Genomic DNA, 108,109 nt, shown 5'->3' with positions numbered 1-108,109 from the left:
CCCTCACCGCAGTCATGCGACAACTCCTCACGGTGCTCAACGCCCTCTTGAAAAATCCTGACTTCCGCCTTGCGTGAAACACCGTTGCTCCAAATCGTTAGTCGCAATGCTCCTGTGGAGAGCGAGTGCAAATACGGCCAAACCTCACCACACCCCACTCCTCCTCGCCTTCCAATACGCCGCGAGGTGGTAGATGATGCCGCAGCTGGAGTTGTGCAGGTAGTCGGTCTGAAGAAGAACGTCCTGCAACTGCTGCTTCTGCGGAGCGGACATCGCGGGTGGGTCGGCCATCAGGGGGAGAAGTGAGGCTTCACCGGCTTCGCGGGTGATGTGCCAGATCTCGCGGTAGGGTCCCCACTGGGGATTGGGATAGCCCTTCTGATTTTTCCATACCGGGACCGTACGCCAGTCGGGGCCGAGCATGCGCATTTCCTCGGGCGTCTTCTTCGCGATGATCTTCACGGTGTGATCCAATCGCTTTTCACCCAAGCCGCCGACCTTCAGCATGATGTCTTGAATCTGTTTCTTGAGAGCGCTGTCGGGTTCCAGGGCATAGAGCAGTTCCAGGGAGGCCTGCATCTGTAGGAGGGCATAGGCGGGTTTGCTCTCCACCGGAGTCGTGGACTGCGCGATCGCCTCGGCCGCATACTTGCGCCACTGCTCGCGGTACCGTTCGTTTTGGGTGACATCCCACGCGGCAGCGTAGATCATGGGAAGGCGGGCGGCTTCGTGGGCCTGCACATTCCACATGCGGCAGATGCCGAGCGGGCAGCGCTGGCCATCGGCGCGGCAGAAGTCGTAGTCATTTTCCGGCGTGACGAAAGCAATCATGCGCTCGGCGACCTCGGTGCACAGCTTGCGGATTTCCACCTTGGCGGGTTCATCCACCAGAGGGCTGTGATAGTACTTCCACAGGCCGTGGACATAGTGGGTGACCTGGTCGCGGGAGGAATTGATGTAGACGCTCTTGCGGTCCTCGGGACACACGTTGCGGGCTACATAGCCGGGCACGCCATGCACGGTGCCACAGAGCTTCATGCCGCGGAAGACCTGGGCAGCTTTTGAGCGCAGGTCTTTTTCCTTCGTCACCGCGTAGCGATCACAGAGCATGCTGAGCACTGCACCGCCAAGGATCATGCCATCCTCCATGCCGGTGCTGTAGCCGCAGGGATTGGGGTACTGGCGCTTCACCTCTTCCGCCGTGGGCAGATGCGCCTGCTCCTTCCCTGGCTCGTAGCTGCTCAGGTAGTCCATGAAGGTCTCCACGTCCTTGTGGAAGAAGCGGGTCCAGGCGACATCCCACGCCTGATTCATCTGTTTCTCAAGACTCGCATTGGCAGGTGGAGTCTCCGCATGCGCGGAAACAAGGCTGGCCACGAACAACAAACTGGGAAGAACAAAAGAGAATTTCATCACATCAACAACACACCACGGTTTCGCCATCATGATCCTTAAGCCTTGCCGTGCAGTTGCGCCAGCTTCGCGGCAGCATCTTTCCACACAATGTCATGCGGCTGTTGCTTGCCCCCGGCTGCCAGGGCGGCGGTGACACCGGCGGCTTCGCCCATGGCAACGGCGTTGCCGGTGACGCGGTAACTGGCGTGGGAGATGAAGTCGCCACTGATGCAGCGTCCAGCCATCATGAGGCCATCCACATCCTTCGCAATGAGGGCGCGCAAAGGGATGTGATAGGGCTTGGTCTTCACACCGGCGTTGTGATAGGCGGCGGTCTCATTGTCCTTCTTCGTCACGGCGTGGATGTCCACGTTGAAGGTGACGGTCACCACGCCATCTTCCTGCTGACGACCTTCGATGAGGTCGTCCTTGCTCATCACGTAGCGGCCCTTGATGCGGCGTCCGTCTCGCACGCCAATCTGCTCCGCCGTGGCCACGAGCAGCAGGCCATCCCACGCGCCACCGAGCTTGCGCAGACCACGCGTGATGGTGTGAATCTCACTGCGTGCGCGGAAGGTGGCCTCGGTAATGGCGGCAGCGTCATCGGCACGTACGGCGTACTCGTGATTGATCATCAGGTTGAAGAGACCATCTCGCACGTGGAAGAGCGAAGGCGTGCCATAGGTCGCCTTGTGACCGAAGCGGGCCATCTCGTTGCGAAAATTTTCCACGGGCTCCTTGCGCCACGAGGGCGCGCCGTAGTGCGAGGCAAAGGGACGCAGCTTCTCTGGGTCGGGTACGGTGACCATGGCCATCATGGTCATGGGCTGGCAGGGGCAGGCCTTGCTCTCACCGAGTTCCCACTCGCAGCCAGCGAGATTGCCGAGATCGCCATCGCCGGTGGCATCAATGAAGACGCGCGCCTTCCACGCCTGTCTGCCGGACTTGGACTCTGTGACTACGGTGGTGAGGCGATTGGCGCTGTCTTTGTAAGCGGCCACGATGCGGCTGAAGAGCTGCACCTTCACGCCGGACTGCACGCACAGTTCCTCCAGCAACTGCTTCATTTCCTCCGGGTCATAGAAGTACGCCTTTGCGCCATTCGGATTGTAGGAGGAACGTTCCTTGAGCTTGTCGATGATCTCCTGGTTGAAGCCGCTGTTCTTCGCGTCCAGCACGTAGCTCAGGAGGCCCGCGGTCCACACCCCGCCGAGGCAGCCGTGCACTTCGAAGAGGCGGACCTTCGCACCCGTGCGGGCCGCCATGATTGCCGCTGCGATGCCGGCAGGCCCGGAACCGCATACGATGACATCCACATCGTCCTTGATGGGCATCTGCCGGACCGGCTCCAGCAGGCCGCAGCTGCCAAGCGCGGGATCCGCCGGCTCTGTCTCACCCATGGCCAACCCTGCAACAAGGGGGGCGCTGGCGAGGCTTGTGAGGAAGCGCCGTCGGCTCGCGCCTGGGGAAGAGGAATTTTGAGAAGGAAAAGGCATGCCTGAGACTAATGGCTCCCGGGGCCTTTTCTTGCAGCAGGTCCGGTCCTGTGAATGCCGCGGTTTCGAGATCCCCTTGTCACAAGCACGATCTTGCGCCCGGGCCATTCTGTGGAACCTTCCCGGCCCTCTCATTTCTCCGACCATGGCCAAACAAAAAATCGTTCTCGCATACTCCGGCGGTCTCGACACCTCCGTGCTCCTCTCCTGGATCAAGGATACCTATGACGCTGAGATGATCGCCTTCTGCGCGAACATCGGCCAGGAAGATGAGCTCAAGGGCCTTGAAAAGAAGGCCAAGCAGACCGGCGCGAGCAAGATCTACATCGACGACCTCCAGGACGAGTTCGCTGCGGACTTCATCTACCCGATGATGCAGGCGGGAGCCATCTATGAAGGCCAGTACTTCCTGGGCACCAGCATTGCGCGCCCGCTCATTGCGAAGCGCATGGTGGAAATCGCCAAGAAGGAAGGCGCTACTGCCATCGGCCACGGCGCCACGGGCAAGGGCAATGACCAGGTGCGCTTCGAGCTCACGACGGCGGCGCTTGCCCCGGATCTCGAAATCATCGCCCCCTGGCGCGATGAGCGCTTCCGCAATGAGTTCCCTGGTCGTGCCGAGATGATTGCCTACTGCGCGGAGAAGAAGATTCCCGTGCAGGCCAGCGCGAAGAAGCCCTTCTCCATGGACCGCAACCTCCTGCACATCTCGTACGAGGCGGGCATCCTGGAAGACCCGTGGTTCGACGCGGGCGACAAGAAGAACAAGGACTACTTCACCGTGCTGTCCGTGTTCCCCGAAGACGCCCCGGACAAGGCCGAGTACGTCACGCTTGATTTCGTGAAGGGCAATTGCGTGGCCGTGAACGGCAAGGAACTGTCCCCGCTCAAGGTCATGCAGGTGCTCAACAAGCTGGGCGGCAAGCACGGTGTGGGCCGCGTGGACATGGTGGAGAACCGCTTCGTGGGCATGAAGAGCCGCGGTGTTTATGAGACCCCCGGCGGCGCCATCCTGCACTTTGCGCATCGCCAGATTGAGAGCCTCACCATGGACCGCGAAGTCATGCACTTGCGTGACAGCTTGATTCCGAAGTATGCCGAGCTCGTGTACAACGGTTTCTGGTATGCGCCGGAGCGCCTCGCCATCCAGGCCCTCGTCACGGAGAGCCAGAAGAACGTCACCGGCACGGTCCGCGTGAAGCTCTTCAAGGGCGGCATCCATGCCGCGGGTCGCAAGTCCCCGGTGAGCCTGTACAACCCGCACATTGCCACGATGGAAGCGGACCCCACCAAGGCCTATAACCAGGACGACGCGACCGGATTCATCCGCCTCAACGGCCTGCGTCTGCGCGTGAACTCCCAGGTGAACGGCGCGAAGAACCTGGGCAGCGTGGGCAAAGCCAAATAGTCATCTCACAGCCGAGATTGTTTTCTCACTCACAACCGGCAGCCAGGTGACTGGCTGCCGGTTTTTTGTAGGCATGTGTGAAACGAAGTGATTGTTTCGCAGGGATCGGCACTAGCTTAGTGCCGTCATCCACGTTTGCATCACACAGAGGGAAGCAGGGAAGCATGGTGCATGACTTTGAGATGTGGCTCCGCACCCTGAAGTCTCACCGCCGGCACTAAGGCTAGTGCCGCTCCCTGCGACTCGCTTCCGCCTCCTCTTGGAACGCGAAGTCGTTGCCATGATGATGATGGCGAGAGCCATCCATTCCCATTGCCACACCATGCACCTTGGACTACAGGGCTCGCACATGCCCATGCCAGACTCGGAAGACATTCAGGACCGTTTGATTGCCGCTGCCGTAGCGGATTCACAAAGTGTGGATGCAAGTGGGCGGTCCACCCGGGCCCTGGTGCATGGGGTGAAGATTCGCGATCTGACGCTTCACACGGACGAGCGTGGAACAGTTTGTGAGATGTTCGATCCACGCTGGGCCTGGCATGAGGATCCGCTGGTGTTTGTCTATCACTTCACCATCCGCCCCGGCTGGGTGAAGGGCTGGGCCATGCACCAGTGTCATGAGGACCGCTACTGCCTGCTGCAGGGGGAGATGAAACTGGTGATGTATGATGCGCGGCCAGACTCGCCCACGCACGGACAGGTCAACGAGATCTATCTTTCCGAGCAGCGTCGCCAGCTGGTGAATGTACCCGCAGGCGTGTGGCATGCGGATGAAAATATTGGGAACAAGGACCTGATGGTGGTGAATTTCCCCACCATCCAGTATGACCATGCGGCGCCGGACAAGATTCGTCTGCCGCTGGACACGGATTTGATTCCCTATCGATTCCGGGATGTGAAAGGCGAACAGTGAGGTCTGGCCCGACTTGCCACTGACCAGACAATATTTTCTTCACCCATGAAGCTCAGCATCCTGCTGCCGACGCACAACCGGCCCGATGTCATCCCATTTGCCATCGAGTCCCTGCTGGCACAGTCGTTCACGGACTTCGAGCTGTTGGTCTGTGGAGATGGCTGCACGGACTCCACCGGTGAGGTCGTTTCCCGCTACGTCGCTACTGACTCGCGTGTTCGCTGGTTTGATCTTCCGAAAGGGATGGGGCTCGGTTATGCGAACAGGAACACGGTGCTTCGTGAGGCGCGGGGGGAACTCATCGCGTTCATGGCGCATGATGACCTGGTCACCCGTGACCACCTTGCTCTGCTGGTACAGGCCATGGAGGATCCCGGGGCTCATTTTGTGTATACAGACGCAGCTTGGGTGGGGCGTGGTGGTACCATTGTGCCGGCAGTTTTTCACCTGCAGGACAAGGTCATGCGCGAGGAGTACTTCGCAAATCGCTGGAGCCGGTTGCCCTCCTCGTGCGTCATGCACCGGCGTGAGGCATTTGAGAAAGTGGGATACTGGAATGACCAGATGCCACGGGGAGGAGATTTGGAACTGTGGACCCGCATCATGCGTGCCTACGGGACGGAATCCATCCGCCATGTGACCGTGCTCACCTGCCTGCACTTCCGGGCGCACTGGCGGGGAGATCAACTTGCCCCTGATACGGAACCGGTCTGGAATCAGCTGCATGAGGAGCCCGGACGTTTTTCAGAGGCCATGCGATGGCCCGTACCGGAGGGCATGGTGGAGCAGGAGGCCTTTTGGCAGCGCTTGAGATCCGAGCCGGAAATCGTGCCCCAACTGCGGGACGCCTGTCGCCGTGCCGTGGTCACGTACACATGGCATCTGGAGCAGCACCTCTCTGTGCAGCGCGGACTGCCTCCGGTTGCCGAACTTGGGAAAAAGATCGACTCCCTGCGCGAGCAGAAAGCTGAACTCAAAGCCAAGCTCGCCGAGCGTGCCGCGAAGTTGCAGCGCCTGAAGGAGGAACTGGAACGCGTGAGGCGTGAAGGCAAGCTGCCCGGGTGGCTCCGATGGCTCGGGCGAAAGTAGACAGGTGGCCACGTGTTTCTGGTGGGGCGCGGCACGGAACACGAACTCTGTCTTCCAGTAGTAGATCCCTCTGTGATAAAACCTCCATCATGAGCCGGCCTGCACTCTCCGCTGAACTTGAACGTGCTCTCCTCAGCCTGGATGGACTCGCCATCGGCGATGCGCTCGGAGAGATGCTGGCGTATCGCTATGATGAGGCGGCGAAGAGAATCCAGGACGATTCCATGCCGGCCGGGCCGTGGTTTCACACGGATGACACGGAGATGGCCATCGCGGTGGTGGAGACGCTGCGGCTGGCACGCGGCATCGACCAGGATACGCTCGCGTTCTATTTCGCGCGGCGGTTCGATGCGGCCCCGGACCGTGGGTACGGCAAGATGACGCGCATGCAGTTGCGCAGTGTGTTGGAGGGGAAGCCTTGGCGCGTGGCTTCGGCCTCGGCGTTCAGCGGGCGCGGGTCCATGGGAAATGGGAGTGCGATGCGCGTGGCGCCAGTGGGTGGATATTTCGCGGATAATCTGCTGCGGGCCTGTAGCGAGGCGCGCCTGTCATCCGAGGTCACGCACATGCATCCTGAGGGGATTGCTGGTGCCATCGCAGTGGCGGCAGCAGCGGCCATGGCGTGGCAGACGCGGGAGATGGAGTCTGCGGAGCGTTGGAGGATTCTTTTTGAGGCGGTCATCAATCACACGCCGCCGGGTGAGGTGCAGCGTGGGCTGGAGAAGGCTGTGGGTTTGACGGGTGCTTCCATCGAGGATGCCGCACGCGCGCTGGGAAATGGCGCGCTGGTCACCGCTCCGGATTCCGTTCCTTTCGCCGTCTGGTGCGCCGCGACACACCTCCAGGATTTTCCGGGGGCCATCAGTGCGGCCATCAGTGGAGGAGGGGACTGTGATACCATCGCCGCCATGGCAGGAGGCATTGTGGCGCTCAGCGTGGGTCGGGAGGGCATCCCCGTCCGGTGGTTGCAAGCGCGGGAGCGGCTGCCTTTTGACCCCTAAATGCAATCTGGGCATATTTCAAAGTTGTGCGGAAGGAGGGTCGGGGGAATGATGCGCCCCCAAAAAATTTGTTGTATGGAGTTAAGGAACGCAGCACACACAGAGCCGGGCCAGGTGGCGCCGGAACTGGTTGCACTGATATCTACCATCTCACCGGACTGGCTGCGCAAGTGGGTGGAGGGCATCAGCCTTCCCCGGCACTATTCCGCGAATGCGGAGGCGAACCAGGCGGCGGCCCGCTGGCTGGCCACGCAACTTGCTGGATGGGGCTACCAGGTGGACTTGCAGGGGCAGTACCTGAATGTAGTCGCCCGGCCCCCGGGTATCACCCGTCCGGTGCTTCTGGTCGCGGCCCACTATGACAGTGTGCCGAACATGCCGGGTGCGGACGATAACGGCAGCGCCGTGGCCGCCTTGCTCGCCTGCGCCTGGACCTGCCGGAACTGGCGGCGGGACCTGCCCGTGGCTTTTGTCGCCTTCAACCGCGAGGAGGACGGCCTCTTGGGCAGTGAAGACTACGTGGCCGCGCTCTCGCCAGAGGAACGCGAGAGCATCCAGTGCGTGCACGTGCTGGAGATGGTGGGCTACGCAGACCACAAGTACAACACCCAAAAGGTACCGCCGGGCTTGCCTGTGCAGTTCCCCAGCCAGGGGAACTTCCTGGGACTGGTGGCCAATGCGCAGAGCACTTCACACATGATGGACGTGCTGACGATTGCACACACCTACCTGCCCAAGTTTCCCGTGCTCGGCCTTCCTCTGCCTCCCGGCACGGAGCCTCTGTTTCCAGTGCTGCACCGCAGTGACCATGCCTCCTTCTGGGAAGCCGGCGTGCCGGCCATCATGTGGACGGACACGGCGGAGTTCCGGAATCCCCATTATCACATGCCTACGGATTTGCCGGGGACGCTGAACTATACCTTCCTGCTACAAGTCACCCAGGTGCTGGTGGCCACGGTGGTGACGGAGGTGATGAGGCTGGAGAGGAATTGAGTCCGTTTGCGCTCACAGGCGGACTCCCCCCAGGCGGCTATCCCACATCTGGTAGCATGGCACTTTTCAGAGGGAGCCGCTCTTGCCCCAAGTGCATTGCGCCATCACAAAGGATGGTCGCCGGAGCAGAGTGCCTGTATGTGCTGAAAGAGGATGGGCTCTGCCGAATGCTTGATGACGTGCATGGCCCTAGACATTTACCAGTATCTGGAGCAATCGGTATGCCATGCGAATAGTCATGGTCACCGCCGCGGCCGCCCTAGTGTGTCTGTCCTCCTGCAAGTCACTGCGTATTCATCGGGAAGAACCCGAAAAGGCGGTTACGGCCATGGCTCTTGCGATAGGCCTGAACAGATTGGATCCCGCGCATTACACCAATAAACTCGATCCTTTGTATGGATGTGAAAATGATGCTGCCGCCATGATGCAGGTGGCGCAGGCCCAGGGGTTCTCCGCCTCCATGCTCAGGAGCAAGGAAGCCACCAAGGCGGCAGTGCGAAAGAAGATTCTCGAGGCCGCTGCCATCTTGAAGGACGGCGATATTTTTGTCCTGAGTTATTCAGGCCACGGCAATGTGATATGGGATAGCAGCAACGATGAAAAGGATGCGGTGGACGAAACCTTGTGCCTCTATGACGGCCAGATGGTGGATGATGAACTCGCGGAATTCTGGACCCACTTTGCCAAGGGGGTTCGCATCGTGGCCTTCTTTGACAGTTGTCACAGTGGCACAGCGCCCACGGCCCCTCTCGATTTCCGGGCCGCAGGTCAACCACTGGACCGATTCCCTCCGACGTATCCGCCGCATGCGCACATTCATCCAGTTGTTGCTCCCTTGGGCGGGCCAATGTTTGAAGAAGGCTTCTTGTGGCGCTTCTTCTTTCCGGAAAGCACGCTGGCCGTGATCAAAGAGGAAGACGATAACAAAGCCATGGGGGACAAATTGCTCCCGGGAGAGATTGCCGACGCGATTAGTGACATGCCTGAAAACAAAAGACTCGGCAGGAACGTGCCACCTGAAAGGGAAAGTCGCGCACGAACGCGGGCGTCCCTGCTCTCGATATCTGCGTGCCAAGATGGCGAGCTGACCCAGGACGGAATCATCAACAGCATATTTACGAGAGCCCTGCTCAAGACATGGGACGGTGGCAACTTTAAAGGTTCATATCGAAGTTTCCACAGGGCCATCACCAGACGGCTCGAGTCACAACGTCCCAACTTCTTTCGTCATGGGGCGCGCAAGCTGTCCTTCGAGTGGGAGCGTCCTTGGACGAAGTGAATATTGCAGTGCCTCGAACAATGGCTCTGGCTGCCGGGCTTCGAGTGGCCGCCTTGGGTCGGGTCTAGTGCCATCCAATTTGTCGATGCATGCGAAAAGATCTTGTCCTTCCAGTGGTGGATGATAAAACATCGGATTTTAGTGCGCGTCGTCAGCGCGCATGGTTCCTCGCTCATGCATTTTTCTGCCCATATGAAAATACCGTCTATTCCGGCCCTGATGACCGCGCTTTTGATGAGCTGCCTGAGCGCATGTAGCAGCACCAAAGTCGCTGATTCAGAAGGTGCTTCCAATGCCCCTGAAAATGGGGGCGTGGCTCCTGGCACGGGGAAGGCGGTGGCTCTCGCGGTGGGGGTGAACAAAGTTGCTCCAGGCCCCTACAACGGTGGTCTCAAGCTGCTGAAGAACTGTGTGCACGATGCGAAAGCCATGGCGGGCATCGCGAAGGCCCGCGGCTTTACTGCCACAACCCTGCTGGATGGCCAGGCGACTCGTGCCGCAGTCAGGAAGCAGATTCTCAGTTATGCCGGATCTCTCAAGTCAGGTGATATTTTTGTGTTCAGTTATGCAGGACATGGATCCCAAGCGCCTGACAAGAATAACGACGGAGAGGACGATGGTTTGGATGAGACTCTTTGCCTCTACGACGGTCAGATGCTCGATGATGAGCTCGCTGAGATGTGGACGCACTTTGCCAAGGGTGTTCGCATCGCGGTGTACTTTGACAGCTGCCATAGCGGGACAGGTCTCAAGAACTTTGACCCGGGGCAACCCGCCTCGCCTGCTTCCGGTGAGCTCACGCGCACCGTTCCGTGGTCCATTCAAGAGAAGATACTCGCACTGGATGCGAACAAGGATCTGGGCCGCGGGGTGCCCTCTGAGAGAGATAGCGTCGGGACCACCCAGGCCAGCGTGCTTCTGATTTCCGCCTGTCAGGATGATGAGGAGGCTGGGGATGGTCTTGGCGGCAATGGCACCTTCACGGGGGCCTTGCTGGGAGTGTGGCGTAACGGGGCGTTTTCCGGGTCGTACCGCCGCTTTCATACGGACATACGCAATGCCATTCCAGCCGGGGCACTTCAGAAGCCGAACTTCTATCTTGCAGGGAAGGACAACCCCGCCTTCATATCCCAGACACCGTGGACAAAGTAGTTGGGTGAACCCAACGTGACTTGGGTGCCTGGCTTCGCCGAGGCCATGAAGATGCCGTATCTCAACTTAGCAAAGGAGTAGCCCCATGCGCCGCGGATTTTCTTTTGCGGTGTTCGTGCACACTTGGATGCTTGGCGTCGCTTTTGCCCAGCAGCCCGTGGGGACGGCTCCCGTTCCGTCTCCTGCTGTTCCCACCCTTACCGAGCAGCCAGTCACGGCCACGGCACTGCTTCAGGCTGAATCCGCTCTGAAGGCGGGCGTCATCACTGAAAAAAGCGGAGAAGTTCTATTGGAAACACCCAAGGGTGATTTCACATTGCAAAATGGTGCGGCGCTCAAGCAAATCAAAGAGAAACTCCCGTTGCACCTCGCGCTCGACAAGACTTCGGGGGGGCGTTTCTACGTCAAAGTGAAGGACTTCAATGTGAAGTCCGTTGGCGCATTTAAGCAGGCCATGGACAAGCTGGATATGCCCAAGACCATGGACGCGCTCCGCGAGCAGACCAGGGACCTGGGCACCGCTGCCAAGGAAGCGATTGTCAAACCGCCCGCACAGCAGGATGTGGCCGGCCTGCTTGATCAATATCGGGAAACACGGTCCGCCGTGAACGAAGCCTACCAGAAAACGACAGATACAGCAATCAAGGCCCAGTTGGCCAAGCTCAAAGAAGACCTTGAGGTTGAGGAGCGGGCCTACTATGAAAACCGGAGAAGAGATGCCAGTACGGCTGCTGCTGTAAAGGAATATGTCGAAACACTCGACGTTGTCGAGAAGCGCTTCTACAACCTCAATGACAATTACAGGCCGGAAATCTATCCGCAAATTCATGACACATGCTCCTCGTGTGTGGCCATTGCCCGCGTGAATACGGCCATCCCTCTGGGCAGCGGCGTCATTATTGGAAAGAACCTGGTGCTGACCGCGAAGCACAATGTGGAGCCGTTGCGGGCGAAGGATTTCGCATCCAGTGAATACGAGGTGTGGCTGGATTTCGAGGAACGGCGCTTCACGCCCGCTCCGACCAAGATCATATGCGATTGCGAGGAAGTATACCGCAGTCCGGAACTGGACTTTGTACTATTGCGTGTGCGTCGGCGAGACGACGCACAGCCCATTGGACGGAAGCAGCTCGTCCTAAGTTCAAGCCGAGTCTTGCGTTGGACGCCTATTTTCCTTGTGGGCCATCCCCAGGGACTCAGCCGTACTGTCCATGACAGCAGCTGGGTTCTGTTTCCTCATTCCATTTCGAATCTTGAGCGCGCCGACATCGAAACCGACGTCATCAATGAAATGTTCATCGATGAAACGGCGGAGAATTATGAACAGCGCAAGCAGCGAGCTACCCTGGCCGCCACTTTGTGGATGAAAGATCAATACGGTCCCTTCGCTTCTGGAGACGAAACCGTTTATACGTTCCGCAAAGATGCCCAGGAGTGCATTGGCGCGGAATGCGACACCTTCCGAGGTGACTCTGGCGCTCCTGCGATACTGCGGGAAAACGGCAAAGTGGTGGGCATCCTCTTCAAAGGGCTCTCCGACGCAGGTGCTTCTGCAAATACAGACCAGCGCAGGGTGGCTGTCTCCAGCCGGCCCGGTGCCAAATATTTCGAGCGCATCCTGCCCATCACTTTGATTATCAAAGAGCTTGGGCTCGATAAGACTGATTCGAAATGGCGCGTCGATTATGAAGTCAAAGTTGAGAAATAGATCTCATCCGGCTTCCATCACCCGGGGCGTTAGCACGGTAGGTGGCAGGTCTTGGGGCCTTGCCCTTTCAAGGCTGTTGCGCCCATGCCATCAATCGGAAAATGCTCTTCGCGGTATTCCAGCAGCTGTAGGTTTCTTCCGGGAGGGGTTAGTCTATCAATCAAAGACTATCAACCGACCCACACTTCCGGTACAACACGTGATGGCGCAAAGGGTGGTCTTCTTCCAGCAGAGGGTGCATGAAATCATCATCCGAGTGGTGGGTGAACCCCAGGCGCTCCATTAACTTTCGCGACTTAAGATTGGAGGCTGTGGTGAAGGAGACCAATTGCTCAAGGTGCAAAATCGAAAAGGCGTAGTCGACCGCCTGTTGGGCGGCAGCGAAGGCAATGCCGCGGCCCCAGAATTCTCGCCGGAGTCGCCAGCCCACCTCGACACAAGGGGTGAAGTGGGCTGAAAATTTTGGTTCAGACAAGCCCGTGAACCCTGCGAAATCGCCATCCACTTCGACCGCCCACAGGCCCCATCCTCGCTGCTCAATCCCTTGCCGGAATCGTTGCATCGCCTCCCGGGATTCCTGAGCTGTTAACGGTCGTGGGAAGAATCGCATCACCTCGGCATCGGCATTCATGGAAGCGAAGGGCTCCATGTCGGCGTCGTGCCACTGGCGCAGTAGGATGGAGGACTTCATGTGTTTTTGCGGTCTCGCTTGCGACAGAAAGCCCCAGATTCACCTATTGATGGCATCAGGCTGTCAATCAAGCGTCAACCGCGATGCCTATCCATCCTTCCGCACCGGTAGCACGCGTGTCTTGCTCACCTTGAGTTTGGCGGGGCCGTCCTTTTCGCCGGGTGAGAATGCGCCTTCGATGATGGCTTCGTAGAAGCCGCTGGGCTCGGGGTCCTTGGGAATCGTTCCCATGACATGCGCTTCGAACTTGCCATCATCTTCGAGGAGCATCTTGGAAAGGGTGAACATGTAGTCCTCCGCTTCGTCGCCAGTCTTCTTCAGGCGCGTACCTGCGGGATGCTTGGATTTCTTCACTGCGTCTTCCGCGGCTGGCTTGAGTACTTCGAGCACATCATAGACGCCTGCGCAGGCACCATCTTTGATCCAGCCGACCTGCGCATACTCGGTGAACCACTTCTGCTCAGCGCGTACCAGAAAGCAGGCGGAGGAGGGAGACCAGTGCGCAATCAGCTCGTCATGGTTGAAACGCTGGCGCTCGCCGGGGTAGTCCATGTCGAGTTTCGCCAGGGTCTTTCCGCTGATGCGATTCATGAGAAAGTCGCCGTCATTCTCCAGCTCAGGTGTGAGTGGGCCGTCTGCCAGCTTGGTGGAGAAGGTGGGATAGTTTGGGCCGTCATCAGGACCTTCCATGAAGGCCAGCTTCTTCCAGTCGACGGGTCCTTTCTCATAGCCCCAGCCGATTTCATAGAGGCCGTCCGGACTGAGCGAGTCGGCGATGGGAAGCACCAGTGTGTCGGGCAAGGGCAGCCAGTCCTTGGGCCGGTCTTCCTGGGTCTGGGGAGTCTTGTCCTGAGGCGGTGCTTTCTTCAGGAGCCACGCGTCCCAGTCGCCAAACGCATAACGCCCAATGCCGGGCTTGAAACTACGGGCGATGTCGAAGGCGCGGACGGTGAGCTTGTGTCCCCAGCCTTCCAGGCCGGCGGGAATGGGGAGCACTTTTTCCGTAGCTTTGGCGAAGCTTGGCGCATTCTCACTCACGGGCACGCGGACGGCGACCAGGACGTTGTAGACGGGACTGCCGTTGTCGAAGAGGAACTGGCTTTCCGAGACACGCTTGGTCTTGCCGTCGGGGCTGGGGTCATGACGGGTGACCCGGTAGGCGTACACACGACTGTCGTTGAGGAAGTAATCCTTCTGTGCCACAACGTTGTCTTCCATGTGGCGTTCCGTCACCACTTCCACGCCATTTCCCAGACGGAGCACGAAGGTGTGGGACAGCGGAGGAAAGGCATTGGGGTGGGTGTGGTCCTGCCGCAGGATTTCGAGCTGGTCGAGCTTTTCGACCTGCAGGCGATGCATGTCTGCGAGCCGTTGGAGAACTTGGGGGGCCACCTTGCTGGCAGGTGCGGGCTGGGCATCGGCACTCCAGATCCTGTGGCAGCAACAGATACCAGTGACGGCCAGGATAAGGAGCACGGGAGAGAGTTTCATGACAAGGTAGGGTGAGGCGGTTCTGCGGAAGGGCCGAGCGTGTAATTACTCACGCACTTTGAGACTCTCTGAAAGCTTGCCTTCCGAGGCAAAGTCCCAGCCACCGCCGTAGAACACGTCGTCCACCAGCCAGTTTCCGGCAGGACCTTTGGTCAGGATGAGCGTGTCCGTCCATTTCGTGGTGCTCCCGCCTTCCGTGTAGGTGAAACTCACTGACACCTTCGCCTGGTCCGCGCTTACGCGGGCTTCACCTTCGGAGTGGGTCTGCGGTCCTTCAAAGAGGCTGGTGAAGAGGTCGCCATCGATCCACGGCGGCTTTTCGTCCGTTTGCTTCTTCATGAAGGCGGCCTGCTCGGCGCGTGCGGCTTCGACCAAGGAGATGAGCTTGGGGGAAAGGCGTGGCTGCAGTTCTGTCCAGGCTTCCTTGTGGGGAAGGCCTCTCACCTGGCGCTTGATGACGATGTCGTAAAAGGCCTTCGCGGCCGCCTTGGGGGTGTCGGTGTTTGCGGGTGTTTCGGCGCGGGTGGTGGTGGCGACTGGAATGAGGAACAGGCCAACCGCAGCGAGAAGGGTGGTCCTGCGGCGCGGGGAGTGATTTGAGTTCATGTTGAGAGTTGTGGAGATGAAGCAGGCGCTTCGCCGGGGAGCGATGCGCCTGTACAGAGTGTTTGTGCAGGGCGCAGTGGTTGTGACGCTTTTCTAAGCGGGGCAGGGGGGAATGCAAGGGATGGTGAGGGGGATGAAGGGCTGCAAGGGTTGGTTCGGTAGTGGGAGGGTGAGTTTGGGTGCAGGGTGTTCAACACAGAGACTCAACACAGAGACGCGGAGACACAGAGGTCACAGAGACTGAAAAATGCGAAATACGTCTGTTACTTGTGCTGGTCCTGCTCAGTTTCAGTCTCCGAAGTTCCTCTGCGTCTCCGTGTTTGATTCGTCCTGCCGTCCTCACCCTTCGGGCTGCTTCGCAGTCGTCTCGCTCCGCTCGGCGCTGTGTTGAATCCAATGCAGCCCGCCACACCCAGCAGCCCTTTCACAACCAACCCCACGTCTACCACCGGACATTTGTACGAGTATCCGTCACCATGGTCCTGAAACATCCGGGACGGGGCCATGTATCCTATCCCCATCATGCGTCATCATTTGTCCCAGTCCCCTGCATCTCGCATCCCTTCGCGCCGTGGTTTCCTCAAGACTGCGGCTGCCGCCATCGGTGCGCCGTTCATTCTGCCCAGTGGATCCTTTTCCAAGCCGTTGAACTCCACCCTGCAGGTCGCCGTGATTGGCGCGGATGGCATGGGCTACAGCGACATGACGAACATTGGCTCGCATGAGAAGGTGAAGTTCGTGGGCTTCTGCGACATCGACAGCAGTCGCTTCGCGAAGGCGGACAAGGCCTTCCCCGGCGTGGCGCATTTCGCCGACTACATGGAAATGTACAGCAAGCTGGGTGACGGTCTGGATGCCGTGTGCGTGGCCACGCCGGACCATTCCCATGCGCGTGCCAGCATCGAGGCCATGAAGCGTGGCAAGCATGTGTACTGCCAGAAGCCGCTCGCCCACACCGTGTGGGAGTGCCGTCAGATGAAGCTCTGGGCGGAGAAGAGCGGCGTCATCACCCAGATGGGAAATCAGATCCACTCAGACATCGCCTACCGCCTGGGTGTGCGTCTGCTGCGTGAGGGAGCGATCGGCAAGATCAAGGAAGTGCACTCGTGGGTGAGTGTGGATGGCCGCGAGCGAACCAGCTTCGACGACCGCCCGCCGAAGAGCCTGGAGTCCACCCCGCCCGCCAATGTGAATTGGGATCTGTGGATTGGGCCCGCACCCATGCGCCCGTATGTGTCCGATGCGTACCATCCCTTCGTGTGGCGTGACTGGCAGGACTTCGGCACAGGCGCGCTCGGCGATTTCGCCTGCCACATTTTGGATCCCATCTTCACCGCGCTGGAGCTGACTGCGCCCACCACGATTCGCGCCGAGCATTCCGGCACGAACAAGGAAGTGTGGCCTGGTCCTGAGAGGGTGTACTACACCTTCCCCGGGACGGACTTCACCGCGGGCAAGACGATTGCCGTGACCTGGTATGACGGCAAGCTGCAGCCGCCGAAGGAACTCGCGCAGATGCCGGACAATCTCAGCCTGCCCAAGGCGGGCTCCCTCATCATCGGTGAAGGCGGCAATATGATCCTGCCGCACGTGGCCGGACCGCGCATGTATCCACAGGAGAAGTTCCAGACCTTCGCTTACCCCAAGGACGTGGTGGGTCTCAATCACCGTCACGTCTGGGTGGATGCCATCTTCGAAGGCAAGAAGACCAGCGATGGTTTCCACTATGCGGCTCCGCTCTCAGAGACGGTGCAGCTCGGCAACGTCGCTGCTCGCTTCCCGGGTGAGACGCTGGAGTGGGATGCGGCCCAGATGAAGATCAGCCGTGGTGCCGTTGATAGCACCCCTGCGCAGGCCATGCTCACCCGTGAGTACCGCAAGGGATTTGAAGTCACGCCTGTGTGAATCACCGCTCATACGCCGCCCTCCTCGGAGTCCTGCTGTCCGGTTTCCTGACAGACACGGCGCTTGCTGAGGAGGCGACGCTGAGGCCGTGGCCGGAGTACCAGGTCATCCTCTGGGTGAGTGGTAAGTCGGTGGAGAAACCGGAGCGTGTGCCACTCTTCCTGCAGCGGGCGCGCGAGATGGGGGTGACGGCAGGCATGGTCACCGGAGAGGGTGACCCCGCCCACTATCTGAAGGCGGGCATGCCCTATTATGTGGAGAACATTGTCCGCACGGGTCTGTGCCTGAAATTTCGTTCGCCCGTCACGGATTGGAGCGGCTTCATTAACGGCTGGATGGAGAAGCGGGATGAAGCCGCCTTTGTGCGACCCTACTGCCTGGAGGACCCGGCATGGCTGGAGCAGTCGAAGAAGGAGGTGGTGCGCTCTGCCACGAAGCATCGCGAGCACCAGCCGCTGCTCTATGACCTGCGGGATGAGCTTTCCGTCACCACCTCGGCAAATCCCTTTGACTATGACTTCTCGCCGAAGAGCCTGCTGGGATTTCGTGCGTGGTTGAAGACAGAATACGGCACGCTGGAAAAACTCAACCAGCAGTGGGACACGGACTTCGCCACCTGGGAGGAGGTGCGCCCCTTCACCACGGACCAAATCAAGGCGCGCATGGTCACGGGTGAGCGCATGCCCAAGGGGCCGCCAGACTGGAGTGCGCTGAAGCGGGTGGAGTTTGACCCGTTTCTTGACCGTAGTGCGCTCGTGCGATGGAACTTCTCACCGTGGTGTGATTTTCGCTCGTACATGGACTCCGTGCTCGCGCGCTCGCTGCAGGCACTGAGGCTGTCTGCCCGCGAGGTGGATGCTGCTACTCCGGTGGGTATCGAGGGCACGCAGATGCCACATGCGTTCGGCGGGTATGACCTCTGGAAACTCTCGCAGAGTCTCGATTGGGTGGAGCCCTATGATGTGGCGAATGCGCGTGAAATCTTTGGCAGCTTCATGCCGGGCAAGCCTATTTTGGCCACGGTCTTCGAGAAGGAAACGAACCATGCCATGCGCCGCCTCTGGCATCTGCTGCTGGAAGGCGACAAGGGCTGCATCATCTGGTGGAGTGAGGATTGCGTAGACATGGCGAAGCCCGATGCGCCGCTCACGGAGAAGGGGAAAGCTCTTGCACCTGCGCTGAAAGAGATGACCTCACCTCTGGCGAAGCTCTTCTTGCGGGCGGAGAAGGAATACGACCCCATCGCCATCCATTACTCGCAGGCGAGCATCCAGGTGGCGTGGCTCATCGAGAGCACGGTGGATGGTCGCACGTGGCCGCGACGTTTCAGCAGTCACGAGGGCAAGCACAACCGGCATGCGCGGGTGCGCAATGGCTGGATGAAGCTGCTGCAGGACATGGGCTATTCACCGCGCTTTGTCAGCACGGAGCAGGTTGAGAAAGGAGAGCTGGAGGGCGGTGGCTACCGCATGTTTGTGATGCCGCAGAGTTATGCCATCACGGACCAGGAAGCTTTGGCCATCCATCGCTGGCGCACTCATCAGCCGGATGACCATTGGCGCATGGTGGCCAGCAATCCCACCGGAAGCTTCGATGGTCATGGCAGGTACACAGGCCCGAGGCAGCATCTGCTGCCCTACCTGTCCCGTACTACCGGTCAGTCGGCGCATCATCTCAAAGGTGGGGAAGAACTCGGTTCCGGCTCCCCGTACGACATGGCGCGCTATCCGGCCAATCGCCTCGGTGAGATGACCGCGGAGGAACGGGAGTACATGCCTGACCTGGCGAACACTTCCGTTGGCATCGAGCCACCACCCATCCGCATCGCCCTCGACGATTGCGTTCGCATCCATCGCTACAAGCTTGGGAACAATGCCCGGCTCATCGCGTTCGAGAGGAACATTGACTACCACATGAGCGAGGACCTCGCCCAGGCCGGTGGGAACGAAGCGCTGGAGAAACCCATTCAAACGCAGGCCCTGCTCAAGGAACCGGCCCATGTCTATGATCTGCGCACGGGCAAGTATCTTGGGAATATCAAGAGCATCACCGTCGATCTGGACCCGTGGAAGCCTTCACTGTACGCGCTTCTCAAGGAGAAGCTGCCGGAGGAAGCGAAGGTGATTGAGGTGCTGGGCGGTGGGAAGTGAGAGGGGGCGATATGGCCGCAAGTGGTTGCATCACGCCTGTGACGTCATGTGAGAAGGTGGCGAATTGGGAGTGCTGGATCAAGCTCCAGCACTCCCAATCACTGACCCGCATGCATTCCTCCACCGCACATCAAACGTCCCGGGCCGTTCACTGACCCCCTCCGCACTCACGCAATCTTCTGCACAATGAGATAGATATGCAGCTCGGGAAACTGGTCGTACTCGAGATGTCGGCAGACGCAGTCCTGCCCGGACACAATCTCGAGCAGCTTGGGGATTCCCAAGGCGGCGTGGTACATGGGCTGGCCTTCACAGGGATTGATGATGTCCTCCGGCTGGTCCACCCCACCACTGGTGAAGATGAGAATGCCGCCCTCGCTGAGCCCGGTGCACAGCTTCCGGAGAATCTTCTCGTGCTCGACCAAGGGCGCGTGCCAGATGCTGTCCCATGCGGAGATGAGGTCATATTTCCGGGGGAACTCCCACGTGCAGATGTCCGCGAGGTGAAACGTGACCTCCGGATGCCGCTGCTTCGCCAGCCTGAGCATCTCCGGGGAGATGTCTAGACCCTCGACTTCGAAATCCTCCTTCAGCATCAGGTCGATGATGCGCCCGCTGGACCCGCAGCCGACGTCGATGGCGGTCTTCTTGTCTTCACAAAACTGGATGGCCTTCTCGTGCTGCGCGATGCCATTCGCCCGATTGAAGTCGTCGCTGTTCCAAATGGGAGCCAGTTGGTCATAGCTCTGGGCGACTTGTTCCGGAGTCATGGGGTGAAGCTAGGGAGTGTGTTGGCGCGAACGTACAACGAGACAAATACTTGCCCCGGATGGCAGCCGGTGGGCAGGGGAGTTGGGACGAGGGTAAACACCAGATTGTGCGGAAAGAAAGTTATTCTGTCCCTGAGGTGACGGCGGAAATGGAATGGGAAGGGGGCAAAGACTCTCCTCGACTGTGCAATGACGCGCCCCCCCCCGGCCCCGCCTCGCGCACCTTTTCCAGATGCCCCCCGCGTCTTCCCCTGCTAGGAATGGGCATGTCATCCCCCCAGCCAGAATGGCTTCCTGAACTCATTGCCCTGCTCGGTCCTTCGAATGTCTCCACGGAGGAGGGCACGCTGGCGGTGCATGCCACGGACAAGTGGTTCGCCTCGCGCACGCCGGAGGTGGTGGTCTTTGCAGAGAACACGGCGCAGGTGAGCGCGCTCATGAAGTTCGCCACGGAGCGCCGCATCCCGGTCACGCCGCGGGGCTCAGGCGTGGGGTATGTGGGCGGGTGCGTGCCATTGCAGGGAGGCATTGCCCTCTCGCTGGCACGCATGAACAAGATTCTGGAACTGAACATTGCCGATGGCCTCGCGGTGGTGCAGCCGGGTGTGATCACAGGCGACCTGCAGGATGCGGCACGCGCACAGGGTTGGTTTTACCCGCCGGACCCCGCCAGCCTGCGCGAGTGCTCGCTGGGCGGAAACATCGCCACGAATGCCGGTGGTCCACGCTGCCTGAAGTATGGCGTGACGCGCCACTACGTGCTCGGTCTGGAAGCCGTGCTGGCAGATGGCACCGTGCTGCGCGCCGGTGGTCGTTGCCACAAGAACAAGACGGGCTTCGATCTCATCGGCCTCTTCGTGGGCAGTGAGGGCCTGCTGGGCATCGTGACGGAAATCACGCTGCGCCTCATCCCGCATCCGCCGCTCCGTGCCATGCTCGGGGCCGGATTCGCCAACTTTGCGGAGGCGGCCACGGCGGTGCAGCGCATCCTCGGCAGCGGGCACCTGCCTTCGGCCTTGGAAATCAGTGACCGCTTCACGCTGCAAGCGGCCCGCAACTACGTGGGTGAAGGTGTGCCCTCTGGCGATGCGCATCTCATTGTGGAAGTGGATGGCCAGCCGGAAGCGGTGCCCCTGGAAATCGAGAACTTGCGCGTGCTGCTCACTGGATTGGGTGCGCTCGAGGTCAGCACCGCGGTGGGCGATGCCGAGTGCGAGAAATTCTGGAAGCTGCGTCGCGAGTTCTCCTACAGCCTGCGCGCCACGGGTCTCACGAAATTGAATGAAGACATCGTGGTGCCGCGCGGGAGGCTCGTGGAGCTCGTCACCTTTGCCGAGCTGCTCCAGCAGGAGAGTGGCTTCCCCGTGGCCTGCTTCGGCCATGCCGGAGATGGGAACATCCATGTGAACATCATGGTGCCTGATATGAATGACCCCGTGCAGCGCGAGCGCGCGGAGGTGGCGCTGGACCGCCTCTTCCACCAGGTGCTGGCCCTTGGTGGCGCCATCACGGGCGAGCATGGTATTGGCATTGCGAAGGAGCGCTGGTTCCCCGAGGCCGTGGGCGAAGGCGCGCTCAGCACGCATCAGCGGCTGAAGGCGGCGCTGGATCCGCTGGGGATTTTGAATCCCGGGAAGTTCGTGAAGGCTGGTTGAGAATCGGGCGTTGAGTGTTGAGAGCCTGAGGGGAGAAGGAGCCGTTCGGGCGACGAAAAAGCTGTCCGAACTGTCCTGGCTCGCGTGGGACGTTCGTCATGCTTTTGACGGGCCGCTGCGGCAGTCCTTCTCGAACCACTTCCATCCAAAGACCAAACGCATCCTTCTCTTCTCATGAGCCGACTCATTTTCATCACCCTTCCTGTCGCAGATGTGCCCAAAGCCACAGCCTTCTACAAGGCGTTGGGCTTTGGCCACAATCCCCAATTCAGCGATGACACCGCCTCGTGCATCGTCATCAGCGATGTCATCCACGTCATGCTGGGGACGCATGAGAAGTTCACCAGTCTCACGCCCAAGGCGATCTGCGACACGAAGACGACCACCCAAATGCTGCTCGCCCTCAATTGTGAGAGCCGCGAGGAAGTCGATGGATTTGTGGCGAAGGCCCTGAGCGCCGGCGGCACGACCCAGGGGAAGCCAGAGGATGATGAGTTCATGTACCAACACGACTTCACCGACCTGGATGGGCACGGGTGGGGCCTCTTCCATATGAAGGCCACGCCGCAGTAGCCAAAGGTGTTCGCGGGCTGGAGGTTAGGCCTCTGGCCTGACGGCAACCCCGCCGACTACTCGCTCATCACGTCATGAGGCCGATTCCAGTTCACCGCAAAGGGGCAGAGAGGCAAAGGACGTAGAGGGGAGAGTGGGATTGGCGGGTGGGACGTGCCACGCGCTGTGGTGTGGCGGCATCTCGATGCAGAGGAGGCAGAGGCGCGGTGGGGGATGCGCGGAAGGGACGACTGTGAGTTGACCGCGCGGGCGAGGTGGGTGGGTTTTATCGCAAAGCAGCAGAGCAGCAAAGAAACTGAAGGAGGTTAGGCGTCTCGTCTGACAGCGGATGTTAGGCCTCCGGCCTGACCATCATCTCCTCCACCAGTGCCCAAAGTAGTCACACGACTCGGCATCCTGGCACGCCCAGCGTCAGCCCAGCAGGCAGCCATGCAGGGAAGATGTGGTCGAAGGCCCTCCGTGCTACCCACCTTCCCGCCTTTCCCCATGCCGCTCCCGGCATCACCCGCGTCTGCACCCCGGACGTATCTGCTCTGGACCGGAGTTCACTCACGACGCCCCTCAACTGCAACTTTTCAGTGCCAAAACGGCCATCTGCGGTAGACTGCCCGTCCCGCTGGCTCCGGTTGGCGGTGAAACTGCCTCACATCCATGGATTGCCGTCAGGAAGAAATCGTCACGGGACTGCTCAAGTCCTACCAGGAAATTGGTGGCATCAATCATCTCGACTGTGCAAACCTGCCGTCGAAGCATGTCATCGCGACCTTGTGCGACGACCTCCTGCACCTGCTCTTCCCCGGATTCTACTCGGAGGAGGCGGTCTCCAGCGATGAACTGCCCCTGGCGGCCAATGAGCTGGTGGCCAATGTGCGCTCGCAACTGAGCGAGGAAATCGGCCACAGTCTGCGCTACAAGAACGGTGACGGCTCCGCGAGCAAGACACAGGCGCAGGACTACTGCTGCAAGTTCCTCTCGAAGCTTCCTGAGGTGCGCCGCGTGTTGCAGACGGACGTGGAGGCCGCATATGAGGGCGACCCGGCGGCACGCAGCTATGAGGAAATCATCCTCGCGTACCCCGGCCTGGAGGCCATCGCCATCCAGCGTGCCGCGCATGAGCTGTACAAGATGGGCGTGCCGCTCATCCCGCGCATGATGACGGAGTGGGTGCATAGCCGCACCGGCATCGACATCCACCCCGGTGCGCAGATTGGCACGCATTTCTTCATCGATCACGGTACCGGCGTCGTCATCGGCGAGACGTGTGTGATTGGCAATCGCGTGAAGCTCTACCACGGCGTCACCCTCGGTGCGCGCAGCTTTGCCAAGGATGACAAGGGCAACCCCGTGAAGGGCATCAAGCGCCACCCGAATGTGGAGGACAACGTGACCATCTACCCGAACGTGACTGTACTCGGTGGTGATACCACCATCGGCGCGCGCAGCACGATTGGGGCGAATGTCTTCCTCATGCACAGCATCGCGCCGGATACGCTGCTTGCCGTGGGTGACCAGGACTTCCGCATGCTGGACAAGTCAAAGAAGCGGGCGAGCTAGGAAGGCGGGGAGAAAGGAATCTGCATGCGTCGTTCCGTGGCCTCCTCCATCGGATTGTTCGCAGGCGGCGGCGCGTGTGTGGCAGGCATTCTGTATGCCTTTCCCCACCTTGATGCGAGATGGGTGGGCCTTGTGTGTGTGGTGATGGCCCTGATTCCGCTCGCAGAGAGAGGGACCGGGAAGTGATCACGTTCCCATGCGGGAGTTGTGAGTGTGGCAAGCGCGGGTGAGTTTTTGTTTACAGGGGTATGCATCATGCTATGGACTTCCCATGAGGTTGTTTGCTCCAGCGTTTTCCCTGTTCGTTACTGTATTGACGCTGGCTTCCTGTGCGCACCCGGGGGGACGGAGGACAGTGTACGTCGAGGGCGAGGGTGACCGTGGGGGCAATGCTCGTGAGTCCGCTTTCAGCGGGTATCGGAACAGTCTGGGCAGCAGCAGGAGCAGCGGGTATGGGAGTACCAGCAGCATCTGGACGCCGGCGAAGTCGCGCCGGACCTCTGCCTCCAGCGATGACTATTCCGTGTCCTCCACGGCTCATAGCAAGCCACGGCGCAGCCTTTTCGGACACTCTCCTCTGAAATGGAACACGTCTTCGAAGCAGAAGACTGCCACCGCATCCACCACGCCCACGCGCCGCTACTGGTTCTCCAAGCCCAAGGATGAAAGCACCAGCAGCCGGGGCTACACGGGACCACAGCATTCGGAGCTGGTTGGCCTCTTCTCCGGCGCGAGTGGCGGGGGCACCTTGCGCAGCAGCAACTACACGGCCGAGCCCGATGGCTTTGGCGGGTATACCACCACCTCCAGGAACGGGAGCAGGATCAAGTGGCGCCCCAAGCTTTTTGGCGGCTACACCGGGGTCGGCAGGTCGGGCCAGCAGTACTCTATCCGCCCGGACTATGAAAACAGGAGCCTGTTGAAGCCAGCCTCCTCCCAGGGACAGCTCTTTAACAGCGGCTTGGGCTATGACAGTGGCAGCCTCCTGCACAAGAACCGGGGGAGCAGCTCCCTGGGGAATTACAGCACCGGCTACAGCACTCTCGGGAGCAGCAGCAGCAGCTTTGGCTACGGCACGAGCGGTAGCACCTACAAGCCCTACAGCAGTGGCAGCAGCTCCGGCTATAACAGCCTGCTGAAAAGCGGGACCGGGAGCAGCTTCGGCAGCAGCAGCGGGTATGGCTATGGCAAGAGCAGCAGCGGCAGCTCCGGCTACGGCAGCATCCTGAAGTAAGCCAGCCCGCGGTGGCGGGTGTGGGAGGATACGAGCAGGTGGGCTTGCTTGGGAAACTTTCCTCCCGTGGTTCTGAACTTTGGGCGAGCGGCAGCCGTTTGGCCGCTGGATTCCTCGTGCGTGCGTGGTGATGGCGAGGCGTGAAGCTCCCAAGGAAGCGGAGCCTGGGGAAATGGAGCGGGAGATAATGGTCAGGCGGGACGCCTAACCTCCGGTGGAGCGCCGCAGACTCGCTCCCCCTGTCAATCCCCCACCTCCATCTTTAGTTTCCAATCCGCCGCTCCCGCCAGTTGCATTTCCTGCCGGGGTACAGAACCTTTCCGGTATGGAACGTGAGTCGCCGTCTGCGGTGCGGCAGTTGTGGTTCAGCTTTTTGGAATCCGTGAAAACGCGGCTGCCGGCGCGTCGGGAGGCGAGGACGTTGCCCATTTTGAAGCAGCACCTGCAGGAGCCGCCGGTGGTGGATGCGGATGTTTCTGGGAATGTCGAGGCAGAGGAGGAGCAGGAGCAAGAGGCGGGCATCTCCATGTCCCCCGAGCGTCGTGGCCGTGATGCAGTGCTGGAGAAGCAGGCTCGCGACTGGCTGGACCGGCTGGGGCTGCATGAGGGGGCGATGAAGTTACGCGTGGAGTGGAATCGCAAGCTCCGCAGCACTGCTGGATATGCGAAGTGGCCCATGTGGAAGGTGGAGCTGAACCCGCTCCTGGCGGAGTTCCCCGGACAGGTGGACCGCACGCTGAAGCATGAGCTGGCCCACCTCATCGCCTACGCACGGGCGGGGCGGAAGCGCATCGACCCGCATGGGAAGGAATGGCGGAAGGCATGTGCGGATCTCGGCATCCCCGACGAATCCGCCCGGCATACCCTGCCGCTTCCCCGGTCGAAGCAGACGCGGAATTTCACCTACCAGTGCCCTTCCTGTCAGGTCAAAGTGGAGCGCGTGAGGAAGTTCCAGCGCCACACGGCCTGCCTCGCGTGCTGCCGGCAGCACAACCATGGCCGGTACGACGCCCGTTTCCAGTTCACGTTGATTGGGAAAAAGGACTGAGCTGGAGCGGAGTTGATGGTTGAGGGTCGATGGTTGATAGCCTGAGACTGAGGAGCTACCCGGGGGGAAGTGCATCCACCCGTCGGGGTGAGCGCCGCACCTGGCGTGAAGCAGCTCAGCTCAAACTCAGGCTATCAACCATCGACCATAGACTATCAACCCTCCCCATCCCGTGCTGGTTGCGCGGGCGGCGTTCCTGCCCATCTTCCCGCCCGTCATGGAGTCCTCTGTCCGCACCGCTCACGCCCCCACCTGCGTTATTGAGAATTTCTTCCCCGACCTCGGGGCGGAGAACTACCTCATCAAGCGTGTCATCGGCGAGCCGCTGGATGTCTTCGCAGATGTCTTCACGGACGGCCATGTCATCCTCTGCGCAGTGCTGAAGTGGCGACCCGCCGGCAGCAGCCGCTGGTATGAGGCGAATATGAAGTCGCTGGAGAATGACCGCTGGACCGGTCAGTGCACCTTCCCCAAGGCAGGCCGCTGGGAGTATGTGGTGGAGGCTTGGGCAGATGAGTGGCTCACGTGGAAGAAGCATTTCAAGGCGAAGTACGATGCGAATGACCCGGAGCTGGGTATCGAAGCCCGCGAGGGGGCTCTGCTGCTGGACGGTGCCGCTCAGCGTGCCCGTGCCGCAGGCGCCTCAGACACCGCGGTGGAAATCACCCAGCTCGCCGAGATGCTCCGTGTGCTGCCGCCTTCGGAGTTGATTGAGATTCTGCTCGCCCCTGCGCTGCAAGCCATCCTGGACCGGCATCAGGACCGCAGCCTCAGCACCATTTCACGCGGGTTCCGCGTCATCGTGGAGCGGGAGCGCGCCCGCTTCTCCGCGTGGTATGAGTTCTTCCCCCGCAGTGCCGAGGGTAGGGGGGACAAGCACAGCACCTTCCGCGATTGCCTTCCCCGGCTCGATGACGCGAAGGACATGGGCTTTAACATCATCTACTTCCCACCGATTCACCCCATTGGCGTCAGCAATCGCAAGGGGAAGAACAATACGCTCAAGGCGTATCCCGGCGATGTGGGCTCCCCGTGGGCCATTGGCTCCGCAGAGGGCGGGCATCGCGCCATTGAGCCCGCGCTCGGCACCATGGAGGACTTCCAGTGGCTGCTGCAGGAGGCGCGGAATCGCGGCCTGGAGATCGCGCTCGACTTCGCCATCAATTGCTCACCAGACCACCCGTATGTGGCCGAGCATCCGGAGTGGTTCTACCAGCGCGAGGATGGCTCCATTCGCTACGCGGAGAATCCGCCAAAGAAGTACCAGGACATTTACCCGCTGAACTTCCACAACCCAAACTGGAAGGCGCTGTGGCGTGAGCTCATCGACGTGGTGCAGTACTGGGTGAGCCATGGCGTGAAAATCTTCCGCGTGGATAATCCGCACACGAAGCCGGTTTCCTTTTGGGAGACCCTCATTGCTGAGATTCATGCGAAGGACCCCGACGTCATCTTCCTGGCCGAGGCCTTCACGAAGCCGCGCATGATGCAGGCGCTTGGGAAGATTGGCTTCAGCCAGAGCTACACCTATTTCACCTGGCGCGAGGAGAAGCAGGGGCTCACCCAGTATGCCACCGAGCTCAGTGCCGGGGAGATGAAGCACTACTACCGTGGGAACTTCTGGCCAAATACGCCGGACATCCTGCCGTACCCGCTGCAGAATGCGCCTGCGTCTGCCTTCAAGATTCGTGCTGCACTCGCGGCGCTGCTCATGCCGAGCTGGGGCATGTACTCCGGCTACGAATTCTGTGAGAGCAAGCCGCTGCCTGGTCGTGAGGAGTATCTGGACTCGGAGAAGTTCCAGCTCGCGTGGCGCGATTGGAATTCGCCAAACAACATCAAGGGCTTCATCCGTGAAGTGAACTGTGCCCGCAATGAGCACCGCGCGCTGCAGCTCTACGACAACCTCAGCTTCCACAATGCGGAGCACAATGAGGTGATTGCCTTCAGCAAGGTGACGCCCGACTGGTCGAACCGCATGCTGGCCATCATCAATATCAATCCGCACAGCTCCGCCTCCACCATGGTGCACCTGGACATGGCCGCGCTCGGCCTGCCGCACGACCGGCCCTACCAGGTGCATGATGTGCTCCACGGGAACAGCTACACCTGGCAAGGCAGCTCAAATTTTGTGCACCTTGATCCGAACGCCACCTTCATGCACCTTTTCCGCGTGGAAGTGTGATGTCTTGAGGCACGCATCCTTCCGGCTCTCCCATCCGACTCTATGAAAGCGCGCGTCACCACCTTTGCTGTCCTGCTCACGGCGGCCTTGGTGGGGCATGTCATTGCTTTGCGCATGTCTCCTGAGTATCAGGGGCGCGTGCGGGAGTTTGAGCAGGGCTTCCTGGACTTCCTCATGGCGAATTCGCAGGAGAGTTTCCAGAAGGCAGTGCCGGATTCGTCTGCGGATGTGGTTCTGGTTGAATTCCGGGAGGAGGACAAGGCTGAGTTCAGCGCGTGGCCACCCGCACCGCTGGATTACATCATGCTGATGAAGAAGCTCGCCCCGGCGAATCCGGAGGTCATCGCGTTTGTCGAGCCACTGCGCTGGGAGGCGTCGGACGCGCAGTTCATTGGAAAGCTCCGCGAGTTGCTGCTTCCCGTGCCATCCGTTGTGTTGGGCTTCGATGTTTCCACAGAGAAGGCAGAGTCGTCGCCCGAGCAGCAGGAGTTTGTCTCCAGTGGCTTGCCGTTCTTCCGTGCCCAGGCGGGTGACTTCTCCCAAGCGGGAACGACCTTCCAAAGCGTGTCCCATCTGCCGGACAAGGCCCTGCGCATCGGCACGGAAGTGGGCATCGCACGCGTGCTGCCCGGCACTGCGGTGAAGGAATCGTATGAGGCCCTGCCGTTCGTGGTCAGTGATGGCTCGCATCTCGTCCCGACTCTCCCAGCGCAGACTGTATCGCGGTTCCTGCGCATGGCTTCTTTCAATCTCCATCTGCGCTTCGGCCCCGGAGCACGGTTGAGCCTCAGTGATACGCATGTGGTACCGCTCGACAAAGGCGGCTCCATGGTCCTGGATGACAAACCCACCGTGCCGAAGCTCGATGCGCTCATGCTGCTGACACCGCGCATCGATGACTCCGTGCCGGACACCTCCACGGATGTTCTGGGGAAGGGCAAGGTGGTCGTGATTGGCATCGGTGCCTTTGCCCAGGCTCAGGCCCGGGCCATCGCGCAGGCGCTCGCCGTACCGCACCTGCACCGGGCACCGCAGTGGGGAGAGTGGGCATTCGCAGGAGCCATGGCGCTGTTCTCGCTCTGGCAGTTTCGTCGTGGCCGCATCAAGGCCCTGCTTGCCGGCATCCTGCTCGCAGCGCTGGCAGCCATCGTTTGCATGCTCACCTTCCAGTCCTCCCTCTGGTGGTGGTCACCCGCACCGGCCACCGTCGTGCTTGCCACGACCACGCTGTTTTGTTTTTTGTGGCCGCATCGCAAGCGGGCGGCTCCGGAGCCGAAGGCGCAGGATTTGTCTGACGTGGTTGGGGATGCGGCGGCGTAGCGGTGAGAGTCGGAAGGTGCAGGGGTGTGTTCATCTTCGTGCCTCTGTATTGAATCCAATGCAGCCCGCCACATCCAGCGTCCCTGCAACGGCCCAGGGACCCTTCATACGCTCCAGCCGGACGGAGCGACAAGGTGCCCCCCCTTTGCACCTCCGCTTGCCAAGCTCCTTTTTTGCCCGTAGGGAATCCGGCTCGCGCCGCGGCGCGATTTTTAGTTAGACCTCATCCACATGACATTTCGCAGTTTGCTGCGCCGCAAGGAAATCGGCGCAAACTCCTACCTCATCGAAGCAGGCGGCAGCCGCATCATCCTCGATGCCGGCGCGCACCCTCGTGAAAAAGGGCTGGAGTCACTGCCCAACTTCAGCTCCGTGCCCTATGACAGTGTGGATGCCATCATCATCACGCATGCGCACCACGATCACATCGGGTCGCTGCCCGTGCTGCAGCGCCAGCAGCCGAAGACGCCGGTCTTCATGACCGAGGCTACCGGTGAACTCACCGCGGGCATGCTGCACAATTCCGTGAACGTGATGTCCAGCCAGCGGGATGAGTTGCAGATTCACGAGTACCCGCTCTTCACGCACAAGGAGATCGACGGTATCGTGTCGCAGTGGGACTACCGCGACCTGCGCAAACCCTTCATCCTCCCGGGCACCAATGTGGAGTGCACCTTTTTTGATGCCGGCCACATCATGGGCTCTGTGGGGGTGCGCTTGCGGCATGAGGGCAAGACGCTCTTCTACTCCGGCGACGTCAATTTCGAATCCCAGACCATCACCAAGGGGGCAGACTTCCCCACGGAAGACATTGATGTGTTGATCATCGAGACCACGCGTGGTGATTACCAGCGTCCCGAGGACTTCACCCGCCGCTCGGAAAAGGAACGGCTCGGCAAGGCCATCCGCGAAACGTTCCAGGCCAATGGCGCCGTGCTCATTCCCGTCTTCGCCCTGGGCAAATCCCAGGAAGTGCTCGTGATGATGCATGAGCTCGTGGAGATGGAGCTCATCCCGCCGGCGCCGGTGGTCATTGGTGGCTTGAGCACCAAGGTCACCGTCACCTACGACCAGTACGCGCACAAGACCCGGCGCAACTACGAGGGCTTCCGCATCCTCGAAGACATGCGTACGCTCGTGGCCCCGCGCAAACGGAAGAAGGAGCTCACCTACAATCCGCAGACCATCTATGCCCTCTCCAGCGGCATGATGAGCGAGGGTACCACTTCGAACCAGTTCGCGCGCCAGTTCCTGCCGAACCCTCGCAACACCGTGGCCTTCGTCGGCTACACGGACCCGCTCACGCCCGGTTATCGTGTGAGAAATGCCAAGCCCGGTGAGCTCGTGGTGCTCGATCCAAAGCTGCCTGCAGTCGAAGTCAACAGCCGCGTGGAGAGCTATGATTTCAGCGCGCATTCCACGCGCGAGAGCATTGTGGAGTACGTGAAGCAGGTCGCTCCTGCCAAGGTGCTCCTCGTGCATGGCGACCCGCCGGCGCAAACGTGGTTCCAGCAGAGTCTCACCCGCGAACTGCCCCAGTCAGAAATAGTGACTCCCGAAGGCGGCGAGCAGATGGCGCTGTGGTAGGCGGGCATTCCCAGGTGGAATGCCGGAATTCTCAAAGGAGTGCGGACACTCTTGTCCGCGCTCCGCTGAAAAGTCCTTCGTCCCTAACGTGACGGGACGCACGGTGTTTCTTTTGTGTGCCGCTGCGGCTGGCAATCAACCTTAGCGCGCCACCGTCGCCGCGCCTTCTTCGACCGTCATGATCGGGTTTACGCGATTGCCACCCGGATCAAGAATCTTCACGGACACATAGAAGAGCACGTTCTTCTTTTCCACATTGCCGAGCTGGCTCTGGAAAGCGCGACCGATGATGGGGATGTCACCGATGATGGGGACCTTGTCATCGATGTCCTGGCGCTTTTCGTACATCACTCCACCCAGCACCACCGTCTGGCCGTCATACACGGTCACATTCGTGGAGATCTTGTTGGTACGGAAGATGGGCTGCAGGATTTCGTTGGGCGTCGCGATGGTGTTGGGCGGCACATCGGAACCGGTCAGTGTGATGGGGGTGCCGTAGTTGATGAAACCCTCAAACTCGACCAGGCTCGGGACGAGGTTGAGTTCCACCGTGCGATTGTCCGGTCCCACCACGGGTTCCACCTCGAGAATCACACCGACCTCGCGCATCTCGAATGCGGTTGGCGTAGTCGGGGTCACGGGAACCACGCCCGGGCCATTCACTTCCACGCTTACAGGAACACCATTGACGATGGTAACGGTCTCAGAAGAACCCAGGCTCTGGGGAATCTGTGGCGGGTCGAACTCAGTAGGGTAGATGAACTCACGCGAGACGGACACCCGGGCGCGCTGGCCGCTCTTGGTGACCACATTCGGAGCGACGAGGAAATCCACACCCTTGTTCTGGTCGAGCGTGCGCAGCACCATCTGGAACTGTGGGTCGGTGAAGACCCCCGTCACGGAGAAAGTGCCGGGCGAGCGGGAATCCAGGCCCACATTTCTTCTCTGGCCGATGAGGCCGTCAATCGATGGCGTTCCCAGAATGGCTCCAGAGCTGCGCAGGCCCGAGGTGATGGGATTCACGCCAATCGGAACGTTTGTACCGGGATAGCCAAGACCGAAGTCAGAACTCGCGAAGGGAGCGTTACGCTGATTGCCGACCGTGCCGCCGCTGCCGAAGACCTTCTCCGTGCCAGGCAGATTGAACTGTCCCAGAAGCCAGTCGAAGCCGAATTCGTTGAAGCGGTTCTGGTTGATTTCCACCATCCGCACCTGGATTTCCACCTGTCGAGGCACCGCGCTGGCGATTTGGTCCACCATGGCGTCGACGAGCACCAGATTCTCCTCGGTGTTGCGCACGGTGAGGATGTTCGTGGCGGGACTGTAGGATGCCGCAGCGCCTTCGGGGAACTTCACACCGCGCTGCTCCAAGAACTCCCGCACGCCCATGCGCCGAATAGTCAGACCCGTGGCCGCCGGTTGCGGATCGAAGGGATTGGCAGGAGGAGCAGCGGCTCCACCGGACGGGGCGTTCTGCAGGAAATCAGGAGGGACGCGATAGCTGCGGGAAACAAGGGTATCAGACCGCTCCGCACGGGAGGTGATGGTCACCGCGAATTCGTCCACCCGGTAGATCGTACCGGTCATTTCCGTGGCATACCGGAGCACTTCCTCTAGCGGCACGCCCACCATGTTGAGGGTCACGGGCTTGTTTGCGTACTCCGGGGCGACCTTGAGCACGAAGTCCACGCCCTTCTTCTGGGGGTCAATCTCGCGGCTGCGGATGCGCAGGAACTCAACGACTTCCTCAAGACCGGCACCCTGCAGCTCCACCATGGGCACCATGAAAGTGCGCAGCTTCACCAGATTGGACTCGCGGGTGCCTCCCATCACGCCCAGTTGAGCGGATGCGCCAAAAAGCTTGGACAAATCGACCGGTACAGAGTCTTCCCAGCCCTGATCCACCGCGGACAGCATTTTGGCGCGGGTGTGGTCCCTCGCGGTATCGAAGTAGTCATCCTTGTGCTGCTCCGACTGCTCCATGCCACGGCGGGCGGCCTTGTTGTAGGGGTCGATTCTCAGGGCTTCCTTGAAGCGTTCGTTCGCCTTGTCGAAATTGCCCAGATTGATATGGCTCCAGCCCAAGCGGAGTTGCTCCTCCACCCTGGCTACATCTTTGACATGCTTCGGAGTCAGTGCCGGCTCGTAGCGGTCGGGATCATCCAGTTCCTTTTCGAACTGCTTGGCGTCCGCATATCCCGGATTGAAATCTTCAGCGAGAACGGATTTCAGCAGGGTGCGGGCATCATCATAGCGAGCCTCTTTGGCCAGTTGGCGAGCGTAGAGCACCGCCGTGCGGGAGTAGCCATCCCGGGCCTCGGCACGCAGGGAAGCGGCCATGGGAGCATTCGGCAGGAGATTCCACGCCTCACGATAGCTGGCGGCGGCCTCCGCATGCTGCCCTTTCTGTTCAAGGAGAGCGGCTTCGGCGATGTAGACTTTGGCCTGTTGCATCAGGGCGGCACGACGGGCCACTTCCCTTTCGGCAACGGAGGAGGTCGGGGCCCCTGCTGGGCCAGCCTGGAGGAGCGTTGCGGTTCCACACCAGACGCTGCCAGCCAGCAGGAGAGGGCAAAGAGCCTTCCTGGCGGTCGTTGAAATGGGCAGTGGGGGGGTACCTCCGGGCATTTTTAGAATCAAGGTCGCGATTAGAGCGTATTTGCCGGAGAATGACAATCTTCTGCTGCACGAAAAGCAGAATTCAACGCCGGAGAGCCTATGATTGACAAAGGCCATCCGTTTCACACCAGTACCGCCCCCCGTTTCCGCACCTCTCAATGATGCCCCGTTCCCTTTCGCACCGTCTTCTCGCTCTCTTCGCCGGTACTGTTGCCGGTTTGCTGCTGCCCCAGGCATCGAGTCCGGCTCAGGCAGGTACGCCATTGCCAGAAGGGAACTCAAGCTCAGAGATGTTCGGAAAGGTCTATCATTGCAACCCAGGCCCTTGGGGGCAGCTTGAGTATTATTATATCTACCTCGAGGCACCCCAGAGCCTCATTGAGCATTTCCCCATGCCCAACTCCGTCACCAAGTGGGAATTCCCCGCCGCGACGGAAGGTGACCTCAGAGCGCTATTCACCCGCGCATCTCTTCCCCAGGCGCTTCAGGACTACCTGCTGGATGCCAAGAACTGCGTGAACAAGGACGGGAGAATCACCGTCTTCCCCCCGCTGCCGGACCTTTCGGCCATGACTCCCGCCCAGCGCTCTGTCATTTATGCCGAGCTGGCGAAGACACCGGAGAACGAGTTCTACTTCAACCCTGTGTTCATCACCAGCGGTAGTGTCGACCAGTGGCTGGGCCAGTCCCGTCTCAATCCAGAGCTCCGGGAGGTGATCAAGAAATTCACCTACATGCGTGGCGAGGTGCTCGCCTTCAGCGACCTCTCTGCTGTGCTGAACTATGTGAAGACGGACGCCGAGGCGAAGGACTTCTTCAAGACCATGACCCGCACCCGGTCTCTCATGCTCAAGCTGGTCGTGGATGACAACACCGACTTCAAAAGCGTGGTTCGCTACTGGAGCGGTCGCAAGCGAAACAAGGACATCGAGCCCCTGGTCGGCTCTACCCTGGAAACCGAGGGCGAAAACAAGCTGGACGTCATCCAACTGCTGCCCTCGCTGGCCCGCCGATTCCTCTATGGCTACCCGCCCATGGAACTGGCCGTCCTCGGCCGCATGCCGGACTGCCACTGGACGTCCCTCAATTTCTTCAACTACAAACCCCGCGAGTACTATCTGGACACCCGCCTGGCGACGGCTGCGGTGCTGGAGAACTACAATCGCATCGAGGCTCCCTTTGAGTTTGGCGATGTGCTCATGTTCCTCAATGCCCAGGGAAATGCCATCCACTCCTGCGTCTATGTTGCGGACGACATCGTCTACACCAAGAACGGTGAAAACATCGCATCCCCCTGGCTGCTGATGAAGATTGGCGACGTGCAGCGCATCTACTCCTACGAGGGTCAGACCAGCGTCCAAGGCTTCCGCCTGAAAGCCTCCGTGGAGACGACAGGTGGGGAAGAGTGAACCACGGGGCGGAAGCGCCTTTTGAGGAAGTCGGGCCTTCGGACCGGACATCGACCGGCGGGTATTCCTGCCCACCAGCCATTTTGGGCGGACATCCATAACTCCTCATGAGGGGAGCATTCGATGCGCACGAGCGGAAAGGTTGGCATCAGCTTGCCGCTTCCATCGGATACCGAGGCGCAGTTGCGCGCCGCCGGACCTCTCGCAGCCCCATTTGCCTTCTACTCTTCCGTCGCTGGCTGTGACTGTGGCTGTGGATTTTTCCCACCCTCCAGGAACTTGCTCAGATGTACCGCCGCCGGGTTGGTGCCCAAGCGCTTCAGCTTGGGGTGTGCGCCCCTGGTATCCAACTCGAAGAATCCCGCGATGGGAAAGACGGTGTTTTTCTTGGAATCATATGCCCAGGCCATGATGTCATGCAGCCCCGGAGGCAGTTCATTCAATCGGAAGCGCCCTGAGAACCCGGCCAGCACCTCCTGCGTCACACTTTGCCCTGGCAAATGCACAAACTGTGTGTCCTTGAAGAACATCTCACCAAGGAACAGCGGCATGCCCGTGACCTGCTCCACGTGGAAGATTTCCCAGCGTCCCTCGCGTGGAATACGCCGCGTGAGGAAGACACCGTCCGCCACACGCTCTCGTGAAGCCAGGCACGCATACCCTTCAGCGATGCCGTAGAACCCATCGTCATCCATGCCAATCTCGATGTTCTTGAACCTCGCGGTGTTTGAGCTCAGCATCTTTGGCGCGAGGCGGAAATTGTTGAGCTGGCGATCCTTCAGCAGGGGTGGGTCCAGCAGGCCCAGCCTGTCCGCAAGGATCGCGTAGTGGGGATTCACCGGCACCACGTTGTCCATCTCGGGCATCACTTTCACGAAGCGCGTGGTGACCGCGCCGCGCAGGCGTGAGGACTGCCACATCTCCATGAGGTGCTGTCCATGCACCCAGGAGGCCGCCTGCACACAGCAGAGCACCACCGCCATGGCCAGCATCGCGCGGTTCACGGTGCGCACAGGAGTTTCGCGCTGCTTCTGCCAGTCCCGCACAATCAGCCAGGTGAGCACGATGAGCGAAACGGTCAGCGGAACCGGATGAATGGCATACCGTGGGGCGATCGCATTGTCTCCATTCGTGGACGCCCACATGCGTCCCACCGCCACGAGGCAGGCGGTCGCGATGGAGTACGCGCCGAACATCAGCCAGGGCAGAAGCTTCGCCCGGATGTCCAACCGTTTCCAATGCCACAGGAGGTACGCCATTGCACCCGTGTACAGGAGGACGGAGATGAGGCCCGCATAAAAACTCGCGTGCATCACGCTGAGACTGCTGCCACGCCCCAGATGCCCGCCAAGGAAACGCAGCACATACGGGACGGCCCTTCCAGGCTCCTTGAGGAATCCTGCTAGGTCACTCTTCAGCGTTTCATGACCATCCTGCTGCTTGTACGCGAAGGCGGAGTCCACCTCATTCTTCAGGTCATGGAAGTAGAGGACCATGGTGATGCCGAAGGCCACCAGCCACAGCGCGCCGAAAATGTGCCGCGCTAGGGAATTGCGGATGACACCGCCGAACCAGACGATGGGCAGCGGCAGGAGCCACACAAGGATGCCGGAGGCGAAACTCTGCGTGGCGCAGCTTGCGGCCAGCACACCCACGATCCACCGCAGCCACAGTGGCCACGGAGAAGTGACGGCCACCAGCGCCGTGCTCAGGAAGAAGGCCGGACAGGCCACCTGAAACATCATCGCCCAGAGCACGATGCGGTACTGCACCGGTGAGAAGAGGGTGAGCGCTGCCAGCATGAGCAGGGGCCACCACGTGAGGAAGGACTTCCCCGAGGTGCGCTTGATGAGGACGCCCACATTCACCTGGGTGAGGACAAGGAGAAACCAGCAGAAGAACATCTGCATGGTCCAGTCCGTGGGCCACACCTTGTGAAACACCATGATCACCGCCCGCACAAATGCCATGCGGTGCTCCATCTGCACCATGAAGTAGTCCGCCACCGTCAGTGTGCCCAGGGCGTCCTTCTCGAACATATGCACAAACATCCAGTCATCGAGGAAGGGGATGTTCACACGGTGCTCACGGATGAGCAGGAAAAGCGCGATACCCGGCAGGCTGACCAGAAGGCAGCCCAGGACCAGCCGGAATCTCTCGATGAAGGTTGCCGGCTTCTGGACCGTGCCCGGCAAGGTGGACTGGGAAACCGCGGGTGCGGCCGGTTGGGGGGACAGGGAGGATTCCACCATGAAGGATGTGCGATGTGTCAGACTCCGTGACTGGCGGCTTTGCTGAGAATGTCCTTCACGACAGTGCCGGAGACATCAGTGAGACGGAAGTCGCGGCCTTGGAAGTGGTAGGTGAAGCGTTCGTGGTTGATGCCCAGGAGGTGAAGCATGGTGGCATGGAAGTCGTGCACGTGCACCGGAGTTTGTGCCACATGATATCCGAGTTCATCAGATTCTCCGTGGGTGATTCCAGGCTTGATGCCGCCTCCGGCCATCCAGAAGGTGAAGCAGTTCGGATGGTGATCGCGTCCTCCTTTGTCCCCCTTGCCCACACGGCCCTGCAGGTAGGGCGTGCGGCCAAATTCGCCACCCCATACCACCAGCGTATCCTTGAGCATGCCACGCTCCTTCAGATCCATGATGAGCGCGGCGCTGGCCTGGTCCACTTCACGGGAACTGATGGGGAAGTCCTGTTCCATGTTGCTGTGCTGGTCCCATCCCGGATGGAAGAGCTGGATGAAGCGCACTCCTCTCTCCGCCAGTCGGCGCGCCTGCAGACAGTTTGCTGCGAAGGTGCCCGGGGTGCGTGAGTCAGGACCGTACAAATCAAAGACATGGGACTGCTCCTTGCTCAGGTCCATCACGTCTGGAATGGCCGTCTGCATGCGGAAGGCCATCTCGTAGGATTCCCAGCGCGCATCCGCATCCGCACTCACCGCTGTGCCCGGTTGTACGGACTGCAGTTCTTTCAGGCCATCCAGCATGCGCCGGTTCGCTTCACGAGGGATGCCGGGAGGGTCGCTCAGGTAGAGTACAGGGTCTTTGGAGGCACGAAGCTGCACACCATCGTATCTCGCAGGAAGGAAGCCACTGCCCCACAGTTTGCTGCTCAAGGGCTGGTCCACAGACCTCCGGGAGATGAGCACAATGAAGGCAGGCAGGTTTTCATTCTCGCGACCGAGCCCGTACTGGATCCATGAGCCTGCGCTGGGACGCCCCGCGATGGGGGAGCCTGTCTGGATGAAGGTGATGGCTGGATCGTGATTCACCGACTCCGAGACCATCGACTTCACAAAGCACAACTCATCCGCCACGCGCGCGATGTGCGGAAACGCATTGCTCACCCAGGCACCGCTCTGTCCGCAGCGGGTGAAGGGATGGGAGGAACCTTTCAGCTGGAAGAGCGTTTGGTTTCCCGACATGCCGGGCAGTGACTGGCGGCCCTTGCGGAAGGAATCTGGCAGACTCTGTCCCTGCAGCTTCTGCAACTCAGGCTTGTAATCGAAGCTGTCCACATGGGACGGCCCACCGCTCATGAAAAGGAAGATGACGCGCTTCGCCTGGGGGGCGAAATGCGGGAGCCCTGGCAGTGCGTTGCCCGCAGGCATCGCTGCAAGATTGTCATGGGAAGACGCATTCCCCGCGAGCAGGCTGGAAAATGCCATGCCGCCGAACCCCAGGCCCAGACGGCTGAGAAGCTGGCGACGTGTGGTGTGGGAGCCAATCATGGGATCAACGGTGCAGGGATTCGTCGTGACTCATGAGCGCGCGTACCAGCAGTGTGGTGGCGGCCACCTCATCGGGAGGCAGGTTTTGTTTCACCGGAGCCTGCCCATTGCTGTGCAGCAGGGTGGAGGCTTCGGTTGGGTTTGCATGGAAAAATTCCAGTTCCACTTCCAGCAGATGCATCATGGCCGTGGTCTCCGCCCCGGTGGGCTCGCGTGACGTGAAAAGGCGGAACGCTTCCACGCAGCGTGCTTGCGAGTCATCGCGATGTTCGTTTACCAGTCGCTCCGCGAGGACGCGCTGAGCTTCCACATACTGCGTGTTGTTCAGCAGCATGAGTGCCTGGGCTGGGGAGGTGGTCTGCTCACGACGCACCACGCAGAACTCGCGTGAAGGCGCATCGAACGCGGCGAGATCCGGTGGTGGCAGGGTGCGGCGCCAGAAGGTGTAGAGGCTGCGGCGGTACAGGTTCCCCCCTGTATCCGTCTTGTAGCTCTGCTGGAGACCGGACTCCTGATAGAAATGTTCCGGCACATACGGACGCGCGCTGGGACCGCCTATTTTGGGATTGAGCAGACCACAGGTCGCGAGCGCCTGGTCGCGCAGTTCTTCCGCGGTCAGTCGCACGTGTGGGCCACGCGCCAGCAGTTTGTTTTCCGGGTCCTGGGAAAGGGTGGCCGCGTTTTCAGGGCGTATGCTCTGTCCAAACGTTTCGCTCAGCACCATGAGACGTACCATGCGCTTCACGTCCCATCCGTGTTGGGTGAAGGTGCAGGCCAGCCAGTCCAGCAGTTCAGGATGGGTGGGCAGTTCGCCACGCGTGCCGAAGTCCTCTGGTGTCCCCACGAGCCCACGGCCAAACACAGTCTGCCACAGCCGGTTCACCGCCACGCGACTGGTCAGCGGGTGCTCGGAACTGGTGAGCCACTGGGCGAGACCCAGACGGTTGCGCGGCAGTTTGTCCGGGAAGGGGAGCACGGCCTCCGGCATTCCCGGCTTCACCTCAGCGGAAGGCTGCCGGTAGTCACCACGCACGCGGACAAAGCTTGGCCGCAGTGCAGGCCGCTCCTGCATTACCATCATCTCCAGCACGTCATTCGTGGTGGCGGTGAGTTTTTTCCGCAGAAGCATGGCCGAGTGCGCCATGTCCTTCCACTCCTGGCACTTCGTTTGCAGCCACCAGTCATACCAGTCATCGGCGGTCGCATGCAGCCCGGCGAGATGTCTGGTTTCGCCATCGCTCAGGGAGCGGCTGAAGACATGGAACTCATCTACGGCACAGTTCTTGAGCGGTGAATCGTGGAACCGCCCGCCCAGCGCGAAGAAGATGGCATCGCGATCGATGTCGCCCCACTCCTCACGCCGGGCGATGTCCTTCTGCAAATGATCTTGCACGGTCTCGCTGGCCACAGGCTCACCGTTGATCCACATCTTCAGGCCCGAGGCGCGGCTGCTGCCATCATAGCTCACCGCGAAATGGGTCCATTGATTCAGCGGCAGCGGTGACTTGGCGCGGATGCGGATCTCATTGCCGGGATGGAAATGCATCAGGGCGAAGGAGGGCACTTCATTCTCCAGCAGCACTTCATATCCACGGCCATCATCCAGTCCGCCGCGTGACCAGGAGATCACCACCGCGCGGTCGCGATGTTCCCGCGGTTGCATCCAGAGAGCAAAGCTGAAGCGGTCGTGCTTGTGATACTCGCCGAGCCCCGGGAAGGTGATTTCGTCATCCCCCTTCAGCAGCACCGCGCGCCCCCGTCCTGGGGGTCCTTCGATGGACTCCAATTTGGCACGCTCACGACCGGGCTTCTTCTTGTTCGCGTTGTTGACCACGTCCTTGCCGCCCTTGGGTTTCGCGTCATCGAAGAGGAAGCGCCCCTTGGCTTGCGGCTTGTAGGGAGCGATATCACCCCCACCGAACCAGCCTTTTACCCGGTTCCACGCGCCGGGGGTCAGCTCTCCGGGCACACCATTCGCGGCGATCCACGCATCGTACTGGGGGCGCACGCGCTTTTTGATGTCATCGAGCTCACGTTCCACTGCTGCGATCTGCCATTGCAAGGCACCGAGGCGCAGTTGTTCCGCCTGGTTTGGCAGCAGGATGGACGGCGAGGGCACGGCCTTCGGGCAGTACTGCGAGTAGACGCCATTTTCCTCGATGTTGTCGAACATCGCGGCCATCTGCCAATACTCCTTTTGGGAGATGGGATCGTACTTGTGGTCGTGGCACTTCGCGCACTCCATGGTGAGTCCCATGAATGCCAGGCCATTCACTCGCACGCGGTCACTCACTTGGTCGAGGCGAAACTCCAGCGGGTCACTGCCGCTCTCGTTGGACTGCGGGGAGAAGCGGTTGAAGGCGGTGGCCACACGCTGCTCCACGGTGGCTCCGGGCAAAAGATCTCCCGCCGTCTGCCATTCGACGAAACGATTGTAGGGCAGATTGGAGTTGAAGGCGTGAATCACCCAGTCACGCCACGGCCATGCGATCATGTCGCCATCTTCGTGGCGCCCATAGCTGTCCGCGTAGCGGGCGGCATCCATCCACTGTTTTCCAAAATGCTCCCCATAGGCTGGCGCATCCAGAAGACGATCCACCACCTTCTCACGTGCTACCGGCGACGTGTCTGCGAAGAATGCCTCCAGCTCTGCGGTGCTGGGTGGCAGACCCGTCAATGCAAACGTGACGCGGCGCAGCCACGCCGCACGCTCTGCGGGTGGCGCTGCCTTGAGTCCGTGTGCCTTCAGGTTGGCGAGAACAAAGGCATCGATCGGGTTCTCCGGCTGTGTCCCCTCATGGGAAACCTGGGGCACTGCAGGCATCACCGGCGGTATGAATGCCCAGTGCTTTTGATACGCAGCCCCTTCCTCGACCCAGCGTTTCAACAGTGCCTTTTCGTCCGCGCTCAGGGACAGGTGAGAGTCCGGCGGAGGCATCACATCCTCCTGGTCCGCGGTGAGGATGCGCTGCACCAGCGCGCTGTGCTCCGCGTCTCCCGGAATCAGGGCCTTCGCTGAAACGGCTTGGTCGAAATCATCGAGCCGTAGCTTGGCCTTGCGTGCCCGTTCATCCGCTCCGTGGCAGCGAAAACACCGGTCTGCCAGGATGGGGCGGATGTGTTTGTTGTACTCGAGTTTTTGAGGGAGAACTTCCTGCGCAGCATGCGCCAGCCCGTTGGTGCAGATAAGACATGCACCAACCGCAATCCAGCGTTGCGGAGAAGTCATGAGGGTCATGAGACGAGCGGCGGGGATGGACGATGCTACGTTTCTATGGCTTATCCACCACGAATTTCTACTTAGAAATAGAAAACTTTGCTGTATTTTTACGTAGAAATTGCCGCCAAGCGAAGCAAAGAAAAGCAAAAAAAGGATTTTTGCCTGTCGAGGGTGGTGCTCAAACGGAAGCGGGACGTCAGCGCTTGCGCTTGCCGTCCAACTTCACCAGCAGGATTTCAGCCATGCTGACCCGCTCGCTTTGGCGGAGCTTCTTGGTGACATCCAGAAGCTGGTTGAGCAGGGCGCGCTCCCGAGTTTCAGCGGCTGGCACTTCCTCCAAGATGTCCCTGACAGCCAGTTCCAGCGCACGGTAATCGTTGCCGGTATCCAGTGCGATGAGGAAACGGGTTGGGGACACTTCCACCAGATGGAGAAACGGGATGCGCTGTAGCGTGAGACTGGGGCCAACGACAATGAGCCCGGTATTGGGCGCCATCTCCAGCACTTCCACGAGCGGTTGCTCCTGTTCCTGATCACGCAGCGCTTCCTGAGTCAGGCGCACGATCGCACGACCGCGGTCGGGGTCGATCTTCTGGAGTCCCTGCAGCGTGCTTTCCGGCAACGTGACCGTGATGGGACGGCTGGGCTCGTCAAACTTCGGCGGACGGCCTCCCCCATAGCGGTTGTCAGATGTTGGAACGGGTTTCACGGTGGCGGCTGGAACTGTGATGATGCCAGGCATGCCGCATCGGCGCTCCGTAAGAGCAGACGCTGCGCCACTTCCCGGAAAGGTTTCCCGGCGAACACTCAGGTGCATGGATGTTTGAGAAAGGGGAGGGGCGTGTCAATGCCATTATGGCGCTTGGGAGAAAACGATAGTCTCGGACTCGTCGACACGAGAAGGACGTCAAAGGTCAATCACATGCTCCCGGTCCAGCGCCCGCACGGTGAATCCCTTCATCCAATACCCATACGCGCGGACCGTGACCTTCCCCTTCGGAAATCTCGACACAGGGAGCTCTCGCGCCCAGCCGAAGTAGTGCCCCGGATGCTGGCGTCGCAGCCATTCATTCTCATAGAAGTCGAAAGGCTGTCGCGGTGTGGCAAACGAGACCACGCTCTCGCCCGCATCCGCCGACTGGGCGGTGATGAGCACAAGTTCCGGAAGGCTGACCATGTCCTTGGAGACGCCACAGGCGCCGCTGAGATGCATCACACCCTCGTGCACCACGGGCGCTTCCAGCCAGGCCCATTTGTCCGGCAGTGGGGAGCCGCGACGGAAATCCGTGATGGCCACGCCCTTTACCAGGCGCACGCTCTTCAATCGGTCATGCTCATGAAGGAACAGGGCCAGCCGCGTCGTCAGATCTTTGTGGTCGAGATTCTGCCACATCACCTCCGGGTCCAGCGGCAGCACCTTGGCAAAGGAGAGCAGCGCCCGGTCCTGCTGCATCCGCTCGTGCTCCCACTTCATGTGTTGCCAGCCATGATTCCAGTTCACCACGTGCAGGGCAATGAGTCCCCCCACCAGCAACAGCCCCGCGCGCCGCATGCCAACGCGGAACCAGCCTGAAGGCTTGTCGCGTACCGCGACGACCGCTGCCAGCAGGAGCACACCCAGGGTGAAGAAGAGCGTGAACGTCACATACCGGGGAGCCATCGCGGAAATCATTGACGACCGCAGCCTTCCGTAGCTGATGAGTCCGGCATTGAGCAACCCAAAGAGGGTCGTCAGCACCCAGGGCATGGCTGCCTGGACCATGCCCGGCTCCTTGCGCAGCTGCCACACGCGAAAGACGCATGCCAGCAGGATGACGACAAGCCCCAGTCCGGCGAGAGCGCAGAGCAGGGCCGGTTCCATGGTGGTGCCATTACCGAGCAGATAGCCCAGCAGGACGAGGACAAATTGTGCCAAGAGTACGGGCTGCTCCAACAGGCTGCCAACGCGGGATTCATCCCCGGTGTAGGTCGCTTCGCCAAAGGCAGAGAGCGCGAGAAAGGCCGCGCCACCTGTCAGCAGCAACCAGATCGCGGTGACCGCGCCACGCCACGCCAGGGGCTTCTCCCGGAAATGCATTGCCACCATCGGTGTCAGCAGCAGCCCGGCGAGAAACCCCGTGCCGAAGGAGAATGTGGCCATGATGGAAAGACACCACGCCACGACGAGGGCAGACCATGACCCCGGCCATTTCCACAAGGTGGCCAGCGCGGCGCAGAAAGCCATTCCTGGAATGAAGTTCTGAAACACGAAGTCCCACACCCACGAATGCCCCTGCGCTGCCGTGAAGATGGTGAGATTCGCACAGAACATCAGCAGCATCCCGCGTGATGAACGCCCCATCCAGAGCGAGCGTGCCATCACCCACACGGATACGGCGATGATGAGGGAGAATGCCCATGCTACGAGCGGCAGCACACCCACGTCACCACCCAGCCAGTGAAGTGCGATGAAGTAGAACACCTTCCCCGAAGCGGAAGGGTGGTTGTTGTGCGGCGCAAGGAACTCGCGCCAGCCATAGTCACCCTCCCACCAATCGCGATACTGTTTCACGAATGCCCACGCATCCTCGAAGGGCACCGGCACCCGGAGAGGCAGCAGCATGGTGAGAATGAGCAAAGCCGGCGACCACGCCAGCGTCCAGCCCAGGACAAACAGCAGCCTGCTGAGCAGCGGTTTCCGGTTTGGCGAAGTCATGAAGCGCCGAGGCTAGACGCATCTCGCGTTCGCTCAACCGAAAGGAATGCGGAAGCTGGGTTCCTACGGCAGCGGTTGGCCAAAATTGATCTGGTTCCCATCCAGATCGGAAATCATGAACTCCCTCATGCCGTAGCTCTCATCGCGCAGCTCGTGAATTATTGTCACCCCGCGGGAACGATAACCCTCGTACAGTTCATCGATGCCGGTGGAGAGCTTGAAGTAGCAGCGCCCATGACCTGCCGGCACTGTGGAGATGGGCGGCGCGCCAATCCCAAGCTGGATGCCGTCGCGCGACACAATGGCGTAGGTGGTGCCATTCTGGAATTCGACCTCAAAGCCGAGATTCTCGGCGTAGAAGGCGACCGCGCGCGGCAGTTCCGCGACAGGCACGCTTGGCATGACAGAGGTGAAGTGGGGAGAGGGCATTGGTGGTGGTGGCTGCCTGTCCGAAGCGGGAAGTGACGAGAAGGCCGTGCTCAGGGCGCGGGCGCCTTGTTCGAAGCCCCGGCAAGGGTCAACGTCAAGAAGCCGAAGACGCGTTTGGAGCCTCCAGTAGTCGCGAACGAAAACTTCTCACACGATGCCCCGGCAATCTCCAACTGGTGGCGCGCAAGGTCTTCCTTGAACCGCAACACCGTGGGCGTGGTCAGCACTGCTTTCTCAAAGCTTGGGCGCAGTGCCGTCATCTTGGGATTGTGCATGTTCCCCGCTGACTCGAGGGCTTCCTTCAGATCCTTCGGGGCGATGGCTTCAAGCTGTTGGAAGACCTCCTTCTGGAAGTTGTCATCTGAAAGCAGTTTTGTCACGGAGAGCAGTCGGAGCTGGTTCAGCTTCCCGTCGTCCGCGACGTCCTGGAGTGCCACTGCCATGGTGGGGTATTCCGCCGCCGGGCCTGGCACCCACACGAATACCACCTGCGCAGGCAGCCCATGGCTCTCCCTGGCGGCCGTTTGGGATACATCCCACCCAGCCTTCGCTTTCGAACTGAAGACAAGCATGCATGAAAGCACGATGACCGGAGCGAAAAGAGCCCTCGTGGCGAAACGTGAAGGTGTGCTCATATGAGATTCGGTGAGGTTCCGGAGGCACTGCCGCTTTCAGCTACATCCACTTCGCATCGTTTTCCGTGCACTCCTTCACGCGAAGCAGCGCAATGCGGTGAATGAGATCCACGGGAAGAGGTTTGTCCAAGGGAAATTGGACCGTGCTGCTTGAGGTCTTGTAGCCGGAGAGTTCTTTTGCAAAGACCTTCAACACTGCGGGCGTGGGGAACAGGCTCACATGTTTCTTGAACGCCGCATACGTGAACAGGATGCGCTCATATGAAAATGCCGGTACTCCCCACTTCAGGCTCTCCTCCGCACCCGGCGCCGCCTTGCGAAGACAGGCACGCATTTCACGCAAACGCTTCCGGGCCTCCGGCGCAGCATCATCAATGTACTCCGTCACGCTTTGTGGCTTTGCAGGGGCGGCCATGGTTGCAGAGGGTGGGGAATGAGCGACTTGAGAGTTCTATCGCAAAGCAGCGAAGTCGCAAAGGAGGATCGTGGCAGGCAGGCAACGTGACTCTGGCAGGTGTCTCACGGGACATGACGTGGGATTCCCGGCTTCTTCATTGACGCCCGCCATGCCTACGCCACCATCGGCGCAGCATGAGAGTATTGGTCACAGGAGCTTGTGGATTTGTCGGAAGCCGGATTCTGCGCCGTCTGCGGGAGAGCACGGAGGGCTGGACCCTGCTGGGCATGGACAATCTCTGCCGCATGGGCAGTGAGCGGAACCGCCCTGTGCTGAAGGACCTCGGCGTGGGTTTCTTCCACGGCGACGTGCGCTGTGCCAGTGACTTCGACAACCTGCCGCCCGTGGACTGGGTCATCGACGCCGCGGCGAACCCGAGCGTGTTGGCTGGTGTGGATGGCCTGAGCAGCAGTCGCCAGGTCATCGAGCACAACCTCCAGGGTACGGTGAACATGCTGGAGTTCTGCCGCCGCCAGTCGGCGGGCTTTGTGCTGCTGAGCACCAGCCGCGTGTATGGCGTAGGACCGCTCGCCTCCCTGCCAGTTGCGCAGAAGGGCAGCCGCTTTGTGCTGGATGAAGAGCAAAGCTTGCCGGTTGGCGTCTCCGCTCGGGGCGTGACGGAGGACTTCTCCACCACGCCGCCCCTCTCTCTTTATGGCGTGAGCAAGAAGATGAGCGAGGATCTGGCGCTGGAATACGCGAGCGCCTTCGACCTCCCCGTGCACATCAACCGCTGCGGCGTCATGGCCGGTGCAGGCCAGTTTGGCCGGGCAGACCAGGGCATCGTGGCCTTCTGGATTCACTCCTGGCGGGAGAGTCGGCGTCTCCGGTACCTTGGCTTCGGCGGGAAGGGGTGGCAGGTTCGGGATGTGGTTCATCCCGATGATGTTGCGGGCCTTGTGTTCAGCCAGATCCAGCAGGGTGAGGCGGAGGACCGGCCTCGGGTGCTGAATGTGGCCGGCGGCCCGGAGAGCACCTTCTCCCTGGCGGAGCTCAGCGCCTGGTGTGAGCAGCACTTTGGTTATCGCAATGAGGTTCAGGAGGATGGGAGTGAGCGCCCCTTCGACATTGCCTGGCTGGCGCTGGATGACAGCAAGGCCCGCTCCCTCTGGGGATGGCAGCCGGAAATCCGCCGCGACGCCATCTTTTCCGAGGTGGCGAAATTTGCGGAGGCCAATCCGGACTGGATGCACCTCTCCTCCTGATTTTCCGAAGACCCGCCCGACTGACGCTGGGGTTTCGATCTGTATTTGAATGTTTTATCCATCCTCGCGTCCAAACCCCTTACGAACATGAAATCCCTCTACGCGAAGCTTTCCCTCCTCACTCTGGCGGGTCTTTCCCTGCTCCTCTCAAGTTGTGTGGTTGATCCCTACGCCTACAACGACGGCGGTTACTATGACGGTGGCTACTACGGCGGAGGCGGCTACTACCCGCGCAGCTCCTACTACCCCGGCTATTACGGGGGAGGAGGCTACTATGGCGGGTACTACGGCAGCTCCTACTACCGTCGCAATTACCATGACCACGATCATCACGACCATGATGACCACAAGCACTACTACAAGAAGTCCTCGTCTTCGTCCTCCAGTCGTGGTCCCAACTACGTGCCCGGCAAAGGCTACGCCCATGGTGACCACTACCACTCCAGCCGGGAGAAGCGCGTCCAGCACAGCAACATGAGCAGCAGCAGTTCTTCTTCCAGCAAGAAGAGCTCCGGCTCCAGCAGCAAGTCCTCCAGCAAGGGGGACAGCAAAGGCCGCTCACGCGGTGACTGAGCCTCATACAGAAGCGCAAGCTCCTGTTTCCCCGAAAGGCACCTCTCCGGAGGTGCCTTCCTTTTTGCACCCCGGTCAATCTGGGGTAAACTACCCTGCTCATGTCGTCCACCCCTGCCATTCCCCCGTCCCTGCTAGCCACCACTCCTGAGGAACTGGTGCCCATGCTCGCGGAGTGGAATGAGAAGCCCTTCCGCGCGAAGCAGATCATGGAGTGGGTTTACCGGAAGCGCACGGAAACGTTTGAGGAGATGTCCAGCCTCTCCAAGCCGCTGCAGGCTGCACTGGCCGAGCGCTTCAGCCTGCGCACGATGAAGTACGCGCGGGTGGAAGGTTCCGAAGACACGACGCGGAAGTACCTCTTCAAGCTGCATGACGGCCGCTTCATCGAGACCGTGCTCATCCCGGCCTCCATGGGCCTGCTCGGTGGCCGCTCCGATCGCCGCACGCTGTGTGTGTCTTCGCAGGTGGGCTGCGCCTATGACTGCAAATTCTGTGCGAGCGGCCTCGCAGGATTCACGCGCAATCTGACCGCGGGTGAAATCGTGGAGCAGGTCGTGCAGGTGGAAAAGCTCGCCGGCGTACGCGTGGACAATCTCGTCTTCATGGGCATGGGCGAGCCGATGGCGAACTACACGAATGTCACCAAGGCCATCACGATTCTGAATGCTCAGTGGGGCATGAACATCGGTGCCCGTCACATGACGGTGAGCACCAGCGGCCTCGCTCCGCAGATCAAGAAGCTCGCTGACTTTCCGCTCCAGGTTCGCATTGCCATCTCCTTGCACGGTGCCAGCGACCCTGTGCGCGACCGCATCATGCCGGTGAATCGCAAGTACCCGCTCGCTGAGCTCTTCGAGGCGCTGGAGTACTGGAATGAGAAAAAGAAGCAGTACATCACCTTTGAGTTCATCCTCATCAAGGACGTGAACGATTCCCGCGAGCAGGCGAATCTCCTCGGGGAAGTCGCGGCGCGTCTCAATGCGAAGGTGAATCTCATCCCGTACAACACCGTTGAAGGTCTCCCCTGGGTGCGACCGAGTGAGAAGGTGCAGAAACTCTTCCGCGACACCGTGGCGTCCTATGATGTGATGGCCACGCTCCGCACGGAGAAGGGGCACGACATCGCGGCGGCGTGTGGCCAGCTTCGCCTGAAGCAGGAAACCGCGGATGGCATCATCGACAGCGCCATTCCAGAGCAGCGCAAGACGATTGCGGCAGGTGTGTAGCCCTCGGTGGCGTGCCTTCTGCTTGGCAGAGGAATGAACCTCTGTCATAAGGGCGCATGCCGGACGACCACTCCTCCACAGGACCGAAGCTCAAGCAAACCCTCGGCTTCTGGCAGGTGGCCCTCTATGGACTGGGCTCGATGTTGGGCGCGGGGATTTATACTCTGATTGGGCGGGCTGCTGATTCGCTGGGGAATGCGGTGTGGCTGGCGTTTGCTGCTGCCATGGTCGCCGCCTTGTTGACTGGTCTTAGCTACGCGTGTGTCGGGAGCCGTTGTCCTCGCGCTGCGGGTGCCGCCTACGTCTCCCAGCGTGCTTATGGAAGAGCATGGCTCACGTATGTCGTCGGCATTGCTGTGATGATGAGCGGTCTCACGAGCATGGGTACTGGCGCGCAGGCGATCCTTGAGCAGGCGGAAAAGTTCCACGCATTTCGTTGGGATACTGAAGCATGGAAGTCAGGCGATGTTCGATGGGACATCAAATTGCTTGCCATCGGGGTGGTATTCATCATTGGCAGCGTCATCTATCGCGGCATTCGGGAGAGCATGTGGGTGAATATCCTCTGCACCATTGTCGAGGCCAGCGGTCTCATATTCATCCTCGCAGTGGGCATTCCTTGGTGGGGATCCGTGAATTACCTGGAGATTCCTCCCGCCAAATCAGGTGCGGAGAGCATTCTGGCACTGGTGGTATTGCAGGGAGCGGTGCTTACCTTCTATTCGTTTATCGGATTTGAGGACATTTTAAATGTAAGCGAGGAAGTGAAAGATGCCCCGCGAAATCTTCCTCGCGGACTCGTGGTGGCAATGATGGCATCGACTGTCATCTATATGGCAGTGGCCATCACAGCGGTGTCGGTGGTGCCATGGGAAAAGCTGGCCAGCAGCAAATCGCCGCTCGTGGACGTGGCTGCGGCTGCGGCGCCATGGTTCGCCAATGTGGACAAGGTGTTCGCCGTAGTCGCGATTTTCGCCATCGGCAATACAGCCCTGCTGAACTATCTGATGGGATCGAGATTGATCTACGGCATGAGTGCTCAAGGGCTCCTTCCGGCATGGATCGGACGCATTCATCCCAAGCGCAGAACTCCACACGTTGCGGTGGTTGTTCTCTTCCTGATTGTAACCACGCTCATCTTGATGGCCGACGTGAAGCAACTGGCGGAATCCACTTCGCTTCTCCTGTTGATGGTTTTCACCGTGGTGAACGTGGCTCTGGTTATTCTGAAGCGTCGCAAAGGAGAGCCGAAGGGGAAGTTCGAAGTACCCGTGGCAGTGCCCATCTTGGGCGCTCTGGTTTGTGCGACATTGATTGTCGTTCGGGTGAAGCAGGCTTTTGACAGCAGCAACGTCGCAGCGCAACGGGCACCCCTCATCGCCGGCGTCATCATCGCAATCGGCTTGGTGCTTTATCTCGTGCTCAAGCCCAAGCACGTCGTGCTGGACGAGGACGCGGTCGATTGAGCGCGCTTACCACCACAAGCTGCGGCACCGGCGATTCCCTCCCCATCATGAGAGGAACGAATTTTAACATCGCACGTTGGGCCGCGGGGCTGCTTCTTCTAAGCATGGCCTGTGGCATGGTCACCTCGTGTGCGGATCTACCGCCACCCAGGCTTCCACCTCCGCCCCATCGCGTGCTCGGCCTGCCTCGCCCACCGTTGCCACCACTGCCGGGGACGTATTGAGGAGATGAATATACAGAAGCGATGCTGACCCTTGCGCATTCCTCTGGTCTACCACCGTGCCAACCAAAAAACCGGTGGGGAGCCGCTGCGCCGGCTTCCAAATTAGGTGGGCGGGGGCGGTGTGGAACTAGCGCGTGGCAAGCTGCCGGCACCCGGATGCTCCGCCCTGCCTCCGCCCGCTTTAGTTAGGAAGCCGGCGCAGCGGCTCCCCACCGGTGTACCAAGCGCGCCAAGCGATAGACCAGAGGAGTGACATAAGGCGTTATCTTGGGCTTCAGCGGCTATGACTTTTGACCGCTCCATCTCCAACCAAGCCACCACTTTGAAAAGCGGCAGACTTACAAAGACCATATGGCACCCAGTGCCACCACCGCCACGCACACAGACGATTCTTTAGGTGCTTCGTATGAAAACGAAAATCACCTTCTGGGCAACTCGCTCGCTGCTGGTCGTCGTGGCCTCAGGCACCTTGGCCTCCTGTGCCAGCACCGGAAACTACTCTTCTTCCGCGCCGCCACCCCCGGTCCGACACACTTTGGGACCGGCGGGCCTGCGCATGATGCCCCTGTATCCGCCGCTGCCGACTTGACCTTTCCGTCATGGGCACCGCATGGCAGAACCGTGAAATCCGAGCTTGATTACTGTTCGCGAGAACAGTAATCTCGGGCCGTGATTCCGCGAGATGTCATCATCGACCTCGATTGCTTCTTCGCTTCGGTGGAGCAGGAACTACGTCCGGAGCTGAGGGGGCGTCCCGTCGGTATTGTGCCGGTGGTCGCGGAGTCCACCTCCTGCATCGCCGCCAGCAAGGAGGCGAAGAAATTCGGCATCAAGACCGGCACACGGGTGCGGGAGGCGCGGCAACTGCACCCGGACGTGGTGCTCGTGGAGTCGCGACCCGCCTTATACCTGGAGTTCCACCGCCGCTTCCTCACTGCGCTGGAAGTCTTCATGCCGGTGGCCGAGGTCATGTCCATCGACGAAGTCTGGTGCCGCCTTCCGGACCACGTCAAAACACCGGAAGACGCCGCGAAGTTCTTCCAGCGCGTGAAGGAGACCCTGCGTGCCCAGATGGGCGAGGTGGTGACGTGTTCTGTGGGCATGGCTCCGAATCGTTTCCTGGCCAAGCTCGCCTCAGACATGGGCAAGCCGAATGGCTTCACGCTCATCCAGAAGCCCGACCTCCCACAATGCCTGCATCGCCTGAAGCTGCGCGACTTCTGCGGCATTGGCCGGAACATGGAGCGGCGTCTCAATGATCACGGCATCACCACCGTGGCCCAGCTCACCTCGGCGTCGCGTGAAACCCTGCATGCCGTGTGGGGCAGCATCAATGGCTTCCACATGTATCACTGGCTGCGCGGCGAAGTGACCGAGCTGCCGCCCACGCAGCGCCGCACCATCGGCCACTCCCATATCCTGCCCACAAAGCTGCGCAACGAAATCGGCGTGCGCGCCGTGTCGCATCGTCTTCTGCAAAAAGCCGCCACCCGCCTGCGGAAGCTGGACATGTACGCCTCCGGCTTGCAGGCCTTCATCAAGTACGAGGACAAGCAGGAGTGGACCCGCGAGATCCGCTTCACAGAAACGCAGGACTCCTTTGTGTTTCTGGATGCGTTGGAAAAACTCTGGGAACACCGTCCCCGAAAAGGCGGTATCCCACCACAGGCCACCGGCGTGACCTTCGCACCTCTCATTCCCGCCTCACGCGTGACACCGGACCTGCTCCTGCACAATCCCGCCCACGAGAAAATCTGCCAGGCCATGGACATGCTGAACCGGCGCCTCGGGAAGAATACCGTCACCTTCGGCGGGGCCCTCGGCGCCTTGGAATACGCGCCCATGCGCATCGCCTTCACGCGGATTCCGGATCAGGAGACGGAGGGGTGAGTGTGGTGCCCCCAAAGTGGTCCGCCCACTCCGTGTGCGGTCAGCGTGGAAGCACGCGACCAAGTATTCTCCATCCAATGGATTCAGAGCAGCACGAAGGTTGTTTCAGAAATCAGGAAGGTTGCTACCCCACTGACCGCTCACGGAGTGAACGGACCACCATGGAGCCACCCCGTTATGCCCCCGCAGCCTTCCCCAAATACTTCACAAACCAATCCACCATCTCCTGCACCACGATCACATTCTGCTCCTTGTTAAATCCATGGGCGGCGCCTTCGATGGTCACGAGCTTCGCAGGGACCTTCTGCTCCTGCAGCACCGGCATGATGTTCGTGCTGTGAGAGATGGGTACCAGCAGGTCCTTGTCGCCGTGGATGAGCAGTACAGCGGCGTCTTTCGCATCCACATGCAGAATCGGGGAGACCTCAGGCTCCAGCTTTGCGTCGAAGGTGAGTGAGGGCTTGAGGTTCGGATGCTTGCGAATCTCTTCGGGCGGCTCGGTGGTCCACTTGCGCAGGTCTGTGGGCGGATACAGCGAAACGGAAGCGGCGATGCGGCTGCTGGCCTGCAAGACGGGATCTTTCGCCTTGGGATCCCCATCGTCACCCGTGGTGGCGAGCATCAGTGCAAGGTGTCCGCCCGCACTGCCGCCGTAGGCGCCGATCCGATTCGGGTCGATGCCCCAGCGGCTGGCATTGGCATGGATGAAGCGGGAGGCACGGCGCACATCGGCCACCGCATCCGGCACGGGATAGCGCGGCGAGCTTCCGTGCCAGACCACGAAGACGGTGAATCCCTTCGCCAGGAGAGGTTGCAGGGCGGGGAACATCTGTCTGGAGTCGCGCCAGCCGGAGTACCAGCCCCCGCTCTGGATGCTCATGATGGCGCCGCCATTGGCCTTTGGGGGCTGCACCACATCGAAGATGAGTGCCATGCCGTCCTTGTGGCCGTAGACCACATCGTGCTGGTAGACGACCATGTCCGGATTCTCCACGACCGGAAGCACAGGGGATTCGGCACCAAGGGGCGCGCTGCCCAGACATAGGGCAGCCAGGCAGGGAAGGAGGGAGGGGAGGATTCGGCGCAAGTGCATCCCACCGCGAACGCCCGGTCGTCCGCGCTTCTATCACCGGGGCCTTGCAACGAAGGCGGTTGAACTTCCACGACAGCCCGGTTACAAGATTGCCATGCAAGACCCGCGCATCGACCAGCTCGCACGCCAGCTCATCCGCTACTCCACCAGTGTGCAAAAAGGGGACCGGGTGCTCCTGGACATCTATGATGCGCCGAACACGATCACCCTGGCGCTCATCCGCCAGGTGGTCGCCGCCAAGGCTATTCCCGTCGTGAAGCTGCATGACACCGTGGTGACCCGCGAGCTCATGAAGCACGCGGACCCCGAAGGTTACGAGATGCTCTGCAAGAACAACCTCGATCTCATGAAGGAGATCGACGCGTACATCGCGGTGCGTGGCAGCCACAACATCACCGAGATGTCGGATGTGCCGGCGGACAAGATGAAGCTGGTCATGGAAAAGATGCGTCCCGTGATCAACGAGCGCGTGAACAACACCCGCTGGTGTGTGCTGCGCTGGCCCACCTCCGCCATGGCCCAGCAGGCCGGCATGAGCACAGAGGCCTTCGAGGACTTCTTCTTCAAGGTTTGCCTCCTGGATTACAAGTCGCTGATGCCCGCCATGACCGCGCTGAAGAAGCTCATGGACAAGACCAACAAGGTCCACATCAAGGGACCGGGCACCGATCTGCGCTTCAGCCTGAAGGGACTCAAGGCCATCGCCTGTGGTGGCACGCACAACATTCCTGATGGCGAGGTCTTCACTGCGCCCGTGAAGGACAGTGTGGAGGGTGTCCTGAGCTACAACGCACCGACCGTGTACCAGGGTATCGCCTTCGACAACGTGAAGCTCGAGTTCAGCCAGGGCAAGATTGTGAAGGCGACCGCGAACAACACCAAGGCCATCAACAAGATTCTCGACAGCGACGAAGGCGCCCGCTACATCGGCGAGTTCGCCATCGGCTTCAATCGCGAGATCCGCGAGCCCATGCGTGACATCCTCTTCGACGAGAAGATCGCCGGTTCCTTCCACTTCACGCCCGGCCAGGCGTATGAAGGGGTGGCGGACAATGGCAACCGCAGCCAGGTGCACTGGGACCTCGTGTGCATCCAGCGCCCAGACTACGGCGGCGGTGAGATTTGGTTCGATGACAAGTGCATTCGCAAGAACGGAAAGTTTCTTCCGCGTGAGTTGCAAAAGTTGAACTGATTCGAGGTGTGGTGATTTCACTGATTGTGAGATGCCAGCGTGCCTGACGCACCAGTGTGGCACTGTGCCTCATCCCGTGTTTTGCATGGGCATTTCAGTCGTGAAACGAACCATCCGGCAGTGGCAGATTTGACAGTGCGTGCTAGCGTTTCCGCCATGTTGAGATTTTGGAAGAATCCCCATTCTGCAGCTGCCTGCGCCGCTGCGGTGGCGCTCATGCTTTCGCTCAGTTCCTGCAGCTCGAACAAGATTGAAGGCATCCCCAGCAACCTCCCCAAAATCACCTTGCACGGGAACACCTCGACACCGTCGCATAGCCTTTCGAAGGAAGACTATCCCTTCGATTCGAGCGGGCGTTACATGTCAGACTGGGCCGCGGCTGGAGAGCGCCGGGCCGGGAGATCTGCCGGCGCCACGAGCGCGGATGTGAGCAAGTGGAGCGGCTCCTATGGCGGTGCTGCCACGGGCAAGAAACGCACGGTGGCGAAGACCTCCAGCAGCAAGTCCAAGTCGGGCTCGAAGTCCAAGGTGGCCTCTTCCTCCAAGAAGGGTGGCGGCCGCTCCTACACGGTGAAGAAGGGCGACACGCTCTCGGCCATTGCCTCACGGAACTCCACTTCCGTGGCCAAGCTCAAGGCTGCCAATGGGATGTCTTCCGATTTCCTGAGCATTGGCAAAGTGCTGCGCATTCCCTAGTCCTAAATAAAAGGGCTGACAATCACAGTCATGCTTGTCACGCATGGCTGTTTCATGACATCTCTGGACATGCACATCCACACCATGTCGGGGAAGTGTCGGGGCCTCTTGTGTGCCTTTGCGTTGGTGCTGTTGCTGGCAACGCGATCTTTCGCGGCGGTTGTAGTCATCGATGCGGGGCATGGTGGCTCGGATCGTGGTACGCGTTGGAATGGCCTTTCGGAAAAGAATCTCACGCTCGATGTCGCGAAGCGAGTGGAGACCATCCTGAAACGAAACGGTGTGACGACTGTGATGACGCGCAGAACGGATCGTGCGGTGGCTCTGGAGTCACGAGCGGCCATCGCGAACCGCTACCGCAATTCGCTCTTTGTCAGCATTCACTTCAATTCCACACGCCTTACGGCCATCAAAGGCATTGAGACCTATTACCGCAGTGATCGTGGACGCAAGGTTGCCTACACGATTCAGCAGTCTCTGATCAGCAAGGTCTCGGCGAACAATCGCGGCATCAAGCGGGGGAACTACGCCGTGCTGAAGCACACCCGCGGCACCGCCGTGCTCGTGGAGTGCGGATTCATCAGCAACAAGGCCGAAGCCAGTCGCTGCGGCAGCGCGGCGCATCGGCAGAAGCTCGCCGAGGCGATTGCGCGGGGGATACTAAGGTCTCGGTAGAAGCTGGAAGCTCAGCCGCGCAGCGGCCTTGGACTGCGTGCAGCCTGCTGCCGCTTTCCCTCAGTGCAGCCTGCTGCACGCTTCACCGCGACGAAGTCGCCACACTTCATGGGCATGCCACTTTGCGAGCGAGCGTCATCATCGTCACAGCAGGCTGTGAACTCTTCAAAGCGGCAGCAGGCTGCACGCAGTCCAAGGCCTTCGGCTCGGCTCCAATAGACCTTGGTACGTGACGGAGATGTCTCCACCACGACTTACACCACCCGCACAAACTGCCCCGTCGGCTCTTCTCCCTCAGGAGAGAAAATCAGCCTGCCATTCCTCTCCGCCACGTGCTCAATCAGTGGCGGCACCGAGCCGAGGAACCGTGTGGCGTTCTTCGCAAACCGCACGGTGTCACCGGAGGAGAGCACACGCAGCTTGCCGGTACCCTGACTGCGAAACTCCGGATGCCGCCCGAACCAGTCCACCAGTCGCAGGGCCACATACGGCGCGGGATCCAGCAGGTGCACCTCCTTGGGAAGACTCTGCTCAAACACCGCACGCAGCAGCGGGTAGTGTGTGCAGCCCAGTACGAGCGTGTCCACATCACCCACTTGGGAAAGATACTGCTCCACGGAAAGGCGCGCGATGTCGCTGTCCTCCCAGCCTTCTTCCACAATCGGTGCGAGCAGCGGTGCGGCGACTTCTGTCACCTTCACGTGGGAGTCGAGCTTCGCCACCTCCGTGCGGAACGTGTGTGAAGACACCGTGCGTCGCGTGCCGAGGAAACCGATGTGGCCCTTGCTCACTGCCACGGCATTCTCCGCTGCGGGAATGGTCACGCCAAGGATGCGGCGATCCGTGCCAGCATGCAGTTGCTGGAGATGACGCAGCGCCACACAGGAAACGGTGTGGCAGGCTACCACCACGACACGACAGCCTTCGGCGAACAGCAAGTCCACGCACTGCTCCGCGAAGTCCAGCACCGTGGCGAGATCGCGTCCGCCGTAGGGAGCGCGGCCACTGTCGCCGAGGTAGATGTAGTCCTCATTGGGCAGCACACGGCGCAACTCCCGCAACACGCTCAAGCCGCCATACCCGCTGTCAAAAACACCGATGGGATGACTGCTGAGGGGAGTGGGGAGAGGGGATTCAGACATCGCGCGATGAACGGATAATGTATCTAGTTTGCAAGGAATGAGAATGCAGAATCGAAGGGAGGCAGAAAGTCGTGGTGCAGGAAGGTGTATTGGAAAGAATTATCCCGTTGAGCCTCATGGCACGGCATCGGGTCGATTTGACAAAGACAAAAATAATGGGATCTTCCCACTGTCAGCCGAAGTCATTACTGCTTCCTCAGTAGTGGCGCGGGGGAACCGAACTCCTGGGAACGCAAGAACTCAGGACGGGGCGTACGGGGTGGGTAACCACTCGCAGGGGTCACTTCCAAGGCCCAGCCCGCCAGCTAACCTCGCAGGCATCATTGGGAGGGACGATCTCTGAGGCTCGCACCGCGGGCTTCATGGTCTTCCCCACAGCAACCATGCTGCGCGCGGCGGGAGACCGTCACGGGCGGCACACCCCTGAGAGAAGAACATGAACTGCCCCTACTGCCAGACTCCCCTGGACCGAGGCACCGTGCACCATGCCCGCTGCCTCTTGCGGAGCGAACCACCGCCGCAGACCCAGCGCGAAAACGGAAACGTCATCGCCGCGTCCTTCGTGATGCGCGTGCTGCAAGAACGACGTGCCTCGCGGGTCATTGAGTACCGATGCGCCAATGGCCATCGCGTCGAAATGACGGCGCCGTAGGAGCCGGATGCTGGCACAACGAGTGCCAGCGCGCTCCTTGCGGACTCTTTTCCGCGTCACTGCGGACCCAACCACCGCCTGCACGGCGGAGCTGCGCCCGCGCCCAGAAATCAAAGTATCATCACCTAATATTTCACACTGTTTCACATCATGAACACACTTGCTCTTGCCTTCAGTTCACCCGTGTGGTGGCCGCTCATCCCGGCCACTCTCGTCTTCCTCTACCTGCTGCTTGGCGTCGTCTACATCGGCGAGCGTCAGGTTGGCATCGTCGTAAAGCGTTTCGGCATGCGGAATCTCCCGCCCGGCCAGATCATCGCCTTGCGCGGTGAGGCCGGTATCCAGGCGGATACACTCACTCCGGGTCTTCACTTCTTCTACTGGGTCTGGCAGTACAGCATCACCCGCACAGGGTTGATTGAGGTGCCCCAGGATCACATTGCCCTTGTGGTCGCCATCGCCGGGGAGCCCATCCCCGCCGGTCGCATCCTTGGTCGTAATGTGCCGTGCAACCACTTCCAGGACGCCCGTGAGTTCCTTACGGGCGGGGGTGAAAAGGGCCGTCAAAACGCCATCCTCACCGCGGGTACCTACCGCATCAATACAGCGTTGTTTGATATCATCACCCCGTGGAATGCGACGCAGCGTGGCATCAATCCCTCCTCCCTGCGCATTTACAAGGTGGAGCAGGACCTCGTGGGCATCGTGACCACGCTTGACGGTGCTCCCATTGATGAAGGCGAAATCGCCGGCACCTTGGTCCCGGGGCACGACAACTTCCAGGATGCGCAGTCTTTCCTGGATCATGGCGGACGTCGTGGTCTGCAGGAGCAGGTGCTGCTCAGCGGTCAGTGGAACCTCAATCCCTGGTTCGCCGAGATCGAGCAGGTGCACATGGTGGAGATTCCCATCGGCCATGTGGGTGTGGTCATCAGCTTCGTGGGCAAGGCGCACGAGGACGTGAGCGGGGTGGACTTCAAGCATGGCGATCTCGTGCTGGTGGGGCACAAGGGCGTGTGGGTCACGCCGCTGCTGCCGGGCAAGCACCCCATCAACACGCGCGTTGCCCGTGTGGAACTCGTGCCGACCACGAACATCGTGCTGAACTGGGCCACGCGGACAGAGGCGCATGCCTATGACGCGAAGCTTAACAGCATCACGGTGCGCTCACGAGACGGCTTCGCCTTCAATCTCGACGTCTCGCAGATCATCCACATCGGTGCCAATGAAGCCCCGCGTGTCATCAGCCGTGCCGGCTCCTTGCAGAACCTCGTGGACCACGTGCTGCAGCCACTGGTGGGAAACTACTTTCGCAATAGCGCGCAGGACTACACCGTGCTGGACTTCCTGAGCGCGCGCAGTCACCGCCAGGAGGAAGCCGCGAGCCATATTGAGGTGGCCCTGCGCGAGTATGACGTCGAAGCCATCGACACCCTGATAGGAGACATCACACCACCCGAGGCCCTGATGAAGACGCAAACGGACCGCAAGATCGCGGAGGAGCAGCGCAAGACCTATGAGGTGCAGGAGGCCGCCGAGACGCAGCGCCAGCAGCTCGTGCGCCAGACGTCATTAGCGGACATCCAGCAGCAGGTGGTGGGTGCCGAGCAGGGTGTGCAGATCGCCGAGCTCCATGCCCGCGCCACCGTGCGCCAGAGCGAAGGTGAGGCAGAGAGCACCAGATTGCGTGCCGGTGGTGAGTCGGATGCCATCCGTGCCACCGGCCAGGCCAAGGCGGAAGCGTACCGTGTGGGTGTGGACGCGTTGGGTTCCCAGAACTACGCCTTGATCCAGCTCATGCAGATCATCGGCGAACGGAATGTGCAGGTGGTGCCCGACGTGGCGGTGACCGGGGCCCAAGGCGCCAATGGCCTCATGGATGCCCTCATGGCCCTGATGGTCCGCCGCGACGTCGAGGCCGCGGAGACGCGGAAGATCCTGCACAACTAATCCGGCCAGCCTTGCGGGTAGAGCCCTGAAAACGAGGAAGGTGGTGGTCCCCCCGGACCACCACCTTCATTCATGCCGTGACCAGTGAGCAGACCAAGAGGTGCCCCGAAGTACACGGAAATCCCCCCAACACGCCCCGAGACGAGACGCGTGGATGCGGGGTGAAACGCGGGAACTCACCCAAAGTCGCAAAAAAATTCGCGATTTTTTCAGATTCCTGATTTGGGGTCGAAATCCCGGACTAGCCGAGCTGGCGGCAGGCCTTGATGGTGTTCGCCATGAGCAGGGCGATGGTCATGGGACCCACCCCGCCGGGGACTGGGGTGATGGCCCGGCACTTGGGTGCCACGGCGTCAAAATCCACGTCACCCACGATTTTGTAGCCCTTTTCCGTGCCGGGGGCTTCCACGCGATTGATTCCCACGTCGATGACCACGGCGCCTTCCTTCACCATGTCCGCCTTCACAAAGAGGGGGCGACCGATGGCGGCGATGAGGATGTCGGCGGTACGGGTGAGTTCCGCGAGATTCTTCGTGCGGGAATGCGCCACGGTCACGGTGGCATTGCCGCCGTTGGAATTCTTCGCCATGAGCAGGAGCGCCACCGGCTTGCCCACAATCATGCTGCGGCCCAGCACCACCACATGGGCGCCGTCTGTGGCGACGCCGGCGTCCTGCAGCAGGCGGATGCAGCCTGCGGGGGTGCAGGGCACGAAACCGGTGGGGTCTTCCAGTGTGAGCTTGGCCACATTCTCTGGATGAAAGCCGTCCACGTCCTTGCGCGGATCGATGGCACGCACGATGGCGCTTTCATCGATGTGCCTCGGCGGCGGGCTCTGCACCAGGATGCCGTGGATGGACGGGTCTGCGTTCAGCTGGGCCACGAGTGCGAGCAGTTCCTCCTGCGTGGTGTTCTCGGGCAGTTCATGCTTCACGGAGTGCAGGCCCAGGTCTTTGCACTTCTTGTCCTTGCTGCGCACATAGGCGCGGGACGCGGGATCATCGCCCACCAGCACCACGGCCAGCCCGGGCTTCTTTCCCAGCTTGGCGAGTTCGGCGATTTCACGCTGGCATTCTTCCAGCACGGTGGCTGCGACTTTGGCTCCCTGAATCAACTGCATGAGTTTCGGTAGCCGAGGGCTGGCTCCCATGCAAGCCTCGGGGCAGGAGGGGGTGCCTGTGTCGTTTTGCCCATTGACCACGAGAGCCAGAACTGGCTGAGTTGTCGGCACTGGGAACGCACATGAAATCGTACGATGTCATCGTCGCTGGAGTGGGGGCCATGGGCAGCGCCACGCTGTATCATCTGGCAAAACAGGGGCTGCGTGTCGCGGGTATCGACCCGCATCCTCCGGGACACGCGTTTGGGAGTTCGCATGGTGAGACGCGCATCATCCGCAAGGCCTATTTCCTCGACGGGAACTACCTGCCTCTGTTGGAGCGCAGCTATGAGCTGTGGCGTGAGCTGGAGGCGGAGTCAGGCAAAGAGCTGATGAAGATCTGTGGACTGCTGTGCATCGGGGAATCGGAGAGTGAATTCATCGCCAAGCTCGAAGAGGCCTCGTGGGAGGCGGGGCTTGCGTTGGATTGCATCACTGCGGCAGAAGCGCGCGAACTTCATCCGGCGATGCAGGTGCCGGAGGACCTGGTGATCTACCACGATCGTGATGGTGGATACCTCTCACCGGAGAATTGCGTGAGCACCCATGCCGAACGCGCCTGTGCTCATGGCGCCGCTCTGTTTGCAGGCGAACCCTTGCTGGAGTGGAGCGCGGATGGAGATGGCGTGCGTGTGCGCACGGCGAATCGTACGCTCACCGCGAGCAAGCTTATCCTCACCACCGGTGCCTGGGCGATGCCGGAGTTTGCGAAGCTTGGCATCCCGCTGCGCGTGCGCCGCAAGGTGATGTTCTGGCATCGCATTTCAGAGCCGGAACGATTCCGCAGCACGCCGGTCTGGATATGGGCCCGGCAAGATCACGCGTTCTATGGGTTTCCCACGCTGGATGGCGCAACCATGAAGAGCGCGGAAGATAGTGGTGGTGAATATCTGGAGCATCCAGACGCGCGTGACTTCAGTATCCGCCGGGACGATGATGAGGCGCTTACTCCGTTTCTGCACACGGCATTCCCTGCCCTGGTTCATGAAGTGGACCGTGCGAAGACCTGTCTCTACACGGATGCTGAAGACAGGAATTTCATCGTCGCATTCCATCCCGAGCATCCGCAGGTGCTGCTGGCGTCTTGTTGCTCGGGGCACGGATTCAAGCTTTCCTCAGCGATGGGTGAGGTGCTGGCGAGGACAGTGCAGAATGGCATGCTTCCGCCCGAAGCGACGTTTTTTGGGATGCGGTATTGGAGAAGTATGTGAGGTCAGCTACCGGCGGATATTGCTCCCGCCTAAATGAACGCCAGTGCCAGGACTCCAAACCAGATGGGCTACTCTCCCAGCAACGGCAGCAATGCCTTCAGCATCGGATGCCCCTGATATACGGTCTTCAGTCGCTCCACCGCCACGGGAATGTGCTGCTCGAAGTGCGGCTTGTTCAGGTTGCGGCTGAGATTGGCATACGCACCGAGAGCCTGCATGAGACGCTGCGCGGCGCACAAAAGATAAGTCTCATGCATCGCTGAGAGATCGCGCCCGGTATGTGAGGCGTACCACGCCAGCAGCTCATCACGCTCTTCATCCGAAAGCGTCACATACGGATCCAGGAGCAGTGAGGCAAGGTCATACTCCGCAAGACCGGGGCGCACACCTTGATAGTCGATGAGCCAGGCGGAGCCTTCACGAATGAGCACGTTCTGGCTCTGGAAATCACGATGTACGAGCCCGCGTGGCAGTGAGGCAAGATGGCAGCGCAGGGATTGGAGGGCCTCGCGCGCCTTTGCAAACTCAGGCGTGCTCGTGTCCCTTCCGGAGAATCCCTTCACGAAGTGCGTGAGGAAGTAGTTCTGCTCCCACTCATACAGCGCTTCGTCGAAGCACAGTTCCATCTCGGCGATGTCTTCCGTGCTGAGCGCTGCCGCATCCACGCTATGCAGATGTGCTACTTCTGTGAGGGTCGCCTGGTAGAGGGGGCGCCGTGTTTCCCACGGTTCCTCGCGATAGGCGTGCAGATCGACATTGCCGAGATCCTCCACCCACACGCACATGGCCTCCGCATCATGGGCGAAGATGCGCGGCACCTGCACACCCAATCCGGCAAGACGGTAGGTGGCGGGAACGAAGCGGGGATTGTCCGGACGCGCCATGGTGTACACCATGAGGATCACGCCGGCTTCCGTGGAGCTCTCAAAGCCCAAACGATAGAAGCGCCGATCCGAGCCCCCCTTCACAATCGCCTCCAACGCCATGGCACGGGGCCAGTCTGGAAGGGCCTTGCGGGTAAGCTGAAGCAGTTCGGAGTCGTCGGGCATGGGCGGGGCGGAAGGGCGGAGTCTTGGATGCCCCGGCCCGGATTGCAAGCCATCCCTACACATCTTTCCCGTTGAGCACTCCTTCAGCCGTCATGCCACTGCGCACAATGCAACGGTTCAGGAACGCCAGGTTCGCGACCTTGGCTCCGGGCCAGAGGATGCAATCCCTCAGGGTGGCATTCACACCCACCACTGCACCATCGGAGATCACATTCACGCCCTTCAGCGAGGCCGAATGATGCACCTCAGCCTTGGGCGAGACAAAGCTGACATTGGCTGGCGCGAGTCCATCAGCCAGGTACTTGAGCTGGCCGTTCTCCACGCCGCCCCAGAGGGCTGCGTGCGCATCCAGGTAGCTCTCGCGATCTCCCAGATCCCACCACTGGCCTTCATCTGCCACCACCGCGCCAATGCGTTCACCGCGTTTGATGCACTCCAGCCATACCGGGATGACGGATTCGATCTTCCCCGGTGTAAGGCGATTCAGAAATTCCGGGCTCACGGCGTAGATGCCCGTGAACTGATGCGTGCCCATGTCTCCGGTGCCCAGTTTGCCTCGGATATCAGTCACTGTCCCCGACGAGGCGTCAAAGGCGATGTGCTTCGAGGGTCCGCTCGAGCGCAGCACCAGCGTCACCAGGTTCTTCCCCTTCGCGTGCTCCTCAAGCAACGGCTGCAGGGGCAGGTCCGTGAGGATGTCACCGTTGTACACAAGGAAAGATTCATTGCGCACGAGGTCCGCGATGTTGGCGATGCCTCCTGCAGTCTCCAGCAGTACCGGCTCGTGACGGAAGGTGATGGGGGCGCCATGATATTCACCGGTGGGAAACGCTTCTGCGTAGCATTCGGGGAGATGATGCGTATTCACAATGAACTCGCGCACTCCAGCTCTCAGCAAATGCTCAAACGCACAGGTGATCAGCGGCTTGTGAAACACAGGGATCAGCGGCTTGGGAAGCTGATCCGTGAGAGGTCGCAGCCTCGTGCCAAGTCCCGCGCCCAAAACAAAAGCCTTGTTCATGGGTTCGATTTACGTTCTCATGGCACGCTTGCAAATGAGATGCGAGTTTGCCCGCATACTGCTCATGACCGCCAGGCATTGTGTACCGCATGAATCCCCATGATCGCAGCATCCTCGCCGCGCAGGGATACCTTGAGCTCGGCATGTACCAGGAAGTGTGGCGCGAGCTGAACTCGCTCCCTGCGGAAATGCTCTCGCGTGGCGACGTGATGGAGATTTTTGTCCTCAGTCTCATGGGGGAAAAGCGCTGGGAGGATGCCCTGGCTCTCGCCCGCCGTCTCCGTGAGAAGCAACCCACCGAGCCTGGCGGCTTCATCCATGAAGCCTACTGCCTGCATGAGCTGGGTCGCACCAAGGAAGCTCTGGACCTCCTGGTGAACGGCCCGCCCTCGCTGCAGGAGCGCGCGGTCTTCTTTTACAATGTCGGGTGCTATCACGCGAGACTTGGTGATTTCACCAATGCGCTCGTGATGCTGGAGCGATCCTTCGAGATGGATGCCGCCCTGAAAAAGTCCGCGCGTCGCGACCCGGATCTGGTGGATGTGAAGGACCTGCTGTAGAGCAGGTCATGGCATCCACGGATATCGGGAATCTCAAGCAGGCGCTGACGGACGCTTTTGAAGCAAACTTCTGCGAGCGCGGTGAGATCGGCGCCTCCGTATCGGTCTTCATTGAGGGCGAGGAAGTGGTCCACTTGTCCCAAGGGCACACAACGCGCGAGCGGACCCAGCCATGGACCGAGGATAGCATGGTGCCGGTGTGGAGTGCCACGAAAGGACCGGCTGCCGTGATCTGCCTTGTGGCCATGGAGGAGGCAGGCATTTCCCTGGAATCGCGAGTCTGTGAAATCTGGCCGGAGTTCGCTGGGGGAGGGAAGCAGGACGTCACCCTGCGTCAGTTGCTCTCCCACACAGCGGGCCTGAGCGTGTTGGATGAAGCGGTGCCGATGAACGACTACGCTTTGGTGATTGCCGCGATTGAGAAACAGGCACCTCTGTTTCCTCCCGGCACACAGCAGGGGTATCATGCGCGAACGTTTGGCTTTCTGCTGGATGAAATCGTCCGTCGACTCACGGGAGCCAGCTCGCTGGGTGCTCACTTTCACGAGCGTTTCAGGGACCCCATGGGCATCGACTTCTGGATTGGGCTTCCACAGGAGTTGATGTCGCGCGTGGCCACGCTCTATCCGGGGAAGTTGCGGCCGGAGCTGGGGAAGGAGCCTTTTTTTCAGGCCTTCAATGCACGCGGGTCGGTCACATCACGCACCTTTGCATCACCGGCCGGGCTGAGCGCGGTGCAGGAGATGAACCGGTATGAATCACTCGCGCCGGGTTATGCCAGCATGGGTGGCGTGGGGTCCGCTCGTGGATTGGCCAGTTTCTACGCGATGCTGGCCCAAGGCGGGGAGTGGCGCGGCAGGCGGTATGTGAGCGAAACGGTGCTGTCATGGCTGGAGACCACCATTTCCCAGCAGGAGGATGCCGTGCTGCACGCCCCCATCGCCTTCGCCGCAGGCGTGATGAAGGATGCGGTGGATGCGAGTGGAGAAAAACTCCGCAACATCTATGGCTCAGGCGTTCGCGCGTTTGGTCATCCCGGCGCCGGCGGTAGCCTCGCCTTTGCAGACCCGGGGCGGAAGCTCTCATTTGCCTATGTGATGAACCAGATGGAACTCGGAGCGCTGCCGGGTGAGAGGACGCTATCGCTGGTGCGAGCGTTGGGGTGAAGTGGGATCTCAAGTGCTTGTAAGCACCAAGGGGACACTCTTGTCCCCTCAGAAAGGTGGCAAGCTCTCTGTCTTGGAAAGCTCACCGCGCTCTACTTGAACCTTGAAGTCCATGGCACACAAAAAAGCGGCGCAGGAACCCTGTGCCGCTTTTGAAGATTGTTCGTTTCAGGAAGCAGGAAAAACCAGCTCCGGGGTGGGATTACCAGCCGCCGTCGTCGCCGCCGAAGCCGCCATCGCGCTTGCCGCGATCCCAGCTGCCGCGCTTGTCCTTGTCGCGATAGCCACCGCCACCGCCACCGCCGCCGCCCTTGTAACCACCACCGCCGCCGCCACCGCCTTTGTAGCCGCCGCCACCACCACCGCCACCGCCGCCGCCTTTGTAACCGCCGCCGCCGCCACCGCCACCGCCAGGACGGGGAGTGTAGGGACGCTCTTCACGGGGACGGGCTTCCACCACCTTGAGGGGGCGACCGCCGAGGTCTGCGTTGTTCAGGCCATTGATTGCCGCACGGGCTTCTTCATCATTGGGCATTTCGACGAAGGCAAAACCACGGGAACGCCCGGTTTCGCGATCGAGGATAATCCGCGCATGCGAGACGGCACCATACCGCTCAAAAGTTTCGCGCAGTTCGTTGTCGGTCAGGTTGTAGCTGAGGTTACTGACGTAGAGGTTCATCTGGTTTATCTTTCACTAAAGCCGCCATGGTTTGCACAGAGTGAATCGATTCCATGGCGTAAAACCAGATACACTAACCTGCCAGCCCCCTGACGGAAAGCGGCGCGCATATGTCGCCTTCCCGAAATGGAAGTCAACAATTTTGCATTCCGCTGCCTGTAATGACGAAGCATTGGCAAAAGTTTTAGCCCCAGACGGAAAGCAACGCTTCGTTTCTGTAATGAGTAGAATGCATTCCTTCGCCGTATCAGTGTGGCATGCATGGCTCATCGCAGTCGGCCGCGTCCATGGTCGTCTTTTTGGACGAGGGAGCAGATCCTGGAATTGAGGATCAATACAAGAGCGAGACGATTTCACTGTCCGTCATTGCGGACGCATCCTGCTGGGCCAGCATCACGCTCAGGTGATCCAGACTCTCCAGCTCTGAGGCCACCACAGCTTCCACAGGCACATCCGCAGTAGAGACTGCTTCCACTGCTTCACTGGAGGTAGCTGACTTGGAAGCTGCCACATCAGTACGGTTGCCCGCAGACGTGTCGGTCTGTTTCCAGACCACCAGCGACAAGGTTAGGACGGCAGCAGTGGCCAAAACACCATGGTTGAGCTTCTTGAAGGCACTTTCCTCCTCCAGCCACGCACGGCAGCGCTCCCAGAAACCCATCCTCTGGGGTTCCTGCCGGACGGCGCGCAACACGTTCTGTGTGAAGTTGGGACGAGGCTCCGCCACCCGGCTTTTGCCGAGGAGCTTGTGAAGCGGATCGTCTTTCGAGAAGGGTTCCATGACTGCCCAATTTAACTCACCTGCCGGGCCTTTGTTGCAGGAAATTTGCCACCTGCCCCCGGCATTTCACCTCAGGCCTGGGTTTCGCTCTCCAGAGCCCGGATTTCATCCCGCAGCTTGGCAGCATCCTCGAAGCGTTCTTCCGCGACTGCCCGCTCGATTTGAGCCTTGAGGTCGGCCATGCGTTTCTTGGGGCTCACAGGCTTGGGTGCAGGAGGCGGTGGTGCCGTGGCCACGGGGGCTGGTCTGCCGATTTCCTCCCTCGCCGGCGCAGATGAGGAGAAGGCGGGCTGCTTGCCTGGCACCTTGCCCACGTGCCGGGTGCCCTTGTGCATGGCGCGCAGCATGTTTTCCAGATCGTCGGCAAAGGTGTGGTAGCACTCGGGGCAGCCCATGCGGCCAATCTTCTTGAGGTGGGCACGGGTGAAGCCACAGGCCGGGCAGGCCAGGGTATCATCTTCCACGGCGGCAGCGCGACTCTTCTTCTGCTGACCAGTGCCCAGCAGGAAGTCCGCGAGCTGGAAGCCCGCAGGATCGGTGACACCCTTCTCCTTCGAGCATTTCTCGCAGAGATTTGCCTTGGTCATCTTCCCATCCACGATCTGGGTCAGGAAGACGGTGGCTTCGTTGTCACACATGTCACATTTCATGGAAGGAGGCGCGTAGGAGGATGAGAGTGACAGAAAGGAACGCAGCAGGACGGCACGTGTATCGCACGAGGCGGCTTACGTTGTCCTACTACTAGATGCTAACGCATCACCCATCAAACTGGATACGTCACCGGAGTGCCGGTGGAGTTTACCAGCGCCTTAAACTTCGCCACGAGCTTCTGCGTGAGCGGGCCCGGCTTGCCATCGCCGATGAGACGGCGGTCGAGCGCCACGGCGGCGATGACCTCAGCGGCAGTACCGGTGAGGAAGCACTCATCCGCGGTGAAGATGTCATGACGGGTCATGTTCACCTCGTGGATGCGCACACCCATTTCCGTGAGCAGGTCCATGGCGGCGCGGCGGGTGATGCCATCAAGGCCACCGGCGGAGATGGGCGGGGTGAAGACTTCACCGCGCTTCACGAGGAAGAGATTGTCGCCCGTGCACTCGGCCACATAGCCCTGTTCATTGAGCATCACGCCTTCTTCGCCGCCACCTTGGATGGCCTCGATCTTGGCCATCACGTTGTTCAGGTAGTTGAGCGATTTCACCTGCGGGCTGAGTGCAGCCACCGTGGGGCGGCGCGTGGCGCAGGTCACCATGGTGAGACCGCAATCATACTTCTCCTGCGGATACAGGGAGATGCTGCTGGCGATGACAAACACGCTCGCCTTTGGGCACTGGTAAGGGTTCAGCCCCAGGGGACCCACACCACGGGTGATCACCAGGCGGATGTAGCCGTCGCGCAGGCCGTTGGCGGCGATGGTATCCAGCGTGGCCTTTTCCATCTCCTCAAAGGTGAGGGGCACGTTCAGCAGGATGGACTTGGAGGACTCGTACAGACGGTTGAGGTGCTCCGTCAGGCGGAACACACGGCCATTGTAAAAGCGGATGCCTTCAAAGACCCCATCGCCATAAAGCAGACCGTGATCGAACACACTGATCTTCGCCTCCGTTTCCGGAACGAGGTTGCCATCGAGGTAGATGAGAAGGGGCTTGGCCATGGGAGGGGCGAAGGATGCCTGAAGTAGCCAGAAGTGCAAGCCCGGTGTGGCCTGTCATACCGGTGAATCTGGGGGACTGTTTCTCATTTGCCCGGCTCTTGACCCCACCGACCATTTCCCTCTGGCGCGAGGTCGGCGGTTTTCTGCACGAAACCACTCAGGACTTCCCCAGATCGATGCCCCCCTCCAGCTGTCCCTGCTTGATCACCAGCTTCCGGTCGCCGCGTTCGGCGAGGGTGGCGTCATGGGTCACTACCACGAGAGTCTTCTTGGATTCACTCACGATTTCGAAAAGGAGATCCATGATCTGCTTTCCCGTCGCGGCATCCAGGTTTCCCGTCGGTTCGTCGGCCAGAAGGATGGGGGGATCATTGATCAGGGAGCGGGCCAGGGCCACGCGCTGCTGCTCGCCGCCGGAGAGCTCTGTGGGGAGGTGATCCAGACGCTGGCCCAGACCCACGCGCCCCAGCAGCTCCTTCGCCCGCGATTCGGTGGGCTTGCCCTTGATGAGGGAGGGGAGCATCACATTCTCCAAGGCGGTGAGCTCCGGGAGCAGGTGGTAGTTCTGGAAGACGAAGCCGAGGCCGGTGTTTCGCATCTGGGCCCGCTTGTTCTTGCTGGCGGCATACATGGGCTGGCCGGACATGTAGACATCCCCCTCAGTAGGCCTCTCCAGCCCACCGAGGATGTACAGCAGTGTCGTCTTGCCCGAGCCAGACGCGCCGCAGAGGAAGACCTTTTCGCCTGGCTCGACCCGGAGCGAGATGCCCTTGAGCACATGCAGTTCATGCCCCGCCAGATGGTAGCGGCGGTGCACGTCTTTCACTTCGAGCGCGGGGGTATCAGGCATCGCTGCCCACCGTGGCGGTGACTGCCACGACTGCAAGCGCGAGGTTTCTGATTCCGGCCCACAGTAACCATGTTCTCACGCACCACGTCATCCCCGTTGAACATTGACTCCCTGACTTCCGACCTGTTCGCGTCCATGCTTCCGCCTTCCCACCTGCTCCTCATCACGGCGCTCACCATTTTTTTGGCCACCCCGTGTTTCTCCCAGTCCGCCGTGCTCTGGCGACCGCAGGAGCCTCAACGCGGATCCACCTGGCAGGAGGACGTCAGCATGGAAGTCGCTGGGATGAAGATCAGTGTGGGCTCCGGGAATCAAGCCATTGATGGTGGCGGATACTTCAGCTTTCACGAGATCGTGGAGCGGAAGCACACCGGCGTGGGCAGGCAGGAGGCCCGGATGCAGGAGAGCACCCTGCAGGGCACGCTCGCCTTTCTCGGGCAGACAGCAGATCAAATGCAGGGCGGTGTGCTGCTAGGCAAGAAGATGCTCGGGAAGAAGGAACAAGATGCGTGGAAGTTCGAGTTCAAGGACGTGAAGCCTTCGCAGGAGGAACAGAAGGCACTCGATGCCTTCGCCGGTCGCACCGGTCTGCTCGCCCTCTGGCCTTACCTTTATGGCACCCAGGCCCGGAAAAAGGGTGAGACGTGGAAGGCGGACACCACCTTTCTCACCAAGGGAAATGGGAAGACGGCGTCGCCCTTGACCATCGACCTGAACTTCACCTTCGTGGACGTAGAGGAAAAGGCTGGCTCCCGCTGCGCCCGGCTTGGAGTGACCGGTTTCTTCAAAATCGCCCCCAGCGAGAAAAATCCCGCCACCATCACGCTGGATGTGCAGGGGGACATCTGGCGCGAACCTCGCGACATGGTCGATGTGGAAATGAACCTGCAAGGCACGCTCAAGGTCTCCGGCGCGAAAGCCAATGACCCGAAGCTGCCCCCGGGCACAGCGCTGGAATTGAGCGCTCCGTTTACGCTGAAGCGGACCGTGAAGCCGGTGAAGTAGCAGCGCCGAAGTATTCAGTAGGTCAGTAAACAGTAAGTCAGTAATCAGAGGGAAGCTTCTGAATACTGATTACTGAACACTGTTTACTGGATACCCGGATTTCACTCTTCCTTGTGAAATCACCCGCCCCTGCTTCGTTGGGTCATCATGTCTGCCACTTCCCCCGACATTGCTCCGGTCTCTGTAGCTTCCGGCCAGAAGCGTTTCGCCGTTGCCCAGCTCGATGACATTCCGCCAACGCCATGTCCCTGCGGCCAGGCGCGCCGGGCCTTCAAGGAACCCTGGAATACCCTCGCCAGTGTGCACCTCACGGACATCTCCGTGGACAGCAAGCTCCACTACCACAAGAAGATGACGGAGATCTACATCGTGCTGGAGGGCGAAGGCTATCTGGAAGCGGATGGCGAACGCATCCCGCTCAAGCCGATGACCAGCATCATGATCCGCCCCGGCTGCGTGCACCGCGCCGTGGGAAACCTCCGCATCATCAATGTGCCCATGCCGCCGTTTGACCCGGCGGATGAGTTTGAGGTATAAAATGGCGCGGATACCATGCGCAGAAGAGATGGATCGTTCTCTGAATCATCCACCTTTGGGTGGCTTGTAGCGAGTTGTGTCGCTACGCTTGGGACGGTGGCGGCGATAGCCATGTCATACACCGCAGACAGCATGGTGTGGTCCAAGCTGCCTTACTCGTTCTGGGGGATGGTCGAGATAGTGTCCCTATATGGAGCGCCGGTGACCTTGGTGTTCAGCTGCATTTCTATGCACAAAGTCGAACGGCAGGTCAGGGCTCGCGTTCCGAGGGCGATTTTCTTCACCTTGAACGTCGTTGGAATGATGGTTGGCATTGCACCTCTTTTTCTGATTTCCTCTCGCTAAGCCAAGTGTGTCTGGCTCTTCGCCCGCCCCCTATGATCATGAATGTCCGACTCTTCTATTTGCTGGCTGCTTCACTTGTTGGCGGGGTGCTTTCCGCCCAATCGGAGCCTCCAAAATCGGTTGCACCAGTTCCGGCTTCTCCATCGGCCCCCGCTCCTGCCAAGAAAAAATCCTCCGGCATGCCCGAAGCCTTCCGTGAGCTGGCCATCGGCGATGTCGCCCCGCCCTTCTCGTTGTCGGGCATCGATGACAAGACGCACACGCTGGATAGCTACAAGGACGCGCAGATTCTGGTCATCGCCTTCATCTCAAATCACTGCCCAGAATCGCAAGCCATCGAAGGACGCCTGAAAAAGCTGGTGGAGCAGACCAAGGACAAGGGGGTGACTTTTGTGGCGGTGAATCCAAATAACCCGGTGGGTCTGCGTCCGGATGAGCTGGGCTATTCCAAATACAACGACAGCTTCCCCGAGATGAAGCTGCACGCGAAGGAGCAGGGCTTCAACTTCCCCTACCTCTACGACGGCGAGACCCAGGCGATGGCCATGGCGTACGGCTGCCTCGCGACTCCCCACATCTTCATCTTCGATGGCAAGCGGAAGCTGGCCTACAAGGGTGAGTTCGATGACTCGCGCTTCGTCGATGAAGGTTCCGTGAAGACGCCGAGTGCGCAGAATGCCATTGAAGCTTTGTTGGCAGGCAAGCCCGTCCCGGTGGCGGAGACGCGTCCCCATGGCTGCTCCACCAAGTGGCTCACCAAAAAATCCGCCGTCGCCGTGGATGACGAGAAATGGGCCAAGGCCACCGTGGACGTGGAACTCATCGATGCTGATGGCGTCGCCGCCCTGCGCAAGAACGGCACCAAGAAAGTCCGCCTCTTCAATGTCTGGGCCACGTGGTGCGCGCCGTGTGTGGAGGAGTTTCCCGAGCTGGCCAAGACCGCCCGCAAGTTCGGCCTGCGTGACTTTGAGATGATCACCATCAGCATGGACCGCCCTCAGCTGAAGGATCAGGTGAAGACCTTCCTGGAGAAGTATCAGGCCGCCATGCCGGACAAAATCAAAGCCTCCCTCAAGGCGGAGAACCGCACCACCAACAGCTACATCTACACCGGCCCCAGCCCGGACGCCCTCGTGAAAGCCCTCGATCCCGAGTGGCCCGGCCCGCTGCCCCACACCGTCCTCGTCGCCCCGGACGGAAGCGTCATCTGGCGCCACAGCGGGCTGATCGACGGCGAAGAACTCCGCGCGGAAATCCTCAAGTACATGGGCCGCTACTACAAGCCGTAGTGACGTTGAGAGTCGGTCGGCATGTTCACGTGTGTGGGCATGTTGACCAGACCGAGTTAGCCGCAAAAAGACGCAAAAAACTCAAAAGGGATCGGTGCTGGGTACTGCTACCTCAAGTGGTGCAGCGCCACCCAAGAGGCCATCCCTCTTGTGTTTTTTGCGTCTTTTTTGCGGCTAAAAATCAGTGGGATTTCCGTCCCTGAGGTGAAATCACCTCAAGGCTTCAGCACCACCTTGAGCAGCCCATTTCCCGGCTGCACGCCCTTGTGGAACCACTGGGCGCCTTCGCTCAGGGGGGCCACGATGCTGAGCAGGGGCTCGACCTGGATGCTGCCATCCTGGATGCGCTCAATGGCTTCCGGATACTCACCGGCGCTGGAGCAGGAGCCGCGCAGGGTGATCTGGCGGGTGACGACTTCCTGCAGGGGGAAGGGGGTATTCGGCTGGAGGTTGCCCACCAGCACCACGGTGCCACCCTTGCGCACGCTGCGGATGGCCAAGTCCAGAGGCTGGGCTGCGCCCACCACTTCGAAGCTGGCATCGAGACCATCGCCACCGCCGAGTTCCTTCAGCTTGGCGGCAAGGTTCTCCTCCTTGGCATTGAAGACTTCCTCCGCACCCAGCTTCTTCGCCAGGGCGAGACGGGAGTCATCAAGGTCCACTGCATACACGCGGGACCAGCCGCGCGCCTTCAGCGCCTGTAGTACCAGGAGGCCAATCAAGCCAGCGCCCACGACCACGGCGCATTCCTGCCGGGTGGTGGTGGCCATGGCGCCCTGGTTGGGCTTCGGCGCCAGGTTCACCGCGTGCAGCGCGATGCTCACCGGCTCAGCGAAGGCCGCCTTTTCATAGCTGAGGGCGTCCGGGATGCTGAAAAGGATGTGCTGGGGCAGCACCACCTGCTCGGCAAAGCAGCCGTGGCGGCGGTAGTCGCCGCAGGACACGCCGAGCACGCGGCGGTTTTTGCAGAGATTCACGAAGCCCGCCTTGCAGTCGGGGCACTCGCCGCAGTATTCCGTGGAGTCGAAGGTCACGCGGTCGCCCACCTTCCAGTCGCTCACGCCTTCACCCACGGCGCTGATTTCGCCAGCGGCTTCGTGGCCCATGATGATGGGGGGGATGCGGCGGCCGCTGCGTCCATCCATGCCATGCAGGTCGCTGCCGCAGATGCCACAGGCCTTCACATCCACCAGCACCTGTCCGGCGGCAGGCTGGGGAGCCGGGGCGTCGCCAAATTCAAACTCGGAGGGGGCAGTGAGGGTGAGCGCTTTCATGGAAGGGGAGAGGGAAAGAATGTCAGCTTCGGACGATCCGTGGCGGGGTCAAGCGGAAGGCGAGGCTTCCGAAAGCACCCAATTGTAAAAACATTTCCCTACTGCGTTTCTTGCTGTCACTGCCGGATGCAGTACTACATCCACTCGGAAGACTTTATATGTTCCGACATCTGGCTTTGTTGATGCCGCGCAACTGGGGACGGCTTTCCCGCGCGGTCTTTGGAGATTTCAAGTACCAGCCTCCCGGGTGGCTCGTGTCCACCAGCGGAAGTGTCCTTGATAGCATGCGCCGGGGCCCCGGCGTTTGGGCATCGATCATTGTAGCGACGGGTGTGACGATCGCGGGTGGATACGGGTGGTACCATTGGGTGGAGAAATACAAATCGCGACCCACGCCACTGGTGGAGATTCGGGAAATCACCAGCAAGCTCGTGGCTCCGGGCGTCACGCCCATCGTGAAGAACAAACCGGTCGTGCAGCCCGTGGTGCTGGACTTCTCCAGCTCCATCGCCCCTCTGGAATCCGTGGGCAAAGCCGCCACCAAGGGCGTGACCATGAAGCCTGCCATGCCCGGCGAGTGGAAATGGGTGACGGACAAGAAACTCGTCTTCCAGACTTCGCAGGACTACTGGCCCGCTGCTAACGAGTACACTGTGTCCTTTGACAAGGAAACCCTGCCTCCTGCCACAAAGCTCAAGGAGGCACAGTGGAAATTCACCACCCCGCCGCTCGTGGCCAAGGTGACGAGCAGTGAGTTTTACACGGACCCGAAGGACCCTTCGGTGCACCAGATCACGGTGAACCTGAACTTCAGCCACCCGGTGACGAAGGATGAGGTGGAGAAACACATCACTCTCGACGTGCTGGGGAAGACGCCCATCTTCAACTACGGGGGCAAGACCCCCGATACCTTCTTCACCGTGACGGAAGGGGCGCATCAGCGGGAGTACTATGTGCGCACGACGCGCATTGCGGTTCCGGAGAAGGAAGACTTTGTGAACGTGACCCTCACGAAAGGGCTCGCCAATACCCAAGGCGGAGCAGTGACCGAAACGGGTGTCACCACGAAGGTGCGTGTGCCCGACGTGACCACCGGTTTCTTCATCAAGGAAGTACGCACCGACATCGTGCGCACGGAAGAGGGTGAGCCCGAGCAGTTCCTCTTCCTGGAAACGACCGGCTATGTCACAGGGGAAGAACTGGAGAAACATGTCTCCGTCTGGCTCTTGCCCAAGGACAAAGCCGCCAGCCCGGCGGGTCCTGCGGTGGAAGACTATGACTGGCCGAACACGGGTGAGATCACCCCGGCGGTCATCAGCGCCTCGAAGCCCATCCCGCTGAAGCGCGTGGAGGCAGAGAAGGATGAAGACGCTCCCATGGCCGCGATGCACGCCTTCAAGATGCAGCCGCCCGGAGTGGGGCGTCTCTTTGTACGCATCACCAATGGTGTGCAGGCCCTCGGCGGCTTCCGCCTGGGCAAGGAACACCTCGCTCTGGATGATGTGCCGGAGCTTCCCAAGGAAGTGGAAATCCAGGGTGCCGGTGGCGTGCTGGCCCTGAACGGGGAAAAGAAGCTGAGCCTGAAATACCGTGGTGTGCAGCACCTGCGCATCACACTCGCTCGCGTGCCCTTCAGCCAGATCAATCACCTCGCCCGGCTCACGGGTGGTGACTTCGAGTCGCCCTACTGGAAAACGGACTTCGATGAGTACAACATCTCCCGCGTGCACCGCGAAGTGCGCGACGTGGTGATGCCGAATGAATACCAGGCGAACTACAGCACCTTTGACTTCACCAACGCACTGAACTCCCAGGACACCAATGATCCGGATGCCTCGCGCGGTCTCTTCTTCCTGACCGTGGAAGGCGTGCGCGAGCGCAACGAAGATGAGCAGCAGAACGAAGAAGGCGAGGATGTGGGCACGGACTCCGAGGAAGCCGAGGCCAAGTGGGTGCGCGTGGGTGAGAATGTGGCGGCGAGTCGCTTCATCCTCGTGACCGATCTTGGCATTCTGCAAAAGCGGAATGCGGATGCCTCGCGTGAGATCTTCGTGCAGAGCCTGATGAAGGGTGAACCCGCGGCGGAGGTGAAGATCATCACGCTGGCGAAGAATGGCGAGTTCCTGCATGAAACTACCACGGATGCGCAGGGTCACGCCAGCGTGCCGAACGTGGAGCACTTCCGTCGTGAGAAGCTGCCCGTGTGTGTCATCGCCCGCTCGGGGAATGATGTGGCCTTCTTGCCCTTCCATCGGCCGGATCGTCTGCTGGATTTCTCGCGCTTCGATATCGAAGGTGTTCTCGCCTCAGAAAAGGAAGCGCTGGATGGCTTTCTCTTCACCGAACGTGGCGTCTATCGCCCGGGTGACAAGGTACACGTGGGCGGCATTGCCAAGCGCCGCGACTGGGCTGGCCAGCTGGATGGGTTGCCCCTCGTACTGGAGGTGCGTGACTCGAAAGAGGAACTGCTCGATACCCAGCAGATAGCCCTCAGTGAAGACGGTTTCTTTGATACAGAAGTGGAGACCGCAGAAGAGTCGCCGACTGGCACCTACACCGCGCGACTCTACTTGCTGCCGAACCCGGACGATGAGGGGAATCGCATCCTGCTAAGCCGGACAGGCTTCCGCGTGGAGGACTTCCAGCCGGACCGCATGAAGCTGGGCGTCACCCTGAGCACGCCTCCGGGACTCGCCTGGGTGCAGCCGGGTGATGTGAAGGCCACCATCAATCTACAGACACTCTTCGGCATGCCCGCCGCGAAGCGTCGCGTGACGGCCAAGCTCACGCTGGATCCCGCGAACTTCTCCTTCCCGAAATTTCCCGACTTCACCTTCCACAATCGCTTGAAGGATGAAGACGAGGAGGAGCAGGACAACGAATCCGCCGCTGCAGGCACGGAGGTGCAACTCGGCGAGCAGACCACGGATGACAATGGCAACGCCGTCTTCAACCTGGCTCTGGAGCGCTTCAGCGACGGTGTCTTCAGCGCGGAGTTTTTCACGGAAGGGTTCGAGCCGGATGGGGGGCGCAGCGTGCGTGGCGCGCAGACCTTCCTGGTGGCGCCGCTGCCGTATGTGGTCGGCTGGAAGGCAGATGGCGACCTTTCCTACATAGGATTGGATACACCACGCAGCCTGAAGATGATCGCAGTGGGGCCGGACCAGAGCCTGCTGGCCGTGCCCGGCCTGACGCAGCACATCCTGCACATCAAGCATGTGTCCGTGCTCACCAAGCAGGAGAACGGCAACTACGCCTACGTCTCCACGAAGCGGGAGCAGTCCATCAGCGAAGGCGCTCTGCCGCTGGCCGCCGATGGTGCGAGCTTCACCCTGCCGACGAACAAGGCGGGTGAGTACCGCTTCGAGCTGCGCGATGGCGAAGGGAACGTGGTGTGCGCCACCGCCTTTACCGTGGTAGGCAAGGGTGACGCCGAGCGCAGCCTGGAACGTGACGCCGAGCTGGAAATGAAGCTGGCGCGTACGAGCCTGCAGAGCGGTCAGCCGCTGGAGTTCAGCCTGCGTGCGCCATTCACGGGAGCTGGTCTGGCAACCATTGAGCGTGACCGTGTGCTCGGCTGGCAGTGGATCAAGCAGGGCACGCCCAGCGCAACCCACAGCATCATGGTGCCGGAAGGCCTGGAGGGCACCGGTTACGTGAACGTCTCCTTCGTGCGTGCCTTGGATTCACCGGAGGTCTTCACCAGTCCTTTGAGCTATGCCGTGCAGCCTTTCGCTGTGGATGAGAACAAGCGTCGCATGCTCGTGGAACTGGATGCACCGCAGCGCGTGAAGCCCGGCACCACCATGACCATCGGTTTCAAGACGACCAAACCGGGACGCATCGTGGTGTATGCCGTGGATGAAGGCATCCACCAGGTGACTAACTACAAGCTGCCGGATCCACTGAAGCACTTCATGCGCAAGCGCGCGCTCGAAGTGGAGAGCGAGCAGATCCTCGATCTCATCTTGCCGGAATTCAGCCAGCTCATGAAGCAGAAGGCCTTCGGCGGTAGTGAAGACGTGGCGCTGAAGATGCACCTCAATCCCTTCAAGCGTCGCAAGGAAGCGCCCGTCGTCTTCTGGAGTGGCCTTGTAGAGTGCGGCCCGGACCGCCAGGAAGTGACCTATGATGTGCCCGACTACTTTGCTGGCAGCCTGAAGATCATGGCTGTAGCCGTGTCGGAGGACATCGTGGGCACCGCCCAGGCTCAGGCCACGGTGAAAGGACCGTTCGTGCTCACGCCGAATGCGCCCTTCTTCGCCGCCCCGGGAGATGAATTCACCGCAAGCCTCACCGTGGCGAACAACCTGGAAGGTCCGTCCGCACCGGGAACCATCGCCTTGAAGGTTGAGGGCACCGAGCATCTCGTAGTGCTGCCTCCGCTGGAGAGCAATCTGGAAGTGGGTCCTGGTAAGGAAGCCACGGCGCGCTTCAAGGTGCGCGTGAAGGGGGAACTGGGTGGCGCTGAGCTCACCTTTCACGCCAGTGCCGGTGGGGAAGAGGCGAAGCGATCCACAACACTGAGCGTGCGCCCCGCGACGCCGTACATGACGCATGTGCAGAGCGGTTACTTCCGGCTTGGGAAGCAGGACATCGCGGTGAACCGTGACATGTTCCCCGAGTTCCGAAAGACCTCGGCCACGGTGAGCACGGCGCCACTCGGCCTGGCACGCGGCCTGGAGTCCTACCTGCGCGAGTATCCCTACGGCTGTTCGGAGCAGATCACCAGTCGCGCCATGTCGCGTCTGCTGCTCGCAGATGAAGTCGACTTCGGCTTCGACAAGGCCGAGGCGAACGAGCAACTCGATGCTGCCTTCATGCTCTTGCGTACGCGACAGCACGGCAACGGTGGCTTCGGCTACTGGGACGGCTTCTGCGATGCCAAACCGGACTTCCTGAGTGTGTACGTCACCGAGTTTCTCACCGAAGCCCGCGATGCCGGCTATGCCGTGCCGAGCGACATCCTCGATGCCGCACGCAATCGCATGAAGCAGATGGCCCGCGCCAAGACAGCGAACCTCGAAGAAGCGAACTTCCAGGCGGCGGCGATCTACCTGCTCACGCGCAACGGCGAAGTCACCACGAACCAGGTGCTCAATCTCCGTGACACGCTGGAGAAGGAGTACAAGGACAAGTGGGAGGGCACCTTGAGCGCCGCCTACCTTGCCAGCACCTACATGTTGCTGAAGCAGGAGAAAGAAGGCCGCACGCTCATGGACCTGTATCGTCGCAAGTCTGATCCCAAGCCGTTCTTCGAACGCTGGCTCGGTGGCTGGTGGAGTGATCCGCAGGTCCGCAATGCTCAGGCCTTTGCATTGATGTGCCGCCATTTCCCGAACATCGCGGGTGATTTCGGTTACAAGGATCTCGCCGTCATCACGGAGCCAATCGCGAAGCATCGCTTCAATACCATCAGCAGCGCCACCAGCATCATGGCCCTCAAGGCCTACACCGCATTGGCGAAGAAGTCCGATGTGAAACTGAGCATCACCGAAGTGGCCCGCGCCGCCGGTGTGGAGCCGAAGCTGTTGGTGCCACCCAGTGCGGGCATCTTGAATGTGCCCTTTGGCGCCAATGCCGGCACGATTCGGTTCAACCTGGATCAGGGCAACTCAGACCTCGGCGCCTTCTACCAAGTGGTGGAAGCAGGGTTCGAGAAGGGGGATGCCAAGGACAAGATCACAGACGGCTTCGAAGTCTTCCGTGAGCTTATGGATAAAGATGGCAAGCCGATTGAAAAGCTGAAGGTCGGTCAGAGCGCCACCGTGAAACTGGTAATCCGAAACATCAGTCCCGAAGACCAGACAAACGTGGCCCTGCTGGATCTGCTCCCCGGCAGTTTCGAAGTGGAGCAGGGCACCCTGCGCCCCGGCCGCAACACCATGCCCGGTGCCGATTTCGTAGAGGTCCGCGAAGACCGAAACGTCTTCTTCACCAACGTGCGCAAAGGCGACGTCCAGGTCTTCACCTACCGCATCAAACCCATCGCCGCCGGCACTTTTGTGATACCGCCAGTGTATGCCGAGTCGATGTACGACCAGAATTTCAAGGGTCGTGCCCTCGGAGGGAAGCTGGTGGTGGAGGCGGCGCAGTAGTTTGGAAAGTACAAATGAGCGTCGATTCATTCATCTCGTGCCTTCCGAGAACTCGTCTCCCTCGCAGTGAGAACTCGAGCTCAGCGTGCGTATTCATGATAGGCACGCAAGCTTACCGAAGCTCGCTGTCTGAAAGACAGCAGGAGCCTAGCCCAGGGTTAGGGAGCCTAAGCGACCGACACCCTGGGTATGCGGTGGAAAGCATGGCGCTCTGAAAGAGCGCAGGAGTTGTAGTATACCCCGTCATGGCCCAGTCCCTCGCCAAGGTTTACCTCCACTTGATCTTCTCCACGAAAGATCGCGTGCGCGTGTTGCCGGACGAAATCCGTCCCGCGCTGCACGACTACATGGGTGGGGTATTGCGTGAGGCGGATTGTTCATCCGTGGAAATCAACACGGAGCCTGATCATGCGCACTTGTTGTTTCTCCTGTCACGGACCGCGACTATCAGCAATGTGGTGCGAGACTTGAAGAAGGGTTCCACGAATTGGCTTCGTGGACAACACGTCCAGTTCCGTGATTTTTACTGGCAGCACGGTTACGGAGCCTTCTCCGTGAGTTCCTCTAACGTGGATGCTGTGAGCGAATACATCCGCAATCAACGCGAACACCACCAAAAACACTCCTTTCAAGACGAGTTCCGCGCCTTCCTGAGGAAACACGACGTCGAATTCGACGAACGTTATGTCTGGGATTGACCATCTCCTGCGCTCTTTCAGAGCGCGATTCCGTTCCTGGCATACCCAGGGTGTCGGTCGCTCAGGCTCCCTAACCCTGGGCTGGGCTCCTGCTGTCTTTCAGACAGCGAGTTCCAAGGCACTGGCAAAGATGAAGGGAGTTCTGAGGGCAGTGGGTTCTAGTGTTTGGAAACGTCGCTGGGTTCGGAAGGGGACTGCCGGATTCGCGGTATTATTGCTGGGCTGCCTCCTCGCCTACGCCCTCTGCCCCAAACCCGCTCTCTACCCTCCCGGCCTCACCTTCTCTCGCGCATTACTCGACCGTGACGGCAAGGTAATCCATCTCACGCTGGCTGGGGATGCCCGCTACCGTCTGCACACCCCACTCGCGGAGATCAGTCCGGATCTCATCGAGGCGACACTGCTCCTGGAAGACCGGCACTTCCATTCGCACCCGGGAATCAATCCACTGTCGCTCGGCCGTGCTTGCTGGGGTGTGGTGACGGGTACGCGACGTGGCGGTGCCTCCACCGTGACGATGCAACTGGCGCGACTTCGCTATGACCTCTCCACGAAATCCTTCTCAGGAAAATTCGTCCAGATGCTGCGGGCACTGCAACTCGAGAGGCACTATTCGAAAGAAGAAATCCTGGAGGCATATCTCAATCTCGCCCCCTACGGAGGCAACGTGGAGGGCATCGGCGCAGCATCACTGCTCTGGTGTGGGAAGTCCGCAAAAGATCTCACACCACGAGAAGCCGTGAGCCTCAGCGTGCTGCCCCAGAGCCCCACGCGGCGTCGACCGAAAATCTCCGGAGGCAATGATGCCCTTGCCGCTGCCCAGTTCCGCCTCTGGCAGCGTTGGCAGGAAGCTCATGGCCTGCGCGCAGACGGACTCGATGCCACTTTCGTCCTGCAGCCAGAAGCCAAGCCTCCCCGCGAGGCCCCACACCTCGCTCGCCGCTTGTTGGCAGACGCCACGACACCCGGCACCATCCAGTATCCCCCTCTCTCCACCACCATCGATCTCGGCATGCAGAAGCAGATCGAGAGCTCGCTTCGCGACTATCTCTCCGTGCGTCGCGAGGTCGGTATGACCAACGCCTGTGCCTTGCTCGTGCACGCTCCCACTCGCGAGGTGCTCGCCTATGCAGGCTCCGCCAGTTTCCTGAATGTGGACATCTCAGGCCAAGTCGATGGCATCACCGCCCGCCGCTCACCCGGCTCCGCATTGAAGCCCTTCATCTATGCGCTCGCTCTGCAACAGGGCCTCCTTCACCCGCGCAGCCTCTTGCGTGATGGCCAGGTCGCTTTCGGTGACTACAACCCCGAGAACTTCGACCGCGAATTCACCGGTCCCATCTCCGCGGAGGATGCACTCTTCCGAAGTCGCAACATTCCCGCGGTCGCCCTCACGCGAAAGCTGGCCGAGCCGGGCCTTTATGGTTTCCTGAAACAGGCGGGCGTCTCCCTGCCGCGTCCCGCAGACCACTATGGCCTCTCGCTTCCCCTCGGTGGCGCCGAGGTGAGCATGGAAGAACTGGCTTCCATGTACGCCATGCTGGCTACGGATGGCACTCCCCGTGCGTTGCGCTATTCTCACGCGGCCCCTGTTTCGCACCCTTCCGGAAACGCACTCCTCATTCCCGAAGCCTGCTTCCTCGTGCGCCGCATGCTCGCTTCACGTGAAGAGGAAGCCGGACTCAGCGACCCCACCATCTCATGGAAGACTGGCACCTCCCACGGCTTCCGCGATGCCTGGGCCGCAGGCATTCGCGGTGAATATGTGTGCGTGGTGTGGATCGGGAACTTCAACGGCAAATCCAATCCCTCCTTCATCGCGCGTAAATGCGCGGCACCCCTGCTCTTCGAAATCTTCCATCGCCTGCGCCTTCCGTGGCATCGCGACGTGCCACCGGAGGGCGTGCGTGAAGTGCAACTCTGCGCTGTATCCGGACAAATCCCCACACCGCACTGCCAGCACTGCCGCATGGGTTGGTTCATTCCTGGGAAGTCGCCCATCGCGCCGTGTGATATCCATCGTGAAGTGCTGATCGACCAGGGCACCGGCCTGCGCGTCATCGCCGATGACGGTAAGCGCGACCTGCGCCGCGAAGTGTATGAGTTTTGGCCGCCCGACATGCTGGCGCTCTTCCGACTGGCAGGCGTGCCGCGTCGTGAGGCACCTCCGTTGGAAGCGAGCACCGTGGCCCTGCGCGCCGCACAGTCACAAGACATCCCGCGCATCGTGTCGCCACAACCGAGGCTGACGTATTCATTGCGGGTGAATGACTCCAGCAAGCAGGTCATTCCACTTCGAGCCGAGACGTCCGCCGGTGTGCGCACCATCTTCTGGTTTGCAGGAGCGAAGTTCCTGGGCAGCAGCACGCCCGCAGAATCCTTGCTCTGGAAAGCTACGGCAGGCTCATGGAAGCTCCATGTGCTGGACGATCATGGTCGCAGCTCCACCTGTGAGGTGAAGGTGGAGATGGTGGAGTGAATGGCTGAGCTGACAATGACGCCAGCTGGGAGCCAGCGCTCCCAGGGCCACTACGGGATGAACTTGTGCAGCGGACTCTTCTCCGTGAGCCAGGGTTTCAACTCCATCCACGGAATGGTGTACTGCACATTGCCGCGGGCATAGGCGGAGACTTCATAGGGATTGAAGTGCACCACAAAACCGCCGGGTGAGAGGAACCAGGTGAACTTGCCTTCCTCGTATTCTACCTCGCCCAGGCTGAGACCGGCGTCTGGACCAATTTCTTCAGCGGGTGCCAAGCCTTCTGCCTTGTGCAACTTTTCCACCCCAAGCTTTGGCAGCGCTTTCAAGAACTCTGGCTTGAAGAGTGCTGCCAGGGTGAGTTCAGCGCCGGTGTTCGTGTCGAAGGTGTGAAACTCAGTGACGCTGTTGGGATGTGCGCCGCCCATGTAGTCGGAAGTGATGTGTTCGGTGCAAAGCACGCCATTCGCATTCAGCCGCACTCCGGAAATGTAGTTCAGGCTCCACTTCTCCTGATTCGCGATCATGTCGTCATCACGCTCTGCCAGCATCGCTTTGCTGATGTCCTCCAGCGTGGCGGGTTTCTCCGGTTTCTTCTTTTTGGATGCCTCCTCCTGGGATCCGTCTTCCTCGACCTCCGCCTCCTTGAAGGTGGCCACGACTGATTGGCGCAGCGTCTGATTGATCTTCTCCGCGCCTTTGACTCCGCTCACCTCCACCACCGTCGCGGTATGTTCCAGGCTGGAGAGGCCTTTCGTCGTGCGCTCCTGCCAGGAGGACTCCAGCGCATGCACCTTGATCCTGGCGGAGCCCTGGGGTGCGAAGGGAGTCAGCGTGAAGGGCAGCTTCTTCTTGCCTTCGCCATCACTCCAGGTGCCGCTGATGGTGCCGTCATCGTTCAGCTTGCCGCTGAAGGAGCCAGTCTGTTCATAGCCCTTCTTCGCACCGGCGTAGATTTGTTCATCCAGTTTAATCTCATGCCAGCCAGCGTCATTGCCCCATAACGTGATGAGCGTGCCCTTACTCTCGTACCAGTACTGACCGCGGAAGACATATTCGCCCCCGTGCAGACCACGGGTCGGTTCGCATTCGAGTTGCATCTGGATCGCCAACTTCTCCCCGATGGTCCCCTTGTACTGACGGCTGAAGGCATCTGGCCACCTCTCCTCCGGCTCACCCTCCTGGGAAACGCCGATGGTTGCAGTGGTCAGCAGGAGGGAGAGGAAAAGGGCGAGTCGCATGAAAATCAGCGGCAGCGGGTAAAGGTTAGCTGACGGCGGCTGCCAGTCCTTCCATGGCGACCTTCATATCGGGCGGTCCGTAGGCAGAGGTCCCGCAGACAAAGAGATTGGCGCCGTGTCGTTTCGCGATGGGGGCCGTGTTCACATAGATGCCGCCATCCACCTCCAGGTGGTAGCGCAGGTTGTGGGTGTCGCGATATTTTTTCGCCTCCAGAAGCTTCGGCATGGTCTCCGCCTCCATGAAGGCCTGTCCGCCGAAGCCGGGTACCACGGTCATGATGAGCAGCAGGTCAATCATGCCGAGGTAGGGTTTCACCGCCTCAAAGGGGGTTGCCGGATTCAGCACCAGTCCGGCCTGCACACCAGAGGAGCGGATGCGCTTCAGGGTGGTCTCCACATCCGTGTTGTACTCCGCTTCCACGTGGATGCTGATGTTGTTCGCACCGGCTTTCACAAAACGGTCCAGATAGTGGTCCGGGCGGTGGATCATGAGGTGCACGTCGAGGAACATTTCCGTGTGCTTCCTCACTGCCTGCACCATGGCCGGGCCAAAGGAGATATTGTCCACGAAGTTCCCGTCCATCACGTCCAGATGCAGCCACTTGGCGCCGGCATCTTCAGCGCGCTTCACCTCAGAGGCGACATTGGCGAAATCAGCGGCGAGCAGGGAGGGGAGGATAAGGGGCGTATGGCAGTCCATGGGTCTCGCCCAGTATGCGGACAACCTGAGGGATCGCAACGGCCTCGTTCTGACAGTTCAGCCTTGGGGAGGGGGAGTCTCGTCGGGCTGGTCCGGCACCGGAGCCCGCTTCCCTCCAAAAGCCGCCCGGAGGCGCTTGTCGGACGAACTTTCCTTCCGGCGAATGGATGCCGGGGCGACTTTCAGCCCAGACAGACGGCGCGCCTCTCGCCCCTTCTCCCAATCTTCGAGGGTGATGGGCTCATTCATCCGGATGATCGGAGGCTTTGAGTCGTCAGTCATGGCTTACACGGACGTTGCACCCTTCGCCCCAACCATGCAAACTAACCTCTCCCCCCTCCCTTCCCGCGAAACCGCTTCACGTTTCACGGGTTTGGTCTGTGCTCCACCGCCCCCATTTCATGATTTCGTGGTTCGCCCGCAACAGTGTCGCCGCCAACCTGCTGATGCTTGCAGTGATTGTCGCCGGCGGCTGGACGCTTTGGGCGGAAAAGATCCCCCTGGAGGTCTTCCCGGAAATCCCCTCCCGGATGGTCAACATCAACGTCCCGTACCCGGCTTCCGACCCGGAGGAGGTCGAGGAGATGATCGTCGTCAAGATCGAGGAGGCCATTTCAACGGTCGCAGGCATCAAGGAGATCAACTCCCTCGCTTCGTCCAGCGGAGCGTCTATCTGGGTCGAGGTGGAGGAGGGGCTTGACCCTCGACAGGTGCTGGAGGATATCAAAATTCGCACAGACGCCATCCCTGAGTTTCCGGAAGAGGCGGAGAAGCCCGTCATTCAGGTGGAGGATGAAAGGCGCTCGGTCATCACCGTCGTGATCGCGGCGGACATGAGCGAGCGTGATCTGCGCCGTCTCGGCGAGCAGGTGCGGGACGAGCTCGCCTCCCAGCCTGGCATTTCCTACGTGTCACTGGCTGGCTCACGGCCTCTTGAGATCGCCATCGAAGTCTCCGAGGAGACGCTGCGGAAGTACGGTCTCACGCTGGAGTCCATCAGTTCCGCGATTCGCAATGCCGCCATCGACCTCCCTGCGGGTGTCGTGCGCACGGAGTCCGGAGACGTTTCCATCCGCACCAAGGGGCGAGCTTACACCGGCGACGACTACGCGAATGTGGTGGTCCTCACGCGGCCGGATGGCTCCAAGCTCACACTGGGCGAAATCGCCAAAATTGAGGACGGCTTCAATGAGAACCTCCTCTATGCCCGCCTGAACGGAAAACGGTGTGTGGTGGTGAATGTGATGCGCGAGGGCAACCAAAACGCCATCACCATCGCGGAGAATGTGAAGAAGTACGTCGAGGAGGCCCGCCACCGCATGCCGGATGGTGTGAGCATCGAGTTCTGGAATGACCGCGCGAAGATTGTGAAGGGGCGCATCGACCTGCTTCTGGACAATGCCCGGAGCAGTCTCATCCTCGTGTTGCTTTGCATCGGCCTCTTCCTGCGATTGGAGTCGGTGTTCTGGATTGTCGTGGGCCTGCCGGTCTCCTTCCTTGGCGCCTTCGCGCTGATGCCTTATTTCGACATCACGATCAATATCTCCACGCTATTCGGATTCATCCTCGTGCTGGGCATTGTGGTGGATGATGCCATCGTGATCAGTGAGCACGTGGACACCTTGCGAAGGCAGGGCATGCCACCTCTTCAGGCAGCGATCGAGGGCACCAAGCGCATGGCGGTGCCCATTACCTTTGGTGTGCTCACCACGGTGATGGCGTTCCTCCCCATGGTCTTTGAGGCCAGCGACATGGGTAAAATGTTCGTGCCCATTGCTCTCGTGTTCATCATGGTGATGCTCATCGCGCTGGTGGAGACGAAGATCATTCTCCCCGCGCACCTCGCGCATCCCATCCGGCCACTGGAGAAGGTGGGGCACCTGCTGGATCCCTTGCATCGCGGAGCGGACCGGGCTCTCGAGGGGTTCGTGAATCGCGTCTACAGGCCCTCGCTGAGGTTCTGTCTGGAGCATCGCTACACGGTGCTGGCGTGCAGCTTCGGTGGACTCGCCATCCTGTGCGGCATGTTCTTCAGCGGGCGCATCCAGTATGTGCAGTTTCCCCGCATCGCCAGTGAGCGCATCGAGGCGCGCCTCACCATGCTGGAGGGTACGCCCTTCGAGGTGACGGATGGGCACATCAATCGCATCTATGAAATCGCTGAGCAGATGCGGAAGGAATACGTGGGGCCGGATGGCACGCCAGTGATTCGGCACATCATTGCCACCACCGGGACCACGCGTCTCACCTCCAGCTCAGGCAGCGGCGGGCAGGCGCACATTGGTGAGGTGAATATCGAAACCTATGGCCCTGAGGAACGCACCATGAAGGTGAATACCGTGGACATGGCCAATGAGTGGCGCAAGCGCATCGGCACCATCGTGGGAGCAGAGGAGGTGAGCTTCCGTTCGGAGATCTTCCGCGCAGGGGATCCCATCAATATCCAGCTCACCGGCACAAATCCCACGGAGTTGTTGGAACTCTCCTCCAAGATCAAAGATCAACTGGCCAAGTATCCCGGTGTGTTTGATATCAACGACTCACTCGACACCGGACGGAATGAAATCCAGCTCCGCCTGAAGCCGGAGGCCCGGCAGTTCGGCGTCACTGTGAGCGACCTCGCACGTCAGGTGCGTCAGGCCTTTTATGGCAGTGAAGTGCAGCGCATCCAGCGTGGGCGTAATGAGCTGAAGGTCATGCTGCGTTATCCGCGTGATGAGCGCCGGAGCCTCTCCACCCTGGAGACCATGCGCGTGCGCACGACGGATGGGTTGGAGATACCCTTCAACCGCGTGGCGGAAATGAAAGTGGGCAAGGGTTTTTCTGCCATCCGCCGTGTGAATCGCGAGCGTGCGCTGAACATCACTGCGGATGTGGACAAGAAGTCCGTGGACCTTGCGGCCCTGCGCACAGACATCGGCAATCATCTTGAGGAGTTCATGCGTTCGCATCCGCAGGTGAAGTGGAGCTTTGAAGGCGAGGCTCGCGCGGAGCGGGAGAGCGCCACCGCGGGCGTGGTGATGTTCTTCATTGTGCTCTTTGGGCTCTATTGCCTCACGGCGATCCCGTTCAAGAGCTACTTCCTTCCCTTTGTGGTGCTGGTGGTGATCCCATTTGGGGTGGTGGGGGCAATACTGGGGCATCTCTTTCACGGCTTTCCTGTGAGCCAGATGAGCATTCTCGGCATGCTGGCAGTATCCGGTGTGATTGTGAATGACACCCTTGTGCTGGTGGATGAGATCAATCACCGAAAGCAGACGGACGGCATCCTCAGTGCGGTGCGGGAAGGCGGTGCTGCGCGATTCCGCGCCATCTTCCTCACCCAAATCACCACCTTCTTCGGCCTGGTACCCTTGATCTTTGATGGCACGTGGATTGCGAAGGTCGCGCCCTTCTTTTTCAGCCAGGGAGCGCAGAGCACCCACGCACAGTTCCTCACGCCGGTGTCGGTGGCCATGGGTTATGGCAGTCTCTTTGCCACCGTGATTTGCCTCTACCTGGTGCCCATGTGCTACATGGCGCTGAATGACGTGGGGCAGGTGATTCTTCGGTGGTGGAATGCCATCATGCCTCCGTCGGAATCCAAGGACGAAAACTTGCCGGTTGTGGAAGCGTAGCTTCCCTCATGCGGACACTTCCCTTTCCGATTCTGTTGCTGGCCACCATTGGTTCCCTTGGCATTGGTCCGGCACTTCGAGGCGAAACGGTCCAGCGTAGCGTGGACGCCTTCAATACACTGGCGGTGCCCGGCGGGGGCAAGGCGACGACACCAGTGGAATGGAACCCCCGGCGAAAGATGATCCTGGAAGGGATGCAGGCCATCATGGGCAAGCTGCCGGGCGATGAGAAACGCATTCCGCTCGAGGTTCAAGTGGAGGAGGAAGTGGATTGCGGGACGTATCTACGGCGGCTCATCAGCTACGCCTCAGAACCTGGAAGCCGCACACCCGCATACCTGTGCATCCCGAAGACGGCTCTGAATGGCAAGCCAGCGCCTGCCGTCCTCTGCCTTCATCCTACGGACAGCACCGTCGGCCACAAGGTGGTGGTGGGGCTCGGCGGCAAGCAGAACCGTCAGTACGCCAGCGAGCTCGCGGAGCGTGGCTTTGTCACCATCTCCCCCAGCTATCCACTGCTCGCAAATTACCAGCCCGACATCAAGGCGCTGGGGTGGGGGAGTGGTACCCTGAAAGCAGTGTGGGATAACATGCGCGCTCTGGACCTGCTTGATTCACTGCCCTTCGTGAAACACGGCAAGTATGCTGCCATCGGGCACTCACTAGGCGGGCATAACTCGGTGTACACCGCCGTATTCGACCCACGCATCCAGGTCATCGTCTCAAGCTGTGGTCTCGATTCCTATCGTGACTATTACGGGGGTGATCCTACCAAGTGGGTGCTGGAGAAGGGCTGGTGCCAGACGCGCTACATGCCGAAGCTCGCAACCTATCAGAACAAACTCGCAGAGATCCCCTTCGATTTTCCAGAGCTACTCGCGGCCCTGGCGCCGCGCCATGTGCTGATCAATGCCCCGCTGAAGGACTCCAACTTCAAATGGGAGAGCGTGGACCGTGTGGTGGAGGCCGCGCGGCGTGTGTATGCACTGCATGATGCTGCGGACCGGATTGCCGTAGAGCATCCAGATTGCGACCATGACTTTCCAGATGAGGTGCGGGAGAAGGCGTATGCACTGATCGCCGATGTGCTGGGGCGGTAACGTTTACCCCATCCACTCCATATTCAGGGGCACTTGGATGCGTTTCGGGGAATTGCGAGATACCAGAATGGGAATCTGGCTGCCCACTTGAAGGTGGGCGACGACGGAATCGTAAAGGGGCACACTCCGTTCATACGAGCGGTCGTTGAAGTCGTAGCGGAGTCGGACCCTGGTGTGAACACCCACGCCTCCCCGGCCGATCCTGGCGACCGTGGCCATGACCTCAGCGGAACCTGCGGCGAAGGTCACGGCGCGACAGAAACGCCACCATGTGCAAAGCGCCGTGATGGGCGTGGCGATCACGGGAACAATCCACGGCATGGCATCGCGTTGTGCGTCCCCAACTCGAATAGGGGTGAGTAGCTCCACGACATAGACACCCCAGAAAAGGCCAATGGTGAACAGTGCGAAGCGAAGGTAGTTTTGCTTGTTCGGCAGATTCCGTGGCCCCGATGCCGAAGCGTGGTTCATCGCTGGGTCTCCTCAAAGCTCTGCAACGCCTCCACGGCCGACTGATGCCGCTCATTGGGGTCGCGCTGCATGAACTTCAATACCCACTCCACCACTGGCTGGCTTAGATCCGGGCGGAGTTCTCCGAGTGGCCCGACTTGGTGGTACATGTGGGACATCATCACCTGGGGTTCCGTCTTTCCGGTGAAGGGATAGTTCGCCGTAAGTGAGTGGTAGAAGACACAACCCGTGGAGTACAGGTCCGTGCGCGCATCCAGAGGACTGCGCTCGAACTGCTCCGGCGCCATGAAGTGGATGGAGCCGAGCACGCCGCCCTTGAGGTCCATGGTCTGCACCGAAGGAATGGCGGAGAATTTTGCGAGGCCGAAGTCGAGGATCTTGAACTTCAGCTCCCCGGTGGAGAGCCATACGAGCTTGATGTTCGCCGGCTTCATGTCGCGGTGCAGGATGTTCCGCGAGTGCGCGGCCTTCAGACCATTGAGGACATCCCTCGCCAGCATGCTGAACTCTTGCATGGGGAAAGGCGCCCGCTCAATCGCCTCCTCGAGCGTCTGGCCATCGAGATACTCCATCACCACATACGGCCCCTCCTCGTCCACACCCATGTCGTACAGGGTGACAATGTTCGGGTGCTGGATCGCAGACAGAGCCTTGGCTTCCCTCAGCAGGCTGGCCGTGGCATTCTGGATGATGGCCGACTGGGAGGCTGCACCGTCCACCGTGTGCAATTTCTTGATGGCCACCGGTCGATCCAGTTGGGTGTCCAGCGCCCGGTACACCGTGCCAGCTCCCCCATGCCCGATGACTTCCTGAATCTGGTACCGTGAACTCAGTGCATGCATGACAGCTTAACCCTCCTCCAGATCAGCCCTGCTGATCCTGCAATAGTATATCGCATGGCAAGGCCCTTCTCCAAGGGCATCGCACAATCTTTCGTTCTGGAGCGGGAGCTTAGGAGCGATTCTGATAAATCGAGAGGATGAGCGGCTTGTCCGGGCTGGATTCCAGCACCATGAGGTCCGTTTCCCGGCCCTTGGACAGGCCAAAGGTAAAGCCGGAGTTAGGCAGCTTGAGTTTTACCCGCCGTTCCTTTCCCCCGAAGGTGTACACCAAGGTTGCCCAGTAGGTACGCACATAGGAGCGCTTCTGGCCAGGCGTGCGGTCGGTGTCCTGCTCGCGGGAGTAGATGTCGATGTGCTCCACAAGCCCCTGGATGGCGATGCCTTGGGTGAGGGTCCTTTTCACCACCAGGTACCGCAGTATCAGCAGCACCAGCGCCACCCCGGCCACGGCGAGCGCGATCGGAGGCACCGCCTTCCCCACCTCGGCGTCAAAGGCCGTATTCTCGGTGACCAGCGCACCGGGGACCGGCCGAGTCGCCCACCACATGCCCGCGGCCACCACGAGTGAAAACCCAATCGTCTTCGCCCACCTGCCGAAGGCCCGGTCATTCCAGTACAGGGTAGAGAGGCTGGGGAGGGAAGAAGGCTGGGAGCTCATGAGAAATGCAGAGCGGAGTAACTGAGCCTACTTCAAACTCTTGATATACAGAATCAGGGACTCCACCTGGGAGTCATTCAGGATCCCCGCATAGATCGGCATCCCGGTGTCGAACTTCTCAAAGCCTTTCACCACTTTCGCGCTGGGGTTCAGGATGGACTCCTTCAGATAAGCTTCATCCGCCACGGCACTGCCTTTCTTGGCCAGTTCGCGCTTGGTGCCATAGATACCTTTCCAGCTTGGACCCACCTTGCCCACCGTGGTGCCATCGATGCTGTGGCAGGCCATGCAGCCAACCATATTTGAGAGCCGCAAGCCTTCCTCCACGGTCGGCTTGGCCATCGCTACCACTTCCGCCTTGCGTGGCGTCAGGTCGACTTTGATGTCCTCAAAGCCCTCCTTCACCGGATCAAACGTGGACAGTTCGTACGGGGTGAAATACGCTGTGTTCTCCGCCTTGTGGCCATCCGCACTCTGCAGGCCCCAGCCGATGCGCATCTGGTTGACGCCACCCTTCATGTCCGGGATGCCGACAAACACACTCTTTCCATCCTTGCTGAGATAGGCACTGCTGGCGGTCATCCACTCTTGTCCCGTGGTTCCGTCGAGCTTCAGGTGGGGTGATCCATACTCCGCGGTGCGCTTGTAGTTCCAGCGCTCTGCACTGAAGCTTGCAGGATCCGTGGCCAGCTTCGGATCGAGAGCTTCCGTGAAATGCAGCAGCACGCCCTTGTCCATCGGCGTACATTCCTTCAAAAGCACGCGCGGCGCACCGGTATAGCGGATGCGCGAAATGCCACTCAGCTTCTTCGCCGTCGTGCCCCAGACCTGGAAGCCCACCACGTAGAGTTGGCCATCTGCCGGATTTACCACGGCGTTGAGGGGGCCGAAGTCAAAGTCACGGCTGAAGGTCATCACCGTGGCCTGCGGCTTCGAAAATCGGCTGTTGATGAGCACGCGGAAAATCTCCGGGCGGTTGTACCCCACATGGATGAGCTCATCATTGATCGGCCCCATCTTCGCACCCACCAGCCAGGTTTGCGTAGCGCCGCTGGGATTTACGGGGTGGGGGATCCACACGAGGGGTTCCGCGATGGGCGCAGGATACTTCTCCTTCGGAGCAATGGTCGGCACGTGTCCGTAGAACTGATTCTTCTCCACGATCTGGATGGGTGTGGAGGGCACATAGTTCCCCTGCTGGTCACTGGCCGTCACCATACCAGTCTTCGGATTCACGCCGATGAACGGCTGGCGCAATCCATAGCCGATGACTTCAATGGTCTTCCCATCCGGTGCCACACGAATCACCGTGCCATTGTGCCGGCCATACGTAGTGCCTTCCTGCCCGCCTTTCGAGATGTACAGCGAGCCGTCCGGGCCGAGCTTCATGCTGTTGGGAAACTCCCGTGTCTCTGCCGTCTGGGAAAAGAGATTGCAGAACATCTCATACTCATCCGCCTCACCATCGCCGTTGGTGTCGCGCAGCTTCCAGATGCCATCGCGATCGTAGACAAAGATTTCGTTCTCGCTCCCCGCGCCGTTCTTGCGCACCACGATGGACATGGGCTCATGCAGACCCGAGGCGAAGCGCTTCCAGGTGAGCTTCTCAAGGTCACCTTTCATCCCGGTGACGTGCCAGATGTCGCCGTCGAAGGCGACCGCCACGGCCTCGCCCTGATCATTGAGGAACGCGAGGTCTGCGAGGCGCACATTGCGCTTCCATGGGTTCGTGGAAGGAATCTCGATCTCATCCACCACGTAGGCGTCTTTCGCGGTGGAGAGCTTGGCGCTGGTGGTGACTGTCTGGGCCCAGATCGCTGCACGCGCCTCATGCTTCTGCGCGACTCTCTCCGGTGTCTTCACCGCTTTCTCGGAGAGACCATGCATCACCGTGAAACGCGTGGCCGCGGTCGCGCTGCCTATCTTCGCTGCAGTCTGCGGATGCAAGGCCCCATCCTTCCCGGGAGGCAACACCGTGAGAGCTCCACCTTCCGTGCCCACGATGCGTGATTGCGCCTTGCTCCCACCAAAGGCCGTGCCTGGCAGGAATACGAGCGACTTGTCCCCTGCGCCGACTTCGATGTCGCGCTGCACGGCATGGCCGCCATCCGCGTCAATCACCCGGACCTGCTCACGAATCGCTCGGCCCCCCACCACGTAGTCGAGCAGAACGCCATCCTTGATCATCGTCACGCCCTTGAAACCCGCCATGGTCGCATTGAGCGGGCCGCGTCCCACTTCCTCGGGCGATGGCGTGGGGGTACGCGGGTCAGTGTACTCGGGGATCTCACCCACCACCCAGCCCGGATAGATGCCATTGGCGATCCACGGCTTGCCGGTCGGCTTGGGCAGGAATTCCTGGCCATCCTTCGTCTTCTGTCCGGCCACCACGTACGAGCCCGTGGAGAGCGCTACCGGAGTCACGGGTGGCTCTCCTTCCTCACCCTGCCAGATCAATGCCATGCGTAGCAGGTCAGTGTCATAGCAGGCCCAGAGATTGTGTCCGAGGTTCAGCACCAGACCGCGAGGTGTGAGATTGTCCTTTGGCCAGCCTTCGCCCAGCTCACGCGCATCCAGCACGGAAGAGAAGAAGGGGAAATCCGGCTCGACCCATTCCGCCCAAGGGGAAGGTTGGAGAGCAGCTTTCTTGTCATCCTTGGCATGACATGAGACGACCAGAGCAAGCGTGAGGAGAAAGGGGAGCGGACGGAGCATGGCGGGTGCGGGGCTACAGGAAACACACGCTCGCGCGCCCGTCTGTCAAGGACGTGGCAGAATCGCCAACCTGCGGCATGGTGCGGTATGACCCATGCCGTGGATGCGGACGCCCTGCGCGAGCGCTGGCAGCACTTGTGCCGCACGCTTGCTGTCGCGGAGACGTGCGACACCACGTGGCAGCTCCTGCGCGACGCCTACACGGAACCGCATCGTGCGTATCACAATCTCACCCACATTGCCGAGTGTCTGGCCCAGCTCGACCGTGTTGTGGGCGTCATTATTCCACCAGAACACGGCACTTCCATCGAGCTCGCCCTCTGGTTCCATGATGTGGTGTATGACACCCATCGGCATGACAACGAGGAGGCCTCCGCCGCGCTGGCCGAAATGCACCTGACTCGAGCGGGCCTTCCAGCGAACCTCATCGCGCAGGTCACCCACCTCATTCTCGCCACGAAGCACAGCGCCACACCACCCGCGGGCGACGCTGCCTGGGGCGTGGATATCGACCTCGCCATCCTCGGCGTGGATGCCGTGCGCTTTGACGAATACGAGAAGCAAATCCGCGAGGAGTACCACTGGGTGCCCGAGCCCGACTTCCGCAAAGGCCGCGCCTCCGTGCTACGCATGTTCCTGGAACGCGACGCCATCTACGTGACACCTGCCTTCCAAGAGCGATTTGAGAAGGCAGCGCGGCAGAACTTGCAGCGCTCCCTCGATGCCTTGGCAGGATAGGGCAGGGGACAGTGCCCCACCTCAACACCAATCCGCCAGCGCCCGCAGCTTCACGTGCGCCGCGCCGCGGTTCAGAATCTCCTCCGCATGCGCTTTGCCCGCCGCGAGGTCGGGCGAGATGCCCGTGATCACAAAGCCTGCCGCTGCATTCAGCACGGCGAGGTCGCGCTTGGCCCCCTTGATGCGTCCCGCGAGGATGCCCTCCAGGATATCCGCATTCGTATTCGCCTCGCCACCCACCAGGTCCGCGAGCTGCGGCTTCGCAAAGCCCAGCTTCGACGCATCAAAGTCCGCACGCTCGATCACGCCATCCTTCAGCGCAGCCACACGATTCGGTCCCAGTGTGGAGAGCTCATCCATGCCGCGGCCATCATCAGTCTTGCCATGCACCACCCACGCTGCCTTGCGGCCGAGCTGGCGCAGGATGTCCGCAAAGGCTGGCACCAGCTTGTCGTCGAAGACACCGATCAATTGATACGGCGGACGCACCGGATTCAGCAGCGGCCCCAGGATATTGAAGATGGTGCGCAGCCCTTCCGCCGCCACCAGCTTGCGAGCCTCCGCCACTGCTTTGAAAGTAGGATGATACTTTGGCGCAAAGACAAAACCCACGCCCGTCTCCTTCACACAGCGGGCCAGCTCCTCCGGCTCCAGATCGATTTTCACACCCAGTGCTTCCAGCACATCCGCGCCACCGCTCTTGCTCGTGATGCCGCGATTCCCGTGCTTCACCACCACCACACCACCGGCCGCGAGAATGAAGACCGCCGTGGTCGAAATATTGAAAAGGCTCAGCTTATCCCCGCCCGTGCCCACCACATCCAGCACCGGACCTTGCAGCGTCAGCGGATCAATTGGCGGCGAGATGGCATGCTTAAGAAACTCATCCACGAATGCCGTGATCTCCTCCGGCGTCTCGCCCTTCTTTGACAGGGCTTTCAGCAGCGCCGCCTTTTGCGCGGGCTCAGGTGCCGGGTCCAGCAGAAACGCCGCCGCCTCCCGCACCTGCGCGGGGGTCAAATCCTTCCCTGCCACCAATTGTTTCTCGAGTTCCTGCATGGCCCGAGTCTCAGGGAACACCCCTCCCGCCTCAAGTGCCAAGTTCATCACCCACCGTGAAATTCGCAATTCGTGTGTCCACTTTGCACCTTGATTGAACGTCACTGCCTAAATCACACTCTGCATGATCGTAGCTCCCGCGATTCATCTTTGTATCCCAACCACGGCTGCATCGCGACAACCCATCACTCAACCACAGCAATCCCCAGCGTTCTTCTTTTCTGCAAGCTTGCCCAGCATCTTGGCACAAGTTATGTTCGTATCAGGATTGCACCCCTGCCATGAAACAGCCTGAAAACGCCCCTGAGTCCATCAGCGGTTCCCTGCTGCTGGCCGCCCCATCGCTCCGCGATCCCAATTTCTTCCACACTGTGCTCCTCCTCGCGGCGCACAATTCTGAGGACGGAGCCTTCGGTTACATTTTGAACCGACCGCTGGACAAGCAGGTGTCCGACCTCCTCGAAGATCGCGACCTCGGCCCGCTCGCGGACGTGCCCGTCTTCCTCGGCGGCCCCGTCGGGACGAACAAGCTTTCCTTTGCCGCGCTCGATTGGAACAACAAGAAGCGTGCCCTCCAGGTGCAGACCCACCTCTCCACCGAGCAGGCCATCAAGGAGCTGAAAAAAGGTCGCATCGTCCGCGGCTTCGTCGGCTACTCCGGCTGGTCCGAAGGCCAGCTCGAGAACGAACTCGAGCAGCACTCCTGGATCGCCTGCAAACCGGACAAGAGCGTACTCACCACTCCGGAAGCCGGCGAACTCTGGACCACCATCCTCGCCGATCTCGGCCCCTACTACAATCTCCTCGCCCGCATGCCCGCGGATCCGTCGATGAATTGAGCGGTGGAGGAACACTGAGGGATTTAGCCGCAAAGAAACGCAAAAAGGCGCAGGAGAGGTCTGCCTGTTTGGTGGTGCAGCACGCGGTCGTGTTTGCATCGCCCAGCATGGTGAACTTGATCGCAGGGGAGCGGCACTAGCCTAGTGCCGTCACCGTTGCACGTCTCCCGAGACCCCACCTCTCGCGGCGTCTCAAGCACCAGCACGGGACCCGCACTCATTGCTCTTCCCCCAAGGATCGGGGACACTCCTGTCCCCGCTTGCAGCCAGCGATTTCCTGCTGCGAGCATCGCTCCTTGCCAGCCCATTCATTTCCCGATCCTTCTGTACCTCTTGCGTCTCTTTGCGGCCAACCCCTCAGTCTTCTTCCCCGAACCACCGCTCAACAATCGCTCAGCCACTGTTCAACAATCGCAAACTCCCCCTCCGCCGCCACGTTCCCACACGCGCATGACATCCGCTTCTTCCCGCTCGCTCCCCACGCTCCTGGCACTCGCATGCGCACTCCTCGCGGGCATGGGCGCCACCCTCTCCGCCCAATCTACATCCACCCCATCCCGCTCCCAGCTCATCCCCTCCCGCGGCAGCCAGTCCTCCTCCGCGTCTCCGTCTTCTCCGGGTCTCCCCTCTTCATCCACCGCCCCCACCCGGCCAAACATCCTCATGATCGCCATCGACGATCAGAACGACTGGCTCGGCTGCCTCGGCGGCCATCCCCAGGTGCAGACCCCGCATCTCGATGCCCTCGCGGCCCGCGGCACCCTCTTCACGAATGCCCACTGCCAGGCCCCCCTCTGCAATCCTTCCCGCGCCTCCCTCATGACCGGGCTGCGTCCCAGCTCCACCGGCATCTACGGCCTCGCTCCTGGCATCCGCGCCGTCGATAGCCTGCGGAAGCACGTCACCCTCCCGCAGGAGCTCATGAAGCACGGCTACTACACCTATGCGTGTGGGAAGGTGTATCACGATGGCTCCATGCGCACCGGCGCGGTCACCGCCACCACTCCTCAGGGAAAGAAAAACGCCGCCAACCCCTCCGGCAAGGCGAAGCCCTCACCTGCCGCCCCAGCCACTCGGAACGCCCCGGCTGGCAACCTCCCCCCCGAGTTCACCGAGGTCGGCCCCGCCCCCGGCATGCCGAAGCCTCCCCAGACCATTGCCAAGCTCACCATCGAAGGCCGCCACCCCGCCATGGACTGGGGCGTCTTCCCCGAGAAGGACGAGGACCAGGCCGACTGGCAGATCGCCGATGCTGCCATCGCCAAGCTCGAGTCCGCGCCCAAGGACAAGCCCTGGTTCATCGCCGCCGGCTTCCGCCTCCCCCACGTCCCCTGCTTCGCGTCGAAGAAGTGGTTCGACCTCTACCCCGCCGATGACAAGCTCGTCATGCCCCCCGTGAAGGAGGACGACCGCGCCGACCTCCCCCCCTTCGCCAGCTACCTGCACTGGCGCCTCCCCGAGCCCCGGCTGAAGACCCTCCAACTCCTCGATGAATGGCGCCCCCTCGTCCGCGCCTATCTCGCCAGCATCAGCTTCATGGACAGCCAGGCCGGCCGCCTGCTGAAGGCCCTAGAGAAGTCCGGCCAGCTGGAGAATACCATCGTCATCGTCTGGGGCGACCACGGCTGGCACCTCGGGGAAAAGGGCATCACTGGGAAGAATACCCTCTGGGAGCGCAGCACCCGCGTCCCCTTCATCTGGGCCGGCCCCGGCATCACCGCTGGCGCCCGCTGCTCCGCCGCCGTCGAGCTGCTGGATGTCTTCCCCACCCTCCTCGACCTCACCGGCCTCCCCCCGCGCTCCGACCTCGAGGGCCACAGCCTCGCCCGCCAGTTGAAGGACGCCTCTACCCCTCGCGAGTCCCCCGCCATCACCACGCACAACCAGGGAAACCACACCATCCGCACCCGCTACTGGCGCTACATCAAGTACGCCGATGGCTCCGAGGAACTCTACGACGAACAGTCCGACCCCAACGAATGGACCAACCTCGCCAGCGACCCCAAGCACGCCGCCCAAAAAGCCGACCTCGCCCAGTGGCTCCCCAAGGTCGACGTGCCACCCGTCCCCGGCAGCAAGAGCCGGGTGCTGACCTATGACCCCGCGACCAAACAAGCCACCTGGGAAGAACAGCCCATCCCGGCAGGGGAAACATTGCCGGATGATATTTTGGTCAAGTAACTCCTCAGGCACTCAACCTTCAATTTCCGACTCTCAACCGTTCCGGGCTATCAACTATCAAACCCTACACCATCAACCATTCACAGATGTTCCCTTTGCGGCGGGGGAGGCGTTGTCGCATATTAGACAAGTAAAATAATCGTGGGTATCTGCTTTGTTCAATGAGCGAGCCGAGTGATTTAGATGTGCATTTCAGAGAGAGCTTCCCTGAGCTTGGGACTCTTAGTTTGTTCTGTCAGCCAGTGAATGTCGGATAGAGCTGAAATCGGAAGGAGTGACAATTGGTCGCGGTTCACGCTTCCAGAATGAAGCCCATCTCCGATCGCTTCGGCCAGTCTCTCCGCCAGCAGTTTCGAGTTTAAAAGTCTGACCAAAGTCAACCTCACGGCCACCGGCCCTGTCCGGAGATACGCTCCCCTCCAAACAAAACGAGGTTTAAAAAAGTACTCTATCAATCCCGGGTCCACGCGGCGACTGACAAACTCCTCGAAGTAGCGCCCGCCAACCAGCCCGCGAAGAACTTGGAGATAGGCCAACGCTCCCTCTGGGTTGCGCTCGGAGAGTTCCAGTAAATGGCGCGGGTGAAACAAGCGGTCAACCCACTCCGGGTCCATGCGGCGACTGACAAACTCCTCGAAGTAGCGTCCACCAACCAGCTGGTGAAGGACTTGGAGATAGGCCAGCGCTTCCTCTGGGTTGCGCTCGGAGAGTTCCAGCAAATGGCGCGGGTGAAACAAGCGGTCAACCCACTCCGGGTCCATGCCGCGACTGACAAACTCCTCGAAGTAGCGCCCGTCACCCAGCCCGCGAAGGATTTGGAGATAGGCCAACGCTCCCTCTGGGCTGCGCTCGGAGAGTTCCAGCAAATGTTGCGGGTGAAACAAGCGGTCAATCAACTCCGAGTCCATGCGGCGACTGACAAACTCCTCGAAGTAGCGCCCACCACCCAGCTCGCGAAGGACTTGGAGATAGGCCAGCGCTCCCTCTGGGTTGCGCTCGGCGAGTTCCAGCAAATGGCGCGGGTGAAACAAGCGGTCTATCCACTCCGGGCCCACGCGGCGACTGACAAACTCCTCGAAGTAGCGCCCGTAACCCAACTCGCGAAAGACTTGGAGATAGGTCAACGCTCCCTCTGGGTTGCGCTCGGTAAGTTCCAGCAAATGTTGCGGGTGAAACAAGCGGTCAATCAACTCCGGGTCCATGCGGCGACTGACAAACTCCTCGAAGTCGCGACCACCACCCAGATCGCGAAGGACTTGGAGATAGGCCAACGCTTCCTCAGGGTTGCGCTCGATTAGTCCCAACAAATGGCGAGGGTGAAACAAGCGGTCAATCAACTCCGGGTCCATGCGGCGACTGACCGACTCCATGAGGAAGCGCCCGCCACCTAATTGGCGAAAGATTTGGAAGTAGGCCAACGCTTCCCTTGGAAAGCGCTCGCTGACTTCTAATAAGAGTCGTGGATCCGCGAAACGCCTGGAGAATTCAATTACCCAACTGGAATCGTTGAGCCGCTTGCCCAAGTCAAAAATAATTCTCGCGGCTCTCGGATCACGCAGTGCCAGATCCACCGCAAAAGTAGGATCAAAGAAGTCGCGAAAAAACCGGCGGGTTTCTATACCCCGATATCTGCGCAAATCGCTGTCTTCTATTGCGCGCGCAACAACCTGACAAATAGATTCAATCTGCTCATTCCTACCGCTTCGCATTGCTTGGTCTAGTGCCCGGCGCCCCTGTTCAAAAAATTCGTGAGGCGACTCATCGAAATGCCGCGCCAACAAATGTAACTTTGCTAACAGCGCTCGAATGCCAAGGTCTAGTCCTTCCGAGTGCATCATTCTTTCGAGCTTATCTAGTTCCTCAGGTGATGCAGTCATCGGATCGAACAGGTAGTAACCTGCAATGCACGCCGACACTTCGTCGCCTAAGGAAAGAGCAACATTGTAGAACTCTTGTAGTTTGCCTGCCGATTCCGCCGCTTGGAATCTGTCTTTGGCCGCAATTTTGATGCTCTCTTCACTTCGGTCCGCGATCATTAGCGCAGTTAGTCCGTTAAGATTCCCCAAGGAAAACCACGACCGCCATATATGCACCAGTCGGTCCCATGGTCGGGTTCCATCCTCGTGGCTTGCAATCTCGCACTCCTCAAAAACAAGCGGTGCTTTGCCAGAAACCAACCGGAGGAGAACTAGATTGATGCTGTAGATGGCCACGTGCCCCACCAGTGGATGATCTCCGAACGGCACGCGATATCCCTCTTGAGCCGTCTCTTTCCGCATGATTTGCGGCATCTCTCGTTTGCTAAGCAAACGCTTGGTTTGGTTTAAAACGATTTTATCTAATGTTTCGACAAAATTACCCTCCGATAGGGTGTGTTCCTTCAGCACATGAGGTGCCCATTCGCGGATCATCTCCAGAATAACTGGGCGGGTGAACAATGGGGTGTAAACTAAGCTGGCAAACCAATCCCTTTCAAATCCGTCCGCGGTTCCCATCATTTTGTCCATCATCGATCGAAGGGCTTCAGTCGCCTCGGCGGCCCGCAGGGCTTGGACTTGGGCGACAGCGCGACGAACTATGAAGTCTGCGGTCAAGAACTCACCGAAGGTGTTGTGAAGAAACTCAAATGCAGAGGTTTCTTCATGAGTATCCTCTGCGCCGCTGCTATGTTGAGCTTTCGATTTGTGTACAAAGAAGAAGCTTCCCAGAAGGAGGTCGGCCTGGCTCAGTGCTTTTCCGGACTTTGCTGCCACCTCGCGCTCAAGCTTAAAAAACGCAAGATCATCATCAAGTTCCGCTGAGAGAATGTGAACCTTTCGACGATTATACATACCCAAGGCAGCCACGCCAAGCCGCTGCATTTCAGTGGAAAGGGCTTTGTCTCGCTCCTTTGCCTTCTCGTCACTGAAGCCTTTTTCCTTGCCGCGTTCGCGAATTACAAAACGTCGCAATAGGCTATCATAAAGTTTCGTGCGGTCGAGGCCTTTGCTTGTTCGAAGTTGATTGCCCTGCGAATCATACAGCGCGAGCATAAGAAGCAGCAGTGGTTGCTCTGCGAGATTCAAGATTTTCTCCGCGCCCTTGTCTTCCGCAGGGGGCAGCGCGAACTTCTCTATTTTTGCGTCACGAAAATAGGCTGCATTGGCCTTGTTCCAGATGACCGACCAGCAATCACGCTGATACTCGTCAAATTCCAAAAGCCGAACGATGGTGGAGCCCGGGGGAACGGCTGCCTTGTCGATCAACGTTACTCGACTGGTTATGATGATTCGCACCGGCCATCCTTGTTCGGTTTGATGTTGCTGGAACCGCTGTGCCTCCATGATGTAGCTCGCGAACACCTGTCCGCTCGCTTGCAGAAGTTCGTCATAGCCGTCGAGAATTACGACCGGGGGACAATTTTTGAAAAGTGACCTGAGCTTGATCCACGAATCAAAGCTCACGCCACTAATTCGCTTGATGAATTCTTCGATCTGAGTCTGGATGTCGGCGTCCGCATTTACTTCGCGAAGGGGAACACGAATCGCGGTGAAATGCCGGGACATCAACTGAGCAGAGAGAATCGTTGTGAGCAGCGACTTTCCACTTCCGGGATGCCCTAGTATCAACAGAGGTGCTTCGGTACTGTATGGTGAAGTGAGGTAGCTTAGTAAAAATGCACCCAAGTCACCTCGTCTTTGCAAGGCGTTCCATGTTGCCTCATCCTCAAGTCTGCGGGTCTTGCTACTCGCTTGCCGGAGCACTCTGAACGCTTGAGGAACAAAGGCGTCGCAAACCTTTGGAAAAGAAAGACGTGGCGCATTCTCGTCGCCTATGTCCTTGTCCTCAATGATGGGTTCATTGATTCGCGCTTGGTAGTGCCTGTTGAAGCTCTCAGCTATTTCGGTTGCTTGCTCAGTTCGCAATGTCTCGGGAATACTTAAGACTGCATGACGCAGTTTAGTGAATCCGACGTCGATGCTTTTTTCGCTTCCTGCACTGATCTTTGCATGCTGCTTCACATAGTCGGACAGTTCACCAATCAAGGCTTTTGTCCCCTTGTGAGCTTGCAAATTGGCCCAGACTGCAAAGTCTTCGAATTTGCGTGCCAGTTCGAAATACTGCGCCTCGAATCGTGTCGCCGCCTCATCTTCAAGCTTTTCTAATCCAGCAACTAGGGCTGCCTGATTCTTTTCTCCGGCATCCTCCCAAAACGCGAGTTTCTGCACAAACTCTAGGAACCCTTGGGACATTTGCTTCCAGAGTTTGCGCTGCCTCGCGCATTGATCGGCAAGCGTTTCTGTGGGATGGGGGAATGCCAACGCTACTGTTGATACTGGCGAATCATGAGCTTCGCAGACCAGTTCGCACTGCTTGTGAGTCGAAGATTTCTTCACACCTTCTTTTGCTAGAAACGCTTTTTCAGAATCCAATAGTCCGATTTCCTTGCGGAGTGCTGTGGAAATGCGAGCGTCTAGCGCGTCAAAAAACGACGTGAACACCACCAAACCGTATGCCATACGCATGGTTTCGTAGCGCAGCAGGTAGTCCTCGTCTTTTTTCTTTGTGAGTTTATCGAAGACGCTCTTACCGATTTTCACGAGCTCATTTTTTACGGCTAGAGTTGGCAAAAGCGCAGCGGCCGCTGGCCCGAGCACCACAGGAGAACAAATGAGAGCAAGGCCAATGAGGTTGTCGACAGCCTCAATTATTTTGGCATCATCCTTTCCCTGCTTTTTGATTGTAGTACAGACATTCTTAAATGTGAGTTCCAAGCTCATGTAAAGGGATGCGGTAGACGTGAATTATTGTGTGGAGAAACAATGATCGAGGGCTGCGGCACTCGAGGACATATCCGAGCAACCCTAGGTTCGAATGGGAAGGCGATATTTATTCGATTCGGGCATGTCGGAGATGTCCGCCAATAGCGTTTACGTCGGGCGTCTTGTAGAGCATCTGCGGAGCAAACAGCAAGAAAAATATGTTAGTTGGTGGAGAAACTGTATTTAATTGATGGACGAGAGCCTCATACTCAATTTGACGGCACCGAAACGGGTGGACCCAGAGAGGGCGGGGGAGGTGTCGCGGGAGCGGACGGTTTGGAGATCGGCGGAGAGGGGATGGTGGTGAAGCGGGGGCAGCCGGACCCTAAAGTGGCTCATGCTGCCCTCAGCGTGAATCCATTCCGCCGACGCCCGCGGCGTCCAAATCCGCGCCCTTCCCGAAATCTGCAGTTGCCCAAGTCCCTGCTTATGGGGTAGGGGATGAACCGCAGATGACACTGATTTCCCAGTGGATTCAGCTTCCCATCTGAGCCTCCGCGACATCTGCGGTAGTCCCAAACTTAACGCTTGTTTCAATGGTTCCATGGGCGCAAATTCCTCATTTTAACCGCAGATGACTCAGATGATCGCAGATAATGTGGAGCTGACGCAGGTGGTGATTGGAGCCGCAATGAAGGTGCTCAACACCTTGCGTCCGGGACTGGACGAGAAGCTCTATGAGCGTGCGTTGGTGATTGAACTGGGCAAGCAAGGGGTGAAGTGCGACCAGCAAAAGAGCCACGATGTGTATTACGATGGCAAGCTCATTGGCACTCTCATTCCGGATCTCATTGTCGAGAATCGCCTGATCGTCGATCCCAAGGTCGTCACGGCTTTCAATGATTCTCACATCGCCCAGATGCTCGGCTATTTGAATATCACGGGACTGAAAACTGCCCTTCTTCTCAACTTCAAACACGCCAAACTCGGCATCCGGCGAGTGTCGAATTCTCGACCGACCGCAGATGACACAGAGAGCACGGATGAATTCTGATCCCATCTGCGTCCTCCGCGAAATCTGCGGTTCGCCCCAATTACTCTCGAAGGTCCTTCTGACCGCAGATGACGCAGAGAGCACAGATGAGTTCTGAACCATCTGAGTCCTCCGTGAAATCTGCGGTTGGCTCCAAGCGCTTCGAAGATCCTTCTGACCGCAGATGACACAGAGATCGCAGATGAATTCTGAACCATCTGAGTCCTCTGCGAAATCTGCGGTTGGCTCCAACTATCCTCGCAACGCCCCATCCGGCACAATCAGGAACCACACTTCGCCTTGGTAGGTCGCTGCTGGTTGATGGTTGAGAGTCGATGGTTGATGGCCTGAAGAAGCTTCCGACTGAGCTGGCACCTCAATCCGGAACGGGCGGACCCAGACGGGGCTGGGGGAGGTGTCGCGGGTGCGGACGGTTTGGAGATCGGCGGGGAGGGGGATGGTGGTGAAGCGAGGGCAGCCGGTCATGATGTCCCGCAGGTCGGTGAGGGGGAGGGTCCATTCGGCGGAGCCGAGGAGTTGGAGGCCGGCTGCTGGTTGATGGTTTTTGGTCGATGGTTGATAGCCTGAGACTGAGGGCTGCGGGAGGGAGGCGGTGGTGAGGAGTTCCTGGAGGGAGTCGGCGAGGGCCTGGCCGAAGGGGGAATGGGCGTTGCCGAGGTAGGTCTCGGAGGGAGAGCCGGGAGCAAGGGCAGGAGCAGGAGCAAGATGGTCGGGGGAAGGGGTCAGGGGGACGGGCTCGGTGCTTTCCTGGAGTCGACGCCGCAGGCTGGCGGCCATGGTGAGGTGGCGTTTCTGGGAGGGAAGAGTGGAAGTGGTGGAAGCTCGGGATGCAGTTGCGGGCGAGGACGAGGAGGAGTCACTGGCGAGGGCGATGGCCATGCGCAGGGAGGTGATGCGGTGGCCGGGGCGGGCGACCTCGAAGGGGAAGGCGCTGGGCAGCACCTCGTGCAGGGTGAAGATGGGTTGGCGGGTCACGGGGCCGCGCGACCAGAGGCCGGTGGCGGAGGTGTGCCAGGTGTCGCCATCCCAACGGCTTCCAAAATAGGTGCCGCGGGCCATGGCCTCGGGGGGGTGGTCCGGGTCGGGGTTGTAGTACGTGGTGAGCGTGGCCACGCCGATGCAGAGCTGGTCGCCATCGCGGCCGGTGGCTTGCGTGACGACGACGCCTGCGCCCGTGGACCCCAAGGGCAGGGAGGTCTCCACCCGCTCAATGCGTCCCAAGATGGCGATGAGGCGGGGTGTGGCGGCGTCTCGCTGGAGCGCGGCGGGATCGCCGGGTTGCATCTGCCCCTGCCCCTGTCCCTGCGGTGGCGCTGGAGAGGGGACATTCGCTCCCTCGTCCTCCGTGGGGTAGGTGGTGACGCTCACGATTTCCGGTCCGATGTAGGCGGAGGGATAGCTGGGGATGACGACGATGGGGTACTGCGGGTAGTAGGGGTAGACCGGGTAGTGAGGATGAGGATGATGCGGGTGCGGAACCGGATGCGGCAGTGGGACGGGCTTCACCGGCTTCGACGGAAGCACGACGCCGCGATTGCCGGTGACGACTGGAGGCGTGATGACGGGTTTCGTGGGCTTGATGACCGGGTAGGTCACGCCGGGGATGACGGGCTTGGTCCCTCCCGGCTTGATGACGGAGGTGGAGGGAATGGTGGTGGCCCGGTTACTCACGGCCGGCTGGGCCGGGGTGATGGTGACGGGCCTGGCGGGGATGGCCGTGGCGGGTCGCACTGGGGTGGGTGGCACGGGCTGGGCTGGCTGGACGCTGCGTCGGCCGGATTGCGCGAGGGCGGCGGTGGGGATTGCCAGCGTGGCGCCGAGCAGGAAGAGCAAGAGCAATAGCGCGGAAAGAGCAGTCGGCAGGGCACGGGTGGGATGGCGGTGCATGGGGGCCTCCTTGGTTC

At 60.2% G+C, this 108,109-nt stretch carries 82 protein-coding genes and 1 riboswitch; of the genes, 46 read left to right on the top strand and 36 right to left on the bottom strand.

Features of this window, described 5'->3' with window-relative positions; all coding sequences use genetic code 11:
- Nucleotides 1-144: 144 nt before the first annotated feature.
- Together DES53_RS27200 and DES53_RS27195 are read right to left on the bottom strand one after the other, a co-directional pair.
- Nucleotides 145-1,413, bottom strand: coding sequence for a hypothetical protein (locus DES53_RS27200; protein ID WP_211325713.1), 1,269 nt, complete (start codon nucleotides 1,411-1,413; stop codon nucleotides 145-147).
- A 38-nt stretch (nucleotides 1,414-1,451) separates the two neighbouring features.
- Nucleotides 1,452-2,795, bottom strand: a complete 1,344-nt coding sequence (locus tag DES53_RS27195) for an FAD-dependent oxidoreductase (RefSeq protein ID WP_113961484.1) — start codon at nucleotides 2,793-2,795, stop codon at nucleotides 1,452-1,454.
- 241 nt (nucleotides 2,796-3,036) lie between these two features.
- Between DES53_RS27195 and DES53_RS27190 the strand changes: the two genes are divergently transcribed.
- The 8 genes from DES53_RS27190 to DES53_RS27155 all read left to right on the top strand — a co-directional run bounded on the left by DES53_RS27190 (nucleotide 3,037) and on the right by DES53_RS27155 (nucleotide 12,434).
- Nucleotides 3,037-4,299 (top strand): argininosuccinate synthase, encoded by a 1,263-nt coding sequence (locus DES53_RS27190; protein WP_113961483.1) that lies wholly within the window; start codon nucleotides 3,037-3,039, stop codon nucleotides 4,297-4,299.
- Between the two features lie 259 nt (nucleotides 4,300-4,558).
- The gene (locus DES53_RS27185; RefSeq protein WP_211325712.1) at nucleotides 4,559-5,212 is read left to right on the top strand and encodes a dTDP-4-dehydrorhamnose 3,5-epimerase family protein; all 654 of its coding nucleotides are present in this window, start codon (nucleotides 4,559-4,561) and stop codon (nucleotides 5,210-5,212) included.
- Between the two features lie 45 nt (nucleotides 5,213-5,257).
- Entirely contained in the window at nucleotides 5,258-6,301 is a 1,044-nt protein-coding gene (locus DES53_RS27180; RefSeq protein ID WP_113961482.1) for a glycosyltransferase family 2 protein, read from the top strand.
- A gap of 89 nt (nucleotides 6,302-6,390) precedes the next feature.
- The gene (locus DES53_RS27175; protein ID WP_113961481.1) at nucleotides 6,391-7,302 is read left to right on the top strand and encodes an ADP-ribosylglycohydrolase family protein; all 912 of its coding nucleotides are present in this window, start codon (nucleotides 6,391-6,393) and stop codon (nucleotides 7,300-7,302) included.
- Nucleotides 7,303-7,377: 75 nt separating this feature from the next.
- The gene (locus DES53_RS27170; RefSeq protein ID WP_170157451.1) at nucleotides 7,378-8,295 is read left to right on the top strand and encodes a M28 family peptidase; all 918 of its coding nucleotides are present in this window, start codon (nucleotides 7,378-7,380) and stop codon (nucleotides 8,293-8,295) included.
- Nucleotides 8,296-8,533: 238 nt separating this feature from the next.
- Nucleotides 8,534-9,574, top strand: coding sequence for a caspase family protein (locus DES53_RS27165; protein WP_170157450.1), 1,041 nt, complete (start codon nucleotides 8,534-8,536; stop codon nucleotides 9,572-9,574).
- 192 nt (nucleotides 9,575-9,766) lie between these two features.
- Nucleotides 9,767-10,726: a caspase family protein gene (locus DES53_RS27160; RefSeq protein WP_170157449.1), complete on the top strand. Its 960-nt coding sequence runs from the start codon at nucleotides 9,767-9,769 to the stop codon at nucleotides 10,724-10,726.
- 85 nt (nucleotides 10,727-10,811) lie between these two features.
- Nucleotides 10,812-12,434 (top strand): trypsin-like serine peptidase, encoded by a 1,623-nt coding sequence (locus tag DES53_RS27155; RefSeq protein ID WP_113961477.1) that lies wholly within the window; start codon nucleotides 10,812-10,814, stop codon nucleotides 12,432-12,434.
- Between the two features lie 160 nt (nucleotides 12,435-12,594).
- Here the strand turns inward: DES53_RS27155 and DES53_RS27150 are convergent, their stop codons facing one another.
- The 3 genes from DES53_RS27150 to DES53_RS27140 all read right to left on the bottom strand — a co-directional run bounded on the left by DES53_RS27150 (nucleotide 12,595) and on the right by DES53_RS27140 (nucleotide 15,222).
- Nucleotides 12,595-13,125 carry a GNAT family N-acetyltransferase gene (locus DES53_RS27150; RefSeq protein WP_113961476.1) on the bottom strand — a complete coding sequence of 177 codons (531 nt, stop codon included), beginning with the start codon at nucleotides 13,123-13,125 and terminating at the stop codon, nucleotides 12,595-12,597.
- 87 nt (nucleotides 13,126-13,212) lie between these two features.
- Nucleotides 13,213-14,616: a hypothetical protein gene (locus tag DES53_RS27145; RefSeq protein ID WP_113961475.1), complete on the bottom strand. Its 1,404-nt coding sequence runs from the start codon at nucleotides 14,614-14,616 to the stop codon at nucleotides 13,213-13,215.
- A 45-nt stretch (nucleotides 14,617-14,661) separates the two neighbouring features.
- Nucleotides 14,662-15,222 (bottom strand): YqhG/Tai3 family protein, encoded by a 561-nt coding sequence (locus tag DES53_RS27140; protein WP_113961474.1) that lies wholly within the window; start codon nucleotides 15,220-15,222, stop codon nucleotides 14,662-14,664.
- A gap of 522 nt (nucleotides 15,223-15,744) precedes the next feature.
- Between DES53_RS27140 and DES53_RS27130 the strand changes: the two genes are divergently transcribed.
- Nucleotides 15,745-17,127 (top strand): Gfo/Idh/MocA family protein, encoded by a 1,383-nt coding sequence (locus DES53_RS27130; RefSeq protein ID WP_113961472.1) that lies wholly within the window; start codon nucleotides 15,745-15,747, stop codon nucleotides 17,125-17,127.
- On the top strand, nucleotides 17,124-19,277 hold the full coding sequence (locus DES53_RS27125; RefSeq protein WP_113961471.1) for a beta-galactosidase: 2,154 nt from the start codon (nucleotides 17,124-17,126) through the stop codon (nucleotides 19,275-19,277). The genes DES53_RS27130 and DES53_RS27125 overlap by 4 nt, the downstream gene beginning before the upstream one ends.
- 167 nt (nucleotides 19,278-19,444) lie before the next feature.
- Here the strand turns inward: DES53_RS27125 and DES53_RS27120 are convergent, their stop codons facing one another.
- Nucleotides 19,445-20,047, bottom strand: a complete 603-nt coding sequence (locus DES53_RS27120; protein ID WP_113961470.1) for a class I SAM-dependent methyltransferase — start codon at nucleotides 20,045-20,047, stop codon at nucleotides 19,445-19,447.
- 266 nt (nucleotides 20,048-20,313) lie between these two features.
- Between DES53_RS27120 and DES53_RS27115 the strand changes: the two genes are divergently transcribed.
- The 9 genes from DES53_RS27115 to DES53_RS27080 all read left to right on the top strand — a co-directional run bounded on the left by DES53_RS27115 (nucleotide 20,314) and on the right by DES53_RS27080 (nucleotide 31,203).
- Nucleotides 20,314-21,702, top strand: a complete 1,389-nt coding sequence (locus DES53_RS27115) for an FAD-binding oxidoreductase (protein ID WP_113961495.1) — start codon at nucleotides 20,314-20,316, stop codon at nucleotides 21,700-21,702.
- Nucleotides 21,703-21,876: 174 nt separating this feature from the next.
- Nucleotides 21,877-22,275, top strand: a complete 399-nt coding sequence (locus DES53_RS27110; protein WP_113961469.1) for a VOC family protein — start codon at nucleotides 21,877-21,879, stop codon at nucleotides 22,273-22,275.
- Between the two features lie 651 nt (nucleotides 22,276-22,926).
- Entirely contained in the window at nucleotides 22,927-23,829 is a 903-nt protein-coding gene (gene epsC / locus DES53_RS27105) for a serine O-acetyltransferase EpsC (protein ID WP_113961468.1), read from the top strand.
- A gap of 24 nt (nucleotides 23,830-23,853) precedes the next feature.
- Nucleotides 23,854-24,015 carry a hypothetical protein gene (locus DES53_RS33250; protein WP_170157448.1) on the top strand — a complete coding sequence of 54 codons (162 nt, stop codon included), beginning with the start codon at nucleotides 23,854-23,856 and terminating at the stop codon, nucleotides 24,013-24,015.
- A gap of 85 nt (nucleotides 24,016-24,100) precedes the next feature.
- Nucleotides 24,101-25,063: a hypothetical protein gene (locus DES53_RS27100; RefSeq protein WP_147263648.1), complete on the top strand. Its 963-nt coding sequence runs from the start codon at nucleotides 24,101-24,103 to the stop codon at nucleotides 25,061-25,063.
- A gap of 382 nt (nucleotides 25,064-25,445) precedes the next feature.
- Nucleotides 25,446-26,111: a SprT family zinc-dependent metalloprotease gene (locus tag DES53_RS27095; RefSeq protein WP_170157447.1), complete on the top strand. Its 666-nt coding sequence runs from the start codon at nucleotides 25,446-25,448 to the stop codon at nucleotides 26,109-26,111.
- Between the two features lie 217 nt (nucleotides 26,112-26,328).
- A complete protein-coding gene (locus DES53_RS27090; RefSeq protein WP_113961465.1) occupies nucleotides 26,329-28,296 on the top strand; it encodes an alpha-1,4-glucan--maltose-1-phosphate maltosyltransferase in 1,968 nt (655 codons plus the stop codon).
- Between the two features lie 42 nt (nucleotides 28,297-28,338).
- Nucleotides 28,339-29,616, top strand: coding sequence for a CHASE2 domain-containing protein (locus tag DES53_RS27085; protein WP_113961464.1), 1,278 nt, complete (start codon nucleotides 28,339-28,341; stop codon nucleotides 29,614-29,616).
- Between the two features lie 231 nt (nucleotides 29,617-29,847).
- The gene (locus DES53_RS27080) at nucleotides 29,848-31,203 is read left to right on the top strand and encodes an MBL fold metallo-hydrolase (RefSeq protein WP_113961463.1); all 1,356 of its coding nucleotides are present in this window, start codon (nucleotides 29,848-29,850) and stop codon (nucleotides 31,201-31,203) included.
- 141 nt (nucleotides 31,204-31,344) lie between these two features.
- Here the strand turns inward: DES53_RS27080 and DES53_RS27075 are convergent, their stop codons facing one another.
- Nucleotides 31,345-33,831: an Amuc_1098 family type IV pilus outer membrane protein gene (locus DES53_RS27075; RefSeq protein ID WP_113961462.1), complete on the bottom strand. Its 2,487-nt coding sequence runs from the start codon at nucleotides 33,829-33,831 to the stop codon at nucleotides 31,345-31,347.
- A gap of 149 nt (nucleotides 33,832-33,980) precedes the next feature.
- Between DES53_RS27075 and DES53_RS27070 the strand changes: the two genes are divergently transcribed.
- Nucleotides 33,981-35,231, top strand: coding sequence for a hypothetical protein (locus DES53_RS27070; protein WP_147263647.1), 1,251 nt, complete (start codon nucleotides 33,981-33,983; stop codon nucleotides 35,229-35,231).
- Between the two features lie 221 nt (nucleotides 35,232-35,452).
- Here DES53_RS27070 and DES53_RS27065 read toward each other — a convergent pair whose 3' ends face one another.
- The 8 genes from DES53_RS27065 to DES53_RS27030 form a co-directional block, all read right to left on the bottom strand.
- Complete coding sequence (locus DES53_RS27065) at nucleotides 35,453-37,483, bottom strand: hypothetical protein (RefSeq protein ID WP_113961460.1); 2,031 nt, start codon at nucleotides 37,481-37,483, stop codon at nucleotides 35,453-35,455.
- A gap of 17 nt (nucleotides 37,484-37,500) precedes the next feature.
- Complete coding sequence (locus tag DES53_RS27060; protein ID WP_113961459.1) at nucleotides 37,501-38,970, bottom strand: DUF1501 domain-containing protein; 1,470 nt, start codon at nucleotides 38,968-38,970, stop codon at nucleotides 37,501-37,503.
- Between the two features lie 4 nt (nucleotides 38,971-38,974).
- Nucleotides 38,975-42,199 carry a DUF1553 domain-containing protein gene (locus tag DES53_RS27055; protein WP_170157446.1) on the bottom strand — a complete coding sequence of 1,075 codons (3,225 nt, stop codon included), beginning with the start codon at nucleotides 42,197-42,199 and terminating at the stop codon, nucleotides 38,975-38,977.
- Between the two features lie 187 nt (nucleotides 42,200-42,386).
- Nucleotides 42,387-42,932, bottom strand: a complete 546-nt coding sequence (locus DES53_RS27050) for a hypothetical protein (RefSeq protein ID WP_113961457.1) — start codon at nucleotides 42,930-42,932, stop codon at nucleotides 42,387-42,389.
- Between the two features lie 165 nt (nucleotides 42,933-43,097).
- Nucleotides 43,098-44,885, bottom strand: coding sequence for a hypothetical protein (locus tag DES53_RS27045; protein ID WP_113961456.1), 1,788 nt, complete (start codon nucleotides 44,883-44,885; stop codon nucleotides 43,098-43,100).
- A gap of 63 nt (nucleotides 44,886-44,948) precedes the next feature.
- Nucleotides 44,949-45,287 carry a VOC family protein gene (locus DES53_RS27040; protein ID WP_170157445.1) on the bottom strand — a complete coding sequence of 113 codons (339 nt, stop codon included), beginning with the start codon at nucleotides 45,285-45,287 and terminating at the stop codon, nucleotides 44,949-44,951.
- 77 nt (nucleotides 45,288-45,364) lie between these two features.
- On the bottom strand, nucleotides 45,365-45,949 hold the full coding sequence (locus DES53_RS27035; RefSeq protein ID WP_113961454.1) for a hypothetical protein: 585 nt from the start codon (nucleotides 45,947-45,949) through the stop codon (nucleotides 45,365-45,367).
- Between the two features lie 40 nt (nucleotides 45,950-45,989).
- A complete protein-coding gene (locus tag DES53_RS27030) occupies nucleotides 45,990-46,364 on the bottom strand; it encodes an iron chaperone (RefSeq protein WP_113961453.1) in 375 nt (124 codons plus the stop codon).
- A 176-nt stretch (nucleotides 46,365-46,540) separates the two neighbouring features.
- On the opposite strand from DES53_RS27030, the gene DES53_RS27025 reads away from it, so the two are divergent.
- From DES53_RS27025 to DES53_RS27005, 6 genes are all read left to right on the top strand, one after another.
- Nucleotides 46,541-47,611 (top strand): NAD-dependent epimerase/dehydratase family protein, encoded by a 1,071-nt coding sequence (locus DES53_RS27025; RefSeq protein WP_113961452.1) that lies wholly within the window; start codon nucleotides 46,541-46,543, stop codon nucleotides 47,609-47,611.
- 87 nt (nucleotides 47,612-47,698) lie between these two features.
- Nucleotides 47,699-48,184, top strand: coding sequence for a hypothetical protein (locus tag DES53_RS27020; protein ID WP_113961451.1), 486 nt, complete (start codon nucleotides 47,699-47,701; stop codon nucleotides 48,182-48,184).
- 101 nt (nucleotides 48,185-48,285) lie between these two features.
- The gene (rlmN, locus tag DES53_RS27015; RefSeq protein ID WP_113961450.1) at nucleotides 48,286-49,413 is read left to right on the top strand and encodes a dual-specificity RNA methyltransferase RlmN; all 1,128 of its coding nucleotides are present in this window, start codon (nucleotides 48,286-48,288) and stop codon (nucleotides 49,411-49,413) included.
- 56 nt (nucleotides 49,414-49,469) lie between these two features.
- Nucleotides 49,470-50,879: an APC family permease gene (locus DES53_RS27010; protein ID WP_113961449.1), complete on the top strand. Its 1,410-nt coding sequence runs from the start codon at nucleotides 49,470-49,472 to the stop codon at nucleotides 50,877-50,879.
- A 630-nt stretch (nucleotides 50,880-51,509) separates the two neighbouring features.
- Nucleotides 51,510-51,692 (top strand): hypothetical protein, encoded by a 183-nt coding sequence (locus DES53_RS32615; protein ID WP_147263645.1) that lies wholly within the window; start codon nucleotides 51,510-51,512, stop codon nucleotides 51,690-51,692.
- An 80-nt stretch (nucleotides 51,693-51,772) separates the two neighbouring features.
- Nucleotides 51,773-52,993, top strand: a complete 1,221-nt coding sequence (locus tag DES53_RS27005) for a DNA polymerase Y family protein (protein ID WP_113961448.1) — start codon at nucleotides 51,773-51,775, stop codon at nucleotides 52,991-52,993.
- Between the two features lie 175 nt (nucleotides 52,994-53,168).
- Here the strand turns inward: DES53_RS27005 and DES53_RS27000 are convergent, their stop codons facing one another.
- Nucleotides 53,169-54,080 carry a prolyl oligopeptidase family serine peptidase gene (locus DES53_RS27000; protein ID WP_170157443.1) on the bottom strand — a complete coding sequence of 304 codons (912 nt, stop codon included), beginning with the start codon at nucleotides 54,078-54,080 and terminating at the stop codon, nucleotides 53,169-53,171.
- Nucleotides 54,081-54,180: 100 nt separating this feature from the next.
- On the opposite strand from DES53_RS27000, the gene DES53_RS26995 reads away from it, so the two are divergent.
- From DES53_RS26995 to DES53_RS26985, 3 genes are all read left to right on the top strand, one after another.
- Entirely contained in the window at nucleotides 54,181-55,278 is a 1,098-nt protein-coding gene (locus tag DES53_RS26995; RefSeq protein WP_113961446.1) for an aminopeptidase, read from the top strand.
- A 156-nt stretch (nucleotides 55,279-55,434) separates the two neighbouring features.
- On the top strand, nucleotides 55,435-55,974 hold the full coding sequence (locus DES53_RS26990; protein ID WP_113961445.1) for a LysM peptidoglycan-binding domain-containing protein: 540 nt from the start codon (nucleotides 55,435-55,437) through the stop codon (nucleotides 55,972-55,974).
- 54 nt (nucleotides 55,975-56,028) lie between these two features.
- Nucleotides 56,029-56,649 (top strand): N-acetylmuramoyl-L-alanine amidase, encoded by a 621-nt coding sequence (locus DES53_RS26985; RefSeq protein WP_170157442.1) that lies wholly within the window; start codon nucleotides 56,029-56,031, stop codon nucleotides 56,647-56,649.
- 254 nt (nucleotides 56,650-56,903) lie between these two features.
- Here DES53_RS26985 and murI read toward each other — a convergent pair whose 3' ends face one another.
- Entirely contained in the window at nucleotides 56,904-57,791 is an 888-nt protein-coding gene (murI, locus tag DES53_RS26980) for a glutamate racemase (RefSeq protein ID WP_113961443.1), read from the bottom strand.
- Between the two features lie 164 nt (nucleotides 57,792-57,955).
- A riboswitch (cyclic di-AMP (ydaO/yuaA leader) is annotated at nucleotides 57,956-58,126 on the top strand.
- Nucleotides 58,127-58,227: 101 nt separating this feature from the next.
- On the opposite strand from murI, the gene DES53_RS26975 reads away from it, so the two are divergent.
- The gene (locus DES53_RS26975) at nucleotides 58,228-58,443 is read left to right on the top strand and encodes a hypothetical protein (protein ID WP_113961442.1); all 216 of its coding nucleotides are present in this window, start codon (nucleotides 58,228-58,230) and stop codon (nucleotides 58,441-58,443) included.
- 150 nt (nucleotides 58,444-58,593) lie between these two features.
- On the top strand, nucleotides 58,594-60,393 hold the full coding sequence (locus DES53_RS26970) for an SPFH domain-containing protein (RefSeq protein WP_113961441.1): 1,800 nt from the start codon (nucleotides 58,594-58,596) through the stop codon (nucleotides 60,391-60,393).
- A gap of 241 nt (nucleotides 60,394-60,634) precedes the next feature.
- Here DES53_RS26970 and folD read toward each other — a convergent pair whose 3' ends face one another.
- Nucleotides 60,635-61,513 carry a bifunctional methylenetetrahydrofolate dehydrogenase/methenyltetrahydrofolate cyclohydrolase FolD gene (gene folD / locus DES53_RS26965; protein WP_113961440.1) on the bottom strand — a complete coding sequence of 293 codons (879 nt, stop codon included), beginning with the start codon at nucleotides 61,511-61,513 and terminating at the stop codon, nucleotides 60,635-60,637.
- A 122-nt stretch (nucleotides 61,514-61,635) separates the two neighbouring features.
- On the opposite strand from folD, the gene solA reads away from it, so the two are divergent.
- Nucleotides 61,636-62,763, top strand: a complete 1,128-nt coding sequence (solA, locus tag DES53_RS26960; protein ID WP_147263644.1) for an N-methyl-L-tryptophan oxidase — start codon at nucleotides 61,636-61,638, stop codon at nucleotides 62,761-62,763.
- A 68-nt stretch (nucleotides 62,764-62,831) separates the two neighbouring features.
- On the opposite strand, the gene DES53_RS26955 is transcribed toward solA, so the two are convergent.
- Entirely contained in the window at nucleotides 62,832-63,812 is a 981-nt protein-coding gene (locus DES53_RS26955) for an aminoglycoside phosphotransferase family protein (RefSeq protein WP_170157441.1), read from the bottom strand.
- Nucleotides 63,813-63,867: 55 nt separating this feature from the next.
- Nucleotides 63,868-64,833, bottom strand: coding sequence for a sugar phosphate nucleotidyltransferase (locus tag DES53_RS26950; RefSeq protein WP_113961437.1), 966 nt, complete (start codon nucleotides 64,831-64,833; stop codon nucleotides 63,868-63,870).
- 89 nt (nucleotides 64,834-64,922) lie between these two features.
- Here DES53_RS26950 and DES53_RS26945 point away from each other — a divergent pair, with 89 nt between their 5' ends.
- Both DES53_RS26945 and DES53_RS26940 read left to right on the top strand, forming a co-directional pair.
- On the top strand, nucleotides 64,923-65,393 hold the full coding sequence (locus tag DES53_RS26945; protein ID WP_147263643.1) for a TPR end-of-group domain-containing protein: 471 nt from the start codon (nucleotides 64,923-64,925) through the stop codon (nucleotides 65,391-65,393).
- Between the two features lie 8 nt (nucleotides 65,394-65,401).
- Nucleotides 65,402-66,559, top strand: coding sequence for a serine hydrolase domain-containing protein (locus tag DES53_RS26940; protein ID WP_113961435.1), 1,158 nt, complete (start codon nucleotides 65,402-65,404; stop codon nucleotides 66,557-66,559).
- Between the two features lie 202 nt (nucleotides 66,560-66,761).
- Here DES53_RS26940 and DES53_RS26935 read toward each other — a convergent pair whose 3' ends face one another.
- The 5 genes from DES53_RS26935 to DES53_RS26915 form a co-directional block, all read right to left on the bottom strand.
- Nucleotides 66,762-67,238, bottom strand: coding sequence for an RNA recognition motif domain-containing protein (locus tag DES53_RS26935; protein WP_113961434.1), 477 nt, complete (start codon nucleotides 67,236-67,238; stop codon nucleotides 66,762-66,764).
- A 331-nt stretch (nucleotides 67,239-67,569) separates the two neighbouring features.
- Nucleotides 67,570-68,019: a hypothetical protein gene (locus tag DES53_RS26930; protein WP_113961433.1), complete on the bottom strand. Its 450-nt coding sequence runs from the start codon at nucleotides 68,017-68,019 to the stop codon at nucleotides 67,570-67,572.
- Between the two features lie 71 nt (nucleotides 68,020-68,090).
- Nucleotides 68,091-68,669: a UvrB/UvrC motif-containing protein gene (locus DES53_RS26925; RefSeq protein WP_113961432.1), complete on the bottom strand. Its 579-nt coding sequence runs from the start codon at nucleotides 68,667-68,669 to the stop codon at nucleotides 68,091-68,093.
- A 113-nt stretch (nucleotides 68,670-68,782) separates the two neighbouring features.
- Complete coding sequence (gene ilvE / locus DES53_RS26920; protein WP_113961431.1) at nucleotides 68,783-69,673, bottom strand: branched-chain-amino-acid transaminase; 891 nt, start codon at nucleotides 69,671-69,673, stop codon at nucleotides 68,783-68,785.
- Between the two features lie 157 nt (nucleotides 69,674-69,830).
- Complete coding sequence (locus DES53_RS26915; RefSeq protein ID WP_113961430.1) at nucleotides 69,831-70,523, bottom strand: ABC transporter ATP-binding protein; 693 nt, start codon at nucleotides 70,521-70,523, stop codon at nucleotides 69,831-69,833.
- A gap of 135 nt (nucleotides 70,524-70,658) precedes the next feature.
- Here DES53_RS26915 and DES53_RS26910 point away from each other — a divergent pair, with 135 nt between their 5' ends.
- The 3 genes from DES53_RS26910 to DES53_RS26895 all read left to right on the top strand — a co-directional run bounded on the left by DES53_RS26910 (nucleotide 70,659) and on the right by DES53_RS26895 (nucleotide 73,699).
- The gene (locus DES53_RS26910; RefSeq protein ID WP_147263642.1) at nucleotides 70,659-71,528 is read left to right on the top strand and encodes a hypothetical protein; all 870 of its coding nucleotides are present in this window, start codon (nucleotides 70,659-70,661) and stop codon (nucleotides 71,526-71,528) included.
- 147 nt (nucleotides 71,529-71,675) lie between these two features.
- Nucleotides 71,676-72,065, top strand: coding sequence for a cupin domain-containing protein (locus DES53_RS26905; protein ID WP_113961428.1), 390 nt, complete (start codon nucleotides 71,676-71,678; stop codon nucleotides 72,063-72,065).
- Nucleotides 72,066-72,589: 524 nt separating this feature from the next.
- Entirely contained in the window at nucleotides 72,590-73,699 is a 1,110-nt protein-coding gene (locus tag DES53_RS26895; protein ID WP_170157440.1) for a redoxin domain-containing protein, read from the top strand.
- 215 nt (nucleotides 73,700-73,914) lie between these two features.
- On the opposite strand, the gene DES53_RS26890 is transcribed toward DES53_RS26895, so the two are convergent.
- Nucleotides 73,915-74,973, bottom strand: a complete 1,059-nt coding sequence (locus DES53_RS26890) for a zinc-dependent alcohol dehydrogenase (protein ID WP_113961426.1) — start codon at nucleotides 74,971-74,973, stop codon at nucleotides 73,915-73,917.
- Between the two features lie 158 nt (nucleotides 74,974-75,131).
- Between DES53_RS26890 and DES53_RS26885 the strand changes: the two genes are divergently transcribed.
- From DES53_RS26885 to pbpC, 3 genes are all read left to right on the top strand, one after another.
- Nucleotides 75,132-81,071, top strand: a complete 5,940-nt coding sequence (locus tag DES53_RS26885; protein WP_113961425.1) for an alpha-2-macroglobulin — start codon at nucleotides 75,132-75,134, stop codon at nucleotides 81,069-81,071.
- A 245-nt stretch (nucleotides 81,072-81,316) separates the two neighbouring features.
- Nucleotides 81,317-81,769 carry an IS200/IS605 family transposase gene (gene tnpA / locus DES53_RS26880; protein WP_113961424.1) on the top strand — a complete coding sequence of 151 codons (453 nt, stop codon included), beginning with the start codon at nucleotides 81,317-81,319 and terminating at the stop codon, nucleotides 81,767-81,769.
- Between the two features lie 151 nt (nucleotides 81,770-81,920).
- On the top strand, nucleotides 81,921-84,248 hold the full coding sequence (gene pbpC / locus DES53_RS26875; RefSeq protein WP_170157439.1) for a penicillin-binding protein 1C: 2,328 nt from the start codon (nucleotides 81,921-81,923) through the stop codon (nucleotides 84,246-84,248).
- A 50-nt stretch (nucleotides 84,249-84,298) separates the two neighbouring features.
- Here the strand turns inward: pbpC and DES53_RS26870 are convergent, their stop codons facing one another.
- Genes DES53_RS26870 through DES53_RS26860 form a run of 3 tightly spaced genes read right to left on the bottom strand, consistent with a single transcriptional unit; the run spans nucleotide 84,299 to nucleotide 86,471 of the window.
- The gene (locus tag DES53_RS26870; protein WP_113961422.1) at nucleotides 84,299-85,489 is read right to left on the bottom strand and encodes an RsiV family protein; all 1,191 of its coding nucleotides are present in this window, start codon (nucleotides 85,487-85,489) and stop codon (nucleotides 84,299-84,301) included.
- Between the two features lie 25 nt (nucleotides 85,490-85,514).
- Nucleotides 85,515-86,189 (bottom strand): ribulose-phosphate 3-epimerase, encoded by a 675-nt coding sequence (rpe, locus tag DES53_RS26865; protein ID WP_113961421.1) that lies wholly within the window; start codon nucleotides 86,187-86,189, stop codon nucleotides 85,515-85,517.
- A 57-nt stretch (nucleotides 86,190-86,246) separates the two neighbouring features.
- Entirely contained in the window at nucleotides 86,247-86,471 is a 225-nt protein-coding gene (locus tag DES53_RS26860) for a hypothetical protein (protein WP_113961420.1), read from the bottom strand.
- A gap of 119 nt (nucleotides 86,472-86,590) precedes the next feature.
- Here DES53_RS26860 and DES53_RS26855 point away from each other — a divergent pair, with 119 nt between their 5' ends.
- Together DES53_RS26855 and DES53_RS26850 are read left to right on the top strand one after the other, a co-directional pair.
- Nucleotides 86,591-89,806: an efflux RND transporter permease subunit gene (locus DES53_RS26855; protein ID WP_113961419.1), complete on the top strand. Its 3,216-nt coding sequence runs from the start codon at nucleotides 86,591-86,593 to the stop codon at nucleotides 89,804-89,806.
- An 8-nt stretch (nucleotides 89,807-89,814) separates the two neighbouring features.
- Nucleotides 89,815-90,906, top strand: coding sequence for an alpha/beta hydrolase family protein (locus DES53_RS26850; protein ID WP_211325711.1), 1,092 nt, complete (start codon nucleotides 89,815-89,817; stop codon nucleotides 90,904-90,906).
- A 3-nt stretch (nucleotides 90,907-90,909) separates the two neighbouring features.
- On the opposite strand, the gene DES53_RS26845 is transcribed toward DES53_RS26850, so the two are convergent.
- The 4 genes from DES53_RS26845 to DES53_RS26830 form a co-directional block, all read right to left on the bottom strand.
- The gene (locus tag DES53_RS26845) at nucleotides 90,910-91,377 is read right to left on the bottom strand and encodes a hypothetical protein (RefSeq protein WP_113961418.1); all 468 of its coding nucleotides are present in this window, start codon (nucleotides 91,375-91,377) and stop codon (nucleotides 90,910-90,912) included.
- The gene (locus DES53_RS26840; RefSeq protein WP_113961417.1) at nucleotides 91,374-92,219 is read right to left on the bottom strand and encodes a serine/threonine-protein kinase; all 846 of its coding nucleotides are present in this window, start codon (nucleotides 92,217-92,219) and stop codon (nucleotides 91,374-91,376) included. Before DES53_RS26840 ends, DES53_RS26845 begins: the two co-directional genes overlap by 4 nt.
- Before the next feature lie 109 nt (nucleotides 92,220-92,328).
- Complete coding sequence (locus DES53_RS26835; protein ID WP_113961416.1) at nucleotides 92,329-92,877, bottom strand: hypothetical protein; 549 nt, start codon at nucleotides 92,875-92,877, stop codon at nucleotides 92,329-92,331.
- A gap of 27 nt (nucleotides 92,878-92,904) precedes the next feature.
- Nucleotides 92,905-95,592, bottom strand: coding sequence for a DUF6797 domain-containing protein (locus DES53_RS26830; protein WP_113961415.1), 2,688 nt, complete (start codon nucleotides 95,590-95,592; stop codon nucleotides 92,905-92,907).
- Between the two features lie 99 nt (nucleotides 95,593-95,691).
- Between DES53_RS26830 and DES53_RS26825 the strand changes: the two genes are divergently transcribed.
- On the top strand, nucleotides 95,692-96,330 hold the full coding sequence (locus tag DES53_RS26825; protein ID WP_211325710.1) for an HD domain-containing protein: 639 nt from the start codon (nucleotides 95,692-95,694) through the stop codon (nucleotides 96,328-96,330).
- A gap of 21 nt (nucleotides 96,331-96,351) precedes the next feature.
- Here the strand turns inward: DES53_RS26825 and trpD are convergent, their stop codons facing one another.
- Nucleotides 96,352-97,437: an anthranilate phosphoribosyltransferase gene (gene trpD / locus DES53_RS26820; RefSeq protein ID WP_245958279.1), complete on the bottom strand. Its 1,086-nt coding sequence runs from the start codon at nucleotides 97,435-97,437 to the stop codon at nucleotides 96,352-96,354.
- A gap of 233 nt (nucleotides 97,438-97,670) precedes the next feature.
- Here trpD and DES53_RS26815 point away from each other — a divergent pair, with 233 nt between their 5' ends.
- Nucleotides 97,671-98,228 carry a YqgE/AlgH family protein gene (locus tag DES53_RS26815; protein WP_113961413.1) on the top strand — a complete coding sequence of 186 codons (558 nt, stop codon included), beginning with the start codon at nucleotides 97,671-97,673 and terminating at the stop codon, nucleotides 98,226-98,228.
- 450 nt (nucleotides 98,229-98,678) lie between these two features.
- On the top strand, nucleotides 98,679-100,409 hold the full coding sequence (locus DES53_RS26805; protein WP_211325709.1) for a sulfatase: 1,731 nt from the start codon (nucleotides 98,679-98,681) through the stop codon (nucleotides 100,407-100,409).
- A 179-nt stretch (nucleotides 100,410-100,588) separates the two neighbouring features.
- On the opposite strand, the gene DES53_RS26800 is transcribed toward DES53_RS26805, so the two are convergent.
- Nucleotides 100,589-105,169 (bottom strand): NACHT domain-containing protein, encoded by a 4,581-nt coding sequence (locus tag DES53_RS26800; RefSeq protein ID WP_113961410.1) that lies wholly within the window; start codon nucleotides 105,167-105,169, stop codon nucleotides 100,589-100,591.
- Nucleotides 105,170-105,785: 616 nt separating this feature from the next.
- Between DES53_RS26800 and DES53_RS26795 the strand changes: the two genes are divergently transcribed.
- Nucleotides 105,786-106,205, top strand: coding sequence for a GxxExxY protein (locus DES53_RS26795; RefSeq protein WP_211325708.1), 420 nt, complete (start codon nucleotides 105,786-105,788; stop codon nucleotides 106,203-106,205).
- A gap of 231 nt (nucleotides 106,206-106,436) precedes the next feature.
- On the opposite strand, the gene DES53_RS26790 is transcribed toward DES53_RS26795, so the two are convergent.
- The gene (locus tag DES53_RS26790) at nucleotides 106,437-108,092 is read right to left on the bottom strand and encodes a hypothetical protein (protein ID WP_170157438.1); all 1,656 of its coding nucleotides are present in this window, start codon (nucleotides 108,090-108,092) and stop codon (nucleotides 106,437-106,439) included.
- Between the last annotated feature and the right edge of the window lie 17 nt (nucleotides 108,093-108,109).

The sequence above is a fragment of the Roseimicrobium gellanilyticum genome (genome assembly GCF_003315205.1).
Classification (GTDB): domain Bacteria; phylum Verrucomicrobiota; class Verrucomicrobiia; order Verrucomicrobiales; family Verrucomicrobiaceae; genus Roseimicrobium; species Roseimicrobium gellanilyticum.
The sequence above is the reverse complement of the archived record's forward strand: the minus strand, read 5'-3'. Positions and strand labels throughout refer to the sequence as shown.

Excerpts from the sequence above, each read along its gene's own strand:
- solA (WP_147263644.1), top strand. The coding sequence starts at position 61,636 with ATGAAATCGTACGATGTCATCGTCGCTGGAGTGGGGGCCATGGGCAGC.
- DES53_RS27080 (WP_113961463.1), top strand. The coding sequence starts at position 29,848 with ATGACATTTCGCAGTTTGCTGCGCCGCAAGGAAATCGGCGCAAACTCC.
- DES53_RS27130 (WP_113961472.1), top strand. The coding sequence starts at position 15,745 with ATGCGTCATCATTTGTCCCAGTCCCCTGCATCTCGCATCCCTTCGCGC.
- DES53_RS26950 (WP_113961437.1), bottom strand. The coding sequence starts at position 64,833 with ATGAACAAGGCTTTTGTTTTGGGCGCGGGACTTGGCACGAGGCTGCGA.
- DES53_RS26955 (WP_170157441.1), bottom strand. The coding sequence starts at position 63,812 with ATGCCCGACGACTCCGAACTGCTTCAGCTTACCCGCAAGGCCCTTCCA.
- DES53_RS26990 (WP_113961445.1), top strand. The coding sequence starts at position 55,435 with ATGTTGAGATTTTGGAAGAATCCCCATTCTGCAGCTGCCTGCGCCGCT.
- DES53_RS26805 (WP_211325709.1), top strand. The coding sequence starts at position 98,679 with ATGACATCCGCTTCTTCCCGCTCGCTCCCCACGCTCCTGGCACTCGCA.
- DES53_RS27045 (WP_113961456.1), bottom strand. The coding sequence starts at position 44,885 with ATGACTTCGCCAAACCGGAAACCGCTGCTCAGCAGGCTGCTGTTTGTC.
- DES53_RS27010 (WP_113961449.1), top strand. The coding sequence starts at position 49,470 with ATGCCGGACGACCACTCCTCCACAGGACCGAAGCTCAAGCAAACCCTC.
- DES53_RS26795 (WP_211325708.1), top strand. The coding sequence starts at position 105,786 with ATGACTCAGATGATCGCAGATAATGTGGAGCTGACGCAGGTGGTGATT.
- DES53_RS27035 (WP_113961454.1), bottom strand. The coding sequence starts at position 45,949 with ATGAGCACACCTTCACGTTTCGCCACGAGGGCTCTTTTCGCTCCGGTC.
- DES53_RS27175 (WP_113961481.1), top strand. The coding sequence starts at position 6,391 with ATGAGCCGGCCTGCACTCTCCGCTGAACTTGAACGTGCTCTCCTCAGC.
- DES53_RS26855 (WP_113961419.1), top strand. The coding sequence starts at position 86,591 with ATGATTTCGTGGTTCGCCCGCAACAGTGTCGCCGCCAACCTGCTGATG.
- murI (WP_113961443.1), bottom strand. The coding sequence starts at position 57,791 with ATGTCTGAATCCCCTCTCCCCACTCCCCTCAGCAGTCATCCCATCGGT.
- DES53_RS27070 (WP_147263647.1), top strand. The coding sequence starts at position 33,981 with ATGATGCCCCGTTCCCTTTCGCACCGTCTTCTCGCTCTCTTCGCCGGT.
- DES53_RS26910 (WP_147263642.1), top strand. The coding sequence starts at position 70,659 with ATGCTTCCGCCTTCCCACCTGCTCCTCATCACGGCGCTCACCATTTTT.
- DES53_RS26815 (WP_113961413.1), top strand. The coding sequence starts at position 97,671 with ATGAAACAGCCTGAAAACGCCCCTGAGTCCATCAGCGGTTCCCTGCTG.
- DES53_RS26845 (WP_113961418.1), bottom strand. The coding sequence starts at position 91,377 with ATGAACCACGCTTCGGCATCGGGGCCACGGAATCTGCCGAACAAGCAA.
- DES53_RS26940 (WP_113961435.1), top strand. The coding sequence starts at position 65,402 with ATGGCATCCACGGATATCGGGAATCTCAAGCAGGCGCTGACGGACGCT.
- tnpA (WP_113961424.1), top strand. The coding sequence starts at position 81,317 with ATGGCCCAGTCCCTCGCCAAGGTTTACCTCCACTTGATCTTCTCCACG.
- DES53_RS27020 (WP_113961451.1), top strand. The coding sequence starts at position 47,699 with ATGAAATCCCTCTACGCGAAGCTTTCCCTCCTCACTCTGGCGGGTCTT.
- DES53_RS27165 (WP_170157450.1), top strand. The coding sequence starts at position 8,534 with ATGGTCACCGCCGCGGCCGCCCTAGTGTGTCTGTCCTCCTGCAAGTCA.
- DES53_RS26790 (WP_170157438.1), bottom strand. The coding sequence starts at position 108,092 with ATGCACCGCCATCCCACCCGTGCCCTGCCGACTGCTCTTTCCGCGCTA.
- DES53_RS27040 (WP_170157445.1), bottom strand. The coding sequence starts at position 45,287 with ATGCCAAGCGTGCCTGTCGCGGAACTGCCGCGCGCGGTCGCCTTCTAC.
- DES53_RS26800 (WP_113961410.1), bottom strand. The coding sequence starts at position 105,169 with ATGAGCTTGGAACTCACATTTAAGAATGTCTGTACTACAATCAAAAAG.
- DES53_RS27160 (WP_170157449.1), top strand. The coding sequence starts at position 9,767 with ATGAAAATACCGTCTATTCCGGCCCTGATGACCGCGCTTTTGATGAGC.
- DES53_RS27120 (WP_113961470.1), bottom strand. The coding sequence starts at position 20,047 with ATGACTCCGGAACAAGTCGCCCAGAGCTATGACCAACTGGCTCCCATT.
- DES53_RS26830 (WP_113961415.1), bottom strand. The coding sequence starts at position 95,592 with ATGCTCCGTCCGCTCCCCTTTCTCCTCACGCTTGCTCTGGTCGTCTCA.
- DES53_RS26985 (WP_170157442.1), top strand. The coding sequence starts at position 56,029 with ATGACATCTCTGGACATGCACATCCACACCATGTCGGGGAAGTGTCGG.
- DES53_RS26995 (WP_113961446.1), top strand. The coding sequence starts at position 54,181 with ATGCAAGACCCGCGCATCGACCAGCTCGCACGCCAGCTCATCCGCTAC.
- ilvE (WP_113961431.1), bottom strand. The coding sequence starts at position 69,673 with ATGGCCAAGCCCCTTCTCATCTACCTCGATGGCAACCTCGTTCCGGAA.
- DES53_RS27055 (WP_170157446.1), bottom strand. The coding sequence starts at position 42,199 with ATGACTTCTCCGCAACGCTGGATTGCGGTTGGTGCATGTCTTATCTGC.
- DES53_RS26970 (WP_113961441.1), top strand. The coding sequence starts at position 58,594 with ATGAACACACTTGCTCTTGCCTTCAGTTCACCCGTGTGGTGGCCGCTC.
- DES53_RS26890 (WP_113961426.1), bottom strand. The coding sequence starts at position 74,973 with ATGAAAGCGCTCACCCTCACTGCCCCCTCCGAGTTTGAATTTGGCGAC.
- DES53_RS26895 (WP_170157440.1), top strand. The coding sequence starts at position 72,590 with ATGCCCGAAGCCTTCCGTGAGCTGGCCATCGGCGATGTCGCCCCGCCC.
- DES53_RS27145 (WP_113961475.1), bottom strand. The coding sequence starts at position 14,616 with ATGAAACTCTCTCCCGTGCTCCTTATCCTGGCCGTCACTGGTATCTGT.
- DES53_RS26850 (WP_211325711.1), top strand. The coding sequence starts at position 89,815 with ATGCGGACACTTCCCTTTCCGATTCTGTTGCTGGCCACCATTGGTTCC.
- DES53_RS27195 (WP_113961484.1), bottom strand. The coding sequence starts at position 2,795 with ATGGGTGAGACAGAGCCGGCGGATCCCGCGCTTGGCAGCTGCGGCCTG.
- DES53_RS27150 (WP_113961476.1), bottom strand. The coding sequence starts at position 13,125 with ATGAAGTCCTCCATCCTACTGCGCCAGTGGCACGACGCCGACATGGAG.
- trpD (WP_245958279.1), bottom strand. The coding sequence starts at position 97,437 with ATGAACTTGGCACTTGAGGCGGGAGGGGTGTTCCCTGAGACTCGGGCC.
- DES53_RS27060 (WP_113961459.1), bottom strand. The coding sequence starts at position 38,970 with ATGATTGGCTCCCACACCACACGTCGCCAGCTTCTCAGCCGTCTGGGC.
- DES53_RS26840 (WP_113961417.1), bottom strand. The coding sequence starts at position 92,219 with ATGCATGCACTGAGTTCACGGTACCAGATTCAGGAAGTCATCGGGCAT.
- DES53_RS27200 (WP_211325713.1), bottom strand. The coding sequence starts at position 1,413 with ATGAAATTCTCTTTTGTTCTTCCCAGTTTGTTGTTCGTGGCCAGCCTT.
- folD (WP_113961440.1), bottom strand. The coding sequence starts at position 61,513 with ATGCAGTTGATTCAGGGAGCCAAAGTCGCAGCCACCGTGCTGGAAGAA.
- rpe (WP_113961421.1), bottom strand. The coding sequence starts at position 86,189 with ATGGACTGCCATACGCCCCTTATCCTCCCCTCCCTGCTCGCCGCTGAT.
- DES53_RS27180 (WP_113961482.1), top strand. The coding sequence starts at position 5,258 with ATGAAGCTCAGCATCCTGCTGCCGACGCACAACCGGCCCGATGTCATC.
- epsC (WP_113961468.1), top strand. The coding sequence starts at position 22,927 with ATGGATTGCCGTCAGGAAGAAATCGTCACGGGACTGCTCAAGTCCTAC.
- DES53_RS27115 (WP_113961495.1), top strand. The coding sequence starts at position 20,314 with ATGTCATCCCCCCAGCCAGAATGGCTTCCTGAACTCATTGCCCTGCTC.
- DES53_RS26975 (WP_113961442.1), top strand. The coding sequence starts at position 58,228 with ATGAACTGCCCCTACTGCCAGACTCCCCTGGACCGAGGCACCGTGCAC.
- DES53_RS27090 (WP_113961465.1), top strand. The coding sequence starts at position 26,329 with ATGGAGTCCTCTGTCCGCACCGCTCACGCCCCCACCTGCGTTATTGAG.
- DES53_RS26915 (WP_113961430.1), bottom strand. The coding sequence starts at position 70,523 with ATGCCTGATACCCCCGCGCTCGAAGTGAAAGACGTGCACCGCCGCTAC.
- DES53_RS26930 (WP_113961433.1), bottom strand. The coding sequence starts at position 68,019 with ATGGAACCCTTCTCGAAAGACGATCCGCTTCACAAGCTCCTCGGCAAA.
- DES53_RS27065 (WP_113961460.1), bottom strand. The coding sequence starts at position 37,483 with ATGGTGGAATCCTCCCTGTCCCCCCAACCGGCCGCACCCGCGGTTTCC.
- DES53_RS27140 (WP_113961474.1), bottom strand. The coding sequence starts at position 15,222 with ATGAACTCAAATCACTCCCCGCGCCGCAGGACCACCCTTCTCGCTGCG.
- DES53_RS26925 (WP_113961432.1), bottom strand. The coding sequence starts at position 68,669 with ATGAAATGTGACATGTGTGACAACGAAGCCACCGTCTTCCTGACCCAG.
- DES53_RS26860 (WP_113961420.1), bottom strand. The coding sequence starts at position 86,471 with ATGACTGACGACTCAAAGCCTCCGATCATCCGGATGAATGAGCCCATC.
- DES53_RS26945 (WP_147263643.1), top strand. The coding sequence starts at position 64,923 with ATGAATCCCCATGATCGCAGCATCCTCGCCGCGCAGGGATACCTTGAG.
- DES53_RS32615 (WP_147263645.1), top strand. The coding sequence starts at position 51,510 with ATGAAAACGAAAATCACCTTCTGGGCAACTCGCTCGCTGCTGGTCGTC.
- DES53_RS27050 (WP_113961457.1), bottom strand. The coding sequence starts at position 42,932 with ATGCCTGGCATCATCACAGTTCCAGCCGCCACCGTGAAACCCGTTCCA.
- rlmN (WP_113961450.1), top strand. The coding sequence starts at position 48,286 with ATGTCGTCCACCCCTGCCATTCCCCCGTCCCTGCTAGCCACCACTCCT.
- DES53_RS26835 (WP_113961416.1), bottom strand. The coding sequence starts at position 92,877 with ATGAGCTCCCAGCCTTCTTCCCTCCCCAGCCTCTCTACCCTGTACTGG.
- DES53_RS27110 (WP_113961469.1), top strand. The coding sequence starts at position 21,877 with ATGAGCCGACTCATTTTCATCACCCTTCCTGTCGCAGATGTGCCCAAA.
- DES53_RS27085 (WP_113961464.1), top strand. The coding sequence starts at position 28,339 with ATGAAAGCGCGCGTCACCACCTTTGCTGTCCTGCTCACGGCGGCCTTG.
- DES53_RS27075 (WP_113961462.1), bottom strand. The coding sequence starts at position 33,831 with ATGCCCGGAGGTACCCCCCCACTGCCCATTTCAACGACCGCCAGGAAG.
- DES53_RS27100 (WP_147263648.1), top strand. The coding sequence starts at position 24,101 with ATGAGGTTGTTTGCTCCAGCGTTTTCCCTGTTCGTTACTGTATTGACG.
- DES53_RS27030 (WP_113961453.1), bottom strand. The coding sequence starts at position 46,364 with ATGGCCGCCCCTGCAAAGCCACAAAGCGTGACGGAGTACATTGATGAT.
- DES53_RS27170 (WP_170157451.1), top strand. The coding sequence starts at position 7,378 with ATGGAGTTAAGGAACGCAGCACACACAGAGCCGGGCCAGGTGGCGCCG.
- DES53_RS27190 (WP_113961483.1), top strand. The coding sequence starts at position 3,037 with ATGGCCAAACAAAAAATCGTTCTCGCATACTCCGGCGGTCTCGACACC.
- DES53_RS33250 (WP_170157448.1), top strand. The coding sequence starts at position 23,854 with ATGCGTCGTTCCGTGGCCTCCTCCATCGGATTGTTCGCAGGCGGCGGC.
- DES53_RS26885 (WP_113961425.1), top strand. The coding sequence starts at position 75,132 with ATGTTCCGACATCTGGCTTTGTTGATGCCGCGCAACTGGGGACGGCTT.
- DES53_RS26870 (WP_113961422.1), bottom strand. The coding sequence starts at position 85,489 with ATGCGACTCGCCCTTTTCCTCTCCCTCCTGCTGACCACTGCAACCATC.
- DES53_RS27155 (WP_113961477.1), top strand. The coding sequence starts at position 10,812 with ATGCGCCGCGGATTTTCTTTTGCGGTGTTCGTGCACACTTGGATGCTT.
- DES53_RS27025 (WP_113961452.1), top strand. The coding sequence starts at position 46,541 with ATGAGAGTATTGGTCACAGGAGCTTGTGGATTTGTCGGAAGCCGGATT.
- DES53_RS26935 (WP_113961434.1), bottom strand. The coding sequence starts at position 67,238 with ATGAACCTCTACGTCAGTAACCTCAGCTACAACCTGACCGACAACGAA.
- DES53_RS26905 (WP_113961428.1), top strand. The coding sequence starts at position 71,676 with ATGTCTGCCACTTCCCCCGACATTGCTCCGGTCTCTGTAGCTTCCGGC.